The sequence below is a fragment of the Leifsonia sp. Root227 genome (assembly GCF_001428745.1).
Taxonomy (GTDB): Bacteria; Actinomycetota; Actinomycetes; order Actinomycetales; family Microbacteriaceae; genus Leifsonia.
Map to the genome: position 1 here is coordinate 615,624 of NZ_LMIO01000004.1, position 113,794 is coordinate 729,417.

Sequence of the window (113,794 nt, forward strand, 5' to 3'; positions counted from 1 at the left end):
CACTCGTCGACGAACCGGCCGAGCCGGCGGCCGGAACCGTCTGGCACCTCGACAGCCCGGAGGCGGACTCCGTGGACGACGCCGAGCCCGCGAACGAGCCGGACGTCCCCGCGGCACCTGTCGCGCCCGCCGTGCCCCCTGTGATTCCGGTTCCGTCGTTCGACTCGTACGAATCCACGGCGTCGCGCGCGGAGGAGCCGGAGACCACGGCGGAGCACGAGGGCGCCCCTGTCACGGAGCCGACGACCGCTCCAGTGGTCGAGTCTGCTCCCGTGGTGGAGACGCCCGTCGCCGAGCCCTCGTCCTTCACCGAGGCAGCGCACCGCGAACCGACCCCGCCGGACACCACCACGTTCGAGCCCCCGAGCTTCTTCGAGGCGCTCCGTCTTCCGGAGCCACCCGTCTGGAACATCGACACGGAGCCCGCGGCAGAAACGGGGCCTGCAGGCACCGAGCCCACAACACCCGCAACAGAGGAGCGGCAGGCAACGCCACCGCTCTTCACCCCACCCCCGCTCGTCACTCCACCCCCGCTCGTCACTCCGCCCGCGGCGGAGGCTGACGTCCCCGAGCCGCACCCTCAGGAGCCGCAGGCCCAGGAGGACGAGGAGCAGGCACCGGAAGCTGAGGAGAGCCACGGCCTTGCCGCTCTGCTCGGGTTCTTCGGCGAGGACGACACGGAGGAGCCAGCATCCACCAGCCGTTCGGTGATCGGGGACACGACCGGCATCATCCCCATTCCTCCTGGCGCCCTTACGCCCCCTGTGGTTCCGACGACGCCTGCTGTCTCGACGCCCCCTGCTGTGCCGACGCCCCCTGTGGTTCCGGCGTCCCCCGTTCTTCCGCCTCCGGACGCGTCCGCGCTGTTCGAGCCGGGAATCGCGTCCGGGCAGAGTTCAGCTGACGTCCCGACGGCAAAGCTCGACACCGCCGAGATCGCGGCGTTGCTCCGTGCCCGGCCGGGCGACCCGGAGCCTGTCACCTTCGGCGTGCGGGAAGAACCGGCTGAGCCATCCGAATCCACGGAGTCCACCGGCGCCATCCCGGCGGTTCCCCCGGCAGCGACCGTTCCGCCGATCGAGGAGGCGACCTTCCTGCTCGGCGCTCTGCCGTCGCCGGCGACGCAGCCGCTGGACGCCGAGAGCATCGGGGAGGCAAGCGAGCCGACCGCCGTCGCGGATCCGACCAACGGTGAGCCGCCCGCCGCCGAGCCGACCGCCGAGGGTGAGGCGCCGACGGCCGCGACCATCCTCTTCCCGGAGCTCGCGTCGCCCGCCACTGCGGAGACCATCGCTCTGGTTCCCCCGGTTGCGCCCGCGTCCACCCCCGCACCCCAGTCCGCGACCCAGACCGGCAGCCACGCTGCGACAACCCCCGTAGCTCCGGCCGTGGTCCCCGCCACGGCCACGGCCACCGGGCCAAGCGGCACCGGCGCCGGAACCGGCGGCGGCGCCCCGTCCGGCCCCGGCGCCGGAGGGTCGCGCCGCACGAACCGCATCCTGTTCTGGGTGGCCGGCGGGCTCGCGGTCGTACTCGTCCTGATCGGTCTCTTCGCTCTCGGCACCCGTGTGCCGGACATGTTCGGAGCCGCGAAGCCGTCCGCCGCGCCGTCCGCGAGCACCGCACCGCCGAGCGCCACCCCAACACCGACACCGACGCCGACCATCCAGGCCAAGCCGGCCGGCCCTGTCGCCGCGGGCACCCACCCGTGGAACACGCTGGGCGGCGGGGAGTGCATCCAGCCGTTCACGTCACCGTGGGCCGAGACGTTCGCCGTGGTCGACTGCGCGTCACCGCACACGGCGCAGCTGGCGTACACCAACCTGTTCTCGACCGATATCGCTGCGCCATACCCTGGCGCGGATGCGCTCGCGGCGCAGATCAACGCCGTGTGCACGCAGCCGGGGATCATCGACCTGGCCGCGGCAGCCGCATACCCCGACCTGCAGCTGCAGGGCACCTTCCCCGCCACCGAGCAGCAGTGGAAGGACGGGCAGCGCTCGTTCTACTGCTTCGTCAGCCGCTCCGGCGGCCAACCGCTGACCTCGAGCGTGGCGGGACCTGGCCCAGCGGCCTAGGCGGGCAGGCTCCGGCAGCGGGCGTCGTCAGGACGTATCGCGGCCTACAGGTCCGTCTCGTGCGGTTCCGCCGCGACCAGTTCGCTCACGCCGTTCAGGATCTCGTCCGGACGGAACGGGTAGCGGTCGATCTCGCTCTGGTCGCTGATGCCGGTGAGCACCAGGATCGTGTGCAGCCCGGCCTCGATGCCCGCGACGATGTCGGTGTCCATCCGGTCGCCGATCATCGCGGTGTTCTCGGAGTGCGCTCCGATGCGGTTCATCGCGGAGCGGAACATCATCGGGTTGGGCTTGCCGACCACGTACGGCTCCATGCCGGTGGCCTTGGTGATCATGGCGGTCACGGCGCCCGTCGCCGGCAGCGGGCCGTCAGCGCTCGGTCCCGTCGCATCCGGGTTGGTGGCGATGAAGCGCGCGCCCTTGCCGATGAGGCGGATGGCCTTGGTGATGGCGTCGAAGGAGTACGAGCGCGTCTCTCCGACCACCACGTAGTCGGGGTTGGTGTCGGTCATGATGAAGCCGGCCTCGTGCAGCGCGGTCGTGATGCCGGCCTCGCCGATGACGTACGCGCTGCCGCCGGGGATCTGCGACTTGAGGAAGTCGGCGGTGGCGAGCGCAGAGGTCCAGATGGACTCCTCCGGCACGTCGAGTCCGGATGCCCGCAGGCGGGCCGCGAGGTCACGCGGCGTGAAGATGGAGTTGTTGGTGAGCACGAGGAAGGGGGTGCCGTCGTCCCGCCACTGCTGGATGAGGGCGGACGCCCCAGGAAGAGCATGGTTCTCGTGCACGAGCACGCCGTCCATGTCGGTGAGCCAGCATTCGATCTCGTCGCGTCGCGCCACGCAATCCCCTTTCGACAGGCCCAGCTTATTCGCCCCACTCGACCCCCACGATCGAGCTCGGGGTTTTTCAGCCCGAATCGAGGATTTGCCGCGAAGAACTCAGGACTCGACGGCGGGATACGCTCGGGGGGTGGCGGAGAGCGAAACGGGCGCGGCGGGAACGGCGGAGTGGACGACGAACGGCGTCGGGCCGTGGCAGGGCGAGTGGCCGGAGGACGAGCGCTACGACCGTGAGCTGCTGCAGCACGGCGACACCCGCAACGTGATCGACCGCTACCGCTACTGGACCATGACCGCGATCGTCGCCGACCTCGACGAGCACAGGCACCCGTTCCACGTCGCCATCGAGAACTGGCAGCACGACATGAACATCGGGTCGATCGTGCGCAGCGCCAACGCGTTCGCCGCCGACACGGTGCACATCATCGGCCGCCGCCGCTGGAACAAGCGCGGCGCGATGGTCACCGACCGTTACCAGCACGTCTCGCACCACGACGACGTCGCCGGGTTCGTCGCCTGGGCGCGGGAGGCCGGACTGCCGATCATCGCGATCGACAACGTCCCAGGGTCCGTCATCATCGAGACCTTCTCGTTCCCGCGCGAGTGCGTGCTGCTGTTCGGGCAGGAGGGACCAGGGCTGTCGGACGAGGCGATCGCCGCCGCGGATGCGGTGGTCGAGATCTCGCAGTTCGGTTCGACCAGGTCGATCAACGCGTCGGCGGCAGCGGCGGTCGCGATGCACGCCTGGGTGCTGCAGCACGTGTCGTTCGCGAGCTGAGCAGGCCGCGCCGCGCGTCCAGGGCAACGCTCAGCGGTTCTCCCGCCGCCACACGATCTTGAGCCCCGACCAGTCCGCATCCACCGCGGCGACCTTCACGTCCACCAGGCCGCGGTCGAGCGCTGCGTCGCGGATCAGGTTCTCGTCGAGGTCGCTCACGTGCCCGGCCGCCTTGCGCGGCCAGGCCGCCCACAGCATCCCGTCCGGCCGGATGCGCGCGCCGAGCCGGTCGAGTTCTGCGAGGTAGTCTGCGGCGCTGCGGTAGAAGGCGAGCACCAGCCCGGCCGGCTCCGTCTCCTCCGGTGCGAGCCAGTCGATCCCCGCCGGTCCGCCGTCGAGCGGGATGCTCCAGCCCTCGTCGGCGTGCAGCACCTGGGCGCGCATCCCTGGCTTGAGGCCGAGCTTCTTCCAGAGCGGAGTGCCGGAGTATCCGGCCGCGGCAGTCACGCGCGTCCCGTCCATCCCGATGCGTCGGCGATGCGCCGGATGTCGGCAGGGGAGAGGTCGTAGACCGTCTGCCCGTCGTCCGGCGCCGGCGCGGAGACGACGTGGGCACGCACCGGTCCGGCCACGGGCACCTGCACGACGGCGAACCCGGAGCCTCGCACGGCGCGTTCGCGCTCTGGCGTCCAGAGCACGTCGGTGGTGTTGGCGACGGCGGGAGCGACCACGACGGGGATGCGTCGCGGCCCGGCCTCGGTGACGAGCGCGTGGTGATAGTGCCCGGCGAGCACCAGCCGAACGTCGGTGGCCGTGCAGAGGTCGATGAGCGCGTCGGGGTCGACCAGTCGGAGCGTCTCGAACAGCCCGGTGGTCGGCGGCACGGGCGGGTGATGCAGCACCAGGATCGTCCCGCGCGCAGACGGCTCGGCCAGCACGCTGCGCAGGCGTTCGAGCTGTGCGGCGTCGACGCGTCCGTAGCCCGCGCCAGGCACCACGGAGTCGACGGTCACGATGCGGAAGCCGTCCAGGTCGGTGACGGTCTCGCGGGCGCCCAGCACCTGCTCGAAGCCTGCGGCGATGTCGTGGTTGCCCATCGCGTAGACGACGCGCGCATCCCGTTCGGACGCCCACGGCCCCAGCCGGTCGGCCAGCAGCCGGTACGACTCCTGGCTGCCGTCGTCCGACAGGTCGCCTGACGCGACGACCAGGTCGATCGACTCGAGCGTCGCCGCCCGCGCCAGCACCCTGTCGAGCGCAGCGAGCGTGTCGACCAGCCCGTAGTGCAGGCGGCCGTCGCCGTACAGATGGGTATCCGACAGGTGCAGGATGCGGAGGGTGTCGCTCACGCGGACACCCTACCGCCCGGCACCGTCACCGGATCAGGCGGCCGCCGTCACCCGATCAGGCTCGGCCGCAGGTCGCGCAGCGTGCGAAAGTGCGTCATCCTCGTGACGCCGATCGCCGAGACCAGCAGCGCGATCAGCAGCCACAGCCCGAGCACGCCTGCGTCCGCCCAGGCGGTCGCCGGGTTGCCTCCGTACATCAGCTGCCGGATGCCGTCGACGGCGTACGACATCGGCAAGACGTGGTGCAGCGCAGCCAGCGGGCCAGGCAACGTCTGCCACGGGAACGTGCCTCCCGCTGTCACGAGTTGCAGCACCATCAGCACGAGGCCGAGGAATTGACCGACGCTGCCCAGCCACACGTTCAGCGCCAGGATGATCGCCGCGAACGTGAGAGACGCCAGGGCCATCAGCCCGTACATCCCGAGCGGATTGTCGATCCGGAACCCGAGGGCCCCTGAGACGATCGCGAACAGCCCGACCATCTGGATGGCGCCGAGCAGACCGGGGGTGAGCCAGCCGGCGAGAGTGATCTTCACCGGCGAGTGCAGCGCCGTGATGGCACGGCGGGAGACGGGCTTGACGATCAGGAACAGGGCGTAGATGCCGATCCAGCCCGCCAGCGCCACGAAGAACGGTGCGAGGCCGGCTCCGTACGTCCCCGCCGAGGTGATCGAGTCGTTCTTGAGGTTCACAGGGTCGGCGATCGTGGTGGCCTGCTTCTTCTGCAGCGACGGGGAGTTGTCCGGGATCTGGTCCACCCCGCTCGTCAGTCCGTCGCGCAGTGTGGCCGTACCGTCGTGCAGGGTGGTGAGGCCGTCCCGCAGCTGGGATGCGCCCGTCGCCGCCTGCTTGCTGCCATCGGCGAGCTGCGCGGCTCCACCGGCCGCCTGCGTCGAGCCCGAAGCCACCTGGGATGCTCCGGAGGCGACCTGATCGGCGCCGGCGGCGAGCTGGTTCACTTGACCGACGAGGGTCTGCACCTGGGCGTTGCCGTCCTGCACCTTCGCGTCGATCTTCCCGAGCGCCGCCGACACCTGGTCGAGCTGCTCCTGCGTCGCTCCTGCCTGCTGCAACTGCGCCAGAAGCTGCTGGCCGACAGCGGGCGCGTCCGTGGCGAGCTGGGCCGCGGCGCTTCCCGCCTGGCTGGCCTTCGCGGCGAGCTGGTCGTTGCCCGCTGCGACCTGCGCAGCGCCGTCGCTCACCTGTCCTGCGCCGGAGGAGAGCTGGGCGAGCGCATCCGACAACTGCTGCGAACCGGTCGCCAGCTGGCTGGTGCCGTCGGCGAGAGTGGATGCGCCGGAGCGCGCGGTCTCGCTGCCGTCGACGAGCTTGTTCGCACCGTCCACGGCCGACACGAGGTTGGAGCGGATGTCGGCGAGCCCGAGCAGGAACTGCTCTGCGGCCTGCTGGTTGACCTTCTTGACGATCGAGGTGCGGATCTTCTCGGCGGCCTGCGTTCCGATGGTGGACGCCAGGTAGCTGTTGGTGTCGTTGGTCGTGAGGGTCACCGTCGCGCGGTGCGGAGACGACGTGGATGCAGAGGCCAGCGCTTCCGAGAAGTCGGCGGGGAAGGTGATGGAGAAGTCGTACTTCGAGTCGTCCACCCCGCTCGCGGCGGAGCCGGACTCCACGCGGTGCCAGTCGAACGAGCCGTCTCTGATCAGCTCGTCCGCCACCTCGTCGCCGTAGTTGACGGATTTACCGTCGACCGTCGTGCCGCTGTCGTCGACCACGATCGCCGCCGGGATCTTGTTGAGGTTCGCATACGGGTTCTGGTTGGCCCACAGGTACAGGCCGCCGTAGAGCACCGGTACGCACATCAGGGCGATGAGCGCCACGATCGACATCGGGCTGGCGGTGAGACGGCGGAACTCCGCCGCGATCATCTGGGGGATCTTCATTCGGCTTCCTCTGCGCGCTTGGCGCTGTCTGCACGTTCTGGGGTGTCCGCGCGGTCTGCGCGGTCTGCGGTGGCTGCACGGTCTGCGCGCTGTTCGAGTGCTGGGGCGACGATGAGGTCTGGCAGCTCGTCGGTGTCGTCGCGCCCAGGGTCTTCGTCGAAGGTGCGGTTCGCGGCAGTCTCGCCGAGGCGGGTGATCATCGTGGAGGCCGCGATGGCGGCCGCAGAGGCGTCCCCGGCCACGACCAGCACCGCGATGTCCCTGGCGGCGAGTCCGCGGGCGAGCTCCCACCACTCGTTCGGGTCTCCACCGTGCCTGTCCGGCGACGTGATGACGAGACCGTCGACGCCCTTCCTCATGAGCGCGAGCTCTGCGAGCAGCTTGATGCGCACGGTCGGCGGCACGTTGCCGATGGCGAACCGCGCCCACTCGGAAGCACCCAGCTCGCCCAGCCGCCTGTTGACGGCGAGGGGATTGGAGGCGCGCCCGGCGAACATGAGCTCCTCCGCGACGATCCCGGCCACGGTCACGTCCGCAGCAGGCTCGCAGACGTCCGGCGCGTCGATGAGGGCGATGCGCTTTCGCATGGCCGAGTAGTCGGTGGCACCGTCGATGGTGACGGTTCCGGCGTCCGGCCGCATCCGGCCGGACGCGATCAGGCCGAGCACGGACGGCCGCTGCTCCGTCTCCGCCCTGGCGAGCGTCACCTCGCCGGTCTGGAACGACACGGTGGCGGGCGGAAGGGCGGCGTTGTGTGCGCCTTTGGCGACTCTGTCGAGGACGATCTTCATGCTGCGACCTCCTGGAAGCCGAGTTCGGGGGTTTCGGCGATGAGCGCATCAGCTTCTCGCCAGCCGAGTCCTGCTGCGCTCAGTCCGGCGAGCATCACGAGCCGGTGGCCGGCCTCGTTGGTGAGCTTGGCGCTGGTGGCCTCGTCGAGCACGGCGACGGCGGCGTTCTCGATGAGTCTGGTGACGGTGTCCAGGTCGAGGTCGGTGCGGATGCGCCCTGCTGCCATGCCGCGCTGGACGGTGTCGCGTAGCCGCTCGCGGGCCGGGTCGAGGGCCGCGCCGACGAGTTCCCGGTGCGGGCCGCGCACGGCCAGGGCCGCGCTGACGCGCACGTGCTCGACCTCGGCCCAGAGGGTGGCGCCGAACAGAGCGATCTCGACCAGCGCATCCGGATGGGAGACAGGGTCGAGCAGGGCGGCGAGCCTGGCCGCGCCGCGGGTGAAGACGTCGATGAGGAGGTCGTCCCTGGTGGCGAAGTGGCCGTAGATGGCGCGGCGGCTGAGACCGGCGCGGGCGGCGATGGTCTCGAGGGAGGCGTCGATGTCCTCGTTGAGCGCCGTTGCGGCCGCCGCGATGATCGCCTCCCTGTTCGCTGCTGCGTCGCGCCGGGGGGCGCGGGTGGTGGAGGTGGGCATGCAATCGATCATACTCTTCTTGCACAGCGGTGTGCAAGATAATGGCTTGATAGGATCGAGTGCGACGGTCGACCCGAAGGACGCCGGCGCGCTCATCCCATCGAGAGGACCGAAAAGTGCCCGCGATCGTGATCATCGGCGCCCAGTGGGGCGACGAAGGCAAAGGCAAAGCGACCGACCTCCTCGGCAGCCGCATCGACTACGTCGTCAAGTTCAACGGAGGCAACAACGCCGGCCACACGGTGGTCGTCGGCAGCGAGAAGTACGCGCTGCACCTGCTTCCGTCCGGCATCCTGACCGAGGGCGTCACGCCCGTCATCTCCAACGGCGTCGTCGTCGACATCGAGGTGCTGTTCGAGGAGCTGGACGGGCTGATCGCCCGCGGCGTCGACGTGTCCCGCCTCAAGGTGAGCTCCAACGCGCACGTCATCACCTCGTACCACCGCACCATCGACAAGGTCACGGAGCGCTTCCTCGGCAAGCGCCAGATCGGCACCACCGGCCGCGGCATCGGCCCGACCTACGCCGACAAGATCAACAGGGTGGGCATCCGCATCCAGGACCTTTTCGACGAGAACATCCTGCGCCAGAAGGTCGAGGGAGCCCTCGACCAGAAGAACCACCTGCTGGTCAAGGTCTACAACCGCCGCGCCATCAGCGTCGACGAGGTCGTCGAGCAGCTGCTGAGCTACGCGGACCGCCTCCGGCCGATGGTCGTCGACAGCTCGCTGCTCCTGCACCAGGCGCTCGAGGCAGGCAAGTACGTCCTGTTCGAGGGCGGTCAGGCCACGATGCTGGATGTGGACCACGGCACGTACCCGTTCGTCACCTCCTCCAACTCCACCGCGGGCGGGGCGGCGACCGGCTCCGGCATCGGCCCGAACCGCATCGACCGCGTCATCGCGATCGTCAAGGCGTACACGACCCGTGTCGGCGCCGGCCCGTTCCCGACCGAGCTGTTCGACGAGTGGGGCGAGTTCCTGCGCGAGCGCGGCTTCGAGTTCGGCACCACCACGGGTCGCCCGCGCCGCACCGGCTGGTACGACGCGCCCGTCGCTCGCTACACGGCGCGCATCAACGGCGTCACCGACTTCGTGCTCACCAAGCTGGACACGCTCACCGGCATCGAGCGCATCCCTGTCTGCGTCGCGTACGACGTGGACGGCGTGCGTCACGACGAGGTTCCCGCGTCGCAGAGCGACTTCCACCACGCCGCCCCGATCTACGAGGAGTTCCCCGGCTGGACCGAGGACATCAGCGGTGCGCGCACCTTCGATGACCTGCCGAAGAACGCGCAGGATTACGTGATCGCGCTGGAGAAGCTGTCCGGCGCCCGCATCTCGGCGATCGGCGTCGGCCCGGCGCGCGACGAGATCGTGGTGCGCCACGACCTCGTGGACTGACGTTCGGCGCCCCGCGTCGCGCCGTCGTTCCTGCCGAACCGCGTTCAGCGGGCGCTGAGCGCGTGCAGTAGCGGGAGCAGTGCATCCGGTGCTGCGGCGGCCGCGGGGGTGAAGAACGCGGTGTCCGCGGACTCGACCGCCTCGATCGCGGCCGCCGCCAGCTCGCGCCCGGCCTCGGTCGCGTGCAGCACCTTCGCACGGGTGTCCGCAGGGTCCTGCTCGCGTTCGAGGAGGCCCTTGGCGAGCAGGCGGCGCACCACCTCCGAGGTCATGCGCGCATCCGACCCGGTGAACTCGGACAGCCGCGCCTGGTTGGGTCGCTCGCCTGCGCCGTTCAGCCACCAGGTGGATGCGAGGATCACGAACTGCGCGTGCGTCAGGTCGAGCGGGGTGAGCGCCTCCGCCATCGCCCGCTGCCAGCGCAGCGTGGCGTGCCAGAGCAGAAAGCCGGGGCTGGCGGTCGGACCCTCCGGGAATTTCGTCATGCTCTCAGTGTGGCCTGCGCGAAGAGGGCGGCCATCGACTCTGGGAAGTCGTCGCTGATCTGCGGGCCGAGCTCCGGGCCGACCTCGTCGGCGGCTGGGCCGGTGATGTCGAGGCGGTGGGTGACGCTGGTGCCGGTTGCCGTGTTGGTCAGGGTGTGCCGGAAGGTGAGCGTGACGTCGCCGTAGACGGTGCGGTCGGCGTACGTGACGCCGTCGACGAGGTCGACGATGGTCGAGCGGAACGGATCTTGCCCGACAGGGGTGATCGTGAGCTCGGTCCCGACGGCGAACGGGCCGTCGAGCTCGAAGGTGTCTGCGCCGTCGTAGGTGAGGTCCCCGGTGTGCAGGTCGCGCAGCGCCGCCCAGACGGCGTCGCGGGAGAGCGTGGTCTCTGCGGTGTGCTCTGTGCTCCACATGATCGTGCCTTTCTGTCTAGGAGTAGATGATCTATGCATAGAGAATACGGCGAGATGAGCCGATGCACAAGACCTTCGGTGAACTTCTCGGTCCTGTCGTGCTCCCGACCTCCATCGCGAGGATGACGCCCAGCCGCCCAGGATGAGGCCCCCGACCGATGTGCGCCCGGTCCGTGGCGAAGACGATGGATGCATGACCTCAGATCCCACCGTCCAGCACCCGGCCCTCGCGGCCATCGGCCTCACCAAGGCGTACGGCGCCGCCGTCGCGCTCGCCGGTGTCGACTTCCGGCTGAACGTCGGCGACTCCGTGGCGATCATGGGCTCATCCGGCTCAGGAAAGACCACTCTGCTGCACGTCCTCGCAGGAATCGTGAAGCCGGACACCGGCAGCGTCACCCTCGCGACACCGCACGGACCTCTCGAGGTCACGGCGCTCGGCGAGAAGGAGCGCTCCCGACTGCGACGCGAGGCGTTCGGGTTCGTGTTCCAGCAGGGCTTCCTGCTGCCGGAGCTGACTGTGATCGAGAACGTCGCGCTCCCGCTCATGCTCGGAGGCGCTGCGCGAGCTGCGGCCGAGCAGAACTCGGCAGGCTGGCTCGCCGCGCTCGGCCTCGCAGGCTACGAGACGCGGCGCATCGGCCAGCTCTCCGGCGGCCAGGCTCAGCGGGTCGCGATCGCTCGGGCTCAGGTGACGGGCGCATCCATCGTCTTCGCCGACGAGCCGACCGGCGCGCTTGACTCGCACACCTCCGTCGAGGTGATGGATGCGCTCATCGGCTCGACCACGGGTCGCGGTCGCTCGCTCGTGGTCGTCACCCACGACGAGGAGGTCGCCGCCCGCTGCTCGCGCGTGCTCCGCCTCGCGGACGGCCGCATCGTGGACGAGGCGGTCACCCGATGAACACCCTCAGGCTCGCCTGGCTGCTCGGCCGCCGCTCCGCAGCCGACCGCGGGACCATCGTGCTGCCCGTCGTCGCCTTCGCCGTCGTCACCGCCCTCCTGCTCATCGTCGCCGGCGGGGCGCAGGCGTTCTTCTCCTGGACCGGGGAGACCGCATTCCTCTACCAGTTGCTCGCGGTCGTCGCCCTCGCCCTGCTGATCGTGCCGCTGGTCGCGCTCGGCGGCTCCGCCGCCCGGCTCTCGGCGCGCCGCAGGGACGACAGGCTCGCGAGCCTCCGCCTCCTCGGGGCGACGCCGGGCACCGTCACAGCCCTGACCGTCATCGAGTCGACCGTGCTCGCCCTGGTGGGCGCACTCGCTGGTGTGGTCATCTCGCTCGGAGCCGCGCCGCTGGTCGGGCTGATCCCGTTCCGGGGCGAGCCGCTCGGCGCGACCGTCTTCCTGCATCCACTGCTCGTCGCCGTCGTGGTCCTGGCGGTGGGAGCGCTCGCCGCGCTCAGCGCCGTGATCGGGTTGCGCGGCGTGATCCTGTCGCCGCTCGGGGTGCGCACCCGCCAGACGGCGCCCAGGATGCACTGGATGCGGGTGGTCATCGGCCTGGGCGTCGTCGCGGTGACCTTCATGGCCATGAGCGTGCTTCAGCTCGCCTCCGGCTTCGGCGTGGTGCTGACGATCATGGCCGTCGGCTTCGGCGGAACGGTCGCTGTGCTCAACCTCGTTGGACCGTGGGTGCTCAGGCTGGTGGCATCCGGCCAGGCGAAGCGCGCGAAGACGCCGACCAGGCTGCTCGCCGCCCGCAGCATCCTGGAGTCGCCCAAGGCGGCGTGGCGGCAGGTGTCCGGTGTGGCGATGACGAGCTTCATGGCCGTCTTCGCCGGCGTCGGGGTCGCCCTGCTCGGTGTCGCAGCCGACAGCGGGAAGGCGGACGCTCAATCACTGCAGATCTTCGCCGATATCCGCACGGGAGTCATCATCACCGTGGTCGCGTCGTTCCTCATGGTCGCCTGCTCCGTCGGCGTGAACCAGGCGTCCGCCGTGCTCGACCGCCGCGCCATCTACGTCAGTCTCGACAGGCTCGGGATGCCCGTGGAGACGATGAACGCCGCCCGCTCCCGCGCCGTCCTCTCCCCGCTGCGCATCACCACGATCGGCTCTGCGGTGACGGCGGCGGTCGTGATCTTCCCGCTCACCGGCCTCAGCCTGCTCGTCGCTCCGGCGAGCCTCCTCATGATCGCGGGATGCCTGGCCGCCGGCATCTTCCTCGTCTGGCTGGGACTCCGCGCGACGCGTCCGGTGCTCGCCCGTGTGCTGGCAGACCCGTCGCCGTCGCTGTGAGGCAGCAACTCGATCCCGCTTGATTGCACAGCGAGAATTCACCACCGCGTGTAGTACGATATTTCTTCAGGGAAGACAGTAAACGAGGAGATATCAGTATGACGCGCCTGTTCCGCGGGGTGGAGCGGAAGTCGTGGGTTGCACGCTTTGTTTCTGCAACCCTGCTGCTCGTGACGGTGGTGCTCGGCTTCCTCGTCGTGAATGGTGAGCTCGCCGAGCGCTCCCATGTGTTCACGCCGACGGTGGCTCTGGTCAATGAGGATCTCCCTGCTGCGTTCAACGGCAAGGCGTATGCGTTCGGTTCGGACTTCGTCGACAGGGTCACGAAGGACTCCGAGTACAACTGGACGATTCTCTCCCGGCCAGTCGCTGAGAAGGCCTACAAGGATGGGTCCGTCGACGCGGCCATCTACCTGCCGCAGTCGTTCTCGCATGACATTCTGACGCTCCAGGAACTCGCCCCGACCAAGGCGACGGTCGAGTACAGGCTTCGACCACAGGTGGACGAGCAGTCGGACCGGCTGCTGCAGAGCAGGATCGTCGACATCGTCTACGGATTCAACCAGAGCGTCGTCAAGATGTACTACGCCTCTGTTGCCGACAACATCGCGGAAGCCGACGGCTACCTGAATGCCACCCTCGGCAACCAGGAAGCTCTCATCGCGGCCCTGACATCGGACGTCGAGGAGCCGTTCTCGGGAACGATGCCGGACTTCCACGGCTTCGTCTCGAGCGCCACCGGCCTCAAAGACGTGAACGCTGCAACCGTCGAAGCTCAGAACAGCCTCTCCGAGACGGTCACTGACACCCTCGCCCGCACCGGCGAGGCCTTCTCGAGCAAGCTGTACGAGATCGACGATCACGCGAAACGGCAGCGGGAGATCGCGCAGATCAACGCAGCCAACAGCAACACGAGGGTCACGGACCAAGCCGCCTCCGATCGAGACTTCTACGGCGCGCAATTCGATGGGTTGAAAGCCAGCATCCTCTGCAGGCTGAGCCGGGCCGATTCCACCGAGGGCGCGGCCCCGTGCTCGGATGCGAACGGCACGGCTTCTCCGCACCTGGAGAGCCACCTTGCCTCGTTGCGACAAGCCATCACGGACTACGCCACGGACTACACCGGGGCGATCGACTCCCTGCAGACGACCATGCTGGGGATGCGGACCAGCCTGGACGCAAGCATCACGACCCTGGAAGCGCTCGTAGCGCTGCTCGACCCCTCCGGCGACCCGACAGACGCGCCTGTCCAGCCTGGTCCTGGCGTTCCGACCGTTCCGACCGTTCCCCTCGTTCCTGCGATTCCGAGTGGTCCGACTGTTCCCAGCATTCCGCTCGTTCCTGCTACGCCGACCGTTCCGGGTGGTCCGGAGTTTGGTCCGGCAGCGCTCGACACCCTGAAGGCGGACATCTCATCTCTCAAGAGTGCGAGGGATGCGCTGAAGGTGGGCGACCTGCCTGCCCCGGCATTCGGGACCCATCTCGAGAATCTGGACGGCTGGCTCGACGGGACACGCACTGCCGTCAAGGATTCCGTTCTCGAAGCGAGCGTGGTCGACGGTCTCGAGGTCAAAGACTGGACCGCCTACGACCCGGACAGTGCCGGGGTGTACATCGACAACAGTGACGCGCTGTATCTGAGCATCGCCGACCTGGTGACCCAGACGGCGGAAACCAGCGGACAACTCGCCGCCGACACACTGAACGTCCCAGACAACCTCCTCTTGTTCGAAGCGCTCCTGAACAGCGCAAACGCCACGTTCACTGGTGCCGAAGCGGTACACAGCGGGGTCAGTGGCCTGCTGTCGGCGGGCAGCACTGAGCTGGGCACGAGCCGGCAGTTCTACCGGAACTTCTCAACGGTCTTGGCCAACACGAGGACGCAGGGTGTCGACACCGGCAAGATCCACGACTTCTTCTCCGCCCCCATCGCCGCCAAGAACATCACCCCCGAGCGGGTCGCCGTCGCCGGCACCGTCGATTTCACCTGGATGCTCGTCTTCGCTGTCGGCCTGCTCGCTGGCGTTCTGGGTACGGCGCTCAGCCGCTCCTTCCGCACGAAGCCCAGGTGAGAGGCCGGGACGATGAGGCCGGGAGCGTGATTGATTTCGCCGCACCGAGGTGGAACGCTGAGTCCATGCACCGTGCCGGCTGGTCGTCCTTCGTGTTCCTGGTCGGCGCGCTGACCCTGCTGATCGGCGCGTTCACCACGCACCTGCCGGTCGAACTCCTCGTGCTGAGTGGCGCCGCGACGCTCGCCGGACTCAACAACCTGCTGCGAGCGCGGAGCGATCCCACCGCCCAGCCCGACCGCGTCGCGCGGGCCGACCGCGAAGCGCCGACCCTGCCGCCTCGATAGCGATCCTCGCCTACGGCCGTTCGCGCCCCTCCAGCTCGCTTGCCCCCACGTGCTCCTCCAGCCACGCCCCGAGCACTCGGGATGCGCGCAGTGCGTCCGCAATGTGCGCCACGACTGCCTTCGACCCGATCCACGCGGTGTCCGCCGGCCACTCGCGCCAGGTGGCCAGGTTCTTGCGGCGGAGCAGCTCGATCCGCGAATGCTCCTTCGGGTAGCCGCGCGGTGCAGTCTTCAGCGAGTCGTGGCTGACCACCGTCAGCCCACGTGCCTCGACCGCCGCGATCGCGTCCTCGAGGGCGGGGCCGCTTTCGTCGTCCGCGACGGCTGCGCGGTAGCGGTCGAGCTGGTCCGGCGCCATCGTGTGATAACCGGCTGCGACGCCGAGCCCCGACGCCGAGAACTGCACGTAGCCGCGTTCGAGAAGTGCGCCGATGTGCGTCTTGTACGGCGACTTGTCCTGACTGAACCGCACGTCGCGGTACGGCCGGAACACTGTCCCGTTCCCGAACTCGTCGGCAAGCTCGGCGAGCAGCGCCAGCATCGGCGCGAGCACCTGCGTCTCGTACACCTCCTTGTGCGACGTCCAGTACGCCTTCGAGTTGTCGGCCTCGAGCCCGAGGTAGAAGTCGGCTGCGGCGCGCGACCAGCCGGGGAACGCTGCCCTGGTCATCGCCGCGCTCGTTCTCTCGAAATCTGCATCCCGCGTCCTCTCGACACGACCATCCTGGCACCATCCGCACCCCGCCCTCCGCACCCCGCCACCCCCGGTAGACTGGTCGCATCCCCGCCACCGTCTCCCCTCTTTGGAGTGCCAGCGTGACCGACACCACCACCACGCACGTCGTCGACACCGTCGAGAATGCGATCGCCACTCCTGAGCGCGAGCAGCCCTTCGCGGCGCTCGGCCTGAAGGAGGACGAGTACGCGCGCATCAGGGAGATCCTGGGGCGGCGCCCGACGAGCGGTGAGCTCGCCATGTACTCGGTCATGTGGTCGGAGCACTGTTCGTACAAGTCGTCGAAGATGTACCTGCGGCAGTTCGGGCAGAAGGTCACGCCCGCCATGAAGAAGAACCTCATGGTCGGCATGGGCGAGAACGCCGGTGTCGTGGATGTCGGCGAGGGCTGGGCGGTCACCTTCAAGGTCGAGTCGCACAACCACCCCTCCTACATCGAGCCGTTCCAGGGCGCTGCGACCGGCGTCGGCGGCATCGTCCGCGACATCATCTCGATGGGCGCGCGGCCCGTGGCGGTCATGGACCAGTTGCGGTTCGGCGCCATCGACAACCCGGACACCGCCCGCGTCGTGCACGGCGTCGTCTCCGGGATCTCGTTCTACGGCAACTGCCTCGGCCTGCCGAACATCGGCGGCGAGACATACTTCGACCCGGTATACCAGGGCAACCCGCTGGTGAACGCCCTCTCTGTCGGCGTCCTCCGTCACGAAGACCTGCACCTCGCCAACGCGTCAGGCCTCGGAAACAAGGTCGTCCTGTTCGGCGCCCGCACCGGCGGCGACGGCATCGGCGGCGCGAGCATCCTGGCGTCCGACACGTTCTCTGCCGGCGGCCCGACCAAGCGTCCTGCCGTGCAGGTCGGCGACCCGTTCGCCGAGAAGGTACTCATCGAGTGCTGCCTCGAGCTGTTCCGCGACAAGCTGGTCGAGGGCATCCAGGACCTGGGCGCCGCCGGCATCTCCTGCGCCACCAGCGAGCTGGCGTCGAACGGCGACGGCGGCATGTTCATCGAGCTGGAGAAGGTGCTGCTGCGCGACCCGACGCTCACCGCTGAGGAGATCCTCATGTCGGAGAGCCAGGAGCGCATGATGGCCGTCGTCAAGCCAGAGCTGCTGGATGCGTTCCTCGCGGTCACCGCGAAGTGGGACGTCGAGACCAGCGTGCTCGGCGAGGTCACCGACACCGGCCGCCTCGTCATCAACTGGCACGGCGAGGAGATCGTCAACGTCGAGCCACGCACCGTCGCGGTCGACGGCCCGGTCTACGAGCGTCCGGTCGCGTACCCGGCCTGGATCGACGCCCTGCAGGCCGACAGTGCCTCGCGTCTCGCCCGCCCGACCAGCGGCGACGAGCTGCGCGACCAGTTCCTCGCACTGCTCGGCAGCGCGAACCTGGCCGACAAGGGTTGGATCACCGACCAGTACGACTACTTCGTCGGCGGCAACACCGCCCTCGCCTTCCCCGACGACTCCGGCATGATCCGGGTCGACGAGGAGAGCGGCCTCGGCTTCGCCATCGCCACCGATGCGAACGGCCGCTACTGCCAGCTCGATCCGAAGCAGGGTGCTGTGCTGGCCCTGGCCGAGGCGTACCGCAACGTCGCAGCATCCGGTGCTGTGCCCGCGGCGGTCACCGACTGCCTCAACTTCGGCAGCCCGGAGAACCCCGAGGTCATGTGGCAGTTCTCGCAGGCCGTCGAGGGCCTGTCGGACGCCTGCCTCGAACTCGAGATCCCGGTCACCGGCGGAAACGTGTCGTTCTACAACCAGACAGGCACCAACCCGATCTTCCCGACCCCGGTGGTCGGCGTGCTCGGCGTCATCGACGACGTGGCCCGCCGCATCCCGAGCGGCTGGCAGGACGAGGGCGACAACATCTACCTGCTCGGCGTCACCCGCGAAGAGCTCGACGGCTCCGCCTGGGCGGGCACCGTCCACGGGCACCTCGGCGGACGTCCGCCTGCGGTCGACCTCGCCGGTGAGCGCAACCTGGCCGAGCTGCTGCACGCCGCGTCGGTCGAGAGTCTCGTCGCGTCGGCGCACGACCTGTCGGACGGCGGCCTCGCCCAGGCTCTCGCCGAGTCGGTCATGCGCTTCGGCGTCGGCGCACGCGTCTGGATCACCGAGATCATGGAGCGCGACGGCGTGGATGCGGCGACCGCCCTGTTCAGCGAGTCGACGGGCCGCGTGCTGGTCTCCGTTCCGCGCGAGGACGACGTGAAGTTCCGGGGCCTCTGCGAGGGTCGCGGGGTGCCTGCGCTGCGCATCGGCGTCACGGACGCCGAGGTCGGCGCCCAGCCGGTCCTCGAGGTCCAGGACCAGTTCACGGTCGGCCTGGAGGAGCTGCGTGGCACCCACCGCTCGACCCTCCCCGAGCACTTCGGCCCGGTCGTCGCCTGACGGCGGCGCCTCTCGCACGATGTCGCGCCCGTCTCGCAGCTTCGACGAGCTGGTCGCTGAGGCGGCCGCCGTCGACGTGTCCGGCTGGGACTTCTCCTGGCTGGACGGCCGCGCCACCGAGCAGCGGCCGAGCTGGGGGTACGCCCGCCTGCTCGCCGACCGGCTGCGGGGTGCCCGTGCCGCGCTCGACGTGCAGACCGGCGGTGGCGAGGTGCTCGCGTCCGCTGCGCCGTTCCCGCCCGTGATGGTCGCGACGGAGTCGTGGGCGCCGAACGTCGCGGTGGCGACGCGACTGCTGCATCCACTGGGCGCTGTGGTCGTCGCCGACCCCGACGAGCCTCCGCTGCCGTTCGCCGACGCCGCCTTCGACCTGGTGACCAGCCGCCACCCCGCGACGATCTGGTGGGAGGAGCTCGCCCGCGTGCTCCAGCCGGGCGGAACGTACTTCGCCCAGCACGTCGGCCCGGAGAGCGCCTTCGAGCTGATCGAGTTCTTCACCGGGCCGCTGCCGGAGGCGAACCACCGCGGACGCCACCCCGACGACGAGACCAGGGATGCGCGTGCGGCAGGGCTCGACATCGTCGACGTGCGCACCGAGCGGCTGCGGATGGAGTTCTTCGACATCGGCGCTGTCGTCTACATCCTGCGCAAGGTGATCTGGTGGGTGCCCGACTTCACGGTGGACCGCTACCGCGACCGCCTGCTGGCGTTGCACGAGCTGATCGAGCGGGAGGGCGCGTTCGTGGCGTGCTCGTCGCGCACGCTCATCGAGGCGCGGAAGTCAGTGGCATGACTCAGTGCAGCATCGAGCGTCTCGCGGGCCGCGACGCTGTGGTGCACCTGTTCACCAGCACATACACGACAGGGTCGACCCTCTACGTCGACGGCGGCTACGCCCTGCGCTAGGCGGATGTCGCGGCCGGCTACGCCGCCCGGTCCACCAGTTCCGCCTGCCGCCGCGTGAACAGCCGCACGCGCTGCTGCGTCAGCAGGATGCCGGCGATCACCACCAGCGCGCCGACCGGCTCGTTCCAGCTCAGCGTCTCGCCGAGCACCAGGATGCCGAGCGCGACGCCGACCACGGGCGTTACGTACGTCACTCCGGAGGTCGCCGTCGGCCCCCACGCGCGCAGCACGTTCATGTTCCAGATGTAGACCACGCCGGTCCCCAGCGCTCCGAGCGCGAGCAGACTGAGGAGCACCGGCCAGCTGAACGTGATCGGTCCCCAGGCGATGACGGGCGTCAGCAGCAGCATGATCACGGCGGCCACGCCGATGTTCATCACCGCGATGGTGGTGGCCGGCATGGCCCTGTGGCTGATGAAGCGGCGGATGTAGCCGAAGCTGAAGCCGTAGCAGGTGACAGCGCCGAGGCACGCGAGCTGCCCCCACAGGCTGCCGGAGAGCGCGGCGATCTGCCATGGACCGACCACGATCACCACTCCGAGCACGCCGATCGCCACGCCGAGGACCTGGTCTCGGTTCAGCTTCTCCACCCGGAACGCGACCGTGACCAGGATGGCCGTGGTGATCGGGGTGACGGCGTTGTAGATGCTCGCCAGGCTGGAGGAGACGTACTGCTCCGCCCAGGCGAACAGCAGATACGGGATGACGCAGTACGTGAGTGCTACCACCAGGAAGTGCAACCAGACGATGGGCTCGCGCGGGAGCCTGCTGCGGGTGACGATCGCGATGACCACCAGCGTGATCGCGCCGAAGACCAGGCGCGCCCACACCACCTGACCGAAGCTCACGCCCTCCAGCCCGACCTTCATGAACAGGAAGCTGGCGCCCCAGACGAGCCCCATGGCGATGAACTGCAGTGCGACCTTCACGGTCCGACGCTATCGGTACCCGCCGACGCCCGCTGGCAGGAATCGGACACAGCGCGGAGCGCATCCGCGCATCCCCGCCGGACGGGCGAGCAGACCGGGCTGTCTCCTGTTGGTATCGTGGCCGTCGAAGGGGAGGCAGACATGGACGTGGTGGCCGTACTGCAAGCGATCGGCGTCTGGGTGTGCCTGATCCTGGCACTCACCGGGCTGATCCCGGTCATCGCGGCGGCGGCGACGTTCGTCGTCATCCCGTTCCACGCGTTCATCAACCACTACGGCAAGGCCAAGCCGTACCTGCCGAGGGTGGCGATCGTGGTTCCGGCCTGGAATGAGGGCGCGGTGATCGGCGCATCCATCGACCGGCTGATGAAGCTCGACTATCCCCGTGAGGCGCTGCGCATCTTCGTGGTCGACGACGCGAGCACCGACCTGACTCCGGATGTGGTCCGCGAGAAGGAGGCTCTCTATCCCGGCAACGTGGTGCTGCTCCGCCGCGACAAGGGCGGAGAAGGCAAGGCGCACACCCTCAACCACGGCATCCGCGAGATCCTGAAGGACGACTGGATGGAGGCGCTCCTCATCATGGACGCCGACGTCATCTACCTGCCGGACTCCCTGCGCCGCATGACCCGCCACTTCGCCGACCCCGACGTCGGCGCCGTTTCCGCGTACATCCGCGAGGGCAGCAGCGACCGCAACTACCTGACGAAGTTCATCGGCGTCGAGTACGTGCTGTCGCAGCCGGCAGCGCGCCGCGCACAGAACGTGATGGGCGCGCAGGCCTGCCTCGCCGGAGGCGCGCAACTGCACACCAGGGAGAACCTTCTCGCCATCGGCGGTCAGATCGACACGTCGTCGCTCGCCGAGGACACGATCACCACGTTCGAGACGCAGCTCAAGGGCCGCAAGGTCGTCTTCGAACCGCACGCCCACGTGCTCGCGGAGGAGCCGAGGTCGGTCGACGCGCTGTGGAAGCAGCGGCTGCGCTGGGCGCGCGGCAACGTGACGGTGACGGCGCGCTACAAGAACATCTGGTTCCGCCCCAGCGGCAACCACCACCTCGGCGCATGGACGTTCGGCATCGTCTGGTTCAGCCTGTGGCTGCTTCCGCTCATCATGATCGCGTCGTCGATCGGGCTGGCCGGGCTGCTGTTCCTGCAGCAGGACTTCGCGACCAACGTGTTCCGCGTGCTCTGGATCTCCGCCGCCCTCGCCTACCTGTTCATCCTGATCCTCGGCTCGATGACGGATGCGGCGACCAGTAGACGCGAGCTTGGTCAGATCCTGCTGTTCCCCGGCATCGTCAACATCCTGGTGATGCTGACGGCGCTGTTCCCGAAGGTGATGCTGGTGTGGCTGCCCGGCCTGTTCGGCACGACCCTCAGCGGCGCGACCCTGTTCTGGCTGACGCTCGCCATCTACATCTGGATCCCGTTCTCGATGGTGGTCGCGTGGCTCGCGCGCACGGCGGACCGCACCCGCGCCGGCCGCTGGCTCGCGCCGACCTTGATCTACCTGGCCGGCTACGGTTCGCTGCTGTGCGCTATCACGTTCGACTCGTACCTGAAAGAACTCGCGCACGTCGAGGCGCGCTGGGACAAGACGGAGAAGGTCGGGCGGGTCGCGACGAACTGACGTGGCCGTCGCTGCGCGCGCGGACGCCGGCTACTCGACGATCGTGACCTTCACCGGGATGTTTCCGCGGGTGGCGTTCGAGTACGGGCACACCTGGTGCGCCTTCTCGGCGAGCAGGTCTGCCTGTTCCCTGCCGACGCGCGGGATGTACACGTCCAGCTCGACGGCGAGCGCGAATCCACCTTCGCCGTTGCCTCCGATGCCGACGCTCGACGAGACGGCGGCGTCGGTGGTGTCCAGCTTCTCGCTACGGCCGACGGCGTGGATGGCGCCGAGGAAGCAGGCAGCGTACCCCGCGGCGAACAACTGCTCCGGGTTGGTCCCCTCACCCGATCCGCCCATTTCCTTCGGCGGGCGGGTGTCGAAGTCGATCCGGTCGTCCTCGCTTCGGACGTGTCCGTCCCGTCCCCCACCAGTGGCGTGCGCGATTGCGGTGTAAGCGATATCCATGCCTTCAGCACACAGCAGCGCTCTGAACGGCCGCTGGGAGACCGGTGGGGTGGGTGGGTGTATGGCGTCAGGGAGCGACGGTGAACCGCTGTCCCGTGTACTCCTCCAGCAGCTCCCACACTCGCGCCCCGACCGTCCTGTCGCGGCTCGTGCGTGTGGCGAGCGCGCGGGCGGGTGCGCCCTTCGTCACCCAGCGCGGGCCGAGGAAGTCTCCGCCGCGCACCTCGGGGTCGAGCGCAGCGCGCACCGGGACCCAGGCACCGTGGTCCTTGCCCTGCGTCCAAGCGGCCTGGAGGTTGTCGGCGAAGCGCTTCGCCTTCGACGGCTGGTTCACGCCCCGGATGCCCGGGGTGCGGCCAGAGGTGGAGTACCCGGGATGCACGACAACGCTCGCGATGTCCTTCCCGGCCGCTCGCAGCCGCCTGTCCAGCTCGAACCCGAGCACCTGCGCCGCGATCTTCGACTGCGCGTACGCGTTCCAGGAGTTGTAGCTCCCGTCGAGCTGCAGGTCGTCGACCGGGAAGCGCGAGAGCAGGGTCGCCAGGGAGCCGAGCGTGACGATCCGCGCGCCCGGCGTGCGCTCGAGCACGGGAAATGCGAGAGCGGTGAGCTGGAAGTGACCGAGGACGTTGGTGGACAGCACGAGCTCGTTGCCGCGCGCATCCACTGCTCTGTCTGCCGGTGGATGCACGATGCCGGCGTTGAGGAGCAGCACGTCGACCCGCTCCCGCTGCAGGAGCGCGTCTGCGGCCTCGGTGACGGACCCCGCGTCTGCCACGTCGAGAGGCGTCGCCCCCACGCTCGCACCCGGGACGCGGCGGCGGATGGCCGACACGGCCGCCTCCGCTCGTTCAGGGCTGCGGCAGGCGAGCACCACGTGGGCACCCGCCGCTGCAAGCTGTTCGCTGGCGAAGTATCCGACGCCTGCGTTGGCGCCCGTGACCACGACCGTCTTGCCGTGCGCGTTCGGCACGGCGGCAGGGTCCCAGGTCACCTGGCGCTCTCTGTGGCGATCCGTTCGTGATGGTGGATGACCTCGGCGACGATGAAGTTGAGGAACTTCTCCGCGAATGCCGGGTCGAGGTGGCTCTCCTCCGCGAGCGCGCGTAGCCGTTGGATCTGCTCGCGTTCGCGTTCAGGATCGGCGGCGGGGAGCCCGTGCTCCGCTTTCAGCGCTCCGACCTGCTGCGTGAACTTGAAGCGCTCGGCGAGCATGTGTACGACCGCTGCGTCGATGTTGTCGATGCTCTGCCGGATGCTGTGCAGCCGCTCGAGCGCTTCGGCAGTGTCCTCGTTCTGACCCATTCTCCGACTTTATCCGACCCGGCACTGTGCCGCCGCTGGGATGCGCCGGACTTGACGCGCGCCATTCGCCGCCTATACGTTAAAACACATTCAACATTTGTTGCACAACCGTACAAGAACGTTGAATAGCAATGCGGTATTTCATTATCAAATAGGGGGTTCACATGGGCCAGATCAGTGTCACACCAGAAGAATTGAAGCAGCAGGCTCAGGTCTACACGCGTTCGAAGGAAGAGATCGAGCAATCGATCCAGAATGTGAACCAGATGAACTCGACCATTGCCGAGCAGTGGAAGGGCCAGGCTTTCCAGGCATATCTCGAGCAGTACAACCAGCTTCACGAGAGCGTGAAGAAGTTCGAGGAACTGCTGGTGAACATCAATGAGCAACTCAACAAATATGCCGACACCATCGCCGAACGTGACGCGCAGGACGCGCAGAGCTTCGGCTTCTGAACCCGTTCCACACCACAGAGACACGATGCGACCACGGTCGCGTTTCCCGGCGCACAGCATCCTCGTGTGCACGCTTGCTGTCGCTCTGACAGTCGGTGCACACGCGGCGTCGCCCGCCACCGCCGATACCGACGACGACGCCGGGCGATTGGATCTGAACACCAACGTCCTGGTTAACGAGTCGGTCGGCACGGGCACCGCCGGTGATTTCGCCATTCGCGGCAGGCTGTTCTCGGCAGATCTCGCGGCTCGGGCACACGAGCAGCGAGAGGCCGACGCCGAACGGCTCGGTGTGGTCGGCACCGTGACGTTCGCGCCGTCCGGTGTCGTTGCCGGCGAACACCAAGCTGTGCGGGAAGCGCTGTTCGATGACTACTCCACGGCGGTGCTTTCCGAGGTTCGCGAAGCCCGCACGGAGTCTCCGGTCCTCTACGCCCTCGTGCTGGTGGCAGGCGTCCCACTCGTGCTGGTGGCGGGTCTGGTGCTGGGGAGGCTCTGGGCGCGACGAAAGCGAGCAGCTGCGTGATCGAGATCACCCTTGTGTTGCAGGGCAAGCAGATTGATCTGGTCGTGCCAGGCGAAGTCACGCTCGACAGACTGCGTCGGCTGATCGGAGCTGCCTTCGCCGAGAAGGGCCTGGTGCTGCCCGGCGATTTCTCCCTGGCGCTCGACGACAAGGCTCTCGGGCTGAGCGGCTCTGACGTGATCGCATCGTTCGGTGTCGGCAACGGTGATCGCCTGCAGATTATGACGAAGAGGTGAGCAATGCGTATTGAGTTGGAAGGCACCGTCCTCGAGCTTGACGCCGGTGGTGGCGCTCTCCGTGTCGACGTATCCAAGAACGGTTACGACGCGGCGTACCTCGACGTGATCCAGCGATACGTCGACGCGCGTGAGACGGAATCAGGGCTCAACCTCGACTACGCGCTCACTGACGGAGAAATCAGCTTCAGGGATGCCGTCAGCCGGGCAATGACTCGACGCGACCGTCTGGCTCTGGCGCAGAAGCTCGTGGCGTTCGTCAGCTATCGGGGCAGTTTCAGAGTGCCGGTGGTCCACCCGGACAACGTCTATCTCAACGGTGACCTGCTGCGGGTGGTGCACTGCGGCTTGCAGGGCATGCTCGCTCCGATGGCTTTCGACGAGTCGCTGTTCCTCCGGTCTCTGCAGGCGATGGTGCTCCAGATCTTTCGCCCGAAGCTCGCTTTCGAACACATCCTCGACGGGGCTAGGGGGCTCAGGGATCATTTCTCGAACTCGGTGCGGCAGGCGACCACGACGGACGAACTGTTCACATTCATCGATGCGCAATTGAAAGCCGAGCACGCGGAGGCCGTGGCGACCAGGGTGAGCGTTTCGAGACGCCGCTACGCCTGGTACCGGGCCATGGGCGTGGTCGGCGTGACTGCCGGGCTGGCCGCCGGGGTGTTCGCTTGGCAGGCCGAGAGCCAGAATCGTCTGCAGTCGGCCGTCGTCGGCGCCCAGGCGAAATTCCTGGCGAGTGATTTCGCCGGGGCGCTCGGTGAGCTGGAAGACTATGCGGCCACCGCGCTGCCGCCCTCTGCCAAGTACGTATTGGCCGTGTCGAGCATCAAGCTGGACGATCTCACAACGGCGCAGAAGCAGGCCATTCTCAACAATGTGTCCGAGAAATCCGATGACGTCACGCTGAACTACTGGATCGCTATCGGGCGCGGCGAGTTCGAGCAGGCACTCGATTTCGCGCAGAACCTCGGCGACGACCAGCTCACGCTGCTGGCATACACCGACCTGTATCAGGCGACCAAGCTCGACACCCAGATGGCAGGCGGCAAAAAGCAAGAGCGCCTCGACCGCTACGCGAAGGCGATCGACGAGCTGACGGCGAAGCTTGCGGGTTCGGGCGCTGAGGCGGCGAAAAGATGACCGTGTTCGACGTAGAGCAGCCTGGGGACCCTCGGCAGGTGGCTCTCGATTCCCGACTCGATGCGAGCCGGTTGCAGTATCTCGTGTATGTGCTCGATGGTCAGCGCGCGATCAAACTCGCGCTCACTGAAGACCATCCGTTCGTCGATCATCACGGTCACAAGCTCAGCGTGATCAATGCCGCGCTTTACGCGGATGGCGACCGCCTCAGCGATGGACTGCACACGGTGGGTGACCTCACCTGTCTGGTGGTTTCCGCCTCCTGCGCCGTCACCAGGTTCTTCACCATCGACCAGAGCGCGGAGTTCGTCATCGGAGATGCGCCGTACGCCGGTATCAGAGCGGTGGACTCACCGCTCCTGATCGTGCGTGATGGATCGCTGATCGTCGACCCGCTCGATCGGCTCGTGTACGTGAACGACGCGGCGGTCACAGATCGGCAGAGCTTCGACATCGTTGCCGGGATGGTGGTGCTGGCCGAAGGATTCCTGCTTGAGAAACGCCCGACGCAATTCAAGATCACGCAGCTTCATTCCGGCCTCATGTTCGATCACACGAAGCTGCTGATCCAGCAGCCGGTGAGCGAGTTCCCCCCGGATTTCCCCGACTATCGACGCTCCCCGAAGCTGAATCTCGAAGTCGCCGAGGCCGAATTCACGCTGCAGGGCCCGGACAGGCCGGGTGCCAAGCCGAAGAACCGCGTCATGCGGATGCTGGTGCCCCCGTTTGCCATGATCGCGGCCATGGGTGCCACGACCCTGATCATGGGCAACAACCCGCTGATGTTGATCGGCATGGGGCTCGCGAGCATCTTGACGGCTTCCTTTACCGTGTCCCAGTTCGTCGCGGAGAAGAAGGAAGCAAAGGCGTCGGCGTTGCAGGCCGAGGAGGACTACACCCGCTACCTGCTGCGGACGGTGGCCGACGTCTCCCGCGCGTATGACGACGAACGCGAGGTGCTTCGGTATCAGCAGCCGAGCCCGCTGCAGCTGACCGAGATGGTCGAGCGATATGACCCGAGAATCTACGAGCGTCAGCGTTTCAACAAGGACTTTCTGAGCATCTCGCTGGGACTGTCCGATCGCCCTTCTGCGGTGAAGGTGTCCTCGGTCGTAAGCGAGAAGGACTCCAGCGCGCAGGGGCAGCATGTGACGGAGCTCGCAGCGGGGTTCCAGACACAACGCGATGTACCGACCCCGATCGACCTCTCCGGGCAGACGATCGGGCTGGTCGGGCCGCCCGAAGTCGTCACCGACTACGTGCAGTCGCTGCTGTTTCAGACCGCGTTCTTCCACTCCTATCGCGACGTGAACTTCGTGAGTCTGCTCTCGCGCGAGGCCTACGCGAAGACGTGGAACACCTGGAGGTTGCTGCCGCATTTCAAACTGCAGGAACTCAACATGCGCGGTCTGATCCACACGGAGAAGCTGCGTGATGTGGTGCTGAACAGCTTCTATCAACTCCTCCAGAAGCGCGTGCAACTCCGGAAAGAGGCCGGCACGCAGAAGCCGCAGTTCGCGCCGCACTATGTGTTCACGATCTCCGATTTCCGCTTCCTCGCCGGTCACGGCATCAACGAGCTCCTCGCCGACGACATGAGCGAACTCGGGGTGACGGTGATCTGGTGCAGCGAAGACGCGAAGCTGCTGCCCGAGACGGTGACCGCGCTCATCCAGGCGCCGCACCACGTTCGGGGCGAACTGACCACGAACAACAGCGTGTACGTCGCGACACCCTTCACACCGCACGCGCTCCCGCACGATCTTGAGCATTCGCTTCGCAAGCTGTCGAACCTGAACCATCTCGAGGTCGAGAAGAACGCGGTGCCGGAGTCGCTGAGCCTGCTGGATCAGTACGAGGTGAAAACCGTTGAAGACCTGCAGATCGCTGAGCGGTGGAGCCGGGCCGAACCGAGCAAATCGATCGCATCCCTGATCGGCTGGCGCGGTAAAGCCGACTACGTGCACTGGGATCTGCACGAGCGCGCGCACGGCCCGCACGCTCTCGTCGGCGGAACGACGGGTTCGGGGAAGTCCGAGTTCCTGACCACGTACCTCATCGGCCTCGCGATCAATTTCTCTCCCGAAGACATCGGAATGCTCATCATCGACTGGAAGGGCGGGGGCATCGCAAACACGCTTGACAAGCTGCCCCACTTCATGGGCGCCATCACGAACCTCGACGGTGCCGGCACTGCGCGAGCGCTCGCGAGCATCACGGCCGAACTCAACAAGCGACAGCGCGAATTCGCCATCTACGGCGTGAACAGCATCAACGCGTACATGAGCCTGTACAAGCAGCGGCACGACCCGAAGCCCGACGTCACATACCCGACCAAACCGTTGCCGCATCTGGTGCTCGTCTCCGACGAATTCGCCGAGCTCAAAGCGAATGTGCCCGAGTTCCTAGACGAGCTCACGTCGGTGGCGCGCATCGGGCGAAGCCTCGGCGTGCACCTGATTCTCGCAACGCAGAAGCCCAGCGGGGTGGTCAACGATCAGATCGAGGCGAACTCGACGTCGAAGATCGCATTGAAGATGGCGAGCGAGCAGGACTCCAACGAGCTGTTGAAGACCACCGACGCCGCGCACATCACCAACCCGGGTCGTGGGTTCCTCAAAGTCGGACAGAACGAGGTCTACGAGCTCTTCCAGAGCGGCTACGCCGGTGCGCCATACGACCCGGATGCGGTGGTGAGCGAGCAGATCGACGAGCGCATCTACAAGATCAACGACCTCGGCCAGTACGAACTGTTCTACGACCCAGACGAAGAGGTCACGCAGGGGAAGGACACGAGCGATCTCCCCTCGCAGTTGGAAGCAGTCATCGACACCATCGCCGACATCTTCCGCAGCGACGATGCGCTGACGCCTCCGGATAAGCCGTGGCTCCCGAACCTGCCGGCGAGCATCCCCACCCCCGAGTCTGGCCGCACCAGCGGCCTGAGTGTTCCGCTGGGCATGCTCGACATCCCCGCCCGTCAGGCGCAGGAGAACTACGAGTTCGATCTGGCACGGGCCGGACACACCGTGCTGTTCGGCAGCCCCGGCTACGGCAAATCGACCGTGCTGCAGACCCTCGTGATGAACCTTGCGAAGACCAGCACGCCTGAACAGGTGCAGGTGCAGCTCATCGACTTCGGGAACAACGGCCTGCTGCCGCTGAGGGGCCTGCCGCATGTAGCGGACATCGTCACCCTCGAAGAGGCCGAGAAGCTCGGCAAAATGCTCGACGTGATCGCGGCGCTCCTGGCCACGCGCAAGGAGCGCTTCAAAGAAGCCGGCGTCGCGAACCTGGAGCAGTACCGGGCGAAGACGGGGCGAGACCTGCCGATCGTCGTGACCGTGCTCGACGGATACGACAACCTCACCGCGAACGATCGCCGAAAGGAAGCGATCGATTCCCTGCTGTTGCAGGTGCTGCGCGAAGGCTCAGCCCTCGGCGTGAACCTCGTGATGAGCGCGAGCCGTGTCGGCGCGGTTCGCATGAACATGCTGAGCAACATGTCGACCAAGCTGTGCCTCTACCTCAACGAAGAGAGCGAACTCGCGCAGCTCATGGGGCGCGATCGGCTGACCCAGGCCGATCTCCCTGGTCGGGGTCAGGTACTGATCGACGTCCCCACCGCCATCCAGTTCTATCTCCCCGCACCCGGCAAGGACGGCGCCGAGACGCTCGCAGCCCTCGAACAGCAGATCGCCGCGCTGGGCGAGAGCTGGACGGGCGCACGGCCGACGGAGATCCCGATGGTCCCGCGGGAGCTCACGCCAGACGCGTTCCGGAGCTATGTGCCCCGTGAGGCGTCGCCGGACACGCTGTTCTTCGGGTTGAACAAAGGCAGTGCCGCACCCGAAGGCTTCGAGCTGTTTCAGGGTGAGTCCCTGGCGATCTTCCCCGAGACAGGAAAGCAAGCCGCGTTGCTGTATCCGTTCTTGATCAGTCAAATGCTGGGCGCTGCCGCTGGCGAAGATCTCGTGGTGATCGATGCTCACAACACGCTGGAACCGCTTCTCGGGTCAGCGGTGGGTCTTTATGTTGGAAAGACCATGCTCAAGGGCCAGGCCACGGTGGTGGCGAGGGCCTTGACGGAGCTGGTGGAGAACGGCGCTCAGACGCGGCAGTGCGTCGTGATCAACGGCATGACCGATGTGTTCGACAAGCTCACGCTTCCGACGGATCAGGTCGCTGAACTCCTGAGTGTCGGTAGTCAGAACGCCCAGCTGATCGTGCTGGATCACTTGTCCAGGGTGAACGGCAGTTTCGGCATGGTCGGGCCGGTGAAGGAGAACGTCGGCCAGATCCTGTTCGGCGGCGAATTGAGCACGCAGCGCTTCGTCGACAATCTGCCGCTATCGGTCAAGAAGGAGACCCATGGCAAGAGCGTGTTGCATTCGCTGAAGAACGACGAGCTCTTCCAGATTGTCGTTCCGATGGCGCACGAGAGCGAAGGTTAGCGATGCCCTTAGAACTCGCAGGCATGCTCCTGGGCTTGGGGTCCGTCGTTCGGCTGGAAAGCCAGAGTGTCTCCGGCCTGTTCGTGGTTCTCGCGCGCGGAGCATTTCGGCCGGACAGCAATCGTGACGAGGTCCTAGCTCGCTACTTGGTCGGCCCGCATCCATACGGCGAAGCCCCCGATCAGGAGACGTTCCCGGTCTTGGCCAGCGACGTTCGCGAGGTCGTCTTCGAGGGTTACCTGGATGACGCCGATGCAGCCTTTCTCGAGGATCTCCTCGACCAGATGGAAAACGGGCGAAGGATCACTGCGCCGGCGAAGAAGTTCACCGACGCCCTCACCGTTGTTCCGGAAGCAGGAGCAGCCCATCCGGCCGATGACGACAGCGCTCCGGCGCTGGCAGACCCCTTCGCTGAACTTCGGACATTAGCCAGCCACGAATATCGGAGGAGTGAACAGTGAAGCTGTCTTCAAACATCGGCGCCGCGCAGGACGCCGTTTCAGGGTTCGCGGTTGTCGACCTTGACCGCAACGGCCAGCACGTGACTCTCAGCTCAAGCACCGTCGCGAGCATGAGCGACGGCGCGAACGTCGCAAACAAACTGCTGAAAAGCGTCTTGCAACTGGTTTCAGCAGTCAAAGGCCAGGCAGATAACGTCACTGCGCTCGCGGCAGAAATCGAGGAGCGCGACGACCGCGACGCAGGGAGCTGGGAAAACACGCCATGAACACGGATAAGCACATGGAGCGTGAGTACACGATCAGCGCGCTCGAAAACCGGGCCGCCGACGACATCGCCACGGTTCGCCTTCTCGAACAGCAGTGGGATGACTACCGGGAGGTCATGCACGAGAACACTGCCCGATTCGAGGAAGCCGGCATCGGGATGGGCGCGAAGACCCACTCGGTGCACAAGGGGATGGCCGCGCGAAGGGAGCTCGATTCGTATGTCGGCCAGCTCGCCTACGAACAAGCAGAACTCCTGGCGGAGACGGCACGAGAGATCCGCTCGCACGCGGAGTTCGAGTCGGAACGGCTACGGCGCGAGAAGGCTGGCACGTCATGGGGTTGAATTACGACTCGGGGGAGTCGACGAGCGTGAAGAACGCGCTCTCGACGAATCTCGCTGCAGCTCTGTCCGTGCTGAATTCCACAGATAGTGCCTGCACCCGGCTTATTGCCGCCCTGGGTGATGGCGAGCTGTCCGGAAAGGGCTACTCGGCGGTCGACGAACTGTTCGCACAGGTCATTGCCCCCTGCCTATCGAGGGCGAAAGACGAGATCGCATCCATCCAGAAGGATCTCGATGCGTACACGCAGGAGGACGCCAAGGTCAGCCAGTACGGCGTCCTGAAGGAAGAAGAGCTGAACACCCAGCTCATGGCGACGAGGAATCAGCGAGACGCGACCGAGCGTCAGATCGAGGCCAACCGTGATGCCGCTGCCGCGTTGCCCGGATTGGGTGATGCCTTGGAGATAAAGAATCGTCAGCTGGAGTTGGTGCTCGCCCAGCTAGAGAACGATATTCGTGAGCTGGAGGCCAAGCTGCAGGCGCTGCGCGACTTCTCTGCGCGCACGAATGGATTGTTCCTCGACAGCCTCGAGAATTTGGCAGCCGCCACCGGCGACACCATTGCTCTGTTGAAACAGCTGAACGAGACCCAGATCGGCTTCTCGTTCGTCGGAGATACGGCCGGTGGACTCGGTGCTCTCGCGACGCGCCGACTCATTCTCGACCACTTAGCAGGCAAGAAACTCGCTGTGGACTCTACTGGCCGGGTGAAATGGGGCGATCGGTACCTGTACAGGCCGAAGACCAAACACCGGTATAGCAGGGGCGAAGATTTCAACAAGGCGACCGGGACCAAGATCGAGCACTACAAGCGGCCGTTCAAGGCTGGCGGAAGTGCCGCCCTTGCGGCTCCCGTGGACGACTTCAGAGGGTGGAAAGACGCCTCCAAGCTCAGCAAAGCAGGTAAAAGTCTCGGTATCGCAGGCACGGCCTTGACCGTCGGGGCCAACGCCAACAGGTACTTCAGTGACGGGGTGCAAGGGCACGACGTCCAAGACTTCGCGGTCGACACCGGCGTCGACCTGGCAAGCGCGGCGGCCGCGGCAGGCGTAGGTGCGGCCTTCGGATCGTTCTTACTGCCCCCGCTCGGAACCGTCATCGGAGCGGGTGTGGGGCTTGCCATGAGCGTGGTCTTCAATGCTGAAATATTTGACGGCAAGTCGGCGACGGATCGAACCAAAGACGCGATCAAGCAGATGTATAGGTGACCAGTGGCAAAGAAGAAGAACAAGAAGCTAACTGTTGCTGAGGCGAACCGCGCCTACTTCATTGTCCTCGCCAATTCGCGAGCGTCATTAACCATGTTTTCCGGACTCCCCTTCGTAATCATCCCCGTATTGTTGACACTCAACATCAGCTTTCTCAATCCGCCTCCTCATTACCGAGGCTATGAGGTTTTGTTGCATCTCGCCGGTGTGAACGTGGTGATCGTCTGGGTTTGTGTAGCCTTCACCATCCTGTGGATGTTCAAGTCGTTGACGTACCGGTTTCAGGTGTTCTCGTCGGGTGTCATGGCGGTCCTGGCAGTTTGTATGGTCTACAGCCTCTGTTTGATGTGTCTCGGGTTGGCGACGCTCGTGCAAGCGAGAGGTGAGCCGTTCTTTGCGATGCTGTTCAGTGTTGCTGGTTTGGTTGCGGTGGCGTTGGTGGTGGGGTCGACGGTGGTGCATGTGCTGATGCTGCGGCACCGGTTGCGGGTGGGGCATTCGGAGAATCGCACGATGGGGAACATCGGGGCGGTTTCTATGTCCAACAGGTCGAAGACGTTCTGGATCATCGCAGGCGTGGTGGCGGTGGTGCCGAACGTCCTGACCCAGGGCCAATACCTTACGAACTCACTCGGGGCCGTTGGGCTGCTGGTCATTGCGTTTGTGACGCCGAGCCTTCCGGTGGAGTACGCGTATCTCACCTACCTGAAATCGAAGGATCGTGACTACTGGGAGGAGCGTCCCCGTCGGGCGACGAAGAAGGAGCGTCGCAGGGTGACCAAGAAGGTCGCCATGTGGGTGTTCGGAATCATCGCGACGTTCGGGCTGGTCTGGGTATCGGGCAAAGCTGTGACGCTATGGCTGTGAGTGGCTGCAAGAAAGAGAGGGACCCTGTTCATGAAACTGAAGCGTCGTACGTTGAGCTTGAACAACGTGGTGCGTTACACGATGGAGCTTCGAGACGGCGATGAGCTTTTCGAGGTTATCGACGATACGGCTGACTATTTCAGGCACGTGCTCGTGCACAACGGCTACTACACCACCGGCCCAATGGTCTTTCGTGCGCTTCCGGATTCGAGGGAGTTCACCATCATGACGACCCTGGGCAATCGGGTGAACCTCATCAGCGGCCGGGACACCGGTTTCGAGTTCGATGAGCATCTGGAGATTCAGACGGACTACTTCTACAGGCATTTCGACATCGAAGAGCCTGTGCCGTATCCAGAGATCGAAACCGCGGTCGCTGTGGGAGGTTCGAGAGTCAAGAACATCTATCACGTGATTCTTGACTTCTATGGCGAGACCGTCCTCGATATGTACGTCGAAGTGGGGAACCCCTAATGGAGGCCGCGTTTCACGATGTGACTGCTCACGAGCGTTTGGCCTACCAGAATGTGGTCACGTCTCGCGCGACGATTCACTACAGCGAGCTGGCAGAGCACGTCGACCGTTTTGTCTCACGGATCGCGGCGAAGGGCTATGACCCCACGGGGCCGTTCTTCTACAGCCTCAATAACGTGCCGATGGAGGAGCTGGTCGACATCGAGATGTTCCTTCCCATTCAGCAGCACACGTTCCACGCCGAAGAAGGGCTCGTGTTTCATTCCTACTTCGAGGTGTCTCCACTGCTCAGAGGGGTCGTAAAAGGCGACTTGGAGAACCAGACAGAACTGGTCTACGCGCACCTTCTGGCCACCGCGGAATCGAACGACTGGCAGATCAATTCTCCCTTCTACCACCTGCCGCAACGCGACGTCTCGGGGTATGCGCTTGTCTTCGTGGGCTATACCGAGTCAGGCCCACCTGCCGACGCAGACCGCTGACGCACCGTCAGATGCCGTACGGCTGAGGGAGGCTCAGCTCAGGCGGGGCGGGCCGATCATGAGGAGGGTGGCCATGATCGCGGCGATGAGGACGACCAGGGTGACGGCGAGCACGGGGACGTGGTTGAGCATCCACCGGAACAGGCGGCCGATGGCGGTGTGGTCGCGCGGGTCGTCGGTGGGGGTGGTGCGCCAGGCGCCGTCGAGCCGGCCGGTGCGGTCCGCCCACAGGTCGAACGGGATGGTCGCGTACGGCACGATCGCCGACGCCACCGCCACGACGATCACGGGGATGCGCCACCGCTGGTTCACGCCGACCAGCACGGAGGCCACGGCGTAGCTGATGAACACCAGCCCGTGGATGGACCCGGCCACGAGAACCGGCCAGTCGCCGACCTGCGCCACGTACTTGAGCAGCATCCCGCTGATCAGCAGCGTCCAGGTGATCGCCTCTGCGATCGCGAGCGTCCGGTACAGCACACGGGGTTTCATGCTTCCAGCCTCGCCGACGACGCTCGCACGCGAATCACCCGAAAGTTGGAAAGCAGTCGAGCCCAGGACTTTCGCCGCGCATCCGGAGAATGCGGTGAAGAACCCTGGGCTCGATGAAAAGCGGGAGCGCTACGCCTCGACGAGGGTGGAGCGGATGACGGAGGTGAAGAAGGTGAGACCGTCGATGCCGGAGCGCATGGCTGCGGCGGTGTCTGGACCGAAGCCGGGCTCGACGGCGTGCTCGGGGTGCGGCATAAGGCCGACCACGTTGCCGCGCTCGTTGCGGACGCCGGCGATGTCGTCGAGCGAGCCGTTCGGGTTGACGCCTTTGTAGCGGAACACGACCAGGCCTTCGCCTTCGAGGCGCTTCAGCTCCTCGGCGGACGCGATGAAGCCGCCCTCGCCGTTCTTCAGCGGGATGACGATCTCCTGGCCGACCTCGAACCCGTTCGTCCACGGAGTGTCGGCGTTCTCGACTGTGAGGTGCTGGTCGCGGCGGATGAAGTTGCCGTGGTCGTTGCGGATCAGGCCGCCGGAGACCAGGTGCGCCTCCGCGAGCATCTGGAACCCGTTGCAGATGCCGAGCACGGGCATCCCCTTGCCAGCCGCATCCACGACCTCGGTCATGATCGGCGAGAGGCTGGCGATGGCGCCGGCACGGAGGTAGTCGCCGTAGCTGAAACCGCCGGGAAGGACGAGAGCGTCGACACCGTGCAGGTCGCGCTCGCCGTGCCAGAGGGCGACCGGCTCTGCACCGGCCAGGCGGATCGCGCGCAGGGCGTCGCGATCGTCGAGGGAGCCGGGGAAGGTGACGACGCCGATGCGCATCAGGCGTCGACCTCGGCGGGGTAGTGGATGCCCACCACGTCTTCGATCACGGAGTTCGACAGGATCTCGCCTGCGATCTCCTCGACGGCGGCGCGCGTGGCGTCGTCGATCGGCCCGTCGACGGTCAGCTCGAACCGCTTGCCGACGCGGACGCCGGTGAACTGACCTTTGCCCGTCCTGGCGAGAGCACCGGCGACGGCCTTGCCCTGCGGGTCGAGCAGTTCGGCTTTCGGCATGACTTCTACAACGATCGTTGGCAAGGCTTCACTCCGCTCGCGTGGTCCGGGGGATGCGTCGATTCTACCGTGAACCGCGGTGCTCATCCGCGCGGGGCGGTTGGGCGGTGGCGACCGCTGCTGCGTACGCGACAGCGACAGGCTCCAACCGTGCGCGCAGCTCGCCGAAGGTGGCGGAAGCGGCGGGGGCCGGCCAGTCGGCAGGCAGCGCTGTGGTGGGCAGGCCAGGGTCGAGGTAGGGGATCACACGATACTCGTCGAGGGCGCGCACCCACCTGGCGAACGCGTCACGGCCGGTGATCGCATCCGCTGAGTCGACCAGTGGATGCGCGTGGTGCGCCAGGAACCCGTCGCACGCCGCACGGATGATCGCCAGGTCGTACCAGCGCGGGAGGGCGGAGGCGAGGTCGCCGAGCGCGACGGCGCTGGTGAAGAGGACGGCCTGCTCGCGCAAGCCGAGCTCGCCGATGGTCTCCACGAGTTCCGCTTCGAGTCCGGCCGGCGCGATCCACAGGCCGTCGGCGACCGTGCCGCAGCCGAGGGCGGAGAGTCTGCGGCGCAACTGATGGCGGCGGGCGCGCTGGCGCTCGGGCAGTGAGAAGGAGACGAGGCACCAGGTGGTGCTGTTCGTGGTGGTGTCGCCCGCATCCACAGGCCGGAAGATGCGGGAGTCGCCGCGTTCCAGCATCGGGATCGCGGCCGGGTCGATGGCATAGCCAGCCACATCCCCGCGGGCCTCGCGCTGCAGCACGCCGCGCGCGCAGAGTCGCGCGAGACTGGAGCGGGCCGTGCTGGCGGGGATGTCGAGGGCGGCGAGCAGTTCGACGGCCCCGGACGCGCTCATCCACCCGCCGATCGGACGCAGCACGGCGCCGACGATGGTTCTGAGCAGGGCCGTGGAGCTGCCGGTGCTGGCCTCGAGATCTTCGCGGGCGGCTCCGGAGGGCCCGGGTGCGGCAGTCGGGGGTTTGGGCGGCGGTGCCCCCACGATGGTGTCAGTCATGGGTGAGCTCGCCGAGCACATCCCGCACGGCCACGATGCCCCGGTACGTCTCTTCGAAGCTCGTGCTGAGCGGGGACAGGCCGAGGCGGAGGCCGTCCGGGTCGCGGTAGTCCGGGATCACGTCGCGCTCCCAGAGCACAGCGGTCGCCTCGCGCATCGCAGGGTGGTCGAGCGTCACGTGGCCGCCGCGGCGTTCCGCGTCGCGCGGGCTCACCACGGTGACGCCGAGCGGCGCGAGCCATTCGTCGGACAGCGCGATGGCGAACTCGGTCAGCGCCACCGACTTGGCGCGCACGGCGTCGATCCCGCACTCGGCGATCATCGCCACAGTGTCCTGCATCGCGAGCATCCCCACGACGGGCGGCGTGCCGCTGATGAAGCGCCGGATGCTCGGGGCCGGCCGGTATTCCGGCCCCATCGCGAACATATCGGCCGTCCCCATCCAGCCCTGGATCGGCTGGGCGAGGTCGGCCTGCAGCCCGGAGCGCACGTAGCCGAGGGCCGGCGAACCGGGGCCGCCGTTCAGATACTTGTACGTGCAGCCGACGGCGAGGTCGACTCCCCAGGCGTCGAGTTCGACGGGGACGGAGCCTGCCGAGTGGCAGAGATCCCAGAGCACGAGGGCGCCGGCGTCGTGGGCGATGCGGGTGATCGCCGGCGCGTCGGCGAGGAACCCAGAACGGTATGCGACGTGACTGAGCACGACGAGCGCCGTCTGCGGACCGACCACCGCGGCGACCTGCTCCGGCGTGACTCCGGCGTGCGTGTCGGCCTCGATCCAGACCAGGGTGAGGCCGCGCTCGCGGGCGATGCCGTCGAGCACGTACCGGTCGGTGGGGAAGTTGTCGGTGTCGAGGACGATCTCGGTGCGGCCGGGCTGCGCATCCACGGCGGCGCGCGCCAGCTTGTAGAGGAGCACGGTGGTGGAATCGCCGACGAAGGTCTGGCCTGGCGCCGCCCCGACGACGGAGCGGCCGACGGCGTCGCCGATCGTGAACGGCAGCTCCAGCCACTCCTCGTCCCAGCCGCGGATGAGGCGGCCGCCCCAGTCGTCCAGCAGAAAGCGGTGGATGCGCTCGATGCTCGCCCTGGTCGGACGCCCCAGCGAGTTTCCGTCGAGGTAGGCGACGACACTGCTGGTGCCGTCGTCGATCCCGGCGAAGCGGTCGCGGTACGCGGCGAGCGGGTCGGCGGCATCGAGCGCGCGTGCGGCGGCGAGCGGATCGGGGATGGCGCTCGGGTCGGCGAAATCGGAGGGGACGGACGGAGTGGGGAAGGCGGCGGGGTCGACGGGGTCGGCGGGGTTGGTCATGCGTGCTCCTCGGGGGACAGGGGGACGGTGGGGGACATGGGGAGGGTCGGCGACGTGGGGACGGCCGGCGACGTGGAAACGGCGGGGGATGTCGGAAGGGTCGCGACCGTGCGACCTGTTGCTGTGGCGAGCCAGGCCGGCAGGTCGGCGGGGTCGGACGGTGGCGCGGTGGGGACCAACGCGAAGCGCGGACCGATGACCCAGGTGGATGCCGGCGCGCTCGCGATCGACGCCACGAGGGCCGCGCCGTCGAGCCCGCAGCCGGCGATGGCCTCCAGCTCGCGCCGGTTGACGCCCACCGCGAGCGGCCCGTTGCCGAGGTCGGTGCCGTACAGCACGCTGCCGCCCGCAGCGGCGAAGCGCCGGAGATTGTCCTGCGCCACGGCGAACGCGGCGGTCGGCTGGCCCCAGCCGTGAATGTCCAGGGTCGACACCCAGCTCATGCCCGCGGCTACGGCACGCAGGAGGTCGGCGTCGCCGATCCGCTCGGTGAACGGCGCGTGCGCCAGCTGTGCGGCACCGGCGGCGATCGCGCGAGCGACCTGCCCTTCGCCCTGCGCGTGCACCGTCACGGGCACACCGGATGAGGCTGCTTCCTCCACAATCGCTGCGAGGGTGGAGTCATCCACGGTTCCACCGGCCTCTGTGTTCAGGGCGACCTTGATGCGGGAGGCTCCCAGCATGACCTGTTCACGAACCGCATTCCGCGCATCCACCGGCCCCGTCAGCTCGGCGCTCGACCCCGGCGGACCCCAGCCGGCGTTCACCGGATACCCGCCAGGAGAGGTCAGCAGCGCGCCGGCGATCGCGACGGCCGGCCGGTCGAGGTCATCGGTCAGCCAGGTGGATGCGACGTCGGGGATCCAGCCGAGGTCCACCGCGTCGGTGATGCCCTCGGTGAAGAGCGCGCGCTGGTCGGTGAGGCCAAGGTGCGTGTGGTGGTCGGTGAGCCGGGGGATGAGGGTGCCGCCGAGGTGGATGGGGGCGGGGGCGCTGGCGCTGGTGCGGGGGTCGCCGTCGCGTCGCACCTCGCGCAGTATGTCGCCGTCGACCTCGTAAGTGGCTGGGCCGCGGAAGGCGCTCCCGTCCCAGACGGCGTCGACGGAGTACATCATCGCGGCGTGCCGATTTCCGTACGCACGGCGAAGAGCTCGGGGAAGAAGGTGAGTTCGAGCGCTTTATGGAGGAAGCCGACGCCGGTCGAGCCGCCGGTTCCGGTCTTCATGCCGATGGTGCGCTGCACGGTCTTGAGGTGGCGGAAGCGCCAGAGCTGGAAGTTGTCCTCCAGGTCGACCAGTTCCTCGCACGCCTCGTATTCGGCCCAGTTGTCCGTGGCGTGCTCGTAGATGTCGCGGAACACCGGAACGAGCTCGGGGGTGAAGACGTACGCCTCCGTCACGTCGCGGTCGAGCACGGCGGACGGCACAGGGAAGCCCGCCCGCGCGAGATAGCGGAGGAACTCGTCGTAGATGCTCGGTGCGTCGAGGAGCTCGGCGAGCAGCGCGTGGGCGACAGGGTCGTTCTCGAAGACGCTGAGCATCCGGCGGTTCTTATTGCCCAGCACGAACTCCACAGCGCGATATTGATAGGACTGGAAGCCGGACGAGTTGCCGAGGAAGCCGCGGAACTCCGCGTACTCGGTCGGCGTGAGCGTGGCGAGGACCGACCACTGCTCGGTGAGCGTCCGCTGGATGTGCTTGACCCTGGCAATGCGCTTGAGCGCAGGGGCGAGCTGGTCGGCGCGGAGGAGGTCGCGGGCGGACTCCAGCTCGTGCAGCACGAGCTTGAGCCAGAGCTCGGTGGTCTGGTGCTGGATGATGAACAGCAGTTCGTCGTGGTGCTCTGGTTCGCTCACCGGGTTCTGCGCGCTGAGCAGGGTCTCCAGGTCGAGGTACGAGGCGTACGACATCCGTTGCCGGAAGTCCGTGACGATCCCAGGATCGAACTCGCGTGTGTTGTCATCGACGACCATGCTGCATTCTTGCACCGGTCGTCACGAAACTGCAACGGGTGGATGCGTCGGGCCGCGCTCCTGCCCGCCGCTCCACGTTCATCGAGTCGTAACCGGTGGTTGCCGTCTGCGTCGCATCCCGCCCCTAGCGTTCCAACGAACACAGCAGCGCCGTTCGGCGTGCAGACACCACACCACACCGCATCGCATCGCATCACCAGGAAGGTCTTCGATGAAACTGTCCATCACCAAGACGCTCGCCGTCGGCGCAGCGCTCGTCCTCTCCCTCGGCCTCGCCGCTTGTACGGGGTCGGCCAACGCCAGCTCGACGGACGACGCGTCGTCGACCGCATCTGCGGCGACCTTCGCCAAGGACTCGAGCACGCTCGTCTTCGGCGTCGTGCCCGACACGGTGAACACGCAGTCCAACTACCAGCCCATCGCCGACTACATCGCGAAGATCACCGGCAAGAAGGTCGAGTACCGCGAGTCGAGCGACTACACCGCGCTCATCCAGGCCGCCATCGCCGGTCAGATCGACGTCGCCAGCTTCTCCGGCTTCACCTACGTCACCGCCACCAACGGCGGAGCCAAGATCAAGCCGTTCGCCTCGATCATCACCAAGGAGGGCCAGAAGCCCGGCTACTACTCCGAGGCCATCGCGCCGGAGAAGTCCTCCATCTCGTCGATCGACGACTTCAAGGGCAAGAAGGTCTGCTTCGTCGACCCGAGCTCGACCTCCGGCTACCTGTTCCCGACCTACAACCTGCTGAAGGCGGGCATCGACCCTGCCAAGGAGATCACCCCGGTGTTCGCGGGCAAGCACGACGCCTCCGCTCTCAAGGTCTCGCAGGGCGCCGAGTGCGACGCCGGCTTCGCCGAGGACTCCGCGGTGGACGCGCAGCCGGGTCTCAAGGTCGTCGCGAAGACGATGGTCCCCGGTGCTCCGATGGTGTTCTCGAACACGCTGCCGGACGAGATCAAGAAGGACCTCAGCGACAAGCTGTCCACGGTGACCATCGCCGACATCCAGAAGGCCGGCATCAAGAACGCCGACTCCGACGGCTTCAAGGCCACCTTCTTCGCCTTCAGCCCCGTCGACGACAAGTACTACGACCAGATCCGCGACATCTGCAAGGTCACCAAGGCCGCGCAGTGCGAGGTCAAGTAGCACAGCGCTGACACCGCGCCCCGCGACCGCCGTCCACCTCCGGGTGGGCGGCGGTTCGCGCATCCGGCAATGGATGCGCGGAGGTCCCGCAGGAGTTCCGCCTCGGCACGCCGCCGCAGTCTCCGTCCAGACGGAGAAATGTGCGGTGCGGCCGCGGGTCTCCGTTCGGAAGGAGATTGGGGCGGCGTGCCGGGTAGGAGTTCCGTCCGGACGGAGGGGCGCGAGCGCTCACACCGCGGCGCCGCCCGCCGTTCACCGGACGGTAACCGGGCGTTGCGTCGTCGGACGCACCCGGCTCCTACTGTTGCCGCAGGTTTCGGATGGCAGGGATGGGTTGAGGGACATGACTGAAGCAGCGCACATCGTCGAGGTGGCGGGGGTCACCAAGAGGTTCGCGGAGACGACCGCGCTCGACGGCGTGAACCTGAGCGTCGCCAAGGGCGAGGTCGTGGTGCTGCTGGGGCTCTCCGGCTCAGGCAAGTCCACGTTGCTGCGCCACCTGGACGGCCTGGAGCGGCCCACCAGCGGGGAGGTGCGGGTGCTCGGCCAGTCCGTTCCGCAGCTCGGAGCGCGTCCGTTGCGGACGCTGCGCAGCCGCATCGGCTTCATCTTCCAGCAGTTCGAGCTCGTCGGCCCGCTGACCGTCATCGAGAACGTCCTCACCGGGTCGCTCGCCACACTCCGCGGTCCCCGCCTCGGCACCTTCACCTATCCGGCCGGGCTGCGCCGCCGCGCCATCGCACACCTCGACAGGGTCGGGCTGGCCGACAAGGCATACCAGCGCGCAGACACCCTCTCCGGCGGTCAGCAGCAGCGCGTCGCCATCGCGCGTGCGCTCATGCAGGACCCGGAGATCCTCCTCGCCGACGAGCCCGTCGCCTCCCTCGACCCCGAGTCGAGCGAGCAGGTCATGGCGCTGATCAGGGAGATCGCCGCCGACAACGGTCTCACCGTCATCTGCAGCCTGCACCAGGTGGACCTCGCCCTCGGCTGGGGCGACCGCATCGTCGGCCTCCGCCACGGACGCGTCGTGCTCGACACCCCCACCGCCGGCCTCGACAAGGCGCAGGTGATGGAGATCTACGGCAGGGTCGCAGCCACCACCCGCGAACTGACCGCCATCGACAGCGAGCTCGCCGCCGAGGTGGATGCGGCAGCCGAGCTCGAACTAGCCGCACCCGCCACCGCCGACACCTCCCAGCGCGTCTGATGGCCACCGTCCCGCTCGCCGACGCGCGCGCATCCTCCGCAGCGCTGCGTCGCCCCCGTCCCCCCGCATCCAGGATCGCGGCCGTCGTCGTCCTGCTCGCCCTGCTCGCGCTCGGAATCGCCGCGTTCCCGGTGCTCGGCGTCAGCTTCGACACCGTCGTCCGCAGCATCCCGAAGGCCGAGGCGTTCTTCGGCAGGATCGTGCCGCTGCGCCTTCCAGCGCCTGAGGTGCTGTGGCCGGCGATCGGCCAGACGCTCGGGATGGTCGTGCTCGGCACGCTCCTCGCCGCGATCATCTCGGTGCCCGTCGCCTACCTCGCCGCCGCGAACACCAGTCCCAACCGCGCCGCGCAGTGGGCAGGCCGGTTCATCACCGTTATGACCAGGTCGATCCCGGATGTGGTGCTCGCCATGGTCTTCGCCGTGCTTTTCACGCTCGGCACCCTTCCCGGCATCCTCGCCATCGGCATCCACTCGATCGGCATGATCTCGAAGCTCTTCGCCGACGCCATCGAGCAGATCGACGAAGGGCCGCGGCTCGCCATCCGCGCCGCGGGAGGCAGCAAGTCGCAGGAGTTCTTCTCCGGCATCCTGCCGCAGGTCGCGCCGAGCTGGGTGGCGACCGTGCTGCACCGCAACGACATCAACCTGCGCGGGTCGATCATCCTCGGCTACGTCGGCGTCGCCGGGCTCGGCTACGAGATGTGGAAGGCGCTCGCCACCCTCGACTACCGCACTGCGATGGCGCTCGCGCTGGTCATGTTCGCGCTCTGTGTCGTGATGGAGGTCGTCTCGTCCACCGTCCGGCGCGGGATGCTCGGGGGAGGCGCGACGCGCAGCCTCACCGCCCGCCGGGTCAGGAACACCATCACCTGGGTGCTCACGGCCGTCGTGATCGTCGGCGCGCTGGTGATCGCGCAGGTGCACTGGGGCGACTTCCTCACCTTCTGGCGCAACGTCCCCCTCATCAAGTTCTGGCCGCCGACGTTCGAGCCGTACTCGGTCGAGCAGATCGCCGTCGCCATGCGCGACACCGTGCTGATCGCGCTCGCCGCAACGGTCGTCAGCCTGCTGTTCTCGCTCGTCGTCGGGTCGCTCGCCGCCAGGAACGTCGCGCCGAACGCGCCGACGCGCGGTGTGTTCCGCGTGCTGCTCGTCGCCGTGCGCGGCGTTCCGGAGCTGGTGCTCGCGATCGTGCTCATCATCATCACCGGGCTCGGGCCGACCGCTGCGGTGTTCGCGCTGGCCTTCGGCGGCGTCGGGCTGCTCGGCAAGCTGTTCGCCGACTCCATCGAGGAGGTGCCTGCCGGGCCGCAGCGCGCGCTCACCGCGGTCGGCGCCCGCCGCTTGCAGGTCTACGCGTCCGCGACCGTCCCGCCGAGCGTTCCCGCTTTCGTCGGCCACAGCTTCTACCTGTTCGACAGCAACATCCGCGCCGCGACCGTGCTCGGCGTCGTCGGCAGCGGGGGGGATCGGCTTCTACCTGAACAACGCGGCGCGCGTGTCGGCCTGGAACGAGGTCTTCGCGTTCGTGCTCGTGATCATGGCGACCGTCTTCGTCGTGGAGGGGATCGCGGTCTGGATGAGGAAGGCGCTGCGATGAGCGGCGGCTCAGGAAGGAAGGGCACAGCGATGGGCAGACACTACGACCTCGCGATCGTCGGCAGCGGCATCGTCGGGCTCGGGCACGCGGTCGCGGCCCTGAAACGCGGGCTGACGGTCGCCGTCGTCGACCGCGCATCCAGCGTCGTCGGGGCGTCCGTGCGCAACTTCGGGCACCTTTGCATCACCGGCCAGGAGGGTGAGGCCCGCGCGTACGCGGAGCTGGCCCGCGAGCTCTGGCTGACCCTCGCCCCCGAGGCCGGGTTCTGGCTGCGCGAGAGCGGCACGGTCGTCGTCGCGCAGGCCCAGGACGAACTGGACGTGCTCGACGAGTTCCGGCAGCGCCGGGGCGGCTCCGACGTGCGGCTGCTGACGCCCGCAGAGGTGCGCGACCGCATCCCCGTCGCCGACGGCGTCGCGGTCGGCGGGGCCTGGCTGCCCCGCGATCTTCAGGTCGACCCACGCGAGGCGGCGTCGGCGATCGTCCGCTGGCTGGATGCGCACGGTGTCGACTTCTTCTGGCGCACGGCCGTCGTCGGGGTGCAGACCGGCGCCGTGCACACTTCGCGTGGAACGCTGTCGGCCGACGCGATCGTGGTCGCCGTCAACCACGACGTCGACCTGCTGTTCCCCGGCCTCGCCGAGGCGCACGGCGTCGAGCGGTGCGGCCTCGACATGATGCTGGTGGATGCGGAACTCGACCACCCGCTCAGCGCCCCGCTGCTCACCGGCTGGTCCCTGGTGCGCTACTCCGGGTTCGCGCACACGCCGAGCGCCGGTGCGCTGCGCGAGCGGCTGGCGGAGGAGCACCCGGAGCTGGCGGCCCTCGACCTGAACCAGATGTACACGCAGCGACCGGACGGCAGCCTGATCGTGGGGGACACGCACTACCGCGGGGTCGACGTTCCGCCGTTCCAGTCGGAGGCGGCGAACGACCAGTTGCTCGAACTGGCCAGGCAACTCTTCGGCACCGACCGCATCCGGGTGCGGGAGCGCTGGCAGGGCGTGTACGCGACGGCACCTGACGAGTTCCTGGTCGCCGCCCCCGCCCCAGAGGTGCGGGTCGTCTCCGTCACGACCGGCATCGGGATGACGACGGGCCTCGGCCTCGCGGAGCGGGTGGTGGACGAGCTGTTCTCGGCGGCGCCCGGCGTACTCGCGACCGCAGGCGCCGCGCGGGCCGACTGACCACTCGCCGCACTGCAGCCCGATCAGCTCCGCCAGACCGGGACGAAACCACCAGACCACAAGACCCACAGACCCACCAGACCCACCAGATCCACCACAGAAGGGCACCGACCATGAGCACAGACGCAACCACGAGCGCAGGCGACGGAATCATCACCAGCGAGTTCGACGACATCGCCGTCGCCGGAACGATCGGCGCTGCCGTGGACGACCCCACCGCCGACGACGACTGGGAGGACGACGAGGAGTTCAGCGACGACGACCTCGACGACGCCGACGACCTCGACGCCGACCTGGAGCTCGTCGTGCTCGACATGGCGGGCACCACCGTGGTCGACGACGGCCTGGTCGAGCGCGCCTTCGAGCGCGCGGCGGACGCGGCGGGGATCGGGAAGACGCCGGAGGAGCGCGAGCGTGCGCTCGAGTACGTGCGCGACACCATGGGCCAGTCGAAGATCGCCGTGTTCCGCGCGCTCACCGACGACGAGGACCAGGCGCAGCACGCCAACGCCCTGTTCGAGTCCGCGTACGGCGAGCTCGCCGCGAGCGAGGGCCTGCGTGCCGTGCCTGGCGCAGAAGACCTCATCCGGCACCTGAGGCAGCTCGGCGTGAAGGTCGCGCTGACCACCGGGTTCTCCCGTCCGACGCAGGATGCCGTCCTGGATGCGCTCGGCTGGCGCGACATCGCCGACCTCACTCTCAGCCCGGCGGAGGCGGGTCGCGGCCGTCCGTACCCCGACCTGCCGCTCACCGCACTGCTGCGCACCGGAGGGACCAGCGTGGAGGGCATGGTCGTCGTCGGCGACACGGCGAGCGACATCGCATCCGGAATCGCGGCGGGCGCCGGCCTGGTGGTCGGCGTGCTCACCGGCGCGCACGACGAGGAGACCCTGACCGACGCCGGTGCTGACGCCGTCATCCCCAGCATCGCCGACCTCGCGGAACTGTTCGGCCTCGACGACACCGCCGGCCGATGACCGTGCGGGCGGTGACCCCGCGCGTGGTGGAACCGCCTGCGCGTCTGGGGAAGGGGGTCAGCGTCTACCCGTCTGCGACGGCGATGGTATGGCAGGGGGAGGGTCATCTGCACGAGGCGGTGGCCGTGCCTGGAGTGCGGCTATCGCCGGGGGACGCGCTGGTGGAGATCGAGCTGTCGACGGTGTGCGGCTCCGACGTGCACACGGTGCTGGGGCACCGCTCTGCGCCGACGCCGCTCATCCTCGGCCACGAGCAGGTCGGCAGAGTGGTCGCGCTCGGGCGCGGGGGAGCGAAGACGATCGACGGCCACAGGGTGAGCCTCGGCGAGCGAGTGGTCTGGTCTGTCGCCGTGCCGTGCGGGCGCTGCACCAGGTGTCGCCGCGGCCTCCCGCAGAAGTGCGTGAACCTGCAGAAGTACGGCCACGAGCGGATGCGCCGCGGCTGGGAGCTGTCCGGCGGATTCGCCACCCACGCGCACATCCTCGACGGCACGCCGATGGCCGCCGTTCCCGAGGACGTACCGTCCGAGGTGCTCGCCCCTGCGTCCTGTGCGACGGCGACCGTCGCCGCAGCGCTGGAGGCCGCGGCCGCGATCACGCCGCTCGAGGGCGGTCTCGTCCTCATCGCGGGGGCGGGGATGCTCGGGCTCACGGCGGCAGCGATGGCCACAGACGCGGGTGCCTCCGTCGTCGTCAGCGACCCCCTCCCGGAGCGGCGTGAGGCGGCGCTCGCCTTCGGAGCCGTCGCCGTCGCCGACCCGCGCGTCGCCGCCGACGCCCCTGGCGGGCTCACCGCAGCGCTGATCAAGGCGGGAGGACGCGGCGCCGCACCGACCGTCGCTCTGGAACTCTCTGGCGCGCCGGCCGCCGTCCGTTCACTCCTCCAGACGGTCGACGTCGGCGGCGTGCTCGTGCTGGTCGGCTCCGTCTCGCCCGGCCCAGACCTCGCCATCGATCCGGAACAGCTGGTCCGTCGGCTCGTCACGATCCGCGGGGTCCACAACTACGCTCCGCACCACCTCGCGACCGCCGTCCGCTTCCTCGCGGAGGCGTGGCAGCGCTACCCGTTCGCCGCCCAGGTCGGCGAGACCTTCCCGCTGGCCGAGGTGGATGCGGCGCTCGCCGCCGCAGGACGGCACCCGCGGGTGGCGCTCCGGCCCTAGTCCCTCGCTGGCGTCGCGCTGCGTCCGGACGCACCGGTGCGCCTGGCGATCCGCTTCACGACGTACGGGGCGGCGAGACCGTGCAGGACGATGCTGCCGATGACGGTGAGCACCGCGACGTCCCAGACGTCGTCGCCGACGCCGGTGGGGAGTTTGTTGAAGGCGAGCAGGCCGAAGACGATCGACGCAGCACCGCGTGGACCGACGAACCCGATCACGGTGCGGTCGCGCCACGAGACGGAGGAGCCGAGCGTCGCCAGGTACACCGGCAGTGCACGGAACAGGGTGAGCGCGAGCGCCGCGAGCAGCAGCAGGCGCCAGTCGACGCCCCTGACGATCATCTCCGTCGTCATCGCGCCGAGCACGAACCAGACGAAGTTGGTCGCGAACGTGCCGACCTCCTCCACGAGCACCAGCTCGTCGTGGGCGATCGACAACTGCCGCGTCTTGCGGGTGCGGGTGAAGCGGAACATCACGCCGGCCACGAAGGCGGCGACGAAACCGTTCGCCCCGATCCCGTGCAGCGTCGCGATGCCGTAGGTGAGCAGCGGGGTGATCAGCATCACGATGCGGATGCCGGTCTGGTTCGCGAATCCGCGGCCGGACGCCCACCTGGTGAGCAGCCCGATCACGCCGCCGAGCAGCACGCCGACCACGATCGCGACGATGGTCGCCGGAACGGCGCCGAGGAACGCGTTGATGAAGTCCTCGACGTTCTTCTCCAGCGCGGTCTCGGTCGAGCCGGTCGGCTCCGTCCCGCTGTCGGCCACTTCGATCAGGGTCGGCAGGAGCACGGCGATCGCGAGCGACATCCCGAAGATCGGAGAGATGAGCCCGTCGTTGTAGCCGCTCTCCACGTTGAGGATCTGCCGCACGCGCGCCGGGATCAGAGGAGAGCGCAGCAGGGCCGTCGCCGGTGCGAAGTCGGTCGGCATGACCACGCAGGCCACGACGATCAGCACGAACAGGTTCACGCCGGGCAGCAGCCAGAGGCCGGTCACGACGACGAGGGCCAGCGAGAGCGGGAGCGCGATCAGCACGAGCCTGGCGATCATCCTGCCCTCGCCGCCGAACACACCGCCCTTCACTTCGCAGGCGTCGACGAACAGGAGCACCGCCAGGATGAGCTCCACCACGTGCTCCGCCACGTCGCTGTCGACCGCCTCCACGAAGGCCGGGATGTCCACGAGGACGACGAGCGAGCCGACCAGCGCGAGGACGACAGGGCCGGCGATGCCGCTGCGCTCGAACCGGTGCGCGACCAGCGACCACAGTGCGATCGCGGCGAACCCCACGAGGATGATGGCGGGCATCCAGGACCCTTCGCTCCGACTCTCCGCCCCAGCAGCGCGAGGTGGGACAATTCTGCCCTGTCTGCGACCATGAAGGGATGCTCGACACCTTCTTCCGTCTGCTGCGAGCCGTCCCAGCACCTCCGGACGCCGAGTTCCTCTACGCCGACGACGAGCTCGGCAGAATGCGGGAGCGCAACCTGCGCCGCTATCTCGCGGCCGTCGACGGGGCGACCGTCCTCCTCCTCGCGGAGGCACCTGGGTGGCGCGGCATGACCGTCACAGGAGTGCCGTTCGTCTCAGCACGCGAGGCGGAGGAGGGCGGACCTGCGGAACGGGCCGTCCCCGGCCTGGAGCTCCCCGAGCATCCACAGGCCCCGTGGGAGGCGTCGAGCCGGGTGGTCTGGGCGGCGCTGGCTGACTGGCGCGGGCCGCTTCCGCTCACCTGGCCGATCTACCCGCACCACCCGTTCGTCGCCGGCGAACCGCGCACGAACCGCACGCCCCGCCCCGCCGAGGTGCGCGACGGAACACCGGTCGCGCTGGAGCTGGCGCGCGCGTTCGGCATCGAGGCGATCGTCGCGGTCGGCAGGAAGGCGCAGGGCGCGCTCGCCGCAGAGGGGGTCGATGCGCCCGCCGTACGGCATCCGGCCCAGGGCGGCGCGCGGGCGTTCACGGAGCAGGTGCTGGCGCTCAACGCATCCTGAGGGTTTTCACATAAACGGCTCTTTAGGCTTTCCCTGCCGAATACGTGAGGAAGCCCCCGTGCCAGAGACTGCCCCACCCGTCACCACGACCGCCGATGCGCCCGTTGCGCCGCGCAGGCCGAACGCGCCGCAGCGCGGGATCAGCTCGCTGATCTTCGCCAGCCGCTGGCTGCAAGCCCCGCTCTACCTGGGGCTGATCGTCGCGCAGCTGATCTACGTCTACGTCTTCATGGTGGAGCTCTGGCACATCGCCGCGGATGTGATCGCCCACCCGACGCACATCGAGGAAGCCGACATCATGCTCGCGGTCCTCGGGCTGATCGACGTGGTGATGATCGCGAATCTACTGATCATGGTCATCATCGGCGGATACGAGACGTTCGTGTCACGCGTGAACGTCGATGGACATCCCGATCAGCCGGAGTGGCTGTCCCACGTCAACGCTAACGTGCTCAAGGTCAAGCTGGCGATGGCGATCATCGGCATCTCGTCCATCCACCTGCTGAAGACCTTCATCGCTGTCGCCGACATCGGCGCGGCCAAGGGCGGCATCCTCGGCGACGAGAAGTACACCAGCGAGGGCGTGTTCTGGCAGGTCGTCATCCACTGCGTCTTCATCCTGTCGGCCGTTGCGCTGGCCTGGATCGACAAGATGTCGAAGCCGAAGTGACAGGCGTCAGCCGAACGCGACCGCCGACCACGACACCGGAGGAAGCGCGACGGTGAGCCGTCCGTCCTCGATGGTCGCGGAGGTGTTGGGCGCGAGGCCGACGCGGGTCTGGTCGTCGATCGTGTTCTTGGCGTAGACGTCGTCGTCGGCGAGGGTGACGGCCTCCGTGATCCGTGAGGCGCCGAGGTCGCGCACGTCGATGCTGACGGTGCGGGATGCGGTCTGGTCGCGGTTGACGAGGAACACCGCGCCCGTCCCGGCCTCCTCGTCGAAGGTCGCGACCGCATCCACCACCGCCGCTTCGCCGTGGACCGCGGTGGAGTAGGTCGGAGCGTCGATCACCGGGCGCAGGACGGTGCCGCGCGCGAGCCTGCTGGTGACGGAGAACGGGAAGAACGTGGTCTGCCGCCAGGCGTCTCCGCCGGGCTCGGTCATGATCGGAGCGATCACGTTGACCAGCTGGGCGAGGGATGCGGAGGCGACGCGGTCACTGTTCTTCAGCAGGGTGATCAGCAGGTTGCCGAGCACGACGGCGTCCGCGACGGAGTAGACGTCCTCGAGCTGGCGAGGGGCGACGCGCCACTCGTCGTTGATCTCGTCGCTGGCCTGGTGCTCGTCGAGATACCAGATGTTCCACTCGTCGAACGAGATGTTGATCTTCTTGGTGCTCTTGAGCTTGTAGCCGACGTGATCGGCGGTCGCGACGACGGTGTCGATGAAGTACTGCATGTCCACCGAGGAGGCGAGGAACGAGCCGAGGTCGCCTCCGCGCTCCTGGTAGTAGGCGTGCGCGGAGATGAAGTCGACGTGGTCGTACGCGTGCTCGAGCACGATGCGCTCCCACTCACCGAAGGTGGGCATCCCGGAGCCGGAGGAACCACAGGCCACCAGTTCGAGGTCCTTGTCCGCCATCTTCATCGCGGCTGCCGTGCGGGCGGCGAGCTTGCCGTAGTCGTCGGCCGTGAGGTAGCCGGTCTGCCACGGGCCGTCCATCTCGTTGCCGAGGCACCACATCCGGATGTTGTGCGGCTCCGGCGTGCCGTTGGCCACGCGCTGGTCGCTCAGCGCGGTGCCGGACGGGTGGTTGGCGTACTCGAGCAGGTCGAGCGCCGACTCGATGCCGCGGGTGCCGAGGTTGACGGCCAACATCAGTTCGGAGTCCGTGAGCTTCAGCCAGCGGGAGAACTCGTCCAGGCCCACCTGGTTGGTCTCCAGCGAGTGCCAGGCGAGGTCGCGGCGCACCGGGCGGTTCTCGCGCGGGCCGACAGAGTCCTCCCAGCGGAAGCCGGAGACGAAGTTCCCGCCCGGGTAGCGCACGGTGGTCGAGCCGAGCTCCTTGACGAGGTCGACGACATCCAACCGGAAACCATCCTCGTTCGCGGTGGGGTGGCCAGGCTCGTAGATGCCGTCGTACACGCACCGTCCGAGGTGCTCGACGAAGGAGCCGAAGGTGCGGCGGCGCACGGGGCCGACCGCGTTCGCGCGGCTGAGGACGATGGTGGAGTCAGTCATGGATGCGTTCCCTCTGCGGTTCTACAACGTTTACCAACAACGTTGTAAAAGAACTATCGAGCACGCGAACAGGTGCTGTCAAGAGGGCGAGTGGCCATTGGGCGCCTCGCGCGCGATCCGGCGGAACGGCACGCCGGCGGGGTTGACAACCCATTGCCCCGCGCCGTATATTCCTCAAGGAATAATCAGTCCGGAATAACAAGGATCACCTTCCCCATGCCATCCACCAACACGCTCACGTCGCTCGGCGTCGCAGCCCTCGCGCTGCTCGTCGAGCGGCCGATGCACCCGTACGAGATGTACCAGACGCTGGTGCAGCGGTCGGAGGAACGCGTGGTCAAGGTGCGTCCAGGTTCGCTGTACCACGCTGTCGACCGGCTCGCCGGTCAGGGGCTGGTGCGGGCGACCGGCACCGAACGCGAAGGCAACCGGCCGGAGCGCACGACGTACGAGATCACCGAACAGGGCAATCACGTGCTCACCGCGCGCATCGCGGAGATCATCGCAACACCCATCAACGAATATCCCGAATTCCCGCTTGCTCTCGGCGAGTCGCACAACCTGCCCGTCGAGTCCGTCATCCAGCTCCTCCGCAACAGGGTCGCCCTCATCCGGGCCGACCTGGCGGTGATGGATGCGGGCATCGCCGACCTCGAGGCCAAGCAGCTCCCCCGCAAGTACTGGATCAACGTCCAGTACAGCCGGGCGATCAGCGAGGTCGAAGCGACCTGGCTGGAATCCCTCATCGACGACCTCGAATCAGGCGTACTGTCCTGGTCCGAGGAGAAGCACCACTGACAGGAACACTTCCATGGAAAAAGAACTGAAGCCGTGGCCGGCACTCTGGGCCCTGGTCATCGGATTCTTCATGATCCTCATCGACACGACCATCGTGTCGGTCGCCAACCCGGCGATCATGAAGGGTCTCGACCTCGGCACCGACTACAACGCGGTCATCTGGGTGACCAGCGCCTACCTGCTCGCCTACGCCGTCCCTCTGCTCATCACTGGTCGCCTCGGTGACCGGTTCGGCCCGAAGAACCTCTATCTCGTCGGCCTCGTGATCTTCACGCTCGCCTCGGCCTGGTGCGGTTTCTCCGGTGTCCTGCCTGGCGGTGGCATCGGCATGCTCATCACGGCCCGTGTCGTGCAGGGTCTCGGCGCCGCGCTGATGACGCCGCAGACGATGGCCGTCATCACCCGCATCTTCCCGCCAGACCGCCGCGGTGCGGCGATGGGGCTGTGGGGCGCCGTCGCCGGTGTCGCCACCCTGATCGGCCCGCTGCTCGGCGGCGTGCTCGTCGACGGGCTCGGCTGGGAGTGGATCTTCTTCATCAACGTCCCGGTCGGCGTCGTCGCGTTCATCCTCGCCGCCCGCCTCGTCCCGAAGCTGCCGACGCACTCGCACAGCTTCGACATCCTCGGCGTGATCCTGAGCGCCGTCGGCATGTTCCTGCTGGTGTTCGGCATCCAGGAGGGCGGGACGTACGACTGGGGCACCATCACCGGCCCGATCACTGTGTGGGGCCTGATCATCTCCGGCATCGTCGTGCTGATCGCGTTCGTGGTCTGGCAGGCGTTCAACAAGAAGGAGCCGCTGCTCCCGCTCAAGCTGTTCCGCGACCGCAACTTCTCCCTGTCGAACGGTGCCATCACCGCCGTCGGCTTCGCCGTGACCTGCATGGCGCTTCCGCTGGTGTTCTACTTCCAGACGGTGCGCGGTCTCACTCCGACCGAGTCTGCGCTGATGCTCGCCCCGATGGCGATCTTCTCCGGTGTGCTCGCGCCGTTCGTCGGCAAGCTGATCGACAGGATCAACCCGCGCTACTTCGCCACGACCGGCCTCGTGCTGTTCGCGCTGTCGCTGTTCTGGTACTCGCGTCTGCTGACCCCGGATGTGTCCATCTGGTGGCTGCTCGCACCGAGCGCCCTGCTCGGCATCGCGATGTCCGGCGTGTGGGGCCCGATCTCCACCACGGCCACCCGCAACCTGCCGATGAACCAGGCCGGCGCGGGCTCCGGGGTGTTCAACACGACGCGCCAGGTGGGCGCGGTGCTCGGCAGCGCATCCATCGCCGCCCTGATCTCCAGCCGTCTCGCCGTCGACCTGCCCAAGGCGCCTGGCGGAGCGACCCCGTCCGAGGCGTCGGCGGGAACCGAGCTGCCGCAGTTCCTGCACGCCGGATTCACCCAGGCCATGTCGGAGGCCCTGCTGCTCCCCGCGGCTGTCGCCCTCCTGGGCGCGCTCATCGTGGTGTGGTGGGAGAAGCCGAAGCCGCCGGCGTGGGGTCCGCGATCCGCGGGCGCCGTGGCGGAGGCTGCTGCGGCCGCCGGTGCCGGTGCCGGTGCTGGCGCTGATGCGCCGGTCGCCGAGCCGGTCGGCGCGACGACGCACGGCTCGCACGCCGCGCCCGTCCCGGTGGATGCGGTCACCCACGGCTCGCACGCCGCCGATGTGCCGCCCGCGACCGGTCTCGCGCCGGACGAGGAGCCGCCGCACGGAGTGCACGCGGCACCCGTCACGGACTGACCGGCAGCACGCACCGCGCACTGCGCATCCGGAGCCGCTCGCCCCACCTCGGGGCGGGCGGCTTGGTCGTTCAGGCGACGACGCGCACGGTGTTCGCCCACGGGTCGTCGAAGGCCACCGAGCGGCCGTCGTCGCGGGTCTGCACTCCGTAGTGCCGCATCCGCTCGGTGAGCGAGCCGAGGTCATCCGCTGTCGGCACGTGGATCTCGACCTCGCCGAGCCCGAGCGCGAGGCGTCTGGGCCCCGCCCCCTTGCTGTTCCAGGTGTTCATCGCCATGTGGTGGTGGTAGCCGCCGGCGCTGACGAACAGGGCCTGGTCGCCCAGCGCCGCGGTGGTTTCGAAGCCGAGACGGTCGACGTAGAACGCCCGCGCCGTCGCGACATCGCCGACGGACAGGTGAACGTGGCCGACGACCGCATCGCCCAAGCGCTCGTCGCCTGCGGCGTCCGCCAGAGTGGCGGCGCGCTCGCTGAGGTGCTCGCCGAGGAAGTCGTTGGGGTCGAGGTAGAGCGTTGCCATCTCGACCTGCCCATGGGTCCAGCTCCACTGCGTGCGGTCGCGGTCCCAGTACAGCTCGACGCCGTTGCCCTCCGGGTCGGTGAAGTAGAACGCCTTGCTGACGAGGTGGTCGGCGCTGCCGGTGAACGTGCCCGGCGCGCGACGGGCGACAGAGTAGACGGCTGCGGCCAGCGTCTCCTCGGTGTCGAACAGGATGGCCGTGTGGAACAGGCCGGCATCCCGCGGACCGGCGTGACGCAGCTCGGGGGCGTGCTCCAGGATGACGACCGGCGTCGCTCCGCGGCCGAGGATCGTCCTGCCGCCCTCCTGCGCGAGCACGCTGAGCGTGACGGCGTCGCGATAGTAGGCGGTCATCGCGTCGAGGTCGGCGACCCGGAGGGTCACGGCCCCCATCGCGGAGTCGGCGGGAAGGAGTTCGGTCATGATCTATTCGAACGCATGGAGCCGCGGTGATATTCCAAGCGCGCGCCCGCTCACGCCCACATCCCGCGGTATTCGTCTGCCAGGATCGCGCGTGCAGACGCAGGCGTGAGCGCCGGATATCGCCCGACCAGGTGGGCGGCGAGCCCGTCCGTGAGCGCCCGCATCCTGTCGGCGACCCGCTCGACCCTGTCGAGCGGAGTGTCCGCCGGCGCGGCGGCGGACACGATCCGCCGGATGATCGCGAGCATCGTCGCGTCCGAGTCTCGCTTCAGCGGAGCGAGCGCGTCGTCGGCGAGGGCGGCGCCGGCGAACACCAGCCAGACCTCCATCTCCTCCCTCCGCTCCTCGTCGAGCGGAAGGAACTGCTCCAGCAGCTCCGGGCCGCTCGCGCCTTCCGGCCCCGCAACGGCGACGATGCCCCGGATGCGCCCTGTCGCCCGCTCCATGACCAGCCGCATCGCGAACGCCACCGCATCGGATTGCCGGGGGAAGTAGTGGCGAAGCGAGCCGAGCACCATCCCTGCCTCCGCGGCGACCGTGCGGGTGCTCACGGCGTTGATCCCGTCGCGACGGACGATCCGCCACACAGCCTCGGCGATGTGGCGGCGACGCTCGTCGGGAGACTCCGTTGTGCGCATGACCGACACGCTAGTACCACCGTGGCGCATCGCAAGGAACGCGGTGCGGTGCGGCAGGGAGCCGGCGGCGTGCTTGCTGCGGGACCGGGCCCGGCCCGGCGCGTGCGCTCCGCGTCCTGAGCGGCTCCGGCCCGTCCCTACGTCTCGATCGCGCCGCCGGTCTCCTGCAGGTAGCGGCGCAGCGTCAGCTCTGGGTCGGCGGCCTGCCTGCGCCGATACTCCGCGAAGTCGAGCTGATCCCTCAGCGACGCGCCCCCGCGCATCCGCTCGGACTGCGCTCCCTCCACCGACTGGATGCGCAGCGCCGTCTCCACGAGCTCGTCGCGCCGGTCCCGCCCGACCACGAGCACGCCGTCGTCGTCGGCGACGATCCAGTCGCCTTCCGCGACGGGGACGCCGTCGAGGAACGCGCTCCGCATCGCCCGCCCGGCGGGAGGCACCCGCCGTGGACCGTACGGGTATGCGCCGAGGCTGAACAGCGGCAACCCGATCTCGCGCAGCTGGGCGGTGTCGCGGTGGAGTCCCCAGACGACCGCCCCGCGCATCCCGGACTCTCTGGCTTCGAGCAGCATCAGGTCGCCGACGCAGGCTTCGTCGCGTCTGCCGCCGTTGTCGACCACGAGCACGGCGCCCGGCGGGGCGTCGTCGATGGTCTCGAGCAGCACATCCACACTGCCGAGATGGGTGACAGGAGCGGCGGGTCCGGCGAACGGCCGGCCGGGCAGCAGGGCGACGAGCCCTGCCGGCGCGGCGGCCACCGGGATGCCGAGGCGCACCGCGGCGTCGGCGACGGCCGCGGTCGGGACGGGTGCGGTGAGTTCGTGCATGTCTCAGAACCTAGCCCTGTCCAGGGGCCGGGTTCACGAGATACCAGCAACTGTCGCGCACCCCATGCGGTTGTCGGCAGTCACTGGTATCTCGCGGGGGCCGCCGCGGTTACTCCCAGGGGAAGCCGTCCGGATCGGTGAACGCGCCGGCGTCGCCGCCGATCACGATGCGGTGCGAGCCGCTGCCCTCCTCCGGCACGCCCGCGTCCTTCGCGAGGGCGCTGCGGCGGTAGAGGCCGAAGCCGACCGTGTCCTTCGGGGTGGCGAACTGCACGTAGGTCTTGCCGAAGCTCTTGTCGACCGCCAAGCCGTGGTCGACGTAGAACTTCTTGCTCGCCACGATGTCCTCCGCGCCCAGGAGTAGCACGAGCGACTCGAAGGCGCGCGTGGCGGGGCCGGTGTCCTTCTTGGCCGAGGTCGCGACCTTCCAGATGGCGCCGTCCGGAGCCTGCACCACGCCGCCGACGCCCCACAGGGACTTCGCGACGGGCTTGAGGGTCGTCGCGCCCGCGGCGACGGCCGAGTCGATCAGGGTGTTCACGGTGGACGGCCGCGCGACGGTCAGCGAGATGTGGAAGCCGCGGAAGCCGCTGGTCGGGGCGTCGGACTGCCGGAGCGCGATGAGCGAGCCGAGGTCGAACGCGGACGAGTAGAAACGTTCGGCGGCTGCGAGGTCGGGGACCTCGAGGGTGATGTGCTGGATGCTGGTCATGTCGCCAGGCTACGAGCGGGCACGAGGGCGTCGCTTCTCGAAATCTGCTCGATCCGGATGCGCATGGTCGCGGCGCGGTCCGGACCAGGGTCAGGCGCGGCTCAGTCGCGGGTCAGCCGCTCCAGCAGCTCGCGGTAGCGCGCCGCTGTGCGCTCGACGATGTCCGAGGGGAGCTCCGGCGGTGTGCCCGTCTTGTCCCAGTTGGCGGCGAGCCAGTCGCGGACGATCTGCTTGTCGAAGCTGGCCATCCGCTCGCGCGGGGTCGTTCCGGCGGCGTATGCGACCGCATCCCAGTACCGGCTGGAGTCGCTGGTGAGCACCTCGTCGGCGAGCGTGATCTCGCCGGTCGTTCGGTCTGCGCCGAACTCGAACTTGGTGTCTGCGATGATCACGCCGTGCGCCTCCGCGATGGCCGCGCCGCGCTCGTAGACGAGGAGCGAGAGGCGGCGCAGTTCCTCGGCGACCTCGGCGCCGACGAGTTCGACGGTGCGCTCGAAGCTGATGTTCTCGTCGTGCTGGCCGAGCGGGGCCTTCCACGCCGGCGTGTAGATCGGCTCAGGGAGGCGGTCGCCGTCGGTGAGGCCGGCGGGCAGCTGGACGCCGCACACGCTCTGCGTCTGCTGGTACTCCGCCCATCCACTGCCCGTGAGGTAGCCGCGCACGACGCACTCGACCGGGAACATGTCGAGCGGCTTCACCAGCATCGACCGTCCTGCCACCTCTGCCGGGATGCGCTCGATCGCCTTCTCGCCGTCGAGGACGTGATCGGGGATCAGGTGGTTCGGCACCTCGGTGAGCTGGTCGAACCACCACAGGCTGAGCGTCGTGAGCAGTTCGCCTTTGCCGGGGATGCCAGGCTCGAGCACGTGGTCGAACGCGCTGACGCGGTCGCTGGCGACGACGAGCATGGCGTCGGTGTCGCCGAGGCCGGTGCGGCCGGCCGGGACGTAGAGGTCGCGGACCTTGCCGGAGTACACGTGCGACCAGTCGGCCAGTTCGGGGGAGGAAGTCACGCTTCCATCGTACGGCGCGGCGGCGCTCAGGCGGACTTCCCGCCGTCCACGGGAAGGACGGCGCCTGTCACATACGACGCGGCAGGAGACGCCAGCCAGCGCACCGCTGCTGCGACTTCGTCCGCGAGCCCCATGCGGCCGAGCGGGACGTATCCGCCGACCGTCGTGCGAACGCTCGCGTCCTTGGCCATGATCGGGCCGGATTCGATCGGGCCCGGCGCGACGGCGTTGACCCGGATACCGGTGCGCGCCTCGTCGATGGCCGCCGTCCTGGTCAAGCCGATGACAGCGTGCTTGGCCGCGACGTACGCCGACATCCCTGGAGCGGCGCCCGTCCCGGCGCTGGACGCGACGTTGACGATGGCGCGGGGTCCTGTCGCCTCCGCCAGCGCGCGCAGCTCCGCCCGCATGGCGACCGCGACGCTGCGGAACGTGACGGCCATCACCGCGTCGAACTCGTCCAGCTCCATCCGCGCGAGTTGCGTCGGCTGGTGGCCGCGGCCCACGTTGTTGACGGCGACGGAGAGTCCGTGCTCCGCCGCGACCGTGTCGATCGCGGAGGCGAGAGCGTCATCGTCCGTCGCGTCGAACGCGAACGTGCGCGGGCAGTCGACACCGGATGCGCGGAGCAGCTCGGCGAGCTCTGACAGCGCCTCCGCATCCCTCGCAGCGGGCACGACCGTGTATCCCTCAGCGCCCAGCTCGCGGCAGATCGCATTGCCGATCAGGCCGTTCGCGCCGAGCACGAACGCGACAGGGGATGCGCCGGCGCCGGCCGAGCTCATGCCCGCGCCCCCTCGCGGTCGCGGTCGCGCACCTCGCGGCGGTCGACAGGAAGGAGGAACCCGGCGACGATCAGCCACGCCAGGCCGCCGAACCGGCCGATCGGCAGGAGGAACTGCAGCGGCTCGATCGCGAGCGACAGGAAGCTCAGCTCCGACAGGGCGGCGATCACGAGACCCGCCCAGGCGAGCCAGCGAGGCAGCAGTCCCAGGATGAGCGACGGCACCGCGATGCCGGCGAGCAGCAGCCCCATCCCCGTCACGTAGCCGACGCCGCCCGTGGCGAACGCGAGGAACGACAGGGCGAGCGCGAGGGTGGCGTCCGTGGTGAGTTCCGGGCGGCTGAGGAGGTAGGTGGCGAGTGCGGACACCATCAGCAGGATGGCCGCGGTCAGACCGCCGGTGAAGCCGATCGACGGGCCCGGCACGCGCACGCCGAGCCGCTGCAGGCGGGCGAAGGCCGTCGCCGCGAGGATGCCGAACGGCACGGCGGAGCCGAACTGCAGCATCGCTGTCACCCGGATGCTCGCCCAGTCCTGCTGCGCGTATGCGGCGACGGCTGCCTTGCCTGCGAACGGGGAGACGAACACGGTGCCGCTGGCGAGCGCGGCGCCGATGACGATGGCGGCGACGACGAGTGCCGCCGACACGATGGCGAGGACGCCGAGGTGCGGTCCGCCCTGGCGCCGCGACGGAGCAATGGTTTCGTTCATGAGAGTAATGATTACACATTGTAATCATTAATGGCAAGAGGTATTCTATGGGAGTGACCGACGCATCCACCCCTCATCGTGGCCAGAGCGGTGTGAGCCCGCGCACCGCGTTCCTGCTGGCGCAGCTCGGCGCCGCCGCGGCCGACCGGTTCGGCGAACGCGTCTCCGAGCTCGGCCTGACGGCACGGGATGCGGGTGTGCTGCGCGTCCTCGGGCGCACTCCCGGCATCAGTCAGAAAGACCTCGCCCACCGGCTCGGCACCGTCCCGAGCAGGCTCGTCGCCCTCATCGACGACCTGCAGGCCCGCGGCCTCGTCGAACGCACCCGCAGCGAAGCCGACCGCCGCAACAACGAACTCGCCCTGACCGCGGAGGGAGAACGGATGCTCGGCGAGCTCCGCGTGATCGCCGAAGCGCACCAGGCGGACGTACTCGCACCCCTGGACCCCCACGAGCAGCAGGCCTTCGCCGCGCTCCTCGGCAAGCTCGCCGGTGCGTCAGGGCTGTCGGCGGACGGACATCCAGGCTACCGCCGCGCCTGACGGTCGACGGCGGTCGGTTCGGTTCGGTTCGAGCGGCTCGGTTCGGTTCGAGCGGATCGGCTCAGGCCAGGAGCTTCGCCTTCGCCGCTGAGAACTCGTCGTCGGACAGGATCCCCTGCGCGTGCAGGGCGGCGAGCTGCTGGAGCTGCGCCATGAGGTCGGTTCCGCCACCGGCCGGGGCCGGGGCCGCTGCCGGAGCCGCTGCCTGCTGCTGCGCGACGGCCTGCTGCGCCGCCGCATCCATCTGGGCCTGCTGCTGCTGGGCCTGGTACTGCTCTGCCTGCTGCTGCTCCATGGCCTTCTCCTGCTGGCGTCGCTGCATTCCGCCGCTGACGGCGGTGGCCGTCCCTGCGACGACGGCGGTGCGCGCTGCCAGTCCGAGCAATCCCGGACGGCCGACTCGACGAATGAACGGCATGGTGTCTCCCTACTCTTCCGACGCTTCGGCCAGGACGGCGTTGACCACGGGGGCCGGGATGCGCTCGGCGTGGACGACGTTCCCTCCCGCGGCGAAGAACTTGCTGGCGAGGTCTTTCGCCCAGGTGTGCTCGAGGACCAGGATCGCGCCGGAGGTGCCAGGGTCGATGAGGTCGGCGATGTCGTCGACGTCCTCCGATCCGGCGATCCCGCTGGCTTCGAGCGTGATCTCGGTCAGTCCGTACTCGTCTCCGGCGTCCTCGAACTCCACGATCTCCACGTCGCCGTCGAGCGAGCGCGAGACGAAGAGCAGATCGAGGAGACGGACGGTGCCGGTGCCGACCAGGTCGACGATGGCCTGGATCACCCCCGGCGACGGTCGCTCGCCCTCGAACTGGGCGACGATGAACTCCGCGGGGCCGTACTCGAATTCGGTCACGTTGAACTCCCTCCGCGCCGGTGCATCCGACAGGCGTCACGCTACTCGGGGGGCAGAACCGCGCACAATGATTGCTTTCTGTCCGGATGTGTGGTGGTGGCCGCGTTCGATTGGAAACCTTTCGCGCATCGGGTGGGGAGATTTCGCGATGAGCACGTTCACATCGGTGTCAGACTGGCAGCACTCCATACGGAGCGGCCGGTGCGAGGAAGGACCACGGTGGACGAGAAGAACTGGGCGGGGAATTACACGTACAGGGCGGAGCGCATCGCGCATCCCCGGTCCGTCGACGAACTGCGGGAGCTCGTGCTCGGTGCCGGCTCGGTGCGGGCCCTGGGCAGCAGGCACTCCTTCAACGATCTGGCCGACGACGACCGGCTGCTCGTGAGCACCGCCGGCCTGCCGTCGGCGATCCGGATCGACGAGGCGGCATCGCAGGTGACGGTCGGCGGCGGCGTGCGCTACGGCGACCTCGCGCGCGAACTGCAGAGCGTCGGCTGGGCGCTGCACAACCTGGCGTCCCTGCCACACATCTCGATCGCCGGCGCGATCGCGACGGCGACGCACGGCTCAGGCGACAGGAACGGCAACCTGGCCACCGCCGTCAGCGGCCTGCGCATCCTGCGGGCGGACGGCGAGCTGGTCGACCTCCACCGCGGTGAGCCCGGCTTCGACGGCGCAGTGGTGTCGCTCGGCGCGCTGGGGGTGGTCACCGAGGTGACGCTGGACATCCGGCCGACGTACGACGTGCGGCAGCGTCTGTTCGGCGGCCTGCCGTGGGATGCGGTCATCGACCGGTTCGACGACATCACCTCCTCCGCGTACAGCGTGTCCCTCTTCACCGACTGGGCGGAGGACGCGGTCAGCCTCGCCTGGCTGAAGGAGCGCGCAGACGACCCAACCGACATCGGCGACGACTTCTTCGGGGCGACGGCGCTCACAGAAGCCCGCCACATGATCGCGACGATGGATGTGCGCAACACCACGGAGCAGCTCGGCGTCTTCGGGCCGTGGAGTGACAGGCTGGCGCACTTCCGATTCGAGTTCACGCCGTCGAACGGTGCGGAGATCCAGTCGGAGTACCTGGTGCCGCGGGCGAACGCCGTCGAGGCGATCAAGGCCGTGCGCGAACTCGCGCCGGTGATCGCGCCGCTGCTGCAGATCAGCGAGATCCGCACAGTCGCGGCCGACGACCTGTGGCTGTCGAGCGCATACGGCACGGACGCGGTCGGGCTGCACTTCACCTGGCTGCGCGACCAGGAGGGCGTCGAGGCGATCCTCCCGGTCCTGGAGGCCGCGCTGCTGCCCCTCGGAGCACGTCCGCACTGGGGCAAGGTCTATCTCGACGCCGCCGGCGTCGTCCCCGGTCTCTACCCGCGACTCGACGCGTTCCGCGACCTCGTCACCGAGTTCGACCCCACGGGCACCTTCCGCAACGCCTTCGTCGCCCGCCTCCTCGCCTGACACGCCATCGAGCCGGGACTTGTGCACGCGACACGCCGGCGCCGGGCGTGCACAACTCCCGGCTCGATGGCGTGGGGGAGCGGGGCGCGGCGCGGGGTCAGTCGGCGACGCGGGCGGCGATATCGGTGCGGTAGTGGGAGCCGGGGAGGTCGATGAGCTCGACCGCCTCGTACGCGCGGGCGCGCGCCTCGGCGAACGTGGTGCCGCGGGCGACGACGCTGAGGACGCGTCCGCCGGTCGCGAGCAGCGCGCCCGTCGCCTCGTCGCGGGCAGTCGCCGCGTGCGCGATGGTCACCTCGGGGACCGCCGCTGCCGCATCCAGCCCGGTGATCGGGCGACCGGTCTGCGGAGCCTCCGGGTAGCCCTCGCTGGCCAGCACGACCGTCACCGCCGTGTCGAGCGCGAACTCCGGACGCGGAACACCGGCCAGCGCGCCGGTCGCCGCCGCGAAAAGCAGCGTGGACAGTGGCGTCACCAGCCGGGGGAGCACGACCTGCGTCTCCGGGTCGCCGAAGCGCGCGTTGAACTCGATCACCCGGATGCCGCGGCTGGTCATGATGAGGCCGCAGTAGAGCAGTCCGATGAACGGCGTCTGCTCCTTCGCCAGCTCGCGCACGGTCGGCAGGGCGACGGTGTCGATGACCTCGTCGACGAAGTTCTCCGGAAGCCACGGCAGCGGCGAGTACGCGCCCATGCCACCGGTGTTCGGCCCGGCATCCCCGTCGAGCAGCCGCTTGTAGTCCTGCGCAGGCGACAGCGGCAGCACGGTGTGCCCGTCGCTCACCAGGAACAGGGACACCTCCTGGCCGTCGAGGAACTCCTCGATCAGCACGCTGCCGTGGGCCAGCCAGTGCGCGGCGTGCTCGACGGCCGCATCCCGGTCGGAGGTCACCAGCACGCCCTTGCCCGCCGCGAGCCCGTCCGCCTTCACCACGTACGGGGCGCCGAACGCGTCGAGCGCTTCCTCCGCCTCCACCAGCGTGGATGCGCGGACCGCACGGCCCGTGGGAACGCCGGCCGCATCCATGATCCGCTTGGCGAACGTCTTGGACCCTTCGAGCTGCGCCGCGACCTTGCCAGGACCGAACACCGGGATGCCGCGCGTGCGCAGCGGGTCCGCGACGCCGGCGACGAGGGGGGCCTCCGGCCCGATCACCACGAGTTCGATGCCGTTCTCGATCGCGTACTCGGTGACGGCCTGGCCGTCGAGCGGGTCGAGCCCTGGCTCGACGGCGACATCGGCCGCGATCCCGGCGTTGCCTGGGGCGACGACGATCCGGTGTTCGGCCTCCTCGCTCAGCAGCGACGTGACGATGGCGTGCTCGCGAGCACCGGAACCCAGGACCAGAATCTTCACGCGACCAATGGTAGAGGCTGAGAGGATATGGGGATGGCCAGAGCGAAGATCCAGGATGCGGAGGGCGGCCCTGCCGTCCGCGCGGCGCTCGCGGGCGGAGCGGACCGCAACACCACCGCGATGGCCGTGCGCTACCTGCTGCAGCTCCTCGCCGAGCGCGCGCCAGGCAACACCGTGGAGGTGCGTGTGCCGCCGTTCGGGGCGACCCAGTGCATCCCCGGCCCCCGGCATACCAGGGGAACGCCGCCGAACGTGGTGGAGATGGACGCGCCGACCTGGCTCGCGCTGGCGAGCGGAGCGACGCCGTGGGAGGACGCGCTGGCGTCCGGCGCCGTGCACGCGTCCGGCCAGCGCGCATCCCTCGACGGGCTCCTCCCGCTGCGCTTCTGAAGCGTTCCGACCTCACAGAAAAGGTGAGGGACAATGGATGCATGAGCCAGGAGAACGACGAACAGACCACGGTCACCGAGAGCTCGGTGCTCGTGCGGCGGTCGCCGCGATACTTCCGGTTCATGCTGGTCGGCGCGATCCTGTTCGCGATCGTCGCGCTGATCCTCACGTTCGCGTTCCCGGCGAACCCGACGTACGACCGCGGCAGCGTCTTCGGCTTCCTGCTGGCGATCGGCGTGGCCGTCGGGGTGACCATCGGGGCGGTCGTCGCCCTGCTGGTCGACCGGGCGACGAACCGTCGGGCGCGCACCGTCCAGGCGGATAGAATCGACGTGCGCGTCACCCCCGGCGAGCAGCCGGCCGAGAAGCCGGCCGAGCGGCCGGCGGACGGCAGCGCACCAGGCACGAGCACATCCATCGAGAGCTAACACCCTGAAGGGGGTTCCGGTTTGTCCGGAGGCGACGGTCTTCTCAGTCACGATCTACTTCCCGGCGAGAAGGGTCCGCAGGATGCCTGCGGCGTCTTCGGTGTCTGGGCGCCAGGCGAGGAAGTCGCCAAACTCAGCTACTTCGGCCTCTACGCGCTGCAGCACCGCGGCCAGGAGTCCGCGGGCATCGCCACCAGCGACGGCTCGAAGATCCTCATCTACAAAGACATGGGTCTCGTCTCGCAGGTGTTCAACGAGAACGCGCTGAACTCGCTGACCGGCCACATCGCCGTCGGCCACACGCGCTACTCGACCACGGGCGCATCCAGCTGGCAGAACGCGCAGCCGACGCTCGGCCGCACCTCCAGCGGCACGGTCGCGCTCGGCCACAACGGCAACCTGACCAACACGGCCGAGCTGATGCAGCTCGTCCACGACCGATACCCGGAGCACGACGGCGAACTGTCCCGCGGCAACACGACGGACACCGCCGTGGTCACCGCGCTGCTCACCGGCGACCTCGACCACACGCTCGAGGCGACGTCCCTCGAGGTCCTTCCCCGTCTGCGCGGGGCGTTCTGCCTGGTCTACATGGACGAGCACACCCTCTACGCCGCCCGCGACCCGCAGGGCGTCCGCCCTCTGGTGCTGGGCCGGCTGGAGCGCGGCTGGGTGGTCGCATCGGAGACGGCGGCCCTCGACATCGTCGGCGCGAGCTTCGTGCGCGAAGTCGAGCCTGGCGAGCTCATCGCGATCGACGAGAACGGCCTCCGCAGCCAGCGCTTCGCCGAGGAGAAGCGCGCGGGCTGCGTGTTCGAATACGTCTACCTCGCGCGCCCTGACACGACCATCGCCGGCCGCGGCGTCCACGAGGCCCGCGTCGAGATGGGCCGCCAGCTCGCGCGCGAGCACGCCGTCGAGGCCGACCTGGTCATCCCGACCCCCGAGTCCGGCACCCCTGCCGCCATCGGATACGCGCAGGCGTCCGGCATCCCGTTCGGCCAGGGGCTCGTGAAGAACTCGTACGTCGGCCGCACCTTCATCCAGCCGTCGCAGACCATCCGCCAGCGCGGCATCAAGCTCAAGCTGAACCCGCTCAAAGAGGTCATCAAGGGCAAGCGCCTGGTGGTCGTCGACGACTCGATCGTGCGCGGCAACACGCAGCGCGCGCTCGTCTCGATGCTCCGCGAGGCGGGGGCGGCCGAGGTGCACGTGCGCATCTCCAGCCCTCCCATCACCTGGCCGTGCTTCTACGGCATCGACTTCGCCTCGCGCGCAGAGCTCATCGCGACAGGGCTCGGGGTGGACGAGGTGCGCCAGTCCATCGGCGCGGACAGCCTCGGCTACCTCTCCGAGGACGGCATGATCGCCTCGACGGAGCAGCCGCGCGAGCGCCTCTGCACCGCCTGCTTCACCGGGGTGTACCCGATCGAGCTCCCGGATGCGCACCACCTCGGCAAGAACCTCCTCGAACGTCCGGAGGCTCCGCGCGGCGAGGGAGAGGGCGCTGCGGCAGACGGCTGCGACCCTGGACCGGACGCGGAGTTCGAGAGCGTGCTGCTGCCGTCGTACGGCGACCCTGGGCGCAAGGAGTAGCGGCCCACCCCCGTTACGATTGACCCGTGACCGATCAGCCAGCATCCACGTCCGCCTCATACGCCGAAGCCGGTGTCGACACCGCGGCAGGTGACCTCGCCGTCGAGCTGATGAAGGCGGCGGTGTCCCGCACCCACGGCCCCAACGTGCTGGGCGGTGTCGGCGGGTTCGCCGGGCTGTTCGACGTGTCGTCGCTGAAGATGTTCGACCGCCCGCTGCTGGCCACCTCGACCGACGGCGTCGGCACCAAGGTCGCGATCGCGCAGGCCATCGACAAGCACGACACCATCGGCCAGGATCTGGTCGGCATGGTGGTCGACGACATCGTGGTGGTTGGCGCCAAGCCGCTGTTCATGACCGACTACATCGCCTGCGGAAAGGTGGTGCCGTCGCGCATCGCCGACATCGTCGCCGGGATCGCCCGCGCCTGCGAAGCGACGGGCACCGCGCTCGTCGGCGGAGAGACGGCCGAGCACCCGGGACTCCTCGGGCCGGACGACTACGACGTGGCCGGCGCTGCCGTCGGCGCTGTCGAGGCCAACGCCGTGCTCGGTGCTGAACTGGTGCAGGACGGCGACGTGGTCATCGCGCTCGCGTCGTCCGGGCTGCACTCCAACGGCTTCTCCCTCGTCCGTCACATCCTGGCGAAGAACAGCATCGGCTTCACCGACCACTCGGATGCGTTCGGCGGCACGGTCGGAGAGGCTCTGCTGGAGCCGACCCGCCTCTACACCGCTCCGCTGCTGCGGGTCCTCGGCGAGCCGTCGCTCGGCGGCGCCGTGCACTCCCTGAGCCACGTCACCGGCGGAGGTATCGCGGCGAACCTGGCGCGCGTCCTCCCCGTCGGCTCCTGGGTGGAGGTGGACCGCGCGAGCTGGTCGCCCAGCCCGGTGTTCCGCATCCTGAGCGACCTGGCCGGCACCAGCCTGGAGTCGAGCGAGGGCACCTGGAACCTCGGCATCGGGATGCTCGCGGTCGTCGCGGCGCAGACCGCCGACCAGGTCATCAGGGCGATCGAGGACGACGGCATCCCGGCCTGGCGCGTCGGAACGGTGTCGATGGCGGAGCGCGACCTCACCGGCTTCGAGCAGGGCGCGAAGGGCGTGGACGGCGGCGCGGTGCGCCTCGTCGGCTCCTACGCGAGCTGACCGCGCGGCGGATGGCGCGTCACCCGTTCTGGTAGACGCGGCGGTCGGCCCCCAACGGCTAGAGTTGGCGCGTGGCCGCCAAGTATTCCAGTATCCGAAGGATGCTCGGTGTTGCCGGACTCGTCGTCGCGGTGAGCGGCGCGGGAGTGCTCGTGCAGGCCGTCACGGCGACCTCGGCCGACGCGGCCCAGGCGACCGCGGCGCCGACCGCGAGTCCGTCGCCCACCCCGTCCGCCGGCCCCGCCGCATCCGCTGATCCCGTCGCATCCACTGTTCCCGCCGGCACGCTCACCCCCATCGTCGACTGCATCGTGGATGCGCCCATCAGCTCCTCGCTCACCGCGCGCACCGTGCTCCTCGGCTACCGCAGCACGGCGCAGGACACCGTGCGCCTCGCCGCCTCCGCCAGCGCCAACGCGATCGTCCCTGGCGCGGCGGACCGCGGTCAGCCCAGCAACTTCGAGCCGGGAGAGCACCACGCGGTCTGGTCGCTGACGCTGGACGGCCGCGCTGTCCCGTCCGCCACGTGGCGTCTCGGCGGCGCGACCGCCACTATCGACGGCGACGTCCCGTCCTGCGCGACGGTCACGACGACGGCGCTCTCCGCTCCGTCCTTCGCCGCGGCGGGTTCGACGGTCACGCTGACCGCCGCGGTCGGCCGACTGTTCCTCTCCGCCCCCGCAGACGGAACAGTCAGCTTCTCCATCGACGGGGCCAGCCCGGTGGACGCGGCCGTCGGCGCGTTCGGCATCGCGCGTGCCGACCTCCCCGCTCCGCCGCCAGGCGACCACACCGTCACGGCCCGGTATACGCCGGCTCCTGGCGCCTCCCTCCGCGCCTCCGCCGGCTCGGCGCCCCTCACGGTGAGCACAGGGACGGGCGCGCTCGGCGTGACCGCCACCTCGCTCGCGGCCGACGGACGCACCGCGACCGTGACCGTGAGCCGCGCATCCGGAGCAGGCGGAGCGACGGTCGACTTCACGACAGCGGACGGCACCGCCATCGCCGGCGCCGATTACACCGCGACCACGGGCAGCCTCACCTTCCGCGAGGGCCAGACCACAGCCGCCATCGACGTCCAGCTGCACGCCCGGGCCGCAGGGTCGCCGGCTTCCACGTTCTTCGTGCTGCTGCAGCGCGCCACGACCACCGTGGATGCGGCCTCGGCCACGATCACGCTGCCCGCCGTCCCAGGCACCCCCTCGGGCGCCCTCGCCACCGGGGTGTCGCGCACCGGCGGCCCAGGCGGAGACTCGCTCCTGCCTGCGCTCGACCCGACGAGCCCGGCCCCCGCCGCAGGGGCGCAGGACCTCGCGATGCTGATCGGCGCCGCCCTGCTGACGGCGGGCGGCATCCTCGGCGTCGTGGGGCTGGTGCGGTTCGGCGGGTCGCGCGAGGCGCGCTTCTGACGGTTCGGCCGAGCCCGGGAGGGCGGAGCGCGATTCGAGTCCGCTGCTTCGACGCTGTGACGGCGTCCGCTGGGCTACCCCTCCGGCCGCTCCTGCGCCTTCCAGCACGCGGACAACGACCCGGCGCCGTGGTTGCGACGGACCGCGGACATTGCCTTGAATATAGCTACAGCTATAATTGACGCATGACTGATCTGATCCGCACGACGCGCGCACAGCTCGGACTGACCGGCCACGAGCTGGGCGAGCGCTTGGGTGTCACGGCCGGGGCGGTCTCCCAGATGGAGAGATCCGAGCGCGAAGGCCGGATCCAGCTCGACACTCTTCGGCGCGCTCTCCGAGCAATGGATCGTCAGCTCGTCGTCGACCAGGCTGTGGAATCGCCGTACTCGCGCTATGCCCCTGCCAGGGTCACGGATTCGGTGGCGGAAGCTCTCGCCGACGGAGACACCGCCTTCGCGTTGAGGCTGATCACACAGGCCGCGAAGATGGTCGCGCAGCATCCGGAGGCGCTGACGGACCGAGAGTTGAACGCCCGGCCGTCGCAGCTCTCCGATCCTCGATGGGAGCAGTTCCTCCGCGCCATGTACGAGGATGCGCTGCCGGAGGACCGCCGACCCTCCTGGACGAAGCCGCAAAAGCTTCCCCGTCGCTGGTATGTCTCTCAGTTCGACTCTCTCCGTCAACGCGCCAGGGAGACGACGCCCCAGAGGCTGCGTGATCTCAACATCTACATCGACGAGCGCTCACTGAGTCGCGCATGAGGCGTCGCGACGAGAATGAACTCGACCGCGCCCAGGTCGCCGAGTTGCTGGATGAACTGACCAGACGACTGAGCGAGCGTGGTGTCACGGGGCACATCCGGATCGTCGGTGGCGCGGCGATGGCGCTCCGCTACGGAGGCGACGACGCCGTCCGAGTGACGACCGACATCGATGCCGTCTACCTGCCGCGCCCCGATGTCGACGCGGTGATAGCGGAGATGGCAGCGGAGCGGAATCTGCCTGGTTCGCATCACCGACGCGGAAACCCTGGTGGACATCGCATACCGGGTCTACGGCGAGGATTCGATCGCTCTCCCCGACGGCCGCGAGTCGTATCTTCTGCTCGCCGCCGACCTCTTTCCCGTGACAAATGTCACCCGCCATCCCTGACATCCGCTCTGCGCGACCGCGTTTTCGCCCCGCCAGGCTGAGAGGGTGAATCAGACACCAGCCATCCAGCTCACCGACCTGCGGAAGTCATTCGGCTCGTTGCAGGCCGTCAACGGCGTCAGCCTCAGCATCGCGCCTGGCGAGGTCGTCGCACTGCTCGGCCCGAACGGCGCGGGGAAGTCGACCACCATAGATCTCGCGCTCGGGCTCGCGCATCCGACCTCCGGCACCGCCGCCCTGTTCGGCGAAAATCCGCGGGCGGCGATCGAGGCAGGGCGCGTCGGCGCGATGCTGCAGGGCGGGGCTCTCCTGCCGACCCTCACCGTCGCGCAGTCCGTCGCCCTCGTCGCCGCAGCGCACAAGCATCCGCTGAGCGTCGAGGAGGCCCTCGAACGCGCACGGTGCACCGAGATCGCCAAGCAGAGGGTCAGCAAGCTGTCCGGCGGGCAGATGCAGCGGGCGCGGTTCGCGGTCGCCGTCGTCTCGAACCCGGACCTGCTGTTCCTCGACGAGCCGACCGCCGCCATGGACGTGGAGGCGAGGCGCACCTTCTGGCAGTCGATGCGCGAGTTCACCGACGAGGGCCGCACGGTCGTGTTCGCCACCCACTACCTCGATGAGGCCGACACGTACGCCGACCGCATCGTGATGCTGTCCAAGGGGATCGTGGTGGCGGACGGCACACCCAACGAGGTCAAGGCCGTCGTCTCCGGCAGGCGCATCCGCGCATCCATCGACTTCGCCTGGACGGACGACGCACGGGATGCGCTCAGCCGCCTCCCCGGCGTCCGCTCGCTCGACCACCGTGCAGGGCAGGTCGCCATCGTCAGCGACGACTCCGATGCCACCCTGCGCGCGCTCCTCGCCGCCCACACCGACGTGCACGACATCGAGGTGACGGCGCACACCATGGACGACGCCTTCCTCGCCCTCACAGAAGGGGCGGCAGGCGGCGCATCCACCGACACCGCAGCCGCCGCCGACACCGCAGACACCGCAGCCGCCTCAGACACCACCATCACGAACGGAGCACTCCGATGAGCATCGCCTACCTAGGGCTGGAATCCTTCCGCCAGCTCAAGAACGCCCGCTCGATGATCTTCACCCTGGCCGTCCCGCTGATCATGCTGGTCGCCTTCGGCGGCAGCTTCGGCGGCAGCGGGCAGGTCGATCCCGTCACCAAACTGCCGTGGATCGTCGTCACGACCATCCAGGTGGCCAGCTACGGCGGGATGATGGCGGCGCTGTCCCAGGCGTTCAACATCGTCACGGAGCGCTCCATCGGCTGGAACAGGCAGCTGCGCATCACACCGCTGACCGGCACCGGCTATCTGGTCTCGAAAGTGATCACGGCCATGCTGATGGCTCTGGTGTCGATCGTCGTGATCTTCACCGTGTCCGAACTGCTGTTCCACCCGCCGCTCGCGTTCGGGAACTGGCTCACTGCCGGACTCGGCATCTGGTGCGGGGTGATCCCGTTCGCGCTGCTCGGCATCCTGATCGGGCAGTTCGCCAAGCCGGAGTTCGCGCAGCCGCTGTTCATGGCGGTGTTCATGGGCATGGCCGTGCTCGGCGGCCTGTGGGTGCCGCTGCAGATCTTCCCGGCCTGGGTCGCGAACGTGGCGCAGATCGTGCCGTCGTACTGGCTCAACCGGATCGGCCAGATGGGTGCTCACCAGAGCGGCGACGTCCTGACTCCGGCGCTCGTGCTGGCCGGGTGGACGATCGTGCTCGGCGCGTTCATCATCTGGAGGTACCGGCGGGATGCTTCGCGCAGCTGACGGCGCGCGGCCTAGGCTGGTGAGCGTGCAGAGCACAGAGAACGGTCGGCCGCTGGGCGTCGTCCCACGCCTCACCCACATGTCGGCCCGCCGCTGGTACCCCGGCGCCGTCGTCGGCCTGCTCTACCAGATCTCCGTCCTGATCGGTCTGTGGTCGTCGGCCGGCGCGCTCGCCACGAAGGTGACGGCCACCGCCGTCCTGATCGTCGTCTACCTCGGCTTCCTGCTCCTGCCGCCGCTGCTCTGGTGGGAGCGGGAGTCGGTGCGCGTCACGGGCATCGCGGTGTACTTCGCGTTCACCTGCCTGCTGTTCCCGTTCATCGGGGTGGCGACGACGTGGACCTGGGTCTACGTGGCCTGCGCGGCGGGGATGCTCCTGCGCAGCACGCGGACCGCCATCGTGATCATCGCGGCCATCGGTGTCGGCCAGCTGATCGCGATCGCCATCGACGGGTCGTTCGACGACAACTGGTTCATCGCACTCGTGACGGTGTCGATCGGCGTGATGATGGCCGCGTTCTCCCGCCAGATCGAGTCGCTGCGGGCGCTGCGGCAGGCGCAGGGCGAGATCGCCAGGCTGGCCGTGATCGAGGAGCGTGCCCGATTCTCCCGCGACATGCACGACGTCCTCGGCCACTCTCTCACCGTCGTGACGGTGAAGTCGGAGCTGGCCCGCCGCCTGGTCGGCATCGACCCTGCGAAGGCGGAGGACGAGATCGCCGACATCGAACGACTCAGCCGCTCCGCCCTCGCCGACCTGCGCGCCGCGGTCGCAGGCTACCGCGAGATGAGCCTGTCGACAGAGCTCGCTGCGGCTCAGGCGGCGCTCGCAGCAGCGGACATCGAAGCGCACCTGCCCCGCAACGGCGACGGTGTGGACCCCGAGCTGCGGGAACTGTTCGGCTGGGTGCTGCGAGAGGGCGTCACCAACGTGATCAGGCACTCCGGCTCGCGCAACTGCTGGGTGACCGTGACGAGCGACATGCTGCAGATCGACGACGACGGCCGGGGGATGGCCGCGGTCGGCGCTGTGGGCATCGTCGGTCTCGGTAGGGGCGGCGGCGTCGGAGCAGGGGACAGCCGGACCACGGAGCCGGCCCGCGGCGCAGCGAACGGCCGGGGCACCGGAGACGGAGGCCCGTTCGCGGACACCGCTCTTACCAGGGCACGCGGCAACGGCCTCGACGGCCTGATCGCCCGCGCCCGCGAGGTCGGAGCGCGGGTGCTCGTCAGCGCGAGCCCCCGTGGCGGGGTGCGTCTCACGGTGCGGAAGGCGGACGCGTGACCGACCCCATCCGGCTGCTGCTGGCCGACGACCAGGCGCTCGTGCGCGGCGCCCTCGCGGCCCTCCTCGATCTCGAACCGGACCTGACGGTCGTCGCCCAGGTGGGACGCGGCGACGACGTGGTGGATGCGGCCAGAGCCTCCTCAGCGCAGGTCGCGCTCCTCGACGTCGAGATGCCGGGCATGGACGGCATCCAGGCCGCAGCGGCGCTGCGCTCCGAGTTCCCATCCTGCCGTTCGCTGATCGTCACGACGTTCGGACGGCCCGGCTACCTGCGGAGGGCGATGGAGGCGGGCGCATCGGGGTTCGTGGTCAAGGACACCCCGTCAGGGCAGCTCGCGGATGCGGTGCGCAGAGTGGCGCAGGGGCTGCGGGTCGTCGACCCGACGCTCGCCGCGGAATCGCTCGCATCAGGGACGTCGCCTCTCACACCGCGGGAGACCGAGGTGCTCTCGGTCGCCGGGCGCGGAGGAAGCATCACGGACATCGCCAGAGAGCTGCACCTCAGCGAGGGCACGGTGCGCAACCACCTGTCGAGCGCGATCGGCAAGACGGGAGCGCGCAACCGCTCGGAGGCGGCGACGATCGCCGCATCGCAGGGCTGGCTCTGACCGGATCAGGCGGCTGGGCGCGCGCGAAAACGCCTCGACCCGACAGCTTCAGCGACAGCGTGAGCGTCAGGCGTGCAACAGGAACCGAGTGCCGGAAGAAGCGTCAAGCGCGCTTCGGCGTCTCCTCGTCCTCGTAGTCGTCCTTGTAGCCCTCCGGCTCGTAGTCCGCCCACTTCTCGTACTGCTCGTCGTTGTGAGAATGCCCCGTCAGCTCACGTTCGAGCGCGTCGTAGTTCACGTTCGGGCTGAAAGACTTCAGCTCGCGCGCGATCTTGGTGTGCTTTGCCTTTTGACGGCCGCGCCCCATGCGTGACCCCCTTACGGTGCCAGGCCGGGTGGGAGATGAGCCACCCGGGAATCCGAACAGGAACAGTGAAAACTAGCGTCTAGTTTAGCATGTGGGACCTGAGTGCCCCTTAGTTTGCGCACAGCGAGACATGATGGGATTGGCGCGTGACAACGACGAGGACCGACACTCAGGTGGCGATCATCGGCGCTGGCCAGGCAGGCCTCGCTGTCGCATACTATCTTCGCCGGTTCGAGCTCACTCCCGGCGCCGATTTCATCGTGTTCGACCGCGGTCCCGTCACGGGCGGCGCGTGGCAGCACCGGTGGGATGCGCTCAAGCTCGGCAGCGCCCATCACGTCAACGATCTGCCCGGCATGGCGGAGCTCGGCATCAGCTTCGAGACCGCGGACAGATCCCTCCCCGCCAAGGACATCGTCGCCGGGTACTACCGGCGATACGAGGAGCACTTCGAGCTGGACGTGCAGCGGCCCGTCACCGTGACGAGCGTGTTCGACCGGGGAGCCGACCTGATCGTGCAGCACACGAACGGCGAGACGGGCGCGCGGATGGTGGTGAACGCATCCGGAACCTGGGGTGCGCCATTCGTGCCGTACTACCCGGGGATGAACGACTTCGCCGGGCGGCATGTGCACACGTCCGGCTACCTCGCGGCCGAGGAGTTCGCCGGGCAGTCCGTGGTGGTCGTCGGCGGCGGGACGTCGGCGATCGGCTTCCTGCTGGAGCTCGAGAACGTCGCGGCAGAGGTCGCGTGGGCGACCCGCAGGCCCGTCGAGTTCAAGGACGAGTCAGAGTTGACCATCGAGGGCGGCGTCGCGGCCGTCGCAGCGCAGGATGCTGCCGCGCGCGCAGGCGGGGCGCTCCCCAGCATCGTGAGCGGCACCGGCGTGCCGCGCACCAGGCGCATCGCTGCGGGGATCGAGCGCGGGCTGCTCGTCGAACGTCCCATGTTCGCCGCGATCGAGCGCGACGGCGTGCGCTGGCAGGACGGTTCTTTCACGCGGGCGGACGCGATCGTCTGGGCGACGGGGTTCCGGCCGGAGCTGCGTCACCTGGCCCCGCTGAAGCTGCGCGAGAAGTCCGGCGGCTTGACCGTCGCCTCCGGAGCGTCGTGGCAGGACCCGCGCATCTTCCTCGCGGGATACGGGCCGCAGGCGAGCACCATCGGCGCCAACCGGGCAGGGCGCGTGATCGCCAGGCAGATCATGGCGCAGCTGTAGGGTCGGCTCCCGCTGCTGCCTGTCCTGTCTGTCGCCTGGTCGAACGCTCGGACGACGCCACCACGAACCCGAGGACCAGCACCGCCAGCAGCGTGCTCACCGCGGCTGGCGCGACCAGCGCGACGCCGATCAGGATGAGGGGAAGCGCGACGGCAGGGATCGCCCAGCGCAGCACCGAGCGCGCGCCTGGTCAGCTCCGGGGTGACGTTGGCGGTGAAGGTCAGATTGACCCACGACCACCACACCGAGGCGAACAGGGCGAGGAACAGCAGCAGCGTGCCGAAGGTGGGCTCGTGAGACAGCCCGTGGGCGAGCGGGGCGCCTTCGCGCCGACAGAGAAGTGGCCAGGAGCTGCCGCGCGCGATGGGGGATGCGCGGCGCCTCCTGGCCACTCGACAGGGGGAGCGGAGTGCTCAGCTCCTGGTCACGGCGCCTGCGTCGTCGACCGAGATGGCCACAGGCTCACCGGCGAACCGGAGGCCGGAGACCGCCATGGTGCCGACGCCGGGAACCGGTGCGACGTCGAGGGTGCCGGCCTGCGCGTCCGCGCGCAGCCCGAGGCGCGCGCCGAGCACCGCGACCGCGGCAGCAGCCGACCAGGCCTGCGGGCGGCAGGCCGCAGGGTACGGGATGGGCGTCGCCGTGTCCGTCGCCGCGTCGCCGGAGTGCAGCTCCGGCATCCGGTAGTCGAAGCCATCTGCTGCGGCGAGCAGTCCGCTCGCCAGCGCCTCCGCCTCCGCGGTGTGGCCGTCGCGGGCGAGCCCGGAGACGACGATGGCCGTGTCGTGCGCCCACACGGAGCCGCCGTGGTAGCTGAGCGGCCAGTATCCACCCGATGCCGACGACATCGTGCGCAGACCGTACCCGGAGTTCAGCTCGGGGCCGGCGAGGCGTCGCGCGACGAGCGCGGACTGCTCTGCGGTGAGGATGCCGGTTCCGAGCAGGTGTCCGATGTTGCTCGTCACCGTGTCGACCTTGCGCTTGGCGGAGTCGAGCGCGATCGCCGGGTACGCACCGGCGGGGTCGTCGATCCAGAACGACGCGGCGAACCGCTCCTTCAGGTCGGCGGCCCAGGCGCGCCACGCGTCTGCGCCTTCTCGCCCGAACGCCTCCAGCAGCTCGGCGCCGCCGACAGCGGCCTCGTAGGCGTACGCCTGCACCTCGCAGAGAGCGATGGGGCCGTCCGCGAGGGTGCCGTCGAGCCACTGGATGGAGTCGCCGGAGTCCTTCCAGCCCTGGTTGGCGAGGCCGTGGCCCGTGGTGTCGACGTATTCGAGGAAGCCGTCGCCGTCGCTGTCGCCGTAGTCGCGCATCCACGCGAGTGCTGCTTCGAGGTGGGGGAGGAGAGCTTCGACCTCGCTGGCAGGCATGCCCCACTTCCACGCGTCGTGCAGCAGCGTGATCCACAGGGCGGTCGCATCCACGGTGCCGTAGTAGAGCGGGGGCAGCACGACGCCCTCGCCGGGGATGGTCAGCGCGGCAGGGCGCAGCTCGTGCATGATCTTGCCCGGCTGCTCCGCCGTCTCGTTCACAGTCTGCGTGCCCTGCATGGAGGCGAGGACGCGGAGGGTGGACGCCGCGATGTCCGTGCCGAGCGGGAGCAGCATCCTGGCCGCCCAGATCGAGTCGCGCCCGAACAGGGTGAAGAACCAGGGGGCGCCGGCGGCGAGGAAGACGTCCTCCGGCCGGTCGGTGGTGGACATCCGGAGCGCCTGCAGGTCGGCCACGGCGCGCTGCAGCCAGGCGGCGAGGCGCGAGTCGCCCGTCGCCGCGGTGAAGGACGCCCAGTCAGGCGACGGTTCTGCGCCGGCGACCACGGCGGTCGGGTCGTCGACCTCGATGCGCCAGCTGAAGGTCGCGGCGCTGCGCGCGGGGATCTCGGCCGACCAGGTGAGGGTCGCCGATACGTCGTCGACCGCCACCTCCGACGCGGGGGCGACGACCGTCGCCGTGACGACGCCGGAGGTGAACGTCACCCCGTCAGAGGTGGCGATCGCGGCGATGGGATGCTCGCTCCCGCTCAGTCCGGCCTTCACCACCTGCATCGGGCTGAAGTCGGCGCGCAGCGCGACCTCGATGGTGGGGTGGACGGGCTCGGCGAGGGCGTTGCGCACGGTGATGGTCTCGGCCAGCGAACCGGCCACGACCTGCCTGGTGCGGTCGATGCGCACGCGCGGGTCGGCGGTGTGGTCGTCGATGGCGCGGGCGAGGGAGGTGAAGACGGCGGTCGCCGCATCCGGAGAACCTGTCGCGATGTGCTCTGGCAGAGCGCCGTCGATGGTGAGGCCGATGCCGCCGAGCACCCGGAGATCCGAGTGGTAGAAGCCGTGGATGCCCCGGCCGTCGACGGTGCCGTCCGCTGTCGACCAGGCCTGGCTGGGAGCGGTGAGTACTACGACACTGTCGTGCAGTAGGGGTTGGAGCGGCTGGGTCATCGTGGCGTTCACGCCTCCTCGGAGTGGGGGTTGTCTGTGATGGTGGTGCTGAGCACGCGTGGCGTGATCCTGCTCTCGGTGTCGCGCTCGACGCGCCAGGCGAACTGGCCTGCACGCTCGGCGATCACGTCGACGACGCTGGTTCCGGCGTAGACGATGCCGACCCCTTCGTCGAGGGCGTAGCCCTCCGGCAGTGTTCCTGCCGCCACGGCCGCCCGGTGGGCGACCCTGCGGTTCGGGTCGGAGTCGTAGTGGACGCCGAGAGACTCTGAGAGAAGGCCGAGGCCGTCAGGCACGGCGTCGATCTGCGGGCCGAAGGACGCTGTCGTGCCTCCGCTGTGCCAGCAGAGCGCCCCGGCGGAGCCCCCCGCGAGCACGACGCCCGCCTGCCAGGCCTCGCGGAAGACCGCATCCAGGCCGTGGGCGCGCCAGACGGCGAGGAGGTTGACGAGGCTGCCTCCGCTCACCCACACCACGTCCTGGGAGAGGATGTGCGCGCGCACGTCGTCGACATTCGGGTGCGGGAACAGGCGCAGGTGGCTGGCATCGACACCGGCGAGGCGCGCTGCCTCGAGCTCGGTCCCCTCGATCTGCCGCTGGTCGCCGCCCGCGGTGTTGACGTGCACGACCCTCGGGCGCCGGCCCGACACGCGCGCGAGCTCGATCGCGTGCTCGATCAGCGGGCCGTACGCGGCGTCGGTCCAGGTTCCTGGTATGAGGCCGCCGCAGGTCGCGACGATGGTCGGTTCGGCGGCGGTCACTCCTTCACCGCCCCCTCGCTGCTGTTCATGATGCGGCGCTGGAAGACGAAGAACAGCACGGCGACCGGGATGGTCATGATGGCGGCAGCCGCGAGCTTGATCGGGTACTGGCTGCCCTGGCTGAGCTGCCCGCTCGCGAGCCCTGCGACGCCCTTGGTGAGGGTGGTCAGCGACGGGTCCTGCGTCGAGACGATGAAGTGCGCCAGCTCGTTCCAGGAACCCTGGAACGACAGGATGATGATCGTGATGAGCGCAGGGCGCGCCATCGGGAGCACGATCGACCAGAACACCCGGAAGGTGCCCGCGCCGTCGATGCGCGCCTGCTCCTCGACGCTCGCCGGGATGGACTCGAAGAAGTTCTTCATGATGAAGACGCCGGCCGCATCCGTCAGCAGCGGGATGATCATGCCGGCGTACGAGTCGTAGATGCCGAGCTGGTTGATCACCAGGAACTTCGGGATGAGCAGCACGACGACGGGAACGGACATCACGGCGACGAGGGATGCGAACACCACGCCACGGCCCCGGAAGTGCAGGCGGGCGAGAGCGTAGCCGGCGAGCGAATTGAAGAACACGCGTCCCGCTGTGACGAACAGCGTGACGATGATCGAGTTCTTGAACCAGGTGGGGAAGTCGGAGTTGATGAACAGCTTCGTGTACGCGGCGGTCGTCCAGGTCTCCGGGATCAGCGACACCGGATTGGCTGTGGCGTCCGCATCCGTCTTGAACGAGGTGGCGAGCTGGATGAGGAACGGTGCGATGTAGATGATCGCGAGGACGACGAGGATCGCGTACGTGATCGACGACGCCACGACGACGCCGGTCGACCGCTGCCTGCGGGGGCTGACGGGAGGCTGAGCGTTGGCGAGCGCGCCGACCGCGATGGTGTTCGCCGTCTGGGAGGCGGTGGGGCCGATGGTCATCGGAGGGCTCCCTTGCTGTCGGCGCTGTCCGTGCGTGCTTCGTCCGCCGCCGTGATCGACGGCTGGTAGAGGCGCATCCGGCGCTTGGAGACGCCGCGCTCGCGCAGCACCCAGCGCTGGAAGATCGTGAAGACCACGATGATGACGAACAGGATGAACGCTATGGCCGCGCCCTGTCCCCAGTCCTGGTCGATGAACGAGCTCTTGTACGAAAGGAACGCGGGGGTCAGCGTCGTCTTGCCCGGTGCGCCTCGTGTGCCGGTGTAGATGGCGTCGAAGACCTGCCAGCAGCCGATCAGCCCGAGGGTGAGCACCGTGAACAGGGTCGGGCGGAGCTGCGGGAGCGTGATGCGCCAGAAGCGCTGCCAGCCGTTCGCGCCGTCCATCATCGCGGCCTCCGTGATGTCGCCGCCGAGGTTCTGCAGGGCGGCGATGAAGAGCAGCATGAAGGTGCCGCTCGTGGTGAAGACGGCCATGATGACGAACGCGGTCATGGCGACGGACGGGCCGCCCAGCCAGTCCCACCAGGAGACGCCGAGCAGGGTGTTCTGGGTGAGAGCGCTCGGGCCGTTCTTCACGCCGAACAGGGCGAGGAAGTTGTGGACGATCCCGCTGGGGTCGTTGAACCAGTTGGGTCCGTTGATCCCGAACCAGGAGAGCACCTTGTTGACGGCGCCGCTGGTGCTGAACAGGAACAGCCAGAGCACCGTGATCGCCACGGAGCTGGTGACCGAGGGGAAGTAGAAGGCGGTGCGGAAGAAGCCGCGGCCGCGGAGGATCGCCCGGTTGACGAGCACGGCCAGCCCGAGGGCGACGGCCGTCTGGATGGGGACCACGAGAACCACGTACCAGGCGTTGTTCTTCAGGGACATGCCGAAGTCCTGCTCGGCCAGCCCGCCCCCGGAGAGGATCGCCGAGTAGTTGTCGAAGCCGACGAAGTTCACGCCGGAGGAGAAGGGGCTGCCCCTGCCTCCCCAGTCGGAGAAGCTCACCCACAGTGCCATGAGCACGGGGACGACGAGGAAGACCCCCAGGAGGATGATGACCGGGGCGGTGAACAACCACCCCGAGGCGGCCTCGCCGCGCCGGATTCCGGAACGGCGAGACCGACTCGTGGTTTTCGACATTGTTCTCTGCTCTCCCGCTACTTCAGGAGCGCTTCGAGGTTCTTCTGCGTCGCATCCAGGATCGTCTTCGGGTCACCCGTCGCCAGCGATTCCAGCTTGCTGTTGAGGTCGGTGACCACGTCGGCCGAACCCTTGGCGGTCGGAACGCCCTTGGCGTAATCCGCCGCGCTCAGGAACGGGACGAGTTCGGGGTTGGCCGACTTCCACGCGTCTGCGGCCGACTTGATCGACGGCATCGGGCCGAACGCCTTGGAGAAGGCGAGCTGGTCGTCCTTGCTGGTCAGCTTCTGGACGAGCTTCAGCGCTGCGGCCTGGTTGGGGCTGTCAGCTGCGATGCCCCAGCAGTTGGTGAACTGCAGCGTGCCCTTGCCCGCCGGACCCTCTGGGAGCTCTGCGACCTTGTACTTGACGTTCGGGAAGTCCGACTTGAGGGCGCCGGTGATCCAGTTGCCCTCGATGGTCATCGCGGCGAGACCCTTGCCGAACGCCTCGCCGCCCCAGCCTGCGCCGAGGTCCTTCGCGTACTTGAGGTCGCCGTCGTTGAGGAGCGTCTTCACGTAGTCGAGCGCCTTGACGTTCGCGTCGCTGTTCGCGGTCGCCTTGGTGCTGTCCTCGTTCATCAGGTTGCCGCCCGCCTGGGTCATGAACGACCCGATGCGCGCGTACTCGCCGGAGATGCCGAGCCCGACGTGGCCGGCGCCAGTCAGCTTCTTCGCGACGGCCTGGAGCTGATCCCACGTCTTCGGGATGTCGCTGTCCGTGAGGCCGGCAGCCGACCACATGTCGGTGTTGATGATGAGCTGCAGCGTGGAGAAGTCCTTCGGCGCGCAGTAGAACTTGCCGTCGTATGTGAAGGACTTGACCAGGCTCGGGTAGAAGTCGCTCTTGTTGGAGAGCTGGTCGCCGTACGCGAGGAGCGAGCCGTTGGACGCGTACCCGGCCAGCGCATCCGTGGACAGGTAGAAGACATCGGCAGGCTTCTTCGCCGCGAAGCCCTGCGAGAGCTGCTGGTTGAGGTCGCTGGCGGCGATCACCGACGCCTTGGTGCCGTCGCTCGTGGACCAGTCGGACACGGCCGACTTGACCGCGGCGGTCTCTGCGTCGCCTGACGAGCCGATCATGACGGTCAGAGCTTTGTCGGACGACGTGAGCTTGCCGGAAGCCCCGTCGCTGCTCCCGCTGCCGCTGAAGCCGGAGCCGCAGGCGGTGAGGGCAAGGGCGGTCGCGACGGCGACAGCGCCGCCGGCGAGCCACCGGTGTGTTGGTCGTTGCATTGTTTTCTCCTTGGTGTGAGTGTGCCCGTCATCGGACACACAGGGGTTACGTCGGCGAAGTCGTGGGCGCGGGGAGAGCGTTCGTGCGAACGGTGCGGTGCGCGGGTGCTGCACCGTCGGTTGGGCACGAGTCATGCGCGGTGCGGGTGCGTGCGGACGGGAGGGAGGGACGCGGCGCGATCGGCGCTGGCATCGGACCTCCTCTGGTCGGTACGGCGGGTTTGATCGATCATATTTTGTGCTGCTAAGTTATGTTTTGAACGATCAAATCGGGGTGCTGCCAAGATAACCATGGGCCCCGCGACGTGTCAAGCGGACCCCGCGCTAGGGTCTTATCCAGTCGACGGAGAGGAGAGACATGGGTGCACAGCCCACGGTCAGCGATGTCGCAGACATCGCCGGCGTCTCCCGCCAGACCGTCTCCAACGTCCTCAACTCCCCGCAGCTCGTGCGCCCGGAGACCAGGGAGCGCGTCCAGGCGGCGATCACCGAACTGGGCTACCGCCCGCACGCCTCCGCCAGGCGGCTGCGCACCCAGAAGAGCTCCACCATCGGCATCCGCCTCGACCCGATCACCACGGACGGCATCTCCGGCAGCATCCTGGATCGCTTCCTTCACGCCCTCACCGAGCAGGCCGACCGGATGAACCTGCGCGTCCTCCTCTTCACGGCGTCCGGACCGGAGGACGAGATCGAGCAGTTCCGCCGTCTCAGCGAAGGGGCGGACGTGGATGCGTTCGTGCTCACCTCCACCTTCCACGGCGACCCGCGCACCGAGTGGCTGATCGAGCACGGCCAGTCGTTCGTCACATTCGGGCGGCCGTGGGGCATCGACGACATGACGGACCCGCAGCACCTCTGGGTCGACGTCGACGGCTCGTCCGGCCTCCGCGACGCCACCCGCTACCTGCTCGGCACCGGCGCGCGTCGCATCGGATACGTCGGCTGGCCGAGCGGCTCAGGCACGGGAGACGATCGCCGCCGCGGCTGGCTGGAGGCGATGCGGGACGGCAGTGGCCTCTCCGACGACAAGATCGCCTCCCTCGAAGCCGACGCGGAAGACGGCGTCACCTTCGGCGCGGACGCGATGCGCCGCCTCGAACGCTCAGCGGGCACCGTGGATGCGGTGGTCTGCGCCAGCGACTCGCTCGCCCTCGGTGCGCTGATGGCGACGGCCGGCCGCATCCAGGTGGTCGGTTACGACAACACCCCGGTCGCGGCGTCCCTCGGCTTCTCGAGCGTCGAGCAGCCGCTCGACGAGGTGGCGGCCGGCGTGCTCGACCTGCTGACGGGCACGCACGGCGGCCGCGTGCATCCAGGGTCGGCGACGGCGGACCCGATGCACAGGCTGGTCGCCCCGCGCCTGGTGGTGCGCGACGGGCCGACCGTGATCGCGGCGGCGCGGGACAGGGCGCGCGGCGACGTCGCAGCATCCTGAAATGCGTTTGTAACGCTCTGTCGGCGACACTGGAGGTATGCCTCCACAAGAGTCTCTGCTGGATGCGCCACAAGCGCGTCGCCTTCCCGTCACCGTCTCGATCACCCGCCGCGTCGACAGCACCCGACTGCCGGATGTGACCCGCTGGGTGCAGTCCGGCGTCAACATCGCCAACACCTATGAGGGCTTCCTCGGCTCCGGGTGGGTGCGCGCTGGTCACGACTCCGACGAGTGGCACATGCTCTACCGCTTCGCGGACGCCGCCGCCCTCGACGTCTGGGAGGGCTCGGAGGACCGAGCAGCCTGGCTGTTCGACGGCCGCGAACTGGTCGAGCTCGCCAGGGTCGAGCGGCGAACGGGCATCGAGGGCTGGTTCGATCAGCCGCAGGACGCCGTCGCGGGCGAACCCGACCCGCTCGATGTGGGCGCCCGCCCCATCCCGGTCGCGCCGCCGCGCTGGAAGCAGGCGGTGACGATCTGGCTCGGCTTCTTCCCGCTGTCCCTGCTGTTCACGTTCCTGGTCACCACGTTCATCCCCTTCTGGCACCAGCTCTGGATCCCGGCCACAGTGCTGATCACCACGCTCTGCCTGACGCCGACGATGACGTACCTGCTGCTCCCCTTCGTCACGCGTCTCCTGCACCCCTGGCTGCAGCGCCCGCGCCGTCGCTGACGCGCGCCGCCGCGCGCTCGCCGCGCGCCACCTGCGCCCGAACGGAGTTCGCGCACGCTTCCATCCGCGTTCTCCGTCCGGACGGAGTGCACGTCGGCGCGGCGCCTCGGTTCTCCTGTGAGACGGAGACGGGACGCGCCCCGGCGCGACCGTCCCAGCGCCCAGGGTTTCCCCTGACCCGACCCTGAATCCGCAGGTCTTTTGCCCCTCCCTCTTGCATCTCGCGCAAACGCGATATATCGTGACCTTGTCAACAACGCGATATATCGCGATCACCGAGGGTCCGCCACCGCGCGGCACCAGAGAACACGGGCCGCATCCACAGCCCGGAACGAACACAGGAGCACGCACCATGACGCAGGACAAGTGGCTGATCCAGCCGGGCGAGAGCAAGACCATCGACATCGAGCTCGTCCGGACGCTCAAAGCCGGATTCATCGCAGGACAGGTCGACATCATCGGGCACGACGAGCAGGGAGCGCGGGTCGAGGTCCACTCGGTCTCCGGCCGCGACCTCAAGATCACGCTCGACGGCGACCGCCTCGAGATCGACCACCCGCAGCTTCGCTGGGACAACTTCATCGAGGTCTTCAAGTCGATGCGGTCCAACGCCAAGGCCGAGGTCAGCGTCCTCGTCCCCCGCGACGTCGCCCTGAAGCTCGGCGTCATCTCCGCGACAGCGCTCGTCGCCGGCCTCCACACCGACGCCAAGCTCAGCACAGTCTCCGGCGACCTCGTGGTCGACGGGCTCACCGGCGACATCGAGCTCAACAGCGTCAGCGGCGAGCTCTCCGCCCGCGGCCACACCGGCCGCATCTTCGCGCACACCGTGTCCGGCGACGTGACCGCATCCGGGTCCATCCCCAAGTTCACGGTCGACAGCGTCTCCGGCAACACGATGCTCGACATCGTCGGCACGCCGGACGCGATCGCGAGCAACTCGGTCTCCGGCGACCTGACCATCCGCATCCCGGAGGCCCTCGGCGCCCGCTACCGGGTGAACACCGTCTCCGGCAAGGTCCAGCTCGACAACACCATCATCCACGGTATGCCGGGCAAGACATACCAAGGGACGGAAGGCTCGCTCGACGGCACCTGGGTCGACGTCAACGCCAACTCGGTGTCCGGCAACGTCTACGTCCTCCGCAGTGCGCCGTCCAGTGCGCCGTCCAGTGCGCCGTCCGGCGCGACCTCCGCTCCCGCCGGCCAGGACGGGGCGTCGGCGTGAGCCCCGTCTTCGCGCACGGGAGTCTGCGCCTCTACCTGCTGAGCCTCCTGGCCGAGTCGCCCAAGCACGGCTACGAGCTGATCCAGGCGCTCAGCGACCGGTTCGGCGGCACGTACAGTCCGAGCGCCGGCACCATCTATCCTCGGCTCGCGAAGCTCGAGGAGGAGGGCCTGGTGACCAAGGCGGTCGACGGCAGGAAGACCGTCTACGCGATCACCGACGCCGGACGAGCCGAACTGGCGGAGCGGGAGCACGAGCTCGACGCCATCGAGGACGAGGTCACCGACTCCGTGCGCCGTCTCGCCGACGAGGTCAGGGCCGGGGTCAACGACGCCATGCGTTCGCTGCGCGCCGACCTGGCCTCTGCCGCGCGCGAGGCCAGCCGCGGTCCTCGCGTCGACGTGCGGGACATCCGGGACGGAGCCAGGGATGCGCGCGACGCCGGCCGGGATGCGCGGCAGGCTGCCAACGCAGCCGCGCGCGAAGCCGAGGCGGTGCTGAACGACTTCCGTCAGCAGCTCCGCACCGACTTCCGGTCGCAGGCGGCGCGCGGGGTGCTGCCGGATGGGGTCGTCCCGCAGCTCAAATCCGAGCTCGCCAGGGTGCGTGCATCCGTCTTGGAGGCGTTCTCGCGCCGCTGAGCGCGCGCACCCCGCAGGCGGCAAGCGTGAGAAACCGGGGGATGCGCGCCGCGGCTGGGCAGCGGCTGAGAGCATTCGACGACACGCCGCCGGCGCACCAGGCACAGCCACACACAGCGAAAGCGCGTCCGACACTCAGGTGCGGGCGCGCTTTCCGTATTTCCGGCGTGTTTCCGCGAGTTTTGAACGCGTTTCGGGACGCCGTGAAGACAAGCTCCATCCTTTGCAGATCCGCATACTCCGCGGGCCGCGACGCGCCGACTTGACAGTGGTTTCGCAGCGAGTATTCTCGACCCTCGTGACAAATGAGGGGAGATCCCCGAAGCGGTGGTTGATCGGCGACCCGCTTCCGAGCGAAAAGCTCGAAGGACAGCTACTCCCGAAGCACCTCGCCCTACCCATCTTCGCCTCCGACGCACTGTCGAGTGTCGCGTACGCCCCGCAGGAACTCCTGATGATCCTGCTCATCGGCGGGCTCGCGTTCCTGAGCTTCGCTCCGTGGGTCGCAGCGGCCGTCGTGGTCCTCCTCATCACCGTGGTCCTCAGCTACCGTCAGCTCGTCAAGGCGTACCCGTCCGGCGGCGGAGACTACGAGGTCGCGCACAAGAACCTCGGTGAGAAGGCCGGGCTCGTCGTCGCGTCCGCGCTGCTGGTCGACTACGTGCTCACCGTGGCCGTGTCCGTCGCATCCGGTGTCGACAACATCATCTCCGCCCTGCCGTTCCTGTCGAACTGGCGGGTCGAGCTCGCGGTGCTCTTCGTCGTCATCATCGCCGCCGTGAACCTGCGCGGTGTGCGGGAGTCGAGCAAAGCGTTCGCCATCCCGACGTACCTCTTCATCGGCAGCATCTTCGTGATGATCGTGACCGCACTGGTCCGCACGGCGTTCGGGGACGCCCCCATCGCCGAGTCGGCCAACTTCCAGGTGCACGCCAGCAGCCTCACGCAGGCGGCGATGGTGCTCCTGCTGCTGCGCGCCTTCTCCAGTGGATGCTCCGCCCTGACCGGTGTGGAAGCCGTGGCCAATGGTGTCCCCGCCTTCCGCACCCCCAAGATCAAGAACGCCCGCAAGACCCTCGCGCTGATGGGCGGCATCGCGATCGTCCTGTTCGCCGGGCTGACCACGGTCGCGCTGATCAGTGGAGTGCATTACGCCGAGAACCCCTGCGACCTGCAGGGCTGGGCCCAGTGCGCCACCGAGCCGCAGCGCAGTCTCATCGCGCAGATCGCTGCGGCGACGTTCGGCAACAACACCATCCTGTTCTTCATCGTGCAGGCGGCGACGGCTGTGGTCCTGCTGCTCGCGGCGAACACCGCGTTCAACGGCTTCCCGCTGCTCGGCTCCGTGCTCGCCCGCGATTCGTACGCCCCCAAGTCGCTGAACACCCGCGGCGACCGCCTCGTGTACTCGAACGGCATGATCCTGCTGGCGCTGGCCGCCACCGCCCTGCTGCTCGTCTATCAGGCCAACCTCACCCAGCTCATCCAGCTGTACATCATCGGCGTGTTCGTCTCGTTCACCCTCGGGCAGTCCGGGATGGTCAAGCACTGGATCACGCTGCTGCGGTCCGGTACGGTCGCGCCGAGTGAGCGGTCCAGCATCGTCCGCAGCCTCTGCATCAACGCGTTCGGCGCGTTCCTCACCGCCGTCGTGCTCATCGTGGTCACGATCACGAAGTTCACCCACGGCGCGTACCTCGTGTTCATCTTCATGCCCATCCTGTGGCTGCTCATGCTCGGCGTGAACCGCTACTACCGGGATGTGGAGAAGGAGATCGAGGTCGACCCCGTCACCACGTTCGGCAGCAGGGGCGACCACGCCATCGTGCTCGTCGGCAAGATGCAGAAGCCGGCGCTCAAGGCCCTCGACTACGCCATCGCCGCGCGCCACGACTCGATCGAAGCCGTGCACGTCGCGGTCGACGAGGAGTCGACGGAGAAGCTGCAGCAGCAGTGGATCCAGCAGAACATCCACGTGCCGCTGACCATCATCGAGTCGCCGTACCGCGAGTTCGGCCACCCGCTGATCAAGTACCTGAAGCACCGGCGCGAGGAGCACGGCTCCGAGGTCGTCACCGTGTATCTGCCGCAGTACATCGTCGGCCACTGGTGGGAGTCGTTGCTGCACAACCACAGGGCAAGGCGCATCCGCCAGCAGTTGCTGCTGTGTCACGGCGTGACCGTCGCGCTCGTGCCGTGGCTGCTCGACTCGTCGTCGCTCATCTACGGCCGCCGCTCCCGCCCGCTCCCCGGTCAGGACCGCCGTGGAGAGCCGATGCGCCCTGTCGCGCGCAGGCCGCTCGAACCGGCCTCCAAGCAGCACGGGCACACCCGCGCGCACGGGACACCGGCTTCTGCCGGGCAGCCGCCCGCGGCGAAGGGCTCCGGGTCGGCCGAGCAGGCTCCGCCCGCCGCCACACCGGCGTCCGAGACCAAGAAGGTCCCCGCACGCGCCAAGCGTTGATCGCCGCTTGACCTTGACGTAACGTCAACCTCTACCGTGGATTTCGCATCCCACGAGAGAGGAGACGACGGTGGACTGGTCCATCCAAGACATCGCACGGCTGGCCGGAACGACCAGCAGGACGCTGCGTCACTACGACGACATCGGCCTCCTCCCGCCCAGCAGGATCGGCGGCAACGGCTACCGGTACTACGACAGGGACTCCCTCGTGCGGTTGCAGCGCATCCTGCTGCTCCGCGACCTCGGTCTCGGCCTCCCGGCCATCGCCGACGTCCTCACGAGCCAGGTGGATGCGGTCCCCGCCCTCCAGGGCCACCTCACGTGGCTGCGCGACGAGCGGGAACGGCTGGCGCGACAGATCGCGTCGGTCGAGTCGACCATCCAGGCGATGAGAGAGGGAGAAGAGATCATGGCGGAAGACATGCTCGACGGTTTCGACCACACGCAGTACAAGGACGAGGTGGAGGAGCGCTGGGGCAAGGAGGCGTACGCGCGGTCCGACGCGTGGTGGCGCAGCAAGACGCCTGCCGAGCGCGCGGAGTGGCAGCGGCTGCAGAAGCGGCTCGCGGCCGACTGGACGGCCGCGGCGGCCCGCGGCGGCGACCCGGAGAGCGCGGAGGCGCAGGCGCTCGCCCAGCGGCACTACGACTGGCTCGGCGCGATCCCTGGAACCCCTGGCAGCGACGCGAACGGCCCGACGGCCGCCTACCTGACCGGCCTCGGCGACATGTACGTCGCCGACCCGCGGTTCGCAGCGAACTACGGAGGAGAGACGGGCGCGGTGTTCGTCCGCGACGCGCTGCGGGTGTTCGCCGCGCGGATGTGAGGTCGGTGCGGTCACGGTGGGCGGTGCGGCTCAGGCGCGGCGCGGGCGCCTGCGTGCCCGTGCCCTCGCGACCTGGGTCAGTCGGTCGTCGAGCCAATAGGCCGCGACGGCCTGCGCCGGGCGAATCCCGCGCGGCGACCGCGGGCTGGGCTCTCGGTCGGGCTGCACCGCGCCGATGAGGTTGCTGTCGGATGCGCGGTGGTCGCGCATCCGGGTGGCCGCGTCGGTTTCGAGCAGGATGCCGTCACGCACGTCGAACGTGGCGGCATCCTGCTCCTCGAGGCCGGCCGATTGCTCGGCCGTGCCTTCGAGCTCGCTTTCCAGCGCCGCCGCAGTCGTTGCAGCGTCCTTCGGCAGGCGGATTGCGAAGAAGGGGAGGGTGATGCTGCAGAGCGGGCCGACGAGCAGGGCGAACGCGAGCGTCCCGATGCCGACGTTGCCGCCGAGGAACCAGCCGATCACCAGCACGGTCACCTCGATGCCCGTGCGCACCGCCCAGATCGGCCAGCCGGTGCGGGCGTGCAGTCCCGTCATCAGGCCGTCGCGGGGGCCAGGGCCGAGCTTCGGGCCGATGTAGAGGCCGGTCGCGACCGCCAGCAGCAGCAGGCCGCCGACGAACAGCAGCACTTGCGCCCACAGCTCGGTCTGCTGCGGGATGATCGTGAGCCCGACCTGGGCGCTCGGCCCGACGAGCAGCACGTTCAGCACGGTGCCGAGCCCTGGGCGCTGACGCAGCGGGATCCAGAACAGCAGCACAGCGACGCCGACGAGGTTGGTGACCAGGCCGAACAGCAGGCCGGTCTTGAGCGACACTCCCTGAGCGAGCACGTCCCACGGCGACACTCCGATGCCGGCACGCACCATCATCGCAATGGCGATTCCGTAGAGGAACAGCCCGAGGAGGAGTTGCGCAAGGCGTCTGGTGAGGAGGAGGCGGCTGGTCACTCTCCTATCCAATTTCCTGATTGGCCTTTTATCAAGAGTCCAATTCGCTTAAGGTGGCCTTATGCCGGATGCGCAACTCACCGCCCGCTCGCTCGAATCGCTCCTCGGAGAGTGGCGAGGAGGGGGCGCCCACTACCAAGCGCTCGCCGACCGCATCCGGTTGTTGGTGCTCGACGGCCGCATCCCGATCGACACGCGCCTGCCCGCCGAACGCGACCTGGCGGCACGGCTCGAACTCAGCCGCACCACCGTGACCGCTGCGTACCGGGGTCTGCGCGACGCCGGATTCCTCGACAGTGTTCGCGGGTCGGGCAGCGTCGCCCGCCTCCCCGGTCCCGTGCTCGTCACGGCTCCGATCCCCGGCGGCGACGGGATGCTCGACTTCACCAAGGCCGCGCTGCCCGCGGCCGCCTCCCTCCCTGCCGCTGCCCGCGCCGCAGCGGAGGAGCTGCCGCACTTCCTCCCGCACTCCGGCTACGACGCCGTCGGCCTGCCGCATCTGCGCGAGGCCATCGCGGAGCGCTACCGCCGTCGCGGCCTCCCCACCGACCCCGACCAGGTGCTCGTCACAGTGGGCGCGCAACAGGCCATCGCGCTCATCGCCCGCACGTTCCTCGGCCGCGGCGACCGCGCGATGATCGAAATGCCGACGTACCCGCACGCCACCGATTCGCTGCGGCTCGCGGGTGCGCGGCTGGTACCCGTGACGGTCACTGTGCCGGGCGCGGACGCACCGCATCCCGTCGGCGAGGAGGACGACGGCTGGGACATCGACGCGCTCGAGCAGACGCTGCGGCGCGCGAACCCGGCACTGGCCTACCTGATCCCCGACTTCCAGAACCCGACGGGCGCGTCCATGTCCCCGTCGACGCGCGAGCGCGTGCTGGCGGCGACGGCGGCGCAGGGCACGATCGTGGTCGGAGACGAGACGACGGCCGACCTCGACATCGACAGGCTCGGCGAACACCTGCCGCTGCCGGTCTACGGCTCCCGGGGGGCGGGGGATGCGCCCGTGCTGCTGATCGGGTCGGTGAGCAAGAGCCTGTGGGGCGGTCTGCGGATCGGCTGGATCAGGGCGGAGCGGTCGTTGATCCAGAAGCTGACGGCGGCGAAGCCGGCCACCGACCTCGGCACGCCGCTGCTCGAACAGCTCGTGGTGGCGCGGATGCTGCCGCAGATGGACGAGATCCTCGAAGACCGGCGCGCGCAGCTGGCGGCCGGGCGCGAGCGGGTGCTGCGGATGGCGGCGGAGACCTTCCCGGAGTGGAGCGTGCCCCGGATGCACGGCGGCCTCGCCGCCTGGGTCGGGATCGGCGCGCCTGTCAGTTCTGCGCTCACGCTGGGCGCTCGCAGCCAGGGGCTGCTGATCGCTGCCGGCCCTCGTTTCGGGCTGGACGGCGCGTTCGAGCGCTTCCTGCGCATCCCGATCACGTATTCGGAGGAGGAGACGGCGCTGGCGTTCGCTGCGCTGTCACGCGCGTGGCCGGGCGCGCTGCGCGAGCCGGCCGCGTACCCGGACGCGGCCCCCCTCCCCAACGTGGTCTAGCCGCCCCGCGTTTCGCGCCGCTGCCGCGCCACGTTCGCGCGCGCGCGATGCCAGTAACTGTTGCGACATGCCCGGGATGCGGCGCAGATACTGGCATCTCGCGCTTCGACGGGGCGGCCTGTGGATGGATTTCGACGCTCTGCGGCGGAATCGTGCATGGTGGGTGCCATGATCCATCCCCGGTTGCGACACCGCCCCTTCTCGCTGAGGGAGCCGCGCGTGCTCGGCGTCGAGCCAGCGCGGCTGTCGTGCAGCGAGCTCGTCGCCCCGTTCCGCGGCGCGCGCATCCCGACCGCGCTCGCCGCGGACTTCGTGGCGCGCTGCGCCGCCCTGTGCGCTCGCGAACCGGATGCGGTCCTCTCCCACACCACGGCCGCGCGACTCCTCGGGTTGCCAGACCTGCGCCGCCTGCCCGGCGAGCCGCCGCCCGCCACGGATGCGCAGCCCGAGTTCCACCTGACCGTCCCGTCCCCGGCGCGCCCTCCGCGCATCGCCGGGGTGCGATCGCACGTGCGGCCCATCCGGGCGCGCGAGGTCCGCTTCGCCAACGGCCTTCCCGTCACCTCGGCGGCGCGCACGTGGGCCGACCTGGCCGCGAGCTCGAGCATCCGGCAGCTGGTGGTGCTCGGCGCACAGACCTCACCCGCACGACGGCGCTGCAGCGAGAGGGCGAACTTGTGCTCAGGATCGGCGCCGAGCATCTCCGGGCCGAGAAACGCATGGTCGGGCTGTTGTTCCGTACGCTCGCGTCCCGAGGGTGGGAGCCGTCGTGACCAGGCGCATCCACCGGCCTGAGCCTTCCGTGGGAGTACGTCTCCACCCTGAAGTCGTACCAGGGCATGAGGAATTTGCACAGGCTGCAATGTCATACTTTGCGGGCGGCGTTGGTGCCGTATGTCTCGCATCCACTTTCTGCCAAGGGAAAAGCCTGTGCACTTTCTCGCCGTCCTGAGTATGAAGAACCGCGCGCTCATCGCGCTCGTCACGATCGTGGCCGCGGTGTTCGGCGGTCTGGCGCTGACGAACCTCAAGCAGGAGCTCGCGCCCACCATCTCGTTCCCGCAGCTCGCGGTCATCACGAGCTACCCTGGCGCATCGCCGGAGGTGGTCAACAACGACGTGAGCACGCCGGTCGAGAACGCCATCCAGGGCGTGCCCGACCTCGAGAGCACGTCGGCGGTGAGCAGCACCAACCAGTCGATCATCACCGCCAAGTTCACGTACGGCACGGATCTCGCCACGGCGGAGCAGAAGATCGACCAGGCGATCAACCGCATCAAGTCCACGCTGCCGAGTTCCGTCGACCCGCAGGTGTTCTCCGGCAGCATCGACGACTTCCCTGTCATCCAGCTCGCTGTCACCGGCAACCAGGACTCCCGCACACTCGCGGACAACATCACCAAGCTGGTCATCCCTGACATCAAGAACGTCACGGGCGTCAACGACGCCCAGCTCGTCGGCGAGGTCGGCCAGCGCGTCACCATCACGCCGGACACGGCCAAGCTCGCGGCGGCGGGTGTGAGCACGCAGTCGATCAAGGACGCGCTGCAGCAGAACGGCGTGCTCGTCCCCGGTGGGTCGATCACCGAGGACGGCAAGACGCTGTCGGTGCAGTCTGGCAAGAAGCTGACGTCGCTCGACGACATCACGGGGCTTCCGCTCATCCGGTCGGCCTCGGCCGCCGGTGCTGGTGCAGGTGCAGGTGCAGGTGCAGGTGCAGGTGCTGGAGCGTCGGGTGGCGCATCCGGGGCCGGCGCTGCCACCGGCGCTGGCGCGGCTGACGCGACCGGCGCTGCGGCAGCCGCCGCCGCAGCTGCGGCCACCCCGCCGACCATCGGCGACGTCGCGACCGTGCAGAAGACCGACGACCCCACCACCTCGATCTCCCGCGTCGACGGCAAGCCGGCACTGACCATCGCGGTCACCAAGCTGCCGTCCGCCAACACCGTCGAGGTCTCGCACGGCGTCAGCGACCTCATCGACGGCATCCAGACCAAGCTCGGCGACGGAGCGAAGGTCACGGTCGTGTTCGACCAGGCTCCGTTCATCACCCAGTCGATCAACTCGCTCACCGAGGAAGGCCTGCTCGGCCTCCTGATGGCGGTCATCGTCATCCTGGTGTTCCTGCTGTCGATCCGGTCGACCCTGGTCACCGCCATCTCCATCCCGACCAGCGTGCTCATCACGTTCATCGTGATGTGGGCGACGGGATACACGCTCAACATCATCACGCTCGGCGCGCTCACCATCGCGATCGGCCGCGTCGTGGACGACTCCATCGTCGTCATCGAGAACATCAAGAGACAACTCGTGGCCGGTGTCGACAGGGCGGCGACCATCGTCAAGGCCGTGCGCGAGGTCGCAGGCGCGATCACCGCATCCACCATCACCACCGTCGCCGTATTCCTCCCGCTCGCGTTCGTCGGCGACGTGACAGGCGAGCTGTTCCGGCCGTTCGCCCTGACCGTGACCATCGCGCTGCTCTCGTCCCTGCTCGTCGCCCTGACGATCGTGCCGGTGCTGGCGTACTGGTTCCTCCGCCCGCCCAAGGCGCGCAAGCACGAGGGAGGGGCAGAGGCCTCCGAGGCTTCGCACCTCTCCATCGAGGAGGCGATGGCTGCCGGCGAAGACGAGCTGGAACACCCATCGCGGCTGCAGCGCGGGTACCTGCCGATCATCCACTGGACGCTGCGGCACTCCGTCGCCACCGTGCTGATCGCGGTCGTCGTGCTGGTCGGCACCCTGGCCCTGACCCCGCTGATGAAGACCAACTTCCTCGGTTCCACCGGCCAGAACACGCTCTCGATCACGCAGACCCTTGCCCCTGGTGCTTCTCTGCAGGCGAAGGACGACGCATCCAAGGTCGTCGAGCAGAAGCTCATCGACACCAAGGGCGTCAAGACCGTCCAGGTCTCCATCGGGTCGAGTGGCGCATCGCTGCAGGCCGCGTTCACCGGAGGCGGCGGCAACACCACGTTCTCGGTCACCACCGATCCGGATGTGGACCAGGACGCCCTCAAGAGCACCATCGAGGACGAGCTCGCCGCCATCAAGGATCAGGGCGAGATCACGGTGTCGGCGCAGAGCGGCTTCGGCGGCTCGAGCGACATCGAGATCGACATCACGGCCACGAGCAACGAAGACCTGCAGAAGGCCACCGACTCGGTCGTGGCCGAGGTCAAGAAGCAGGATGCGGTCAAGCAGGTCACCGACAACCTCAGCGCGTCGCTGCCGTACGTCGCAGTGAACGTCGACCGCGCCAAGGCAGCGGCGGCGGGGCTCAGCGAGGTCGCGGTCGGCGGGATCGTCTCCCAGGCGATGCAGCCGACCCAGGCCGGATCCATCGCGCTCGACAACTCGACGCTCGACATCTACATCCAGAGCGACAACCCGCCGACCACGGTCGCCCAGCTGTCCGCCCTGCAGATCCCCACGGTCACCGGGCCCGTCGCGCTCAGCACGCTCGCGTCGGTCCAGGAGACCAACGGTCCGTCCACGGTCACCACGGAGCGCGGACTGCGCACCTCGACGGTCACCGCTACTCCGGCGTCCGACAACCTCGGCACGGCGAACACCGCGGTGACCACGGCCCTCAAGGATGCGAAACTTCCCTCCGGCGCGACCGCGAAGATCGGCGGCGTCTCGTCCAGCCAGTCCGACGCGTTCTCGCAGCTCGGCATCGCGCTCCTGGCGGCCATCCTGATCGTCTACATCGTGATGGTGGCGACCTTCCGGTCGCTGCGGCAGCCGCTGCTGCTTCTGGTCTCCGTGCCGTTCTCGGCCACGGGCGCCATCGCGCTGCAGATCATCTCCGGCATCCCGCTCGGTGTCGCGTCCCTGATCGGTGTGCTGATGCTGATCGGCATCGTCGTGACGAACGCCATCGTCCTCATCGACCTCGTCAACCAGTACCGGAGACGCGGGATGTCGGTGCCGGAGGCGGTCGCGCACGGTGCGTCCCGCCGTCTGCGCCCGATCCTGATGACGGCGCTCGCGACCATCGCGGCGCTCACGCCGATGGCGATCGGCCTCACCGGTCACGGCGGCTTCATCTCGCAGCCGCTCGCCATCGTGGTCATCGGCGGCCTGGTCTCCTCCACCCTGCTGACCCTGATCGTGCTGCCGACGCTGTACAACCTCGTCGAGGGTGCGCGCGACCGCCGGGCGGCGAAGCGCGCTGCGAAGCGGGCAGCCGCAGGCGGGCCGGACGCTGGCGGCGACGGCGGCGCGGGTGGCAGCGGCCCTGGCGGCGGCGCGGGTGGCAGCGGCGGCGGCTCTGGCGGCAGCGGCCCCGGTGACGGTCGCGGCCCAGCGACCGACGGACCGGCTGCTGCCGCACCCGGCAACGGCGTGGCCGCCGAGCCGCCTGTCTGGACCGCCCCGGCAGGCGGCCAGCAGCGCTAAGACGGCGAGATGCCAGTAACTGTCGCGACACGCCCAGGCGGCGGCGCAGTTACTGGCATCTCGTGCGTCAGCGGGTGCGGAGGGTTGTGGAGAACTGGCGGATGTCGGCGGCCAGGACCTCGGGGCGCTCGAGGGCGGCGTAGTGGCCGCCTCCGTCGAACTCCGACCAGTGGACGATGGTGTCGTTGTCCCGCTCCGCGAACGTGCGGATCGACCTGAAGTCGTCGGAGAAGACCGCGACGCCGATCGGGGAGTGGTTCACCGCGGGCTCCGCGCCGGCGTGGGCCTCCTCGTAGTGGTAGCGGCCCATCGTCGCCGACGTGTTCGTGAACCACTCGAGCGACGCCTCGGTGAGGATCTGCTCCGTGGTCACCAGGCTCGTCCCGTTGCCGAACGACTGGAACAGTTCGTTCCACGCGAGCTGCCCGACCGGCGAATCCGAGATGCCGACCGCGACGGTCTGCGGGCGGCTGGAGTTGATCGCGTTGTAGCCGCCGACCGACTGGAACCACTTCATGTGCTCGAGCGCCGCGTAATCCTTCGGCTCCAGCTTCTCGAACTCGGCCGGGTCGCCGGACGGGAACGAGAACAGCTGCAGAACGTGCGAGCCGAGGTATCCGTCCGGAGCAGCCAGCCCGAGCTCGCGGGCGACCATCGCGCCACCGTCGCTGCCGTGCGAGATGTACTCGTCGTAGCCGAGCCGGTGCATCAGGGTGTCGAATGCGCCGGCGACGCGCGCCATCGTCCAGCCGCGCTCGACCACCGGCGTGCTGAATCCGAAGCCCGGGAGCGACGGGACGACGACGTCGAACGCGTCCTCGGCGCGGCCGCCGTGTGCGACAGGGTCGACGAGCGGTCCGATCAGGTCGAGGAAGTCGACGAAGCTGCCGGGGTAGCTGTGCACCAGGAGCAGCGGCGTCGCGTCGGCCTCCGCCGACCGGACGTGCAGGAAGTGGATGCGCTGCCCGTCGACCTCGGTGAGGAAGCCAGGGAAGGCGTTGATCCGTTCCTCCTGTGCGCGCCAATCGAACGACTTCCACGCCTCGACCACCTCGCGCAGGTAGGAGTTCGGCACGCCGTACAGCCAGTCGTCCTCATCCGGCACCGGGCGGGGGAGCCTGGTGCCGTCGAGGCGCTCGCGAAGATCCGCGAGGTCGGCGTCGGAGACGGAGACGGAGAACGGGGTGATGGCGGACGTGGCCGCGGCGGTGGTGCTGGGGTTCGTCTGGGTTGTCATGGCTTCACTGTAGGAACGTAATAGGAACGTTTGATTCCGCTTTGTGCGATGATCTTCGGCATGGCAGACACCGCATCCCGGATGCTGCGCATCCTGAGCCTGTTGCAGGTGCGTCCGGCGTGGACCGCGACCGAACTCGCCGGCAGGCTCGACGTGAGCGCGCGCACGATCCGCAACGATGTGGGGCGGCTCCGCGAACTCGGCTACCCGGTGGATGCGGTGCGCGGCCCTGCCGGTCACTACCGTCTCGGTTCCGGCGGCACGATGCCTCCGCTGCTCCTCGACGACGAGGAGGCGGTCGCGGTGACCATCGGACTGCGCGCGGCCACCGGCATCAGCGGCATCGAGGAGAGCACGGCCCGTGCGCTCCGCAAGCTGGAGCAGGTGCTGCCGAATCGGCTGCGGATCACCGTCGCGGCCGTGTCGGAGACGGTCTCGAAGGCGCCGGAGAACACCGGAAGCAATGTCGAGGACCCCGAGGTGGCTGCGGAGGTGCTGTCCGCGATCGCCACCGCCATCCACGATCATCACTGGCTGCGTTTCGACGAGCACGGCGAGCAGCGGCTCGTGGAACCGTACCGCCTGGTCAACTGGCAGCGGCGCTGGTATCTGGTGGCTCGGGATGCGCGCTCCGGTGAGTGGGCGGCGCACCGCGTCGACTGGCTGACGCTCCGGATGCCGACGCGACGCCCGTTCGACCCGCGCCCTCTCGACGGCGAGGACTATTCGAGCTTCGTGCTGCGGACCGTCTCGTCGACGGGCTGGGCGATCCACGCGCGCATCCTGGTCTTCGCCTCGGCGGAGGAGGTGGTGTCGCGCATCAACGCGGCCGTCGGCGTGGTGGAGCCGATCGACGACACCACCTGCGTGCTGGTGACCGGCGGCGACAGCGTGGAGATCATTGCGGTGTACATCGGGATGCTGGGGCTGGACTTCCGGGTGACGGAGCCGCGTGCGCTGGTGGAGCGGGTGCGGGAGCTGGGGGCGCGGTACGCGCGTGCGGTGGAGTGAGGTCTGCGGTGTGGGTGACGAGTGTGTGGAGGCGCAATGCGGGGGAGGAGGCGCGACCCGTCCGCGATCCCAGACGGCGAACGCCGTGACGTGTGCCGCGCATCCGGTGCAGTTGCTACCGTCGCGGTATGAGCACTCGTGCGTTGTCCGTCGATCCGCTGTGGCCACGAGCTGGAAGCTGGCCGTCATTCGGTGAGCTTCCCGTCGACGTCGACGTCGACCTGGCGCTGCTGGGCATCCCGACCTGGCGGACGTCGCTGTCGGCGACCGGCGCGGGGCGGACTCCGGAGGCGGTGCGGTCGGCGCTGCGCTACTACTCGGCGTTCGTCCCTGGCGAAGAGGTGGAGCGGCTGGTGTTCGCGGACGCCGGGGACGTGCACGAGCCGGACGGGCCGGAGGGCGAGGGGCGGGCCATCGCAGCCATGGCGGATGCGGTCGCGCGCTCTCGGGTGACCGTGGCGGTCGGCGGCGACAATGCGCTGACCGTTCCCGCAGCGCTTGGCGCGTGGGGCGACGACCTGGGATCGGCCGGGTTGATCACCCTCGACGCCCACCACGATCTGCGCGACGGCGTCTCGAACGGGTCGCCGGTGCGACGCCTGGTGGAGGCGGGGCTCTCCGGACGCCGGGTGGTGCAGATCGGGATCGCCGACTTCGCAAATTCGGCCGCGTACACGGCGCGTGCCGAGGAGTACGGCATCACGGTGGTGCACCGGGACGCGCTGCACCACCGCCCGATCGACGACGTGATGGCCGAGGCGCTCGAACGCGCAGGTGCGGCAGACGGCCCGATCCATGTCGACCTGGATGTGGATGTGTGCGACAGGTCGGTAGCGCCGGGCTGCCCTGCCTCGGTGCCTGGCGGACTGGCCGCGTGGGAGCTCCGCCGCTTCGCGCGGCTGGCCGGCGCCGACGACGCGGTGCGGTCCGTCGACATCGCCGAGGTGGATGCGACGGCCGACGTCGCGGACGGACGCACGGTGCGGCTCGCGGCGCTGCTGGTGCTGGAGGTGGCGGCTGGGCTGGCCGGGCGCGGCTGACGCGGGCCGCTGACCCGGGCCGCTGACGCGGACGCCCCGCCGCGCGGAGCGCTCGCGCGGGTCAGCCGCACCGTCTCACGCCACGCGCGTCCCGCCGCGGTAGACCGCATCCACCAGCGGCACCCCCGGCCGGTACGCGAGGTGCACGTACCCCGGCGCACGCAGCACGACGAAGTCGGCCAGCGCGCCCGGCGCGAGGTGCCCCACGTCCTCCCGCCGCAGCGCGGCCGCCCCGCCGGCGGTCGCCGCCCAGACGGCCTCGGTGGGGGTCATGCCCATGTCGCGCACAGCGACCGCGATGCAGAACGGCATCGACGACGTGAAGGACGAGCCGGGGTTGCAGTCGCTCGCGATGGCGACGGTGACGCCGGCGTCGAGGAGGCGGCGCGCATCCGGGTACCGCTGGCGGGTGGAGAACTCGACGCCGGGGAGGAGCGTGGCGACCGTGTCGGAGGCGGCGAGGCGGGAGATGTCGTCGTCGGTGAGGTAGGTGCAGTGGTCGACGCTCGCGGCGTGCAGCGAGACGGCGAGGGCGATACCGAGGCCGGGCGCGAGCTGGCTGGCGTGCACGCGCACGCCGAGGCCGCGAGCCGCGCCCGCCGACAGGATGCGGTGGGACTGCTCCGGAGTGAAGGCGCCGGTCTCGCAGAACACGTCGATCCAGCGGGCGTGCGGGGCGCACGCGTCGAGCATGGGGCCGACGACGAGGTCGACGTAGGCGTCCGGGTCGTCGGCGTACTCGGCGGGGACGACGTGCGCGCCGAGGAAGGTGGTCTCCGCGGTCACCAGGGAGGCCAGCCGCAGAAGCCTGGCCTCGTCCTCCACGGTGAGGCCGTAGCCGCTCTTGACCTCGAACGTCGTGGTGCCCTGCGCGTGAAGTTCGGCGACGAAACCGTCCAGGCGGCTGGCCAGGAACGCATCCGTCGCCGCACGGGTTGCCGCAACAGTGCTGCGTATGCCGCCCGCGGAATACGGCTGACCGGAGATCCGCGCCTCGAACTCCGCCGCCCGATCGCCGCCGAAGACGAGGTGCGTGTGACTGTCGACGAAGCCGGGGATCACAGCGGCGCCTCCGACGTCCACGACCTCAGCCTGCGCGGCCGTCGCGGCGAACTCGGCCGGCAGCGCAGACGCTTCGCCCGACCACAGCACGCGGCCGTCAGCGACGAGCAGCGACGCCGACGACACCAGCCCGAGCGCGCCGGCACGGGACAGGTCGTTGGTGACCAGCTCGCCGATCCCGGTCACGAGCAGCGGAGCGGCAGCGGCGCCCACCCGATCCCCGTCCACGCTCACCCCTCCCGCATCGGGATGCGCAGGCCGCGTTCCTCCGCGACCTCCACCGCCCGCTCGTACCCCGCATCCACGTGCCGCATCACGCCGGTTCCAGGGTCGTTGATCAGCACGCGCTCGATCTTCTCGGCCGCCAGCGGGGTGCCGTCGGCGACGATCACCTGGCCGGCGTGGATGGAGCGGCCGATTCCCACGCCGCCTCCGTGATGGATGGACACCCAGGTGGCGCCGGAGGCGGTGTTCAGCATCGCGTTCAGGAGCGGCCAGTCGGCGATCGCGTCCGAACCGTCCGCCATCGACTCCGTCTCGCGGTACGGAGAGGCGACAGAACCGGAGTCGAGGTGGTCGCGGCCGATCGCGATCGGCGCGGAGAGCTCGCCGCTGGCGACCATCTCGTTGAACTTCAGGCCGGCGAGGTGGCGCTCCTTGTATCCGAGCCAGCAGATGCGGGCGGGAAGGCCCTCGAAGTGCACCTTCTCGCTCGCCTGCGTGATCCAGCGGCGCAGGTGCTCATCCTCGGGGAACAGCTCCAGGATCGCGCGGTCGGTCGCCGCGATGTCTGCCGGGTCGCCGGAGAGCGCCGCCCAGCGGAACGGGCCCTTGCCCTCGGCGAACAGCGGACGGATGTACGCGGGCACGAAACCGGGGAAGTCGAACGCCCGCTCGTAGCCGCCCAGCTCGGCCTCTGCGCGCAGGGAGTTGCCGTAGTCGAACACCTCGGCGCCCGCATCCTGGAATCCCACCATCGCCTCGACGTGCTTCGCCATCGACGCACGGGATGCGGCGGTGAAGCCTTCCGGGTCCGCAGCGGCAGCGTCGTGCCACTCCTCCACCGTGTAGCCCTCCGGCAGGTAGCTGAGCGGGTCGTGCGCGCTGGTCTGGTCGGTGACGACGTCGATCGGCACCCCACGGCGCAGAAGCTCGGGGAAGACGGTCGCGGCGTTCCCGGCGAGACCGACCGACAACGGGATGCGCGCCTCCTTGGCGGCGAGCACCCTGGCGACGGCGTCGTCCAGGTCGTCGGCGAGCTCGTCGAGGTAGCCGTGGTCGATGCGGCGCTGTAGCCGGGTCGGGTCGACGTCCACGATGAGCACCACACCTTCGTTCATGGTGACCGCGAGCGGTTGCGCGCCTCCCATGCCGCCGGCGCCGCCGGTGAGGGTGATCGTGCCGGCGAGGGTGCCGCCGAACCGCTTGGCGGCGACGGCCGCGAAGGTCTCGAACGTGCCCTGGAGGATGCCCTGGGTGCCGATGTAGATCCACGACCCTGCGGTCATCTGGCCGTACATCGTGAGCCCGAGAGCTTCGAGGCGGCGGAACTCCGGCCAGGTGGCCCAGTCGCCGACGAGGTTCGAGTTGGCGATGAGCACGCGCGGCGCCCACTCGTGCGTGCGGAACACGCCGACCGGTTTGCCGGACTGCACCAGCAGGGTCTCGTCCGATTCGAGGGCGCGCAGGGTGCGGACGATCGCGTCGAACGCCTCCCAGCTCCTTGCAGCGCGGCCGGTTCCGCCGTAGACGACGAGGTCGTCCGGGCGCTCGGCGACGTCGGGATCGAGGTTGTTCATGAGCATCCGGAGCGGCGCCTCGGTCTGCCAGCTCTTCGCGCTGAGGGTGGTGCCGCGCGGGGCGCGGACCTCTCGTGCTCCCTGCATGTGGTGTCTCCTCTTCGGTGAGTGAATCAGTGGCTGACGTCAGCCGAGCGGACCGGTCACGCTCTCGGCGGCGGCCAGCACGCGGCCGGACTGCACGAGCGCGACGACGGCCTCGATCTCGGGCGACAGGTAGCGGTCCGAGCCAGGCCCTGCGACCACCTCGCGCACCTCGGCGATCACGGCGCCGGTCGCCGCCCCCGGCCGCAGCGGCGCGCGCAGGTCGGCACCGCGGGCTGCGGTCATGACCTCGATGGCGAGCACCCGGCCGAGTCCGTCGATGGAGCGACGCAGCTTGCGGGCCGCTGCCCAGCCCATCGAGACGTGGTCCTCCTGCATCGCCGACGACGGGATCGAGTCGACAGAGGCGGGCGAGGCCAGGCGCTTCAGCTCGGAGACGATGCCGGCGGCCGTGTACTGCGCGATCATCAGCCCGGAGTCGACGCCGACCTCGTGGGCGAGGAACGGAGTGAGCCCCTGGTTGCGGGACTGGTCGAGGAAGCGGTCGGTGCGCCGCTCCGACATGCTGGCGACGTCGGCGGCGACGATGGCGAGGAAGTCGAGGACATATGCGACGGGGGCGCCATGGAAGTTGCCGTTCGATTCGACGCGCCCGTCGAGGGTGAGCACCGGGTTGTCGATGGCGGAGGCGAGTTCGCGCTCGGCGACGATGGTCGCGTGCGCGAGGGTGTCGCGGGCGCCGCCGTGGACCTGCGGGGCGCAGCGCAGCGAGTACGCGTCCTGCACACGGGTGCACTCCGGGCCCTTGTGGCTCGCGACGATGGGCGACCCGGCGAGCATCGCTCGCAGGTTCGCGGCGGCGACGGCCTGGCCGTGCTGCGGGCGCAATCGCTGCAGGTCGTCGGCGAACACGGCGTCCGTGCCGAGCAGGGCCTCGACGCTCATGGCCGCAGCGATGTCGGCCGTGCTCAGCAGGGCGGTGAGGTCGTGGATGGCGATGGCGAGCATCCCGAGCATGCCGTCGGTGCCGTTGATGAGCGCGAGGCCCTCCTTCTCGGCGAGGACGACCGGGTTGATCCCGGCCTCTGCCAGGGCAGTGGATGCGTCGACCAGCTCGCCGCCGACCCGCACCTGGCCCTCGCCCATCGCCGCGAGGGCGCAGTGGGCGAGCGGGGCGAGGTCGCCTGAGCAGCCGAGCGAGCCGTACTCCCGCACCACCGGTGTGATGTCCGCGTTGAGCAGAGCCGCGTACGTCTCGACGGTCGCGCGCTGGGCGCCGGTGCGGCCGGTCATCAGGGTGGAGAGGCGGAGCAGCATCAGTGCGCGGACGACCTCGCGCTCGACCTCCTGGCCGGAGCCTGCAGCGTGCGAGCGGACGAGGCTGGCCTGCAACTGCGCACGCCTGTCGCTCGGGATGAACGTGGTGGCGAGGGCGCCGAACCCGGTGGAGATGCCGTAGTGCGGCTCGACGTCGTCGGCGAGGGCTTCGACGATCGCGCGCGACGCCTCCACCTGGTCGAGCGACGCCGTGTCGAGTTCGATGGGGGCATCGTGGCGGGCGACGGCGACGACGTCCGCGACGCTGAGCGCGTGCGCGCCGACCGTGACGGTGTGCGTGGTGTGGAGCATGATCCGATCTCACTCCCTCGCAGGCGTCTCTGTCCCGCCTGTATGCTCATCCCCGTCCGGTATCCCAGACGACGCGTGCGGGCGAAGAACGGGATGCGGCACGGCGGAATGCGATCAGGAGGGACTGCGGTGAGCAAGGTTCCTGCGGCGGAGAACACGCTGCGCATACTGGAGTACCTGAGCGCGCAGCGTGGGCCGGTGCCGGCGGCGAACGTGGCCGCCGCGCTCGGGCTGCCCCGCTCCACCGTGTACCACCTGCTGACGGTACTGTGCGATCACGGCTTCGTGCTGCACTTCCCTGAGGCGAAGCGGTACGGGCTCGGCGTCGCGGCGTACGAGCTCAGCTCGGCTTTCTCGCGCCAGGAGCCGCTGAGCAGGCTGGGACGGCCGATCCTCGCCGCGCTCGTCGACGGTATCGGGGAGTCCGGTCACGTGGCGGTGCTGCACGGGCGGGACGTCGTCTACATCGTCGAAGAGCGCGCACCGCGCCGCCCGCGGCTGGTGACGGACGTCGGCGTCCGCCTGCCCAGCCACCTCACGGCGAGCGGCCGGGCTCTGCTCGCCACGCTGCCGGCCGGGCAGCTCCGCGCGCTCTACCCCGACGCGGCGGCGTTCGAAGACCGCACCGGCTCCGGGCCGCACACCTACGGTGAACTCAAGCGCGTGGTGGCCGAGGTGCGTGAGCGCGGGTACGCGACGGAGGACGGCGAGGTGACGGCGGGCTTCGCGTCGGTGGCGGTTCCTGTGCGTGACCACGCCGGGTGGCCGGCCGCGGGCATCGCCGTCACATTCCCGCGGGAGAATATTGCGCAGGAGCACTGGGATGCGCTGGCCGGGCGGGTGGCGGAGGCGGCGGCGGAACTGTCCAGGCGCATCCGGGGGAGCTGACGGCGTCCGTGCTCCGCCCCTCGGCAGTGCTGCCTGCTGCTGCGCTGCCTGCCGTCGTGCTGCCTGCCGCTGCGCTGCCTGCTGCTGCGCTGCTTGCCGTCGTGCTGCCTGCCGCCGTTACCCCTCGGCGAGCGTCACCGTCGTGGTGTGCCGCTGCCCGCCGCGCTCGTACTCGACCTTCACCTCGTCGCCCGGCTGGCTGGTGACCTGGATCGCGGTGAGCACGTCGATGCTGACCGCCGGCGAGCCGTTGATCGACGTGATGATGTCGCCCGGCCGGATGCCGGCGTTCGCCGCTGGGCCTCCGCGCGTGACCGCCTGGACGAACAGGCCGTCGCTCACGCCGTAGTGCTGGGCGACCGCGTGAGGGATGGGGACCGCATCCACCCCTGCTGTCGGGTAGCTGACAGTGCCGGTGTCGATCAGCTCGTGCGCGATCGGCATGGCCATCGCCTGCGGGACGGCGAACCCGATGCCGACGCTGCCCGTGCTGCGCTGGCCGTTGTCGCCGGGGACGGTCGCGATGGCCGTGTTCACTCCGACCAGCCGGCCGCTGCAGTCGACGAGGGCTCCTCCGGAGTTGCCGGGGTTGATCGACGCGTCCGTCTGGATGGCGCCGACGAGGATCGCGTTGCGGTCGTCGTCGCTCGGCACGGGGACGGTGCGGCCGAGCGCGCTCACGATGCCGGCCGTGACCGTGCTCGACAGGCCGAGCGGCGCGCCGAGGGCGACGACCGGTTCGCCGACGACGAGCGAGTGCGAGTCTCCGACGTCGATCACCGACAGCGACTTCTCGTTGGACACTTTGATGACGGCGAGATCCGTCTTCGGGTCGCGGCCGGTGAGGGTGGCGTCCGCGGTGTGGCCGTCGCTGAACCGCACGGAGAGCGTTCCGCCGGATGCGGCGGGCGAGATGACGTGGTTGTTGGTGAGGATGTAGCCATCGCTGCTGATGACCTGGCCGCTGCCGCTCCCCGTCCCCGTTGGACCGGCGACGTTGATGGTGACGATGCTCGGCAGCACGCGGTCGGCAACGCTGACGGCATTGCAGGCCCCGCTGGACCGTGACGACAGCGCGACGGTGGTGACGGTGCCCGCGATGAAGCCGCCAGCGATCAGGATGAGGGCGGCAGCGGTGGCGAGGCCGGCGATCAGCCAGGCGCGGCCGGTGCTGGCGGGCTGGGTCGCTGGGGTGGTGGCGGTGGCGGGTGTTGCGGGTACCGGTCCGGCGGGTGCCGGTCCGGTGGGTGCCGGTCCGGCAGTCGCCGAATCCTGTGGCTGCGGCGTCTCGCCGGATGGCCCGGCCGCCCTCGTGTCGTCGCTCATCGCTGGCCCCTTCCGCCGATGGCGTCAGGCTAGCGGCTCCCGCGACGCGGACGCTAGAGAGCAGCGACCTCGGCGAGCCGCTTGGCGTAACAGATCGAGTGCGGGTCGCCCACGTACGGGCCGAAGTTCGGGATGCGCGCGTACCCATTGCGCTCGTACAGCGCGATCGCCGCGTGCTGCAACGGGCCCGTCTCGAGCTGAAGGGTGCCGACACCGGCCGCCGCAGCCTGGGCCTCCACCGCCCCGAGCAAGGAGGATGCGAGGCCGCGGCCGCGCGCATCCTCGTGCACGAACATCCGCTTGACCTCAGCGGAGCCGTCGGGCTTCACCACGACGGCCGCCATTCCGAGGGCGCGGCCCGCCTCGTCGCGGCCGACGAACACGGTGACGCCAGGCGCCTCCAGCTCCGACACATCCAGCAGGTAGCAGCTCTCCGCCGGGTACAGCGCGAAGGTGAACTCGTCGCCGAGGCGCAGCAGCTCCTCGACGTCTGGGCTGCGTGGCGGCTCTGCGGCGATGGCGGTGTGCATGGCGACGATCGTAGCGACCCGTCGTTGCAGGGATGTTTCCGGCTGCGGACGCCCGCCTCGGCTAGGCCGCAGCGAACCGACGCGCGGAGCGCTCCTTCGCCTTGGCCGCCTCCTCCTCGCGATTCTTGGGAGGCGCAGTCGTCACCAGATCCTCGAGGAGGTGCTGCGTGAGGTGGGCGATCTCGGCGACCGCCCTGTCGAACGCCTCAGCGTTGGCCTTCGACGGCTTCGTCGTGCCGCTGATCTTGCGCACGTACTGGAGGGCCGCAGCGTGCACTTCGTCGCTCGTCGCGGCCGGCTCGAAATTGTGAAGGGTGTGGATGTTCCGGCACATGCCACAGAGGGTACGCCGCTCGGCCATCCTCCGCAGCAATCGAGACCGGACTTGTGCATGCGACACGCCGCCTCGTCCCGGCGTGTCGCATGCACAAGTCCGGGCTCGATGGTTTTGGGGCCGGGACGGGTGAGTTGCAGCGGGCGGGGGTGGGGGCCTATAGTCTCTGTAAACGTTCTTGTAAACGTTTACTAAACCACCTTCGATGATGCAGGGAGCACCATGGCCGAGAGCAGGAAGTCGACGCTCGTCCTCGTGGCGGAGCGCGCAGGAGTCTCGATCGCCTCGGTCTCCCGTGTGCTGAACGGACTGCCGGCGTCGCCGCAACTGACCGCAAAGGTCCGTGAGGCGGCCGATGCCCTCGGCTACGTTCCCGACGCCACAGCCCGCTCGCTCAAGGTCGGCCGCACCGATCAGATCTCGTTCGCCGTCGCCGACGTCGGAAACCCCGTCTACGTCGCGATGATGCACGAGGTCGCCCGGGTCGTCTCCAAGGCCGGGTATCGACTGGTGCTCTCCTCGACAGGCAACGACCCGCAGGATCAGATCGAGCTCCTCGGCAGCCTGAACCGCGGCTTCGTCGACGGACTCCTGCTCAGCCCGCTGCGCGTGACGGAGCCCCTGGTGGATGCGTTGCGCGCCAGCCGGCTGCCGATCGTCATCATCGGTTCGCTTCCGGCGGGCGTCGACCTCGACAACGTGCGCGCAGATTCCGTCGCCGGTATCGGCCTCGCCGTCGAACACCTCGTCGGTCAGGGACGCAAGCGCATCGCCTTCGTCAACGGTCCCGTCGACACGGTCCCTGGTGCTGCCCGCCTCAGCGGATACCTGAATGCCATCGACCGATTCGGCCTCAGCACGAGCGCCGACGTGCAGATCGCCGCGTCAGACTTCACGTACAAAGCGGGTCGCAAGGCGGCAGCCAAGCTGCTCGGCCGATCGACCCCCGACGCGATCGTGTGCGCCAACGACCTTCTCGCCGTCGCGACCTTGAAGGAGCTCACGAGCCGTGGCGTGCGCGTCCCGGAGGACGTGGCGGTGGTCGGCATGGACGACACCGACGCCGCCGAGCTCGCCAACCCGTCGATCACGAGCGTCGACCTCGGCTCTGGCAAGCGCGCCAAGGCGGCGGCGAAGCTGCTGCTGCGCCGTCTCGCCAACCCGGATGCGGCCGTCAAGCAGGTGGTGATCGAGCCGACACTCTCCGTGCGGGAGTCGTCGGTCGTCAAAGCGGACGCGAAGGAAACGGCGGAGGTGCCGGCGTGACGACCTCCGCACCCGTGATCGTCGCCCCCGGCGACGCAGCCAAGACGCCGAAGCGCCGCCGCCGCAACCGCGGAGGCCCAGCGGGGGGCGGAGGACGCGACGCCTGGCTGCTCGTCCTTCCCGCGCTCATCCCGATCGTGCTGTTCAGCGTCTATCCGCTGGTGCAGGGCATCTTCCTCGGCTTCACGGACGCGCGCGCCGGGCTCAACCTGCCGGTCAACTTCAACGGCATCGACAACTACGTCAAGCTCGGCTCCAACCAGCTCTTCTGGAGCTCGTTCGGCATCGGCCTGGTCTGGGCGTTCAGCGTCACGATCCTGCAGTTCCTGGCCTCCCTCGGGCTCGCCCTCCTGCTCAACCTCAATCTCAGGATGCGCTGGCTGGCACGAACGCTCGCTCTCGTCCCGTGGGCCATGCCGCCGGTGATCATCGCGATCATGTGGAGGCTGATGCTCAATCCGAGCTACGGGCCGATCAACCAGACGTTGAAAGCGGTCGGGCTGCCGAGCGACATCAACTGGCTGGGGGATGCATCCATCGCTCTGCCTGTCGTGATCATCGTCGGCGTCTGGGCTGGGATGCCGCAGACCACCATCACCCTGCTCGCCGGACTGCAGAGCGTGCAGACCGAGCTGCTGGAGGCCGCGGCCATCGACGGCGCAGGCACCTGGAGCAGGTTCTGGCACGTCACGCTTCCTGCGCTGCGGCCGATCATCATCGCGATCACCACGCTCGACCTGATCTGGAACTTCAACTCGTTCGCGCTCGTCTTCGTGCTCACGGCGGGAGGACCGGGAGGCACGACCATGCTCCCGATGCTGTTCGCATATAACGAGGCGTTCCGTTACGGGAACTTCGGGTACGCCGCCGCGATGGGCAACGTGATGGTCGTGGTGATCGCCGTCTTCCTGTTCGTCTACCTGCGCGGCCAGATGAGGAGCCGGAACTCATGAGCACCACCGACACCCGCACCCAGAGCGACGCGGCGACCAGCCAGGGCCCCGCGCGCGACCGCAAGCCGGACGCGTCGCACAGCGGCTCCCTGCGGCGCGGCCGCATGATCGGCCGGCCGCTGCAATACCTGGCGCTGTTCGCCTACATCGTGTTCCTCGGCTTCCCGCTGCTGTTCCTGCTGACGACGGCGTTCAAGACGCCGCGCGAGCTGCAGTCCCCGAACCCGGGGTTCTTCCCCACCTCGTTCAACTGGGACAACTTCGCTCAAGCGATCGAGAAGGCCAACCTGTTCACGTCAGCGGGCAACAGTCTGATCGTCGCGGTGGCCACCACGGTGCTGGTGACCGTCATCTCGCTTCCCGCCGCGTACGCCCTCGCCCGCTTCCGCACCAAGCTGCGCGGGCTGGCGACAGGCTGGATCCTGCTCAGCCAGGTCTTCCCGTTCATCCTGATCATCATTCCGCTGTTCCTGGTGCTCAAGAACATCGGCCTCATCAACAACCTGCTCGGGCTGATCCTCGTCTACACCGTGTGGTCGCTCCCGTTCGCCCTGTGGATGCTGCAGGGCTACGTTGCGGGGATCCCGGTCGAACTCGAGGAGGCCGGCGCCATGGACGGCGCCACCCGGTTCCGCACGCTGCGCTCCATCGTGCTGCCGCTGCTCGCCCCCGGCCTCGTCGCGACCAGCCTGTTCACGTTCATCTCGGCGTGGAACGAGTTCTTCTTCGCGCTCGTCCTCATCCAGGATCCCAACCTGCAGACGCTGCCGCTGTCGCTCGCCCGCTTCGTCGGGGCGGAGGGTCAGGTGCAGCTCGGTCAGCTCGCCGCCGCATCGCTGCTGGCGACCATCCCGAGCCTCGTCTTCTTCATGCTCATCCAGAAACGTCTGACCTCCGGCCTCCTGAGCGGGGCCGTCAAGGGCTAGGCGCCCGCTCCACCCCAACACCCACAGCAAGAGTCGAATCAACAGAAAGAGGTGTGCAATGCGCACAACAACCGCCGCCCGTCTGGGCGTCGCCGTTGCCGGCATCGTGGCCGCGTCGCTCGCACTGTCCGGATGCTCGACGTCGGGCAGTTCCGACGCCTCCAGCGGCGGCAAGGTCACGCTGACCTTCCAGTCGCTGGCCTATCAGGACACCACCGTCGCCGCGACGAAGGACATCGTGGACTCCTGGAACAAGAAGAACCCGGACATCCAGGTGAAACTCCGCCAGGGGAGCTGGGACAACGTGCACGACCAGCTCGTCACGCAGTTCCAGGGTGGAACGGCCCCGGACATCATCCACGACGAGTCCGCCGACATCATGGGCTTCGCCAACCAGGGCTACCTCGCCGACCTGAGCAAATATCTCGACGCGGACGTCAAGAAGCAGGTCTCGAAGGACGTCTGGAGCTCGGTCACCACCGCCGACGGCAAGATCGTGGCCGCGCCGACGCTGCTTCAGTCGTACGTCGTGTTCGCGAACACCGACGCCATCAAGAAGGCAGGAGCAGAGGTCCCGAGCGGCAAGACGCTCACCTGGGACGACTTCCAGGACCTGTCGAAGAAGCTCACCTCCGGAGGGAACTTCGGCACAGGATGGGGTCTGAAGCAGCCGACGGCGACCGTCATGAACCTGGCGCTCGGCTTCGACGGCACCTTCTTCACGAACAAGGACGGCAAGTCGACCATCCATGTCGGCGACGACGAGCTCCAGGTGCCCAAGCGCATCAATGAGATGGCGTACACGGACAAGTCGCTCGACCCGACGTCGCTGACGCAGAGCGGTACGGACGTGCTTCCCGGCTTCTTCGGCGGCAAGTACGCCATGTACGTCGGCGGAAACTACGTGGCGCAGCAGATCACCGAGTCCGCTCCCGCAGGATTCAACTGGGCCGTCCTTCCTCCGCTCGCCGGCGCTGACGGTGCCGCGCAGGCGGCCAACCCGCAGACGATGTCCGTCTCGGCACAGAGCAAGCACGTCGAGCAGGCCGCGAAGTTCATCAACTACTTCATGGATGCGGCCAACCAGGCGAAGCTCGCAGAGGGCGACTGGCTGATCCCCGCTTCCGCCGCCGCTCGCGACCAGGTCGCGAAGGACACGTCGGGCAAGAACGGCTGGGAGGCCATCCTCAAGTCGGGCGAGGCCCTGAAGGCGGCACCGTTCCAGGGGGCGACCAACTACCCGCAGTGGAAGGACCAGTACGCCACCCCGGCGCTGCAGAAGTACTTCGCCAACTCGATCTCGCTCGACGACCTCAAGAAGCAGCTCACGGACGGCTGGTCGGCGGTCGGCTGACCCGCCGACAGACCGGCCGACCGCGGCGACGAAGAACAACCGAAACAAGGAGAAGGATCGATGGACGCGCTGGTGATGAAGGCGACGGGGGCACTCGCGGGAGCGGCTGTCGGCGACGCGCTCGGAGGAGCGGCGGAGGGCAACACGCCGGAGGCCATCCAGGAGCGCTACGACGGCTTCATCACCGGCATCGTCCCTCCGTTCCTGGAGGACTGGCGCAACGCCAGGCCGATCGCGCCGTACCACAAGGGCGACGGGCACGTCACGGACGACACCCTCATGACGACGGCTCTCGTCGACGTCTACGACACCGTGCGCGACCACTTGGACGCGTACGCCATCGCGGACCACCTGGTGCCGCTGCTGATCGGCGACAAGCGGTGGATCCCGGAGTTCGAGTCGGAGGGGCTGCTGCTTCACCGCATCTTCCTCGCGGAGAAGTGGCTGGTCACCCGCCTGCACTACGGCCACATCGACCCGCGTGAGGCCGGGGTCGGCAACATCGTCAACTGCGGGGCGACGATGTACGTCGCCCCCATCGGGATCGTCAACGCCGGAGCTCCCGATGCGGCGTACGCGGAGGCCATCGACGTCGCCGGGGCGCACCAGTCCAGCTACGGCAGGGAGGCTGCAGGCGTCTACGCGGCGGCCGTCGCCGAGGCGATGCGGCCGGGGGCGTCCGTCTCCAGCGTCGTCGAGACCGCGCTGCGGCTCGCGAAGGACGGCACCAGGGATGCGATCGCATCGGTCGTCGACGCTGCGGCGACGGTGACCGACTGGCGTTCCGGCCTCGGTGTGCTCCGCTCGGCCGTCGAGCCGTTCGACACCGTCGGGCCGTACTACCGGCAGCCGGCGAAGGATGCGCGCATCCCGAGCAGGACGAAGTCGATCGAGGAACTGCCGGTGGCCCTCGGGATGCTGGTGGCCGCGCAGGGCGACTACAGCGAGGCCGTCCTCGGCTCGGTCAACTACGGCCGCGACTCCGACTCGATCGCCGTGATGGCCGGCTCGATCGCCGGCGCTCTCGGCGGAGTAGACGTGGTTCCCGCCGAGTGGATCGACGGCGTCAGCGACGGCAGCCGGATGGACATCACGGCCACGGGGCCGGTCATCGCCTCCGTGGCGCGCCAGGTCTGGGCGGCAGACGCCGAGCGGGCGCGCTCGGTGGCGTCCGTCCGCGACGCCTTCGCCGCGGACCTCGAGGTGGCGTAGTGCTCAGGCTGAGCTGGACGCAGCCGGAGGACCTGCTGCCGCACGCGCTGGTGGCCGCCGAGCTCGACGGCCGGCCGGTCGCCGACCTGCGGAAGCGCTGGGAGGCGGCGGGCGGAACGCCGACGGCCGCGGTGAGCGGCGCGACGCCGGAACCGGCGCCCGCCGCGCTCGTCGGGCTCGCGCGAGACCTCCTCGCCGAGGTGGACGAGCGGGCTGATCCGGCCGAGCTGGTCGCGGCGGAGCCGGACGCACTCGACGCGATCCTGGCGGCGGCGTCCGGCGCAGACAGCGCGGGCGGTGCGCGCAGCGCGAGTGCCGTGGGTGCCGCTGACTCCGCCGACCTCGCCGACCGCATCCTCGGCGGCTGGCTCGGCCGCGCAGCCGGGTGCCTGCTGGGGAAGCCGGTGGAGAAGATCTCGCTGGAGGGCATCAGGGCCATTGCGCGCTCGACGGGGAACTGGCCTCTCCACGCCTACTTCACCGAGGTGGGACTCGACAGCGACATCGCGGCGCGCTTCCCCTGGAACCGGCGCAGTCGTCCGACCAGCCTCGTCGAGAACATCGACGGGATGCCAGAGGACGACGACCTGAACTTCCCGCTCATCGCACTGGGGCTCCTCGAGCGCGTCGGAGCGGGCTTCACGACCGACGACGTCGCGCAGGCCTGGCTGGACAGCCTGCCGGGCGGCCGTGTCTTCACAGCGGAGCGGATCGTGTACCGCAACCTGCTCGACGGCTACGAGCCGACGGTGGCAGGCGCCGTGCGCAACCCGTTCCGCGACTGGATCGGCGCGCAGATCCGCACCGACGTCTACGGCTGGGCCAACCCTGGCGATCCGGTCGCCGCGGCTCGTCTCGCCTGGACGGACGCCCGCCTGAGCCACGGCCGCAACGGCGTGTACGGCGCGATGTTCGCGGCGGCGGCCTGCTCGACGGCCGTGATCGCCGCCGACGTCCGTGCTGTCATCGACGCCGGCCTCTCCGTCG

Annotated in this window: 110 protein-coding genes (2 of these 110 only partly in view); 62 read left to right on the plus strand and 48 right to left on the minus strand. The window is 68.8% G+C overall.

Annotation, left to right across the window (positions count from 1 at the left end):
- A protein-coding gene (locus ASE16_RS17720) for a hypothetical protein (RefSeq protein ID WP_055898168.1) crosses the window boundary here: on the plus strand, positions 1-2,078 show its 3' portion. The gene continues 544 nt to the left of window position 1, outside the view; the window shows 2,078 of its 2,622 coding nt (coding positions 545-2,622); its start codon lies beyond the left edge, outside the window; its stop codon occupies positions 2,076-2,078.
- Positions 2,079-2,122: 44 nt separating this feature from the next.
- On the opposite strand, the gene ASE16_RS17725 is transcribed toward ASE16_RS17720, so the two are convergent.
- The gene (locus ASE16_RS17725) at positions 2,123-2,920 is read right to left on the minus strand and encodes an HAD-IIA family hydrolase (protein WP_157480454.1); all 798 of its coding nucleotides are present in this window, start codon (positions 2,918-2,920) and stop codon (positions 2,123-2,125) included.
- A 130-nt stretch (positions 2,921-3,050) separates the two neighbouring features.
- On the opposite strand from ASE16_RS17725, the gene ASE16_RS17730 reads away from it, so the two are divergent.
- Positions 3,051-3,698 carry a TrmH family RNA methyltransferase gene (locus tag ASE16_RS17730; RefSeq protein WP_055898172.1) on the plus strand — a complete coding sequence of 216 codons (648 nt, stop codon included), beginning with the start codon at positions 3,051-3,053 and terminating at the stop codon, positions 3,696-3,698.
- Positions 3,699-3,728: 30 nt separating this feature from the next.
- Here the strand turns inward: ASE16_RS17730 and ASE16_RS17735 are convergent, their stop codons facing one another.
- From ASE16_RS17735 to ASE16_RS17755, 5 genes are read right to left on the minus strand one after another with little or no spacing between them, the layout of a single operon-like run.
- On the minus strand, positions 3,729-4,145 hold the full coding sequence (locus tag ASE16_RS17735) for a DUF3052 domain-containing protein (protein ID WP_235500595.1): 417 nt from the start codon (positions 4,143-4,145) through the stop codon (positions 3,729-3,731).
- A complete protein-coding gene (locus tag ASE16_RS17740; RefSeq protein WP_055898179.1) occupies positions 4,142-4,987 on the minus strand; it encodes a metallophosphoesterase in 846 nt (281 codons plus the stop codon). The genes ASE16_RS17735 and ASE16_RS17740 overlap by 4 nt, the downstream gene beginning before the upstream one ends.
- A 47-nt stretch (positions 4,988-5,034) precedes the next feature.
- Complete coding sequence (locus ASE16_RS17745) at positions 5,035-6,888, minus strand: YhgE/Pip domain-containing protein (protein WP_055898183.1); 1,854 nt, start codon at positions 6,886-6,888, stop codon at positions 5,035-5,037.
- Entirely contained in the window at positions 6,885-7,679 is a 795-nt protein-coding gene (locus ASE16_RS17750; protein WP_235500597.1) for a hypothetical protein, read from the minus strand. Before ASE16_RS17750 ends, ASE16_RS17745 begins: the two co-directional genes overlap by 4 nt.
- Positions 7,676-8,314, minus strand: coding sequence for a TetR/AcrR family transcriptional regulator (locus ASE16_RS17755; protein ID WP_055898187.1), 639 nt, complete (start codon positions 8,312-8,314; stop codon positions 7,676-7,678). Before ASE16_RS17755 ends, ASE16_RS17750 begins: the two co-directional genes overlap by 4 nt.
- Positions 8,315-8,430: 116 nt before the next feature.
- Here ASE16_RS17755 and ASE16_RS17760 point away from each other — a divergent pair, with 116 nt between their 5' ends.
- On the plus strand, positions 8,431-9,717 hold the full coding sequence (locus ASE16_RS17760; RefSeq protein WP_055898191.1) for an adenylosuccinate synthase: 1,287 nt from the start codon (positions 8,431-8,433) through the stop codon (positions 9,715-9,717).
- 44 nt (positions 9,718-9,761) lie between these two features.
- Here the strand turns inward: ASE16_RS17760 and ASE16_RS17765 are convergent, their stop codons facing one another.
- Both ASE16_RS17765 and ASE16_RS17770 read right to left on the minus strand, forming a co-directional pair.
- Positions 9,762-10,202: a MarR family winged helix-turn-helix transcriptional regulator gene (locus tag ASE16_RS17765; protein WP_055898195.1), complete on the minus strand. Its 441-nt coding sequence runs from the start codon at positions 10,200-10,202 to the stop codon at positions 9,762-9,764.
- Complete coding sequence (locus tag ASE16_RS17770; protein WP_055898199.1) at positions 10,199-10,618, minus strand: polyketide cyclase; 420 nt, start codon at positions 10,616-10,618, stop codon at positions 10,199-10,201. The genes ASE16_RS17765 and ASE16_RS17770 overlap by 4 nt, the downstream gene beginning before the upstream one ends.
- A 193-nt stretch (positions 10,619-10,811) precedes the next feature.
- Here ASE16_RS17770 and ASE16_RS17775 point away from each other — a divergent pair, with 193 nt between their 5' ends.
- From ASE16_RS17775 to ASE16_RS17790, 4 genes are all read left to right on the plus strand, one after another.
- Positions 10,812-11,522 carry an ABC transporter ATP-binding protein gene (locus ASE16_RS17775; RefSeq protein ID WP_055898203.1) on the plus strand — a complete coding sequence of 237 codons (711 nt, stop codon included), beginning with the start codon at positions 10,812-10,814 and terminating at the stop codon, positions 11,520-11,522.
- The gene (locus tag ASE16_RS17780; RefSeq protein ID WP_055898207.1) at positions 11,519-12,856 is read left to right on the plus strand and encodes an FtsX-like permease family protein; all 1,338 of its coding nucleotides are present in this window, start codon (positions 11,519-11,521) and stop codon (positions 12,854-12,856) included. The genes ASE16_RS17775 and ASE16_RS17780 overlap by 4 nt, the downstream gene beginning before the upstream one ends.
- Before the next feature lie 98 nt (positions 12,857-12,954).
- Positions 12,955-14,928: a hypothetical protein gene (locus tag ASE16_RS17785; protein WP_055898212.1), complete on the plus strand. Its 1,974-nt coding sequence runs from the start codon at positions 12,955-12,957 to the stop codon at positions 14,926-14,928.
- Positions 14,929-14,993: 65 nt separating this feature from the next.
- Entirely contained in the window at positions 14,994-15,215 is a 222-nt protein-coding gene (locus tag ASE16_RS17790) for a hypothetical protein (protein ID WP_055898215.1), read from the plus strand.
- A 10-nt stretch (positions 15,216-15,225) separates the two neighbouring features.
- Here the strand turns inward: ASE16_RS17790 and ASE16_RS17795 are convergent, their stop codons facing one another.
- On the minus strand, positions 15,226-15,885 hold the full coding sequence (locus ASE16_RS17795; RefSeq protein WP_055898219.1) for a DUF2461 domain-containing protein: 660 nt from the start codon (positions 15,883-15,885) through the stop codon (positions 15,226-15,228).
- 146 nt (positions 15,886-16,031) lie between these two features.
- Between ASE16_RS17795 and purL the strand changes: the two genes are divergently transcribed.
- Together purL and ASE16_RS17805 are read left to right on the plus strand one after the other, a co-directional pair.
- A complete protein-coding gene (gene purL, locus ASE16_RS17800) occupies positions 16,032-18,350 on the plus strand; it encodes a phosphoribosylformylglycinamidine synthase subunit PurL (RefSeq protein WP_055898224.1) in 2,319 nt (772 codons plus the stop codon).
- Positions 18,351-18,369: 19 nt separating this feature from the next.
- The gene (locus ASE16_RS17805; protein ID WP_055898227.1) at positions 18,370-19,143 is read left to right on the plus strand and encodes a class I SAM-dependent methyltransferase; all 774 of its coding nucleotides are present in this window, start codon (positions 18,370-18,372) and stop codon (positions 19,141-19,143) included.
- A 130-nt stretch (positions 19,144-19,273) separates the two neighbouring features.
- Here ASE16_RS17805 and ASE16_RS17810 read toward each other — a convergent pair whose 3' ends face one another.
- The gene (locus ASE16_RS17810) at positions 19,274-20,185 is read right to left on the minus strand and encodes a DMT family transporter (protein ID WP_055898231.1); all 912 of its coding nucleotides are present in this window, start codon (positions 20,183-20,185) and stop codon (positions 19,274-19,276) included.
- A gap of 141 nt (positions 20,186-20,326) precedes the next feature.
- Here ASE16_RS17810 and ASE16_RS17815 point away from each other — a divergent pair, with 141 nt between their 5' ends.
- The gene (locus ASE16_RS17815; protein ID WP_055898234.1) at positions 20,327-21,820 is read left to right on the plus strand and encodes a glycosyltransferase family 2 protein; all 1,494 of its coding nucleotides are present in this window, start codon (positions 20,327-20,329) and stop codon (positions 21,818-21,820) included.
- 30 nt (positions 21,821-21,850) lie between these two features.
- On the opposite strand, the gene ASE16_RS17820 is transcribed toward ASE16_RS17815, so the two are convergent.
- From ASE16_RS17820 to ASE16_RS17830, 3 genes are all read right to left on the minus strand, one after another.
- Positions 21,851-22,270 (minus strand): organic hydroperoxide resistance protein, encoded by a 420-nt coding sequence (locus ASE16_RS17820; protein ID WP_055898238.1) that lies wholly within the window; start codon positions 22,268-22,270, stop codon positions 21,851-21,853.
- 67 nt (positions 22,271-22,337) lie between these two features.
- The gene (locus ASE16_RS17825; RefSeq protein WP_055898243.1) at positions 22,338-23,264 is read right to left on the minus strand and encodes an SDR family NAD(P)-dependent oxidoreductase; all 927 of its coding nucleotides are present in this window, start codon (positions 23,262-23,264) and stop codon (positions 22,338-22,340) included.
- A complete protein-coding gene (locus tag ASE16_RS17830; RefSeq protein WP_055898246.1) occupies positions 23,261-23,575 on the minus strand; it encodes a chorismate mutase in 315 nt (104 codons plus the stop codon). Before ASE16_RS17830 ends, ASE16_RS17825 begins: the two co-directional genes overlap by 4 nt.
- A 164-nt stretch (positions 23,576-23,739) precedes the next feature.
- Between ASE16_RS17830 and ASE16_RS17835 the strand changes: the two genes are divergently transcribed.
- From ASE16_RS17835 to ASE16_RS17890, 12 genes are read left to right on the plus strand one after another with little or no spacing between them, the layout of a single operon-like run.
- Positions 23,740-24,030: a WXG100 family type VII secretion target gene (locus tag ASE16_RS17835; protein WP_055898249.1), complete on the plus strand. Its 291-nt coding sequence runs from the start codon at positions 23,740-23,742 to the stop codon at positions 24,028-24,030.
- Positions 24,031-24,055: 25 nt separating this feature from the next.
- Entirely contained in the window at positions 24,056-24,556 is a 501-nt protein-coding gene (locus ASE16_RS17840) for a hypothetical protein (RefSeq protein WP_157480456.1), read from the plus strand.
- Positions 24,553-24,792 (plus strand): EsaB/YukD family protein, encoded by a 240-nt coding sequence (locus tag ASE16_RS17845; protein WP_055898255.1) that lies wholly within the window; start codon positions 24,553-24,555, stop codon positions 24,790-24,792. Before ASE16_RS17840 ends, ASE16_RS17845 begins: the two co-directional genes overlap by 4 nt.
- Positions 24,793-24,795: 3 nt before the next feature.
- A complete protein-coding gene (gene essB, locus ASE16_RS17850) occupies positions 24,796-25,935 on the plus strand; it encodes a type VII secretion protein EssB (protein WP_055898258.1) in 1,140 nt (379 codons plus the stop codon).
- Positions 25,932-30,389 (plus strand): type VII secretion protein EssC, encoded by a 4,458-nt coding sequence (gene essC / locus ASE16_RS17855; RefSeq protein WP_082581559.1) that lies wholly within the window; start codon positions 25,932-25,934, stop codon positions 30,387-30,389. The genes essB and essC overlap by 4 nt, the downstream gene beginning before the upstream one ends.
- A 2-nt stretch (positions 30,390-30,391) precedes the next feature.
- Positions 30,392-30,850 (plus strand): DUF4176 domain-containing protein, encoded by a 459-nt coding sequence (locus ASE16_RS17860; protein WP_055898265.1) that lies wholly within the window; start codon positions 30,392-30,394, stop codon positions 30,848-30,850.
- Positions 30,847-31,116 (plus strand): hypothetical protein, encoded by a 270-nt coding sequence (locus ASE16_RS17865; RefSeq protein WP_055898268.1) that lies wholly within the window; start codon positions 30,847-30,849, stop codon positions 31,114-31,116. The genes ASE16_RS17860 and ASE16_RS17865 overlap by 4 nt, the downstream gene beginning before the upstream one ends.
- Positions 31,113-31,460, plus strand: coding sequence for a hypothetical protein (locus ASE16_RS17870; RefSeq protein ID WP_200949690.1), 348 nt, complete (start codon positions 31,113-31,115; stop codon positions 31,458-31,460). Before ASE16_RS17865 ends, ASE16_RS17870 begins: the two co-directional genes overlap by 4 nt.
- A complete protein-coding gene (locus ASE16_RS17875; RefSeq protein WP_055898273.1) occupies positions 31,451-32,668 on the plus strand; it encodes a T7SS effector LXG polymorphic toxin in 1,218 nt (405 codons plus the stop codon). The genes ASE16_RS17870 and ASE16_RS17875 overlap by 10 nt, the downstream gene beginning before the upstream one ends.
- Before the next feature lie 3 nt (positions 32,669-32,671).
- A complete protein-coding gene (locus ASE16_RS17880) occupies positions 32,672-33,535 on the plus strand; it encodes a hypothetical protein (RefSeq protein WP_055898277.1) in 864 nt (287 codons plus the stop codon).
- A gap of 30 nt (positions 33,536-33,565) precedes the next feature.
- Positions 33,566-34,009 carry a hypothetical protein gene (locus ASE16_RS17885; RefSeq protein WP_055898280.1) on the plus strand — a complete coding sequence of 148 codons (444 nt, stop codon included), beginning with the start codon at positions 33,566-33,568 and terminating at the stop codon, positions 34,007-34,009.
- The gene (locus tag ASE16_RS17890) at positions 34,009-34,491 is read left to right on the plus strand and encodes a DUF5085 family protein (RefSeq protein WP_055898283.1); all 483 of its coding nucleotides are present in this window, start codon (positions 34,009-34,011) and stop codon (positions 34,489-34,491) included. Before ASE16_RS17885 ends, ASE16_RS17890 begins: the two co-directional genes overlap by 1 nt.
- Before the next feature lie 33 nt (positions 34,492-34,524).
- Here the strand turns inward: ASE16_RS17890 and ASE16_RS17895 are convergent, their stop codons facing one another.
- From ASE16_RS17895 to kynA, 7 genes are all read right to left on the minus strand, one after another.
- Complete coding sequence (locus ASE16_RS17895) at positions 34,525-34,983, minus strand: DUF3817 domain-containing protein (RefSeq protein ID WP_055898286.1); 459 nt, start codon at positions 34,981-34,983, stop codon at positions 34,525-34,527.
- 129 nt (positions 34,984-35,112) lie between these two features.
- Complete coding sequence (gene purQ, locus ASE16_RS17900; protein WP_055898289.1) at positions 35,113-35,811, minus strand: phosphoribosylformylglycinamidine synthase subunit PurQ; 699 nt, start codon at positions 35,809-35,811, stop codon at positions 35,113-35,115.
- Positions 35,811-36,071: a phosphoribosylformylglycinamidine synthase subunit PurS gene (locus ASE16_RS17905; RefSeq protein WP_055898292.1), complete on the minus strand. Its 261-nt coding sequence runs from the start codon at positions 36,069-36,071 to the stop codon at positions 35,811-35,813. The genes purQ and ASE16_RS17905 overlap by 1 nt, the downstream gene beginning before the upstream one ends.
- Positions 36,072-36,111: 40 nt before the next feature.
- Entirely contained in the window at positions 36,112-37,050 is a 939-nt protein-coding gene (locus ASE16_RS17910; RefSeq protein ID WP_082581561.1) for a PaaX family transcriptional regulator C-terminal domain-containing protein, read from the minus strand.
- Complete coding sequence (locus tag ASE16_RS17915; protein WP_055898296.1) at positions 37,043-38,362, minus strand: kynureninase; 1,320 nt, start codon at positions 38,360-38,362, stop codon at positions 37,043-37,045. The genes ASE16_RS17910 and ASE16_RS17915 overlap by 8 nt, the downstream gene beginning before the upstream one ends.
- Entirely contained in the window at positions 38,359-39,477 is a 1,119-nt protein-coding gene (locus ASE16_RS17920) for an amidohydrolase family protein (protein ID WP_157480459.1), read from the minus strand. The genes ASE16_RS17915 and ASE16_RS17920 overlap by 4 nt, the downstream gene beginning before the upstream one ends.
- Complete coding sequence (gene kynA / locus ASE16_RS17925) at positions 39,474-40,334, minus strand: tryptophan 2,3-dioxygenase (RefSeq protein WP_055898304.1); 861 nt, start codon at positions 40,332-40,334, stop codon at positions 39,474-39,476. The genes ASE16_RS17920 and kynA overlap by 4 nt, the downstream gene beginning before the upstream one ends.
- A gap of 211 nt (positions 40,335-40,545) precedes the next feature.
- On the opposite strand from kynA, the gene ASE16_RS17930 reads away from it, so the two are divergent.
- The 5 genes from ASE16_RS17930 to ASE16_RS17950 all read left to right on the plus strand — a co-directional run bounded on the left by ASE16_RS17930 (position 40,546) and on the right by ASE16_RS17950 (position 47,623).
- Positions 40,546-41,484: a phosphate/phosphite/phosphonate ABC transporter substrate-binding protein gene (locus ASE16_RS17930; protein WP_055898307.1), complete on the plus strand. Its 939-nt coding sequence runs from the start codon at positions 40,546-40,548 to the stop codon at positions 41,482-41,484.
- Positions 41,485-41,827: 343 nt separating this feature from the next.
- Positions 41,828-42,694: a phosphonate ABC transporter ATP-binding protein gene (phnC, locus tag ASE16_RS17935; RefSeq protein WP_055898310.1), complete on the plus strand. Its 867-nt coding sequence runs from the start codon at positions 41,828-41,830 to the stop codon at positions 42,692-42,694.
- On the plus strand, positions 42,694-45,483 hold the full coding sequence (locus ASE16_RS20190; RefSeq protein WP_235500598.1) for a TIGR03364 family FAD-dependent oxidoreductase: 2,790 nt from the start codon (positions 42,694-42,696) through the stop codon (positions 45,481-45,483). The genes phnC and ASE16_RS20190 overlap by 1 nt, the downstream gene beginning before the upstream one ends.
- Before the next feature lie 113 nt (positions 45,484-45,596).
- Positions 45,597-46,460, plus strand: a complete 864-nt coding sequence (locus ASE16_RS17945) for a phosphonatase-like hydrolase (RefSeq protein WP_055898315.1) — start codon at positions 45,597-45,599, stop codon at positions 46,458-46,460.
- A gap of 125 nt (positions 46,461-46,585) precedes the next feature.
- Entirely contained in the window at positions 46,586-47,623 is a 1,038-nt protein-coding gene (locus tag ASE16_RS17950) for an alcohol dehydrogenase catalytic domain-containing protein (protein ID WP_235500626.1), read from the plus strand.
- Here the strand turns inward: ASE16_RS17950 and ASE16_RS17955 are convergent.
- Positions 47,620-48,936 (minus strand): cation:proton antiporter, encoded by a 1,317-nt coding sequence (locus ASE16_RS17955; protein WP_055898319.1) that lies wholly within the window; start codon positions 48,934-48,936, stop codon positions 47,620-47,622. The genes ASE16_RS17950 and ASE16_RS17955 overlap by 4 nt on opposite strands.
- A gap of 77 nt (positions 48,937-49,013) precedes the next feature.
- Here ASE16_RS17955 and ASE16_RS17960 point away from each other — a divergent pair, with 77 nt between their 5' ends.
- Both ASE16_RS17960 and ASE16_RS17965 read left to right on the plus strand, forming a co-directional pair.
- A complete protein-coding gene (locus tag ASE16_RS17960; protein WP_055898322.1) occupies positions 49,014-49,622 on the plus strand; it encodes a uracil-DNA glycosylase in 609 nt (202 codons plus the stop codon).
- 58 nt (positions 49,623-49,680) lie between these two features.
- Positions 49,681-50,292, plus strand: coding sequence for a TIGR00645 family protein (locus ASE16_RS17965; RefSeq protein WP_235500628.1), 612 nt, complete (start codon positions 49,681-49,683; stop codon positions 50,290-50,292).
- 6 nt (positions 50,293-50,298) lie between these two features.
- Here ASE16_RS17965 and ASE16_RS17970 read toward each other — a convergent pair whose 3' ends face one another.
- Positions 50,299-51,804, minus strand: coding sequence for an alpha-N-arabinofuranosidase (locus ASE16_RS17970; RefSeq protein ID WP_055898323.1), 1,506 nt, complete (start codon positions 51,802-51,804; stop codon positions 50,299-50,301).
- A 216-nt stretch (positions 51,805-52,020) separates the two neighbouring features.
- Between ASE16_RS17970 and ASE16_RS17975 the strand changes: the two genes are divergently transcribed.
- Positions 52,021-52,602: a PadR family transcriptional regulator gene (locus tag ASE16_RS17975; protein ID WP_055898326.1), complete on the plus strand. Its 582-nt coding sequence runs from the start codon at positions 52,021-52,023 to the stop codon at positions 52,600-52,602.
- 13 nt (positions 52,603-52,615) lie between these two features.
- Positions 52,616-54,334: a DHA2 family efflux MFS transporter permease subunit gene (locus tag ASE16_RS17980; RefSeq protein ID WP_055898330.1), complete on the plus strand. Its 1,719-nt coding sequence runs from the start codon at positions 52,616-52,618 to the stop codon at positions 54,332-54,334.
- A gap of 70 nt (positions 54,335-54,404) precedes the next feature.
- On the opposite strand, the gene ASE16_RS17985 is transcribed toward ASE16_RS17980, so the two are convergent.
- The 7 genes from ASE16_RS17985 to ASE16_RS18015 form a co-directional block, all read right to left on the minus strand.
- Positions 54,405-55,277 (minus strand): VOC family protein, encoded by an 873-nt coding sequence (locus ASE16_RS17985; RefSeq protein WP_055898333.1) that lies wholly within the window; start codon positions 55,275-55,277, stop codon positions 54,405-54,407.
- 50 nt (positions 55,278-55,327) lie between these two features.
- Positions 55,328-55,915 (minus strand): TetR/AcrR family transcriptional regulator, encoded by a 588-nt coding sequence (locus tag ASE16_RS17990; protein WP_162255991.1) that lies wholly within the window; start codon positions 55,913-55,915, stop codon positions 55,328-55,330.
- Positions 55,916-56,052: 137 nt separating this feature from the next.
- Positions 56,053-56,742 (minus strand): RraA family protein, encoded by a 690-nt coding sequence (locus ASE16_RS17995; protein ID WP_055898339.1) that lies wholly within the window; start codon positions 56,740-56,742, stop codon positions 56,053-56,055.
- 109 nt (positions 56,743-56,851) lie between these two features.
- A complete protein-coding gene (locus ASE16_RS18000; protein WP_055898340.1) occupies positions 56,852-57,454 on the minus strand; it encodes a hypothetical protein in 603 nt (200 codons plus the stop codon).
- A gap of 101 nt (positions 57,455-57,555) precedes the next feature.
- A complete protein-coding gene (locus tag ASE16_RS18005; protein ID WP_055898342.1) occupies positions 57,556-58,497 on the minus strand; it encodes a phosphoribosylaminoimidazolesuccinocarboxamide synthase in 942 nt (313 codons plus the stop codon).
- A complete protein-coding gene (locus tag ASE16_RS18010; RefSeq protein ID WP_055898344.1) occupies positions 58,494-59,252 on the minus strand; it encodes an SDR family NAD(P)-dependent oxidoreductase in 759 nt (252 codons plus the stop codon). Before ASE16_RS18010 ends, ASE16_RS18005 begins: the two co-directional genes overlap by 4 nt.
- Positions 59,249-59,962: a hypothetical protein gene (locus ASE16_RS18015; protein WP_200949691.1), complete on the minus strand. Its 714-nt coding sequence runs from the start codon at positions 59,960-59,962 to the stop codon at positions 59,249-59,251. The genes ASE16_RS18010 and ASE16_RS18015 overlap by 4 nt, the downstream gene beginning before the upstream one ends.
- Positions 59,963-60,015: 53 nt before the next feature.
- On the opposite strand from ASE16_RS18015, the gene ASE16_RS18020 reads away from it, so the two are divergent.
- Entirely contained in the window at positions 60,016-60,504 is a 489-nt protein-coding gene (locus tag ASE16_RS18020; RefSeq protein WP_235500630.1) for a MarR family winged helix-turn-helix transcriptional regulator, read from the plus strand.
- A 61-nt stretch (positions 60,505-60,565) separates the two neighbouring features.
- Here ASE16_RS18020 and ASE16_RS18025 read toward each other — a convergent pair whose 3' ends face one another.
- Positions 60,566-60,922, minus strand: coding sequence for an SHOCT domain-containing protein (locus tag ASE16_RS18025; protein WP_055898350.1), 357 nt, complete (start codon positions 60,920-60,922; stop codon positions 60,566-60,568).
- A 9-nt stretch (positions 60,923-60,931) separates the two neighbouring features.
- Positions 60,932-61,360 carry a DUF6325 family protein gene (locus ASE16_RS18030; RefSeq protein WP_055898353.1) on the minus strand — a complete coding sequence of 143 codons (429 nt, stop codon included), beginning with the start codon at positions 61,358-61,360 and terminating at the stop codon, positions 60,932-60,934.
- A 219-nt stretch (positions 61,361-61,579) separates the two neighbouring features.
- Between ASE16_RS18030 and ASE16_RS18035 the strand changes: the two genes are divergently transcribed.
- Positions 61,580-62,824, plus strand: coding sequence for an FAD-binding protein (locus ASE16_RS18035; protein WP_055898356.1), 1,245 nt, complete (start codon positions 61,580-61,582; stop codon positions 62,822-62,824).
- Between the two features lie 97 nt (positions 62,825-62,921).
- On the opposite strand, the gene purD is transcribed toward ASE16_RS18035, so the two are convergent.
- The gene (purD, locus tag ASE16_RS18040; RefSeq protein WP_055898361.1) at positions 62,922-64,181 is read right to left on the minus strand and encodes a phosphoribosylamine--glycine ligase; all 1,260 of its coding nucleotides are present in this window, start codon (positions 64,179-64,181) and stop codon (positions 62,922-62,924) included.
- Between the two features lie 33 nt (positions 64,182-64,214).
- Between purD and ASE16_RS18045 the strand changes: the two genes are divergently transcribed.
- The 6 genes from ASE16_RS18045 (at position 64,215) to ASE16_RS18070 (ending at position 69,916) form a co-directional block, all read left to right on the plus strand.
- Complete coding sequence (locus ASE16_RS18045) at positions 64,215-64,571, plus strand: sterol carrier family protein (protein ID WP_055898364.1); 357 nt, start codon at positions 64,215-64,217, stop codon at positions 64,569-64,571.
- Positions 64,572-64,612: 41 nt separating this feature from the next.
- Positions 64,613-64,999 (plus strand): hypothetical protein, encoded by a 387-nt coding sequence (locus tag ASE16_RS18050; RefSeq protein WP_055898367.1) that lies wholly within the window; start codon positions 64,613-64,615, stop codon positions 64,997-64,999.
- A 21-nt stretch (positions 65,000-65,020) separates the two neighbouring features.
- Entirely contained in the window at positions 65,021-66,595 is a 1,575-nt protein-coding gene (gene purF, locus ASE16_RS18055) for an amidophosphoribosyltransferase (protein ID WP_055898369.1), read from the plus strand.
- 26 nt (positions 66,596-66,621) lie between these two features.
- Entirely contained in the window at positions 66,622-67,743 is a 1,122-nt protein-coding gene (gene purM / locus ASE16_RS18060) for a phosphoribosylformylglycinamidine cyclo-ligase (protein WP_055898372.1), read from the plus strand.
- Between the two features lie 71 nt (positions 67,744-67,814).
- The gene (locus ASE16_RS18065) at positions 67,815-69,152 is read left to right on the plus strand and encodes a Calx-beta domain-containing protein (RefSeq protein WP_157480464.1); all 1,338 of its coding nucleotides are present in this window, start codon (positions 67,815-67,817) and stop codon (positions 69,150-69,152) included.
- 185 nt (positions 69,153-69,337) lie between these two features.
- Entirely contained in the window at positions 69,338-69,916 is a 579-nt protein-coding gene (locus ASE16_RS18070) for a helix-turn-helix domain-containing protein (RefSeq protein WP_055898376.1), read from the plus strand.
- On the opposite strand, the gene ASE16_RS18075 is transcribed toward ASE16_RS18070, so the two are convergent.
- Positions 69,883-70,194: a hypothetical protein gene (locus tag ASE16_RS18075; RefSeq protein ID WP_055898379.1), complete on the minus strand. Its 312-nt coding sequence runs from the start codon at positions 70,192-70,194 to the stop codon at positions 69,883-69,885. The two genes, ASE16_RS18070 and ASE16_RS18075, sit on opposite strands and share 34 nt — an antisense overlap.
- 157 nt (positions 70,195-70,351) lie before the next feature.
- Between ASE16_RS18075 and ASE16_RS18080 the strand changes: the two genes are divergently transcribed.
- From ASE16_RS18080 to ASE16_RS18095, 4 genes are read left to right on the plus strand one after another with little or no spacing between them, the layout of a single operon-like run.
- The gene (locus tag ASE16_RS18080; protein ID WP_082581564.1) at positions 70,352-71,347 is read left to right on the plus strand and encodes an ABC transporter ATP-binding protein; all 996 of its coding nucleotides are present in this window, start codon (positions 70,352-70,354) and stop codon (positions 71,345-71,347) included.
- Positions 71,344-72,087, plus strand: a complete 744-nt coding sequence (locus ASE16_RS18085; protein ID WP_055898383.1) for an ABC transporter permease — start codon at positions 71,344-71,346, stop codon at positions 72,085-72,087. The genes ASE16_RS18080 and ASE16_RS18085 overlap by 4 nt, the downstream gene beginning before the upstream one ends.
- Before the next feature lie 25 nt (positions 72,088-72,112).
- Positions 72,113-73,372, plus strand: a complete 1,260-nt coding sequence (locus ASE16_RS18090; RefSeq protein WP_235500631.1) for a sensor histidine kinase — start codon at positions 72,113-72,115, stop codon at positions 73,370-73,372.
- The gene (locus tag ASE16_RS18095; RefSeq protein WP_055898386.1) at positions 73,369-73,983 is read left to right on the plus strand and encodes a response regulator transcription factor; all 615 of its coding nucleotides are present in this window, start codon (positions 73,369-73,371) and stop codon (positions 73,981-73,983) included. Before ASE16_RS18090 ends, ASE16_RS18095 begins: the two co-directional genes overlap by 4 nt.
- A gap of 103 nt (positions 73,984-74,086) precedes the next feature.
- On the opposite strand, the gene ASE16_RS18100 is transcribed toward ASE16_RS18095, so the two are convergent.
- Positions 74,087-74,290 (minus strand): DUF3073 domain-containing protein, encoded by a 204-nt coding sequence (locus ASE16_RS18100; protein WP_055898390.1) that lies wholly within the window; start codon positions 74,288-74,290, stop codon positions 74,087-74,089.
- 146 nt (positions 74,291-74,436) lie between these two features.
- Here ASE16_RS18100 and ASE16_RS18105 point away from each other — a divergent pair, with 146 nt between their 5' ends.
- The gene (locus tag ASE16_RS18105) at positions 74,437-75,510 is read left to right on the plus strand and encodes an NAD(P)-binding domain-containing protein (RefSeq protein WP_055898393.1); all 1,074 of its coding nucleotides are present in this window, start codon (positions 74,437-74,439) and stop codon (positions 75,508-75,510) included.
- Here ASE16_RS18105 and ASE16_RS18110 read toward each other — a convergent pair.
- From ASE16_RS18110 to ASE16_RS18135, 6 genes are all read right to left on the minus strand, one after another.
- Positions 75,494-75,685: a hypothetical protein gene (locus tag ASE16_RS18110; protein WP_055898395.1), complete on the minus strand. Its 192-nt coding sequence runs from the start codon at positions 75,683-75,685 to the stop codon at positions 75,494-75,496. The genes ASE16_RS18105 and ASE16_RS18110 overlap by 17 nt on opposite strands.
- 238 nt (positions 75,686-75,923) lie before the next feature.
- Positions 75,924-77,945, minus strand: a complete 2,022-nt coding sequence (locus tag ASE16_RS18115; protein WP_055899049.1) for a glycogen debranching N-terminal domain-containing protein — start codon at positions 77,943-77,945, stop codon at positions 75,924-75,926.
- An 8-nt stretch (positions 77,946-77,953) separates the two neighbouring features.
- Positions 77,954-78,706, minus strand: coding sequence for a peptidase E (locus tag ASE16_RS18120; RefSeq protein ID WP_055898399.1), 753 nt, complete (start codon positions 78,704-78,706; stop codon positions 77,954-77,956).
- Positions 78,703-79,629, minus strand: a complete 927-nt coding sequence (locus tag ASE16_RS18125) for a carbohydrate ABC transporter permease (RefSeq protein ID WP_055898402.1) — start codon at positions 79,627-79,629, stop codon at positions 78,703-78,705. The genes ASE16_RS18120 and ASE16_RS18125 overlap by 4 nt, the downstream gene beginning before the upstream one ends.
- The gene (locus ASE16_RS18130) at positions 79,626-80,756 is read right to left on the minus strand and encodes a carbohydrate ABC transporter permease (protein ID WP_055898405.1); all 1,131 of its coding nucleotides are present in this window, start codon (positions 80,754-80,756) and stop codon (positions 79,626-79,628) included. Before ASE16_RS18130 ends, ASE16_RS18125 begins: the two co-directional genes overlap by 4 nt.
- 17 nt (positions 80,757-80,773) lie before the next feature.
- Entirely contained in the window at positions 80,774-82,030 is a 1,257-nt protein-coding gene (locus ASE16_RS18135; protein ID WP_055898408.1) for an extracellular solute-binding protein, read from the minus strand.
- Between the two features lie 358 nt (positions 82,031-82,388).
- On the opposite strand from ASE16_RS18135, the gene ASE16_RS18140 reads away from it, so the two are divergent.
- The 6 genes from ASE16_RS18140 (at position 82,389) to ASE16_RS18165 (ending at position 89,300) form a co-directional block, all read left to right on the plus strand.
- Positions 82,389-83,468 carry a LacI family DNA-binding transcriptional regulator gene (locus tag ASE16_RS18140; RefSeq protein ID WP_055898412.1) on the plus strand — a complete coding sequence of 360 codons (1,080 nt, stop codon included), beginning with the start codon at positions 82,389-82,391 and terminating at the stop codon, positions 83,466-83,468.
- Between the two features lie 37 nt (positions 83,469-83,505).
- A complete protein-coding gene (locus ASE16_RS18145; protein ID WP_055898415.1) occupies positions 83,506-84,141 on the plus strand; it encodes an antibiotic biosynthesis monooxygenase in 636 nt (211 codons plus the stop codon).
- 352 nt (positions 84,142-84,493) lie between these two features.
- Positions 84,494-85,369 (plus strand): DUF4097 family beta strand repeat-containing protein, encoded by an 876-nt coding sequence (locus ASE16_RS18150; protein ID WP_055898418.1) that lies wholly within the window; start codon positions 84,494-84,496, stop codon positions 85,367-85,369.
- Positions 85,366-86,010: a PadR family transcriptional regulator gene (locus tag ASE16_RS18155; protein WP_055898421.1), complete on the plus strand. Its 645-nt coding sequence runs from the start codon at positions 85,366-85,368 to the stop codon at positions 86,008-86,010. Before ASE16_RS18150 ends, ASE16_RS18155 begins: the two co-directional genes overlap by 4 nt.
- 331 nt (positions 86,011-86,341) lie before the next feature.
- Positions 86,342-88,474, plus strand: coding sequence for an APC family permease (locus ASE16_RS18160; RefSeq protein WP_082581566.1), 2,133 nt, complete (start codon positions 86,342-86,344; stop codon positions 88,472-88,474).
- A 70-nt stretch (positions 88,475-88,544) separates the two neighbouring features.
- A complete protein-coding gene (locus ASE16_RS18165) occupies positions 88,545-89,300 on the plus strand; it encodes a MerR family transcriptional regulator (protein ID WP_055898426.1) in 756 nt (251 codons plus the stop codon).
- Positions 89,301-89,330: 30 nt separating this feature from the next.
- Here the strand turns inward: ASE16_RS18165 and ASE16_RS18170 are convergent, their stop codons facing one another.
- Positions 89,331-90,245 (minus strand): YczE/YyaS/YitT family protein, encoded by a 915-nt coding sequence (locus ASE16_RS18170; protein WP_055898428.1) that lies wholly within the window; start codon positions 90,243-90,245, stop codon positions 89,331-89,333.
- A 61-nt stretch (positions 90,246-90,306) separates the two neighbouring features.
- Here ASE16_RS18170 and ASE16_RS18175 point away from each other — a divergent pair, with 61 nt between their 5' ends.
- The 3 genes from ASE16_RS18175 (at position 90,307) to ASE16_RS18185 (ending at position 96,195) form a co-directional block, all read left to right on the plus strand.
- Entirely contained in the window at positions 90,307-91,791 is a 1,485-nt protein-coding gene (locus ASE16_RS18175) for a PLP-dependent aminotransferase family protein (protein WP_055898430.1), read from the plus strand.
- A 219-nt stretch (positions 91,792-92,010) separates the two neighbouring features.
- Positions 92,011-92,586 (plus strand): hypothetical protein, encoded by a 576-nt coding sequence (locus ASE16_RS18180; protein WP_055898433.1) that lies wholly within the window; start codon positions 92,011-92,013, stop codon positions 92,584-92,586.
- A 135-nt stretch (positions 92,587-92,721) separates the two neighbouring features.
- Positions 92,722-96,195, plus strand: coding sequence for an efflux RND transporter permease subunit (locus ASE16_RS18185; protein ID WP_055898436.1), 3,474 nt, complete (start codon positions 92,722-92,724; stop codon positions 96,193-96,195).
- Between the two features lie 67 nt (positions 96,196-96,262).
- Here the strand turns inward: ASE16_RS18185 and ASE16_RS18190 are convergent, their stop codons facing one another.
- Complete coding sequence (locus tag ASE16_RS18190; protein WP_055898439.1) at positions 96,263-97,432, minus strand: epoxide hydrolase family protein; 1,170 nt, start codon at positions 97,430-97,432, stop codon at positions 96,263-96,265.
- A gap of 60 nt (positions 97,433-97,492) precedes the next feature.
- Here ASE16_RS18190 and ASE16_RS18195 point away from each other — a divergent pair, with 60 nt between their 5' ends.
- Both ASE16_RS18195 and ASE16_RS18200 read left to right on the plus strand, forming a co-directional pair.
- Positions 97,493-98,443 carry a helix-turn-helix transcriptional regulator gene (locus tag ASE16_RS18195; protein WP_055899052.1) on the plus strand — a complete coding sequence of 317 codons (951 nt, stop codon included), beginning with the start codon at positions 97,493-97,495 and terminating at the stop codon, positions 98,441-98,443.
- Positions 98,444-98,571: 128 nt separating this feature from the next.
- The gene (locus ASE16_RS18200; protein WP_055898443.1) at positions 98,572-99,483 is read left to right on the plus strand and encodes an arginase family protein; all 912 of its coding nucleotides are present in this window, start codon (positions 98,572-98,574) and stop codon (positions 99,481-99,483) included.
- A 75-nt stretch (positions 99,484-99,558) separates the two neighbouring features.
- Here the strand turns inward: ASE16_RS18200 and hutI are convergent, their stop codons facing one another.
- The 3 genes from hutI to hutH are packed head-to-tail and all read right to left on the minus strand — an operon-like array spanning position 99,559 to position 104,018.
- Positions 99,559-100,773 carry an imidazolonepropionase gene (gene hutI / locus ASE16_RS18205; protein ID WP_414843039.1) on the minus strand — a complete coding sequence of 405 codons (1,215 nt, stop codon included), beginning with the start codon at positions 100,771-100,773 and terminating at the stop codon, positions 99,559-99,561.
- 2 nt (positions 100,774-100,775) lie between these two features.
- Positions 100,776-102,431: a urocanate hydratase gene (hutU, locus tag ASE16_RS18210; protein ID WP_055898446.1), complete on the minus strand. Its 1,656-nt coding sequence runs from the start codon at positions 102,429-102,431 to the stop codon at positions 100,776-100,778.
- Positions 102,432-102,470: 39 nt separating this feature from the next.
- A complete protein-coding gene (hutH, locus tag ASE16_RS18215) occupies positions 102,471-104,018 on the minus strand; it encodes a histidine ammonia-lyase (protein WP_055898449.1) in 1,548 nt (515 codons plus the stop codon).
- A 129-nt stretch (positions 104,019-104,147) separates the two neighbouring features.
- Here hutH and ASE16_RS18220 point away from each other — a divergent pair, with 129 nt between their 5' ends.
- On the plus strand, positions 104,148-104,906 hold the full coding sequence (locus tag ASE16_RS18220) for an IclR family transcriptional regulator (protein ID WP_055898452.1): 759 nt from the start codon (positions 104,148-104,150) through the stop codon (positions 104,904-104,906).
- Between the two features lie 117 nt (positions 104,907-105,023).
- On the opposite strand, the gene ASE16_RS18225 is transcribed toward ASE16_RS18220, so the two are convergent.
- The 3 genes from ASE16_RS18225 to ASE16_RS18235 all read right to left on the minus strand — a co-directional run bounded on the left by ASE16_RS18225 (position 105,024) and on the right by ASE16_RS18235 (position 107,096).
- On the minus strand, positions 105,024-106,232 hold the full coding sequence (locus ASE16_RS18225; protein WP_082581567.1) for a S1C family serine protease: 1,209 nt from the start codon (positions 106,230-106,232) through the stop codon (positions 105,024-105,026).
- A 53-nt stretch (positions 106,233-106,285) separates the two neighbouring features.
- On the minus strand, positions 106,286-106,762 hold the full coding sequence (locus ASE16_RS18230) for a GNAT family N-acetyltransferase (RefSeq protein ID WP_055898454.1): 477 nt from the start codon (positions 106,760-106,762) through the stop codon (positions 106,286-106,288).
- 61 nt (positions 106,763-106,823) lie between these two features.
- Positions 106,824-107,096: a DUF2277 domain-containing protein gene (locus ASE16_RS18235; protein WP_055898457.1), complete on the minus strand. Its 273-nt coding sequence runs from the start codon at positions 107,094-107,096 to the stop codon at positions 106,824-106,826.
- Positions 107,097-107,318: 222 nt separating this feature from the next.
- On the opposite strand from ASE16_RS18235, the gene ASE16_RS18240 reads away from it, so the two are divergent.
- The 6 genes in view from ASE16_RS18240 to ASE16_RS18265 are tightly spaced (at most 60 nt apart) and all read left to right on the plus strand, a layout consistent with a single transcriptional unit that may run on beyond the window.
- Positions 107,319-108,362 (plus strand): LacI family DNA-binding transcriptional regulator, encoded by a 1,044-nt coding sequence (locus tag ASE16_RS18240; protein WP_055898460.1) that lies wholly within the window; start codon positions 107,319-107,321, stop codon positions 108,360-108,362.
- Positions 108,359-109,315 carry a carbohydrate ABC transporter permease gene (locus ASE16_RS18245; protein WP_055898463.1) on the plus strand — a complete coding sequence of 319 codons (957 nt, stop codon included), beginning with the start codon at positions 108,359-108,361 and terminating at the stop codon, positions 109,313-109,315. Before ASE16_RS18240 ends, ASE16_RS18245 begins: the two co-directional genes overlap by 4 nt.
- A complete protein-coding gene (locus tag ASE16_RS18250) occupies positions 109,312-110,241 on the plus strand; it encodes a carbohydrate ABC transporter permease (protein WP_082581568.1) in 930 nt (309 codons plus the stop codon). The genes ASE16_RS18245 and ASE16_RS18250 overlap by 4 nt, the downstream gene beginning before the upstream one ends.
- A gap of 58 nt (positions 110,242-110,299) precedes the next feature.
- A complete protein-coding gene (locus ASE16_RS18255; protein WP_055898466.1) occupies positions 110,300-111,595 on the plus strand; it encodes an ABC transporter substrate-binding protein in 1,296 nt (431 codons plus the stop codon).
- 60 nt (positions 111,596-111,655) lie between these two features.
- The gene (locus ASE16_RS18260; RefSeq protein WP_055898469.1) at positions 111,656-112,807 is read left to right on the plus strand and encodes an ADP-ribosylglycohydrolase family protein; all 1,152 of its coding nucleotides are present in this window, start codon (positions 111,656-111,658) and stop codon (positions 112,805-112,807) included.
- Positions 112,807-113,794, plus strand: partial view of an ADP-ribosylglycohydrolase family protein gene (locus ASE16_RS18265; RefSeq protein WP_055898473.1) — the 5' portion only. 431 nt of this gene lie beyond the right edge of the window; only the first 988 of its 1,419 coding nucleotides appear in the window; the start codon lies at positions 112,807-112,809; its stop codon lies off the right edge, out of view. The genes ASE16_RS18260 and ASE16_RS18265 overlap by 1 nt, the downstream gene beginning before the upstream one ends.

Bases quoted from the DNA above. Each gene is read 5' to 3' on its own strand.
- ASE16_RS18140 (WP_055898412.1), top strand. From the start codon at position 82,389: ATGGGTGCACAGCCCACGGTCAGCGATGTCGCAGACATCGCCGGCGTC.
- ASE16_RS17840 (WP_157480456.1), top strand. From the start codon at position 24,056: ATGCGACCACGGTCGCGTTTCCCGGCGCACAGCATCCTCGTGTGCACG.
- ASE16_RS18255 (WP_055898466.1), top strand. From the start codon at position 110,300: ATGCGCACAACAACCGCCGCCCGTCTGGGCGTCGCCGTTGCCGGCATC.
- ASE16_RS18115 (WP_055899049.1), bottom strand. From the start codon at position 77,945: ATGACCCAGCCGCTCCAACCCCTACTGCACGACAGTGTCGTAGTACTC.
- ASE16_RS18145 (WP_055898415.1), top strand. From the start codon at position 83,506: ATGCCTCCACAAGAGTCTCTGCTGGATGCGCCACAAGCGCGTCGCCTT.
- ASE16_RS18000 (WP_055898340.1), bottom strand. From the start codon at position 57,454: ATGACCAGCATCCAGCACATCACCCTCGAGGTCCCCGACCTCGCAGCC.
- ASE16_RS17805 (WP_055898227.1), top strand. From the start codon at position 18,370: ATGTCGCGCCCGTCTCGCAGCTTCGACGAGCTGGTCGCTGAGGCGGCC.
- ASE16_RS18200 (WP_055898443.1), top strand. From the start codon at position 98,572: ATGAGCACTCGTGCGTTGTCCGTCGATCCGCTGTGGCCACGAGCTGGA.
- ASE16_RS18260 (WP_055898469.1), top strand. From the start codon at position 111,656: ATGGACGCGCTGGTGATGAAGGCGACGGGGGCACTCGCGGGAGCGGCT.
- hutU (WP_055898446.1), bottom strand. From the start codon at position 102,431: ATGCAGGGAGCACGAGAGGTCCGCGCCCCGCGCGGCACCACCCTCAGC.
- ASE16_RS17860 (WP_055898265.1), top strand. From the start codon at position 30,392: ATGCCCTTAGAACTCGCAGGCATGCTCCTGGGCTTGGGGTCCGTCGTT.
- ASE16_RS18085 (WP_055898383.1), top strand. From the start codon at position 71,344: ATGAGCATCGCCTACCTAGGGCTGGAATCCTTCCGCCAGCTCAAGAAC.
- ASE16_RS17820 (WP_055898238.1), bottom strand. From the start codon at position 22,270: ATGGATATCGCTTACACCGCAATCGCGCACGCCACTGGTGGGGGACGG.
- ASE16_RS17990 (WP_162255991.1), bottom strand. From the start codon at position 55,915: ATGCGCACAACGGAGTCTCCCGACGAGCGTCGCCGCCACATCGCCGAG.
- purQ (WP_055898289.1), bottom strand. From the start codon at position 35,811: ATGCGCATCGGCGTCGTCACCTTCCCCGGCTCCCTCGACGATCGCGAC.
- ASE16_RS17750 (WP_235500597.1), bottom strand. From the start codon at position 7,679: ATGAAGATCGTCCTCGACAGAGTCGCCAAAGGCGCACACAACGCCGCC.
- ASE16_RS18010 (WP_055898344.1), bottom strand. From the start codon at position 59,252: ATGAGCTCGGCCGGCGCCGGCGCATCCCCTGTCGCGTTCGTGCTCGGC.
- ASE16_RS17770 (WP_055898199.1), bottom strand. From the start codon at position 10,618: ATGTGGAGCACAGAGCACACCGCAGAGACCACGCTCTCCCGCGACGCC.
- ASE16_RS17835 (WP_055898249.1), top strand. From the start codon at position 23,740: ATGGGCCAGATCAGTGTCACACCAGAAGAATTGAAGCAGCAGGCTCAG.
- ASE16_RS18125 (WP_055898402.1), bottom strand. From the start codon at position 79,629: ATGACCATCGGCCCCACCGCCTCCCAGACGGCGAACACCATCGCGGTC.
- ASE16_RS18050 (WP_055898367.1), top strand. From the start codon at position 64,613: ATGAGCCAGGAGAACGACGAACAGACCACGGTCACCGAGAGCTCGGTG.
- ASE16_RS18195 (WP_055899052.1), top strand. From the start codon at position 97,493: ATGGCAGACACCGCATCCCGGATGCTGCGCATCCTGAGCCTGTTGCAG.
- kynA (WP_055898304.1), bottom strand. From the start codon at position 40,334: ATGGTCGTCGATGACAACACACGCGAGTTCGATCCTGGGATCGTCACG.
- ASE16_RS17930 (WP_055898307.1), top strand. From the start codon at position 40,546: ATGAAACTGTCCATCACCAAGACGCTCGCCGTCGGCGCAGCGCTCGTC.
- ASE16_RS18225 (WP_082581567.1), bottom strand. From the start codon at position 106,232: ATGAGCGACGACACGAGGGCGGCCGGGCCATCCGGCGAGACGCCGCAG.
- ASE16_RS17985 (WP_055898333.1), bottom strand. From the start codon at position 55,277: ATGACCGAACTCCTTCCCGCCGACTCCGCGATGGGGGCCGTGACCCTC.
- ASE16_RS17975 (WP_055898326.1), top strand. From the start codon at position 52,021: ATGCCATCCACCAACACGCTCACGTCGCTCGGCGTCGCAGCCCTCGCG.
- ASE16_RS18015 (WP_200949691.1), bottom strand. From the start codon at position 59,962: ATGAACGAAACCATTGCTCCGTCGCGGCGCCAGGGCGGACCGCACCTC.
- ASE16_RS17780 (WP_055898207.1), top strand. From the start codon at position 11,519: ATGAACACCCTCAGGCTCGCCTGGCTGCTCGGCCGCCGCTCCGCAGCC.
- ASE16_RS17995 (WP_055898339.1), bottom strand. From the start codon at position 56,742: ATGCACGAACTCACCGCACCCGTCCCGACCGCGGCCGTCGCCGACGCC.
- ASE16_RS18075 (WP_055898379.1), bottom strand. From the start codon at position 70,194: ATGTCCACCAGGGTTTCCGCGTCGGTGATGCGAACCAGGCAGATTCCG.
- phnC (WP_055898310.1), top strand. From the start codon at position 41,828: ATGACTGAAGCAGCGCACATCGTCGAGGTGGCGGGGGTCACCAAGAGG.
- essB (WP_055898258.1), top strand. From the start codon at position 24,796: ATGCGTATTGAGTTGGAAGGCACCGTCCTCGAGCTTGACGCCGGTGGT.
- ASE16_RS18250 (WP_082581568.1), top strand. From the start codon at position 109,312: ATGAGCACCACCGACACCCGCACCCAGAGCGACGCGGCGACCAGCCAG.
- ASE16_RS17870 (WP_200949690.1), top strand. From the start codon at position 31,113: ATGAACACGGATAAGCACATGGAGCGTGAGTACACGATCAGCGCGCTC.
- ASE16_RS17885 (WP_055898280.1), top strand. From the start codon at position 33,566: ATGAAACTGAAGCGTCGTACGTTGAGCTTGAACAACGTGGTGCGTTAC.
- ASE16_RS17755 (WP_055898187.1), bottom strand. From the start codon at position 8,314: ATGCCCACCTCCACCACCCGCGCCCCCCGGCGCGACGCAGCAGCGAAC.
- ASE16_RS20190 (WP_235500598.1), top strand. From the start codon at position 42,694: ATGGCCACCGTCCCGCTCGCCGACGCGCGCGCATCCTCCGCAGCGCTG.
- hutH (WP_055898449.1), bottom strand. From the start codon at position 104,018: ATGCTCCACACCACGCACACCGTCACGGTCGGCGCGCACGCGCTCAGC.
- ASE16_RS17945 (WP_055898315.1), top strand. From the start codon at position 45,597: ATGAGCACAGACGCAACCACGAGCGCAGGCGACGGAATCATCACCAGC.
- ASE16_RS17980 (WP_055898330.1), top strand. From the start codon at position 52,616: ATGGAAAAAGAACTGAAGCCGTGGCCGGCACTCTGGGCCCTGGTCATC.
- ASE16_RS18025 (WP_055898350.1), bottom strand. From the start codon at position 60,922: ATGCCGTTCATTCGTCGAGTCGGCCGTCCGGGATTGCTCGGACTGGCA.
- ASE16_RS18100 (WP_055898390.1), bottom strand. From the start codon at position 74,290: ATGGGGCGCGGCCGTCAAAAGGCAAAGCACACCAAGATCGCGCGCGAG.
- ASE16_RS18130 (WP_055898405.1), bottom strand. From the start codon at position 80,756: ATGTCGAAAACCACGAGTCGGTCTCGCCGTTCCGGAATCCGGCGCGGC.
- ASE16_RS18240 (WP_055898460.1), top strand. From the start codon at position 107,319: ATGGCCGAGAGCAGGAAGTCGACGCTCGTCCTCGTGGCGGAGCGCGCA.
- ASE16_RS17795 (WP_055898219.1), bottom strand. From the start codon at position 15,885: ATGACCAGGGCAGCGTTCCCCGGCTGGTCGCGCGCCGCAGCCGACTTC.
- ASE16_RS17890 (WP_055898283.1), top strand. From the start codon at position 34,009: ATGGAGGCCGCGTTTCACGATGTGACTGCTCACGAGCGTTTGGCCTAC.
- ASE16_RS18070 (WP_055898376.1), top strand. From the start codon at position 69,338: ATGACTGATCTGATCCGCACGACGCGCGCACAGCTCGGACTGACCGGC.
- ASE16_RS17955 (WP_055898319.1), bottom strand. From the start codon at position 48,936: ATGCCCGCCATCATCCTCGTGGGGTTCGCCGCGATCGCACTGTGGTCG.
- ASE16_RS17960 (WP_055898322.1), top strand. From the start codon at position 49,014: ATGCTCGACACCTTCTTCCGTCTGCTGCGAGCCGTCCCAGCACCTCCG.
- ASE16_RS17775 (WP_055898203.1), top strand. From the start codon at position 10,812: ATGACCTCAGATCCCACCGTCCAGCACCCGGCCCTCGCGGCCATCGGC.
- ASE16_RS17895 (WP_055898286.1), bottom strand. From the start codon at position 34,983: ATGAAACCCCGTGTGCTGTACCGGACGCTCGCGATCGCAGAGGCGATC.
- ASE16_RS18135 (WP_055898408.1), bottom strand. From the start codon at position 82,030: ATGCAACGACCAACACACCGGTGGCTCGCCGGCGGCGCTGTCGCCGTC.
- ASE16_RS17815 (WP_055898234.1), top strand. From the start codon at position 20,327: ATGGACGTGGTGGCCGTACTGCAAGCGATCGGCGTCTGGGTGTGCCTG.
- ASE16_RS17790 (WP_055898215.1), top strand. From the start codon at position 14,994: ATGCACCGTGCCGGCTGGTCGTCCTTCGTGTTCCTGGTCGGCGCGCTG.
- essC (WP_082581559.1), top strand. From the start codon at position 25,932: ATGACCGTGTTCGACGTAGAGCAGCCTGGGGACCCTCGGCAGGTGGCT.
- ASE16_RS18190 (WP_055898439.1), bottom strand. From the start codon at position 97,432: ATGACAACCCAGACGAACCCCAGCACCACCGCCGCGGCCACGTCCGCC.
- ASE16_RS17875 (WP_055898273.1), top strand. From the start codon at position 31,451: ATGGGGTTGAATTACGACTCGGGGGAGTCGACGAGCGTGAAGAACGCG.
- ASE16_RS18235 (WP_055898457.1), bottom strand. From the start codon at position 107,096: ATGTGCCGGAACATCCACACCCTTCACAATTTCGAGCCGGCCGCGACG.
- ASE16_RS17970 (WP_055898323.1), bottom strand. From the start codon at position 51,804: ATGACTGACTCCACCATCGTCCTCAGCCGCGCGAACGCGGTCGGCCCC.
- ASE16_RS18150 (WP_055898418.1), top strand. From the start codon at position 84,494: ATGACGCAGGACAAGTGGCTGATCCAGCCGGGCGAGAGCAAGACCATC.
- ASE16_RS18175 (WP_055898430.1), top strand. From the start codon at position 90,307: ATGCCGGATGCGCAACTCACCGCCCGCTCGCTCGAATCGCTCCTCGGA.
- ASE16_RS17920 (WP_157480459.1), bottom strand. From the start codon at position 39,477: ATGATGTACTCCGTCGACGCCGTCTGGGACGGGAGCGCCTTCCGCGGC.
- ASE16_RS17915 (WP_055898296.1), bottom strand. From the start codon at position 38,362: ATGACCAACCCCGCCGACCCCGTCGACCCCGCCGCCTTCCCCACTCCG.
- ASE16_RS17785 (WP_055898212.1), top strand. From the start codon at position 12,955: ATGACGCGCCTGTTCCGCGGGGTGGAGCGGAAGTCGTGGGTTGCACGC.
- ASE16_RS18045 (WP_055898364.1), top strand. From the start codon at position 64,215: ATGGCCAGAGCGAAGATCCAGGATGCGGAGGGCGGCCCTGCCGTCCGC.
- ASE16_RS18230 (WP_055898454.1), bottom strand. From the start codon at position 106,762: ATGCACACCGCCATCGCCGCAGAGCCGCCACGCAGCCCAGACGTCGAG.
- ASE16_RS17910 (WP_082581561.1), bottom strand. From the start codon at position 37,050: ATGACTGACACCATCGTGGGGGCACCGCCGCCCAAACCCCCGACTGCC.
- ASE16_RS17830 (WP_055898246.1), bottom strand. From the start codon at position 23,575: ATGGGTCAGAACGAGGACACTGCCGAAGCGCTCGAGCGGCTGCACAGC.
- ASE16_RS17745 (WP_055898183.1), bottom strand. From the start codon at position 6,888: ATGAAGATCCCCCAGATGATCGCGGCGGAGTTCCGCCGTCTCACCGCC.
- ASE16_RS17765 (WP_055898195.1), bottom strand. From the start codon at position 10,202: ATGACGAAATTCCCGGAGGGTCCGACCGCCAGCCCCGGCTTTCTGCTC.